This is a genomic window from Thauera sp. AutoDN2 (genome assembly GCF_051280715.1).
Classification (GTDB): Bacteria; Pseudomonadota; Gammaproteobacteria; order Burkholderiales; family Rhodocyclaceae; genus Thauera.
Genome location: NZ_JBNCAR010000012.1, coordinates 1 through 97,535, shown reverse-complemented (window position 1 = coordinate 97,535; position 97,535 = coordinate 1). Strand labels below are relative to the sequence as shown.

Below are 97,535 nucleotides of genomic sequence, written 5' to 3'. Positions count from 1 at the left end.
CTGCTTCGGGCTACGCCCTTTGCAGGCTTCCCACCTCGCATAACCGAGCGGACAATTCATTTGCTACAACACCGGACAGTTCTATTTGTTGCCAACAATCTTTTTGCACAGAATTTCGCTCGGCAACGGAAGGGTTCGATGGGTCGTGCCCTGCGCACGCAGTTGCGCTCTGCCCTGTGATCCAGGGTGAGCTTGCCGAGCGGCGGTTCAGGGTATTCATTGATTGAGGGCGCGCCTGCGTGCGCCTAGGCTTCATCGACGCAACGCCCGGCGGTGGCCCACAAGGCCGCCACGGGGCGCTGCGCAGCACCCGGAGCACTATCTTGGGCATGGAGGAAAAGACCATGACGGAAGCGGAGCCCCGCAGGCAGGCACACGCCCCGAGCCTGGAAGACAAGTACACGCTGGCTTCGGGCCGCGTCTACCTCACCGGCTATCAGGCACTGGTTCGCCTGTTGCTGATCCAGAAGGCGCGCGACGAGGCCGCGGGCCTCAATACCGCGGGCTTCGTCTCCGGCTACCGCGGCTCACCGCTGGGCGGACTCGATCAGACGCTTTGGAAGGCACGCCAGCACCTGCAGTCGCGCCACATCGTGTTCCAGCCGGGCGTCAACGAGGACCTGGCCGCCACCGCGGTCTGGGGTACGCAACAGGTGAGCCTGAGCGCCCAGGCCGAGTACCAAGGCGTGTTCGCGCTCTGGTATGGCAAGGGGCCGGGAGTAGACCGCTGTGGTGACGTGTTTCGCCACGCAAACGCGGCCGGCAGTTCGCGCTACGGCGGCGTAGTGGTGGTGGCAGGCGACGACCATGCGGCCAAATCTTCGACACTTCCTCACCAGACAGATCACTTCTTCAAGTCGATGATGATGCCGGTGCTGGCACCGGCAGGCGTGCAGGAGTACATCGACTTCGGCGTACACGGCTATGCGCTTTCGCGCTACTCGGGGTGCTGGGTGGCGTTCAAGGCGCTTGCGGACACGGTCGAAACCTCAGCCTCGGTCGAGGTGGACCCGAATCGCGTGCAGGTGGTGATTCCGTCCGATTTCGCGTTGCCTGCGGACGGACTCAACATCCGCTGGCCCGATCCGCCGCTGGTGCAGGAAAAGCGCCTGCTGCACTACAAGCTCTACGCCGCGCTTGCCTATGCGCGCGCGAACGGGCTGAACCGCATCGTCATCGACGCCCCTTCCCCGCGTCTCGGGATCATCACCTGCGGCAAGAGCTATCTCGATGTGCGACAGGCCTTCGACGACCTTGGCATCGACGACACGCTCGCCGCCGAGATCGGGATACGCCTGTACAAGGTGGGTATGGTGTGGCCGCTCGAAGCCGACGGCGTGCGCCATTTCGCCTCGGGGCTGGACGAAATCCTGGTGGTTGAGGAGAAGCGCCAGTTGCTCGAATACCAGCTCAAGGAGGAGCTTTACAACTGGTGTGAGGACGTGCGTCCGCGCGTCATCGGCAAATTCGACGAGAAGGGCGAATGGGCGCGCATCGTCCGCGCCGACGGCACCGTGGATCACGGCGAATGGCTGCTGCCCGCGGCCGGCGAACTCACCCCGGCGATGATTGCGCGCGTGGTCGCCGCGCGCATCGACCGCTTCTTCACCTCCGATCGCATCCGCGCCCGCCTCGCCTTCCTGGAGGCCAAGGAGGCCGCACTCGAACAACGCGACTTCAGCACAGACCGGGTCCCGACCTTCTGCTCAGGCTGCCCGCACAACACCTCCACGCATGTGCCCGAGGGCAGCCGCGCAGTGGCGGGCATCGGCTGCCATTACATGGTCACCTGGATGCCGGAGCGGCGCACCTCCACGTTCACCCACATGGGCGGCGAGGGCGTGCCCTGGGTGGGGCAGGCCCCCTTCACGCGCGAGAAGCACATCTTCGCCAACCTGGGGGACGGCACCTACTTCCACTCCGGGTTGATGGCAATCCGCCAGGCGGTGGCGGCGAAGGTGAACATCACATACAAGATCCTCTACAACGACGCAGTCGCCATGACCGGCGGCCAACCTCACGACGGGCCGCTCGACGTGCCCACCATCGTGCGCCAGTTGCACGCCGAGGGTGTGCACAACATCGTCGTCGTCACCGACGGCACCGATCGTGCCTACGGCCCGGCCGACATCCCGCACGTTCCGATCCGCCACCGCGACGAACTCGACGCCATCCAGCGCGAGTTGCACGAATCCGGCGGCGTAACCGCGCTGATCTACGACCAGACCTGCGCCGCCGAGAAACGCAGGCGCCGCAAGCGCGGCACCTTTCCAGACCCGGCACGCCGCGTCTTCATCAACGAGGCGGTGTGCGAGGGCTGCGGCGATTGTGGCGTGCAGTCGAACTGCATGTCGATCCTGCCGGTAGAGACGGAGTTCGGCCGCAAGCGCCAGATCGACCAGTCCTCGTGCAACAAGGATTACACCTGCCTCAAGGGCTTCTGTCCGAGCTTCATCACCATCGAGGGCGGGCGGTTGCGCAAGGGCAAGGCACTGGCCGGCGACGATCGTCACTTCGGATCTCCGCCGGCACCGGCGCTGCCCGCCACGACACAGCCCTTCGGCATTCTGGTCACCGGGGTCGGCGGCACCGGCGTGATTACCATCGGTGCCCTGATCGGCATGGCGGCCCACCTCGACGGCAAAGGGGTCACCGTGCTCGACATGACCGGCCTGGCGCAGAAGGGTGGGTCGGTATACAGCCACATCCGCATCGCCGACCGCCCTGAGGATCTGCACGCAGTACGGATCGCCGCCGGGGAGGCGAATGCCGTAATCGGCGGCGATCTTATCGTCAGCGCCAGCATCGAGGCGCTGGCCAAGATGGCCGCGGGACACACGCGTGCCGTCATCAACCTCGCCGAAACCCCGACTTCGGCGTTCGCCCGCGACCCCGACTGGCAGTTTCCACTCGAGCGCATGCGCAAGACCATCGCGGAGGCGCTCGGGGTGCAGGACCTTGCAGCACAGGGCGCGCCTCTGCGCTTTGTGGATGCACAGACGCTGGCCACCCGGCTGCTCGGCGACGGCATCGCCACCAACCTCTTCCTGCTCGGTTTTGCCTGGCAGCAGGGCATGGTGCCCGTATCGGAGGCCGCATTGATGCAGGCCATCGAACTCAACGGCGTTGCGATCGAGATGAACCGCCAGGCCTTCCTGTGGGGACGCCGGGCAGCGCACGACCTCGCTGCAGCGGAAAGCCACGCCCGGCCCGCCCCCCAGCGCCCGGCCCAACGGCCTGGACTGGACGCACTCGTCGCACGCCGCGTCGAGATGCTCACCGCCTACCAGGACGCCGCGTACGCTGCCCGCTACCGCAGCCTGGTCGAGCGCGTACGCGATATCGAAGCCCGGCAGGCGGGCACCGGCAGCACCCGACTCGCTGAAGCCGTCGCACACAACTACTTCAAGCTGCTCGCCTACAAGGATGAGTATGAAGTGGCACGGCTCTATACCGACCCTGCGTTCTGGGCGCAGGTCGAGGCGAGCTTCGAGGGCGATTACAGCGTGCGTTTCCATCTCGCCGCGCCCTTGCTCGCACGCCCGGATCCGAATACGGGACACGTCGCCAAGAGGGCCTTCGGCCCGGGCATGATGCGGATCTTCCGCCTGCTCGCCCGCCTCAAGGGTTTGCGCGGGACGCGCTGGGACCTCTTCGGCCACACTGCCGAACGCCGCGCCGAGCGCGCCCTGATCGCCGACTACGAAGCCGACATTGCCGAAATGCTGGACACGCTGAGCGACGATCGCCTGCCGTTGGCACTCGAGATCGCCAGACTGCCGGAGACCATCCGCGGCTTCGGACACGTCAAGGCACAAGCCATGAAGACTGCGGCCAGGCAACGGAGCACGCTGCTGTCACGCTGGCGGCACACACCGCACGGGGCGCTATCATGAGCGCCCAGTTCGCGCCCTCTGCCCACCATGCCTCCAGCCCTCAAAGCCCTTCTCGCCCAGATCATTGGCCTCGCCGGAGCCCTCGCGCTTGCGCGCGTGGGCGCGGTGACCGGCCTCTGGGCGCTGGTTGCAACGCAGGCCCTGCTCGCATGTGCCGCCTCAGCCGCACTGCGCAGCGCGCGCTGGTGGCTGCCGATTCATCTCGCATTTCTGCCTGCAGTGGTGGGGGTGCTCGGCCTGGGGCTGCGCCCGGAGTGGTTTCTCGCGGCCTTCCTGATGCTGGCGCTGGTGTACTGGAGCAGCTACCGAACCCAGGTTCCGCTCTATCTCAGCAACCGCCAGACCGCCGCTGCGGTAGCTGGCCTGATCCCGCCGGGGGCCGCGAAGGTGCTCGACATCGGCGCAGGAACCGGCTCCCTGCTGCGTCCGCTTGCATCCAGCCGTCCCGACTGCGCGTTCACCGGCATCGAACTGGCGCCGGCCGCCTGGCTCATCGGCCGCCTGCTCGCCGGCAAGCAGGCCAATCTCGCGCTCCTGCGCGGCGATTTCTTTGCGCACGACTGGTCCGGCTACGATCTCGTCTACGCTTTCCTGTCGCCCGTCCCCATGCCCCGGGTGTGGGAGAAGGCCTGCAAGGGGATGCGGAGCGGCAGCCTTCTGGTGAGCAACAGCTTCCAGGTACCCGGCCGCGAGCCCGATGAAGTGATCGAGGTCGCCGACCGCCGCAATACGCGGCTGTTCGTGTACCGCATCGGTCCGGCGCAACGGCATCGAAGCGGTGAAATGACGCACTGAAACGCCGCTTTTCCGCCGCTTGCGCATTCCGCCCAGACCGGATAATGCACAGCATGAAACGGTCAGCTGGCAAAGGAATGTAGCGACATGGCGGAGATCATCTGCGTAATCGGCAACAAAGGTGGAACAGGCAAGACCACGCTCTCGCACATGCTGTGCCAGGGTCTGGGCCTGCTCGGACAGCGCGCCGCGTGCGTGCTCACCGACACTTCGCGCGAGCCGCTGACCCCGGGAGGGCGACGCTATGTGATCGCCGACGCCCGCACGCGTGACGCACTCACCAAAGTCGTCGACAAACTGCGCACGCTCGACAACTGGATCGGCGTCATCGACGGCGGCGGCAACCGGACCGAGATGGACCGAAAGCTCTACGCCCTATCGGACATCGTGCTGCTGCCATTCCGCGAGTCGCACGAAGACATCCGTACCGTGCTGCGCGACCTGGAGATGTTCCCCCGCGCCTACGCCATTCCCACCCAATGGCCGCACAACGCCTGGCAGCGCGAGGCCGCCGACCGCACCGTCGCGCAGTTGCTCGGGGCCTACCGCCATCGCATCCTGCGCCCGGTCAATGCCTTGTCCTCTTCGAAGCTGCTGCTGCAGAAGCAGGTTCCCGAGCAGTTGCCAACGCCGCTTGCAAATGCATGCCGCGCACTCGCGCGCCAAGTACTTGAAGTGCTGGAAATCGACTTCGCCGACACGTATGCGGAGGACGAGCGGGATGCCGAAGGCGAGCGCCTGCCCGCTGCCGAAATGCCGCTGCGCCTGAGCCACGGCGCCCGCCGCCCGCACTGAGGTACGACCCGGCGCCCACGACGGGCTCCAATCCGCCGCAGAAAGCACCTCAGAGCGTCGCGCCGCTGCGAGCGAGCGCCACCAGCGCCTGCGACCGACTGCCCACGCCGAGCGCACGGTAGATCGCGGTCATGTGGACCTTGACCGTACCTTCGCTCAAGCCAAGCAGCTCTGCGATCTCACGGTTGCTGCGCCCGCCCACGAGCAATTCGAGCACGCGCCCTTGCGCCGCCGTCAGGCCAAAACGCTCCGCGGGCGTCAGGCCCCGCGCGGACGATGGACGGCCCCCCGTGCCGCAGGGCGTCGGCATGCCGCCGTCGAGCGCTTCGCGCACCGCCTGGGCCAGCACCTCGCCCGAGCTGGCCTTGGACACGAAGCCAGACGCTCCGGCCTTGAGCGCACGCCGGACCGATGCCTCGTCATCCATGGCCGAGACCACGATCGCCGGGATGTCCGGAAAGCGCTTGGCAAAGATCGACAGCAGCGAAAAGCCGTTCATGCCGGGCAACATCAGATCGATGATCGCCAGATCGACGTCTTCCCCGCGCTCCAGCAGCGCAAGTGCCTCATCGGCGCTGCCGGCCTCGATGCACTCCATGCCGGCCTCGACATGGGCCACGCGCTGGGCCATGGCCTCGCGCACAAGCGCGTGGTCCTCGATGATCAGAATCCTGGTCATAGCCCTCCAGTCGTACCCATTGCCGATTCGGTGACGCGTCCAACATATCACGACACGGGCTAACCCCCTCTATTCCATTCCGGAAAAAGCGGCGAGAATCGGCCCCCTGTTCCTTCCATCCGCCCGCTCGCCCAGCGCCGGTCCGCAACCCGGCCACCCACGATTGCCGCACATGCCCCGCCACCCCGATCGCCACAGCCCGTTCCCCCGCATCGACCGGAGCCGGTGCACGCGGGTCGTGACGGCATGACCCGCGTGTCACGCCTGCTGTGCGTGCTTGCCGCCGGACTGATGCAGGTGACGGCGGCCGTTGCGCAAGCTCCGGTGCTCGTGCTCGCGCAGGGCGAAGACCCGGTGCATCAGGAAGCGGTGCGCGCCTTCAGCGCACGGCTGCAGGACATCGCTCCACAACACACCGTCGCGGTACGGGAAGGCGGCGAGGTCGAGCGCGACGAGCTCGACACGGCGGCGCTTGTCGTGACGCTCGGGAGCGAAGCGGCCACCAACGCCGCACGCGCGGGATCCACGGCACCCATCCTGCATGCGCTGCTGTCGCGCAACGCCCTCGAAGGCCTCGAGCGCGGCGCTGGCTCCGGCCCATTCACGGCAATCGTGCTGGATCAGCCCGCAGCCCGCCAGGTCGCCCTGCTGCGCATGGCCCTCCCCGCACACACGCGTATCGCCACCCTCTACGGCACCGCGAGCACGGCACACGCAAGGGCGCTGACCGCTGCCGCCAGCACGGAGGGCCTTAGCGTGCGCACTGCGCTCGTGCGTAGTGAAGACGAACTCTACCCCGGGCTGCAGAAGGCGCTGCAGGCGCCGGCCGTGCTCGTGAGCCTGCCCGACACCACGGTGTTCAACCGCTACACAGTGCAGAACATCCTTATGACTGCCTACCGGCTGCGCTCGCCGGTGCTGGGCCATTCCGCCGCCTATGTCCGCGCCGGAGCCGTGCTGGGCCTGTACACAAGTGCCACGCAGGCCGGGCACGAGGCCGCCGGGCTCGCGGCGCGCCTGCTGGCTGGCGACCCCATGCCGCCTCCGGCAGCACCGCGGCTATTCGAGGTTGGCGTCAACACCACCGTCGCACGCGCACTCGGACTCCAGCTGCAGCCAGCGGAGACGCTCACCCGCGCACTGATGCAGACCGAGGACGGCCAACGATGATCGGCCGCTGGGGCATCCGTGCACGGGTCACCTTCGTTGCCTTCGTCCCGATGCTGGTGCTCGCGACACTGATGACGGCAACCCACACCGGCCTGCGTCTCGCAGACCTGGACGAGGCACTCCGCGCACGCGCGCACGCCCATGCGCGACAGCTCGCGATCGCGAGCGAGTTTCCGCTCTTTTCCGGTGACCGCCTGCGCCTGCAGCAGATGTCCGAGGCACTGCTGCAGGAGGACGATATCGCAGCGGTGGCGATCGTCGGTGCCGAGGGCGCCATCCTTGCCAGCGCGGGCCAGCTTGCACCCTCGATGCCGGCGCCGCCAGTTGTCGCGCCGGATCGCGCGCAGACGGTCGCCGGCGAACGCTGGCTGCGCATCGTGGAGCCGATCCGCGCCAGCGAGTTGCCGATAGAGGACGCCTTCGAGCACCCTTCCGCCGCGACCACAAGACACAGGACGCCAGGTCTGGTGCTGGTCGACGTCTCACTCGAGCGCCTGCGTGCCCGTCACGCTGAACTGCTGCGCATCGCTGCGGGCTGGATGCTGGTCGTCGCCCTCGGCAGCCTGTTGCTGGCACGGCGCATGAGTCGCAGCGTCAGCGGACCGATCCGTGCGGTTGCCGACACGGTGCAGCGCATCGGCCGCGGCGAGCTTGATCAGCGCGTGGCCCCCAGCGGCGGAGGCAGTCTGCGTGCCTTGGCCGAAGGCGTGAACGAAATGGCTGCACGACTTGCCGACGCTCGCGCACTCATGAGCCGCCGCATCGATGAGGCCACGCTGGCGTTGCGCGCACGGACAGAGGAAGCCGAGCGCGCAAGTCTGGCGAAATCCCGCTTCCTCGCCGCAGCAAGCCACGACCTGCGACAGCCCCTGCACGCCCTCGGACTGTTTCTATCCCAACTCGCACAGCAGGATCTGGACGCGCGCAGCCGCCAGATCACCGAAAGGCTGGTCGCCTCGACCGAGGCGATGGAGGGGCTGCTCGACAGCTTGCTCGACATTTCGCGCCTCGACGCCGGCGTCCTGGCGCCGAGCCCGGTGGCCTTCGACCTGCGGGGTAAGCTCGAACACATGCTCGCCCGGCACGCAGCCGACGCCGCCGAGCATGGTCTGGCGCTCCGCCTGCACTGCCCGCCCTGCTGGGCGCTCACCGACCCTCAGCTGTTCGAACGGATCGTGGACAACCTTCTCGGCAACGCCGTCCGTTACACCCCCTCCGGAACCGTCCTGCTCGCCTGCCGGCGGCGCGGACAGAACTGGCGCGTGGAGGTACGCGACAGCGGCATCGGCATCCATGAGGACGCACAGCAGATCATCTTCCACGAGTTCGTCCAGCTCGAGAATGCCGAACGAGCGCGGGACAAGGGCATGGGCCTCGGGCTGGCGATCGTGCGCCGCCTGGTCGACCTGCTCGGACTCGAACTCTCGCTTCGCTCGGCCCCCGGCCGAGGCTCCGTGTTTGCGATCGAGCTTCAGGCCGCGGCACAGCCGAAACAGGTCGAGATCGATCAGGAAGCGCGGGCGATGGGCAACTTCGATGGGCTCCAGGTGCTCGCGGTCGATGACGATCCGCTCGCACTCGACGCCATGAGCCGTCTGCTCACCACGTGGGGCTGCGACGTGCATCCGGCTCAGGATGCCGAGGAGGCGATGGGGTGGCTGCGTAAGGGGGTCGTACCCGACATCCTCGTCACCGATCTGCGCCTGCGCGGCGAACGTGACGGGCTCGCACTCATGGACGAAGCCCGCGCCGTGCCCGGCCTGAGCCGGATGCCCGCGATCCTGGTGAGTGGCGACACCGCGCCCGAAACACTGGAGCGCGTCCATGCCGCCGGAGCCCACGTCCTTCACAAACCCGCTCGCCCTGCCCGGCTGCGGGCCCTCATCCACCGCCTGGTCGGCGTGAGCTGACGCGCCCCGCTGCGCATCGGGGCGCGTCACCGGCCGCCTCGCTTCGGTTAATATGAACGCATCAGTCCATTACCGAGCGGAGCGCAGACCATGTCTCAGGACCAGAACGCACAAGACCCCCTCGAATTCGTCCGGGGCATGTGGGGCCAGATGGGTTTCTCGCTGCCCGGCATGGTCACCCCGACCCTGGATGTCGATGAACTCGACAAGCGCATCAAGGACATGCGCGCAGTCGAAGGCTGGCTGAAGATGAACCTCAACATGTTGCAGATGAGCATCCAGGGGCTCGAGATGCAGCGCGCCGCACTCGCTGCGGTCAAGGCCATGAGCCAACAGGCCGCAGGCGAGTCGGGTGGGGAGACCGAGGGCAACCCCTTTGCCGCTGCAGCGTCGATGTGGCCGTGGAGCATGATGACCGGCGCTCCCACCGCAGAACAGGCCACCACGCCCGAGGACGGCAGCGCCAAGAGCGGCGCACGTGGAACGCGACGCAAGACCGCACCGGACAAGTGACCGCGAGGGCATCCGCCCCCGCGGCGAATGCCCGATCTCGGCGACATCCAGAGGACGCCGCACCCTGCCTCAGACGACCCCTTGCGCCTGCAGGCGAGCGATCTCCGCATCGGACAGGCCGAGTGCCGCGAGAATCTGCGCGCTGTGCATCCCCACGCGCGCCGGCGCCGGACGCGCTTCTTGCGCAGCCGTCGGCTGCATTTGCAGCAGAGGGCCGAACTGGCGTACCCCGTCGACCTCCATGACCATGCCCCGCGCCCTGAGCTGCTCGTTTTCCAGACTCTCCTCCAGGCGCAACACGGGCGTCACGCAGCAATCCACCGCATCGAACACGGCGATCCATTCGCGCTGGCTGCGGCTGCGGAAGATCTCCGCGAGCGCACTCCGCACCCGCGCACCCGCCTCACCCTCGGCAAGGTGCCCCGGCTCGAGGTCCGGGCGCCCCAGCGTGCTGCACAGCAGCTTCCAGAACTTCTCTTCCAGCGCCCCCACCGCCATGTGGCGGCCGTCTGCGGTTTCATAGACGCCGTAGCACGGTACGCCACCACTGAGCAGCGCTTCGCCGCGCGGCCTGACCCGCCCGTGGGCGAGCACCTCGGTGAGCGGGAAAATCGCATGGGCGAAGCTGGCATCGGTCATCGAGACGTCCACATGGCGCCCGCTGCCGCTTCGCTGTGCGGCGAAGAGCGCGACCATGATGCCCATCGCGGCGCTCATGGTTCCACCGAGCAGATCGCCTACCTGAACGTTGGAGAGCGCCGGCGCGCTGCCGGCCAGGCCGATCTGGTCCAGCACGCCCGCGTAGCCGAGGTAATTGATGTCGTGGCCCGCACGTGCCGCATACGGGCCGGTCTGGCCGTAGCCAGTGATACTGCACAGCACCAGACGAGGATTGCGCGCGGCAAGCACATCGTAGCCCAGGCCCAGGCGCGCCATCACGCCGGGGCGAAAACCCTCGACGACGACGTCCGCGCACTCCACGAGGCGCAGGAAAAGATCGCGCCCCTCGGGGTGCTTGAGGTCCAGACGCAGGCTCTGCTTGTTGCGATTGACGATCTGGTAGAACCAGCTCGTTTCACCGCCCATCGCGCCCATCGTGCGCGCGTAGTCGCCCGCGCCGGTGTCCTCGACCTTGATCACCTCGGCACCGAAGTCGCCAAGGTGCTGGGTCGCCAGTGGCCCCGGCAGGAGACGAGTGAGATCCAGGATACGCACGCCCTCGAGCGGGGCGCGCGGCGCGGTTTCGCGATCGTGCATGCAGCCTCCGGTAATACGGACGGCCACCGCGCCCGGTGGCCGCCGGGCGCAACCGCCCGAGGCGGCCACGCGTGACGTTACTGATAGACCCTGAGGTCGTCGATGACCTTGCCATCGTTGGCAAGTGCGCCCGATGGCAGGAAGGCGACCTCGCCGCGCAGCTTGGTGACCTCGCGGATGCTGGCCGAGATGGCGCTGGCCAGCGCTTCGCTGCCACCGCCAGCCGCCTCGCACATCAGGGTCATGCGGTCGTTGAGGCCCGGATTATCCACCACGAGGCGGGCACGGGTCACCTCCGGGTGGCGGCGCACCACCTGCGCGATCTGGCCGGGATGCACGAACATGCCCTTGACCTTTGTGGTCTGGTCGGCACGTCCCATCCATCCCTTGATGCGTACGTTCGTCCGGCCGCAGGGTGAGCTGCCGGGCAGCACGGCGGACAGGTCGCCGGTGCCGAACCGGATCAGCGGATAGTCGGGATTGAAGGTGGTCACAACCACCTCTCCCACTTCGCCGGGCTCAACCGGGTCACCCGTGCCCGGACGCACGATCTCGAGCAGGATATCCTCATCCGCCACCATGCCCTCGCGAGCAGGGGTTTCATAGGCAATCAGGCCGATGTCCGCGGTAGCATAGGCTTGGCAGGCCTCGATCCCGCGCGCGGCGAAGGCTTCGCGCACGCTGGGCGGAAAGGCTTCACCCGAGACGAAGGCCTTGGTGAAGGATACGGCAACGCCCAATTCGTCTGCCTTGTCGAGCAGGATGCGCAGAAAGGATGGCGTGCCCACGTATGCGTTCGGCCGAAGGTCGGCGATTGCCGCAAGCTGCTGCTCGGTCTGCCCCACGCCGGCCGGGAAAACCGTGCAGCCGAGGGCGTGCGCGGCAGTCTCCATCATCGATCCGGCGGGCGTGAAGTGGTAGGAGAAGGTGTTGTGCACCAGATCGCCGGCACGGAAACCCGCGGCGAACAACGCACGCGCCAGGCGGTAGTAGTCGGGTCGCGCACCCTCGGGTTCGTAGAGCGGACCGGGCGAGGCAAACACGCGCCGGCAGGCCGCGCCCCAGCCGATCGCCGCAAACCCGCCAAAGGGGCGTGCGCCCTTCTGCAGTTCAAGGAGTTCGGACTTGCGGATGACCGGCAGTGTAGCGAGCGCCGCGCGGCTGGTGACCGAGTCCGGGTCAACGTCGGCCAGCAGCCGCCCGAAGGCAGGTGCTGCAGCACGTGCGTGTGCGATCTGCGCCGGTAGCCGGGCCAGCAACTCGCGTTCGCGGATCTCGGGGTCGCGGGTTTCCCGCGCATCGTGGAAAGTCATCTCGGCATCCCTGCTCGCTAGGTGGTTGTCTCGGATTCGGGCCTGCACCGGCTCAACTCAGCCACCGCTTGCGGCGGCGGTAATGCTTGATGTCGCGGAAGCTCTTGCGCCCCTCACCCGAGAGCCCGAGGTAGAACTCCTTGACGTCCTCGTTGGTGGACAACTCGCTCGCCGCGCCTTCCATGACGATACGGCCGTTCTCCATGATGTAGCCGAAATCGGCGTAGCGAAGCGCGACCATGGTGTTCTGTTCGGCGAGCAGAAAGCTCACCTTTTCCTTGGTGTTGAGATCCTTGACGATCTCGAACACCTCTTCGACGATCAGCGGCGCCAGACCCATCGAAGGTTCGTCGAGCAGCACCAGCTTCGGCTTGGCCATGATTGCGCGCCCGATCGCGCACATCTGCTGTTCACCGCCCGAGGTATAGGCTGCCTGGCTGTTGCGGCGCGTCTTCAGGCGGGGGAAATAGGTGTAGACCTTCTCCAGCGTCTCCTCGACCGCGGCCTTGCCGTCGGTGCGTGTGTAGGCGCCGGTGCGCAGGTTCTCCTCGATGGTCAGGTGGCCGAAACAATGGCGGCCCTCCATGACCTGCACGACGCCGCGCTTGACGAGGTCGGCGGGGGTCAGCGCTTCGACGCGCTCGCCCTTGTATTCGACCGAACCCTTGGTCACCTCGCCGCGTTCGCCCTTGAGCAGGTTGCTGACCGCACGCAGGGTGGTGGTCTTGCCCGCGCCGTTGCCGCCCAGCAGCGCAACGATGCTGCCCTCCTGCACCGAAAGCGACACGCCCTTCAGCACGAGGATGACGTGGTTGTAGATGACCTCGATGTTATTGACGCTGAGGAAGGCTGGGTTGGGTGCGTTCATGTTCGATTCCAGGGAAAGTCCTCCGCACCACGCGGTGCGGAGGCACGTTTCAACTCAGTTTCAACGCGGTTTCGACTTATTCCGCGCACTGCTCCGCGGTACGGCGCTGGATGCCCTTCTCAGCCGCATACTTGCTCGCCGCCTCGAGCACCATCGGACGCAGCACCTTGTCGTCGGCCTGATACCAGTCGGAACTGAACGCCCACTTGCTGCCGTCCCAGGAGTGCACGCGCACCCACGACGCACCCATGTGGTCGGTGCAGGAGGTCTGCACCGGGCGCATCACGCCGGCGAAGCCCATGGCGTCGAGCTTGCCCTGGTCGAGGTTGAGATTCTCCAGACCCCAGCGCACCTGCTCGCCGGTCATGACCTTGCCCTTGCCGTAACGCTCCTGCGCCTGGCGCACGCCTTCCACGCCCAGCATGGCCGAGATCAGGCCGCGCATGTACAGCACGGAGCCAACCTCATCCTTCGGACCCGTACCCTGGCCCTTGTCGTGCACCATGGCGAGCATGTCCTTGACGACCTTGCTGTTCGGCTCGGCGCCGTGCTGCAGCGCAAGCGCGCTGTAGCCCTTGGCACCGGCACCGACGTCCTTGACGTCCGGTTCCGCGCCCGCCCACCAGATACCCAGCATCTTCTCACGCGGATAGCCGGTGGCCTGCGCTTCCTTGATTGCGGTGGAGTTCATCACGCCCCAGCCCCACAGCAACACATGGTCCGGACGATCGCGGCGAATCTGCAGCCAGGTGGCCTTCTGCTCCACGCCCGGGTGGGCGACCGGCAGGAGTTGCAGATCGAAGCCGTGCATCTTGGCACGCTCCTGCAGCACCGGGATCGGCTCCTTGCCGAAGGGGCTGTCGTGATAGACGAGCGCAATCTTCTTGCCCTTGAGATTGTCCAGCCCACCCATCTCCTTGGCGACGTGCTGGATGGCAACGTCCGCACCGACCCAGTAGGTGCCCAGCAGCGGGAAGTTCCAGGTGAACACCGAGCCATCCTGCGACTCGCTGCGGCCATAGCCGGCGGTGATCAGCGGGATCTTGTCGGCCGTCGCCTTGTCGGTGAGCGCGAAGGTCACCCCGGTCGAAAGGCTCTGGAACAGCGTTGCGTTCTTGCCCTTCAGGCGCTCGTAACACTCCACGCCGCGGTCGGTGGCGTAGCCGAACTCGCACTCCTCGTACGAGAGCTTGACGCCGTTGACGCCGCCCTGGGCGTTGATCAGCTTCAGGTAATCGACATAACCGTTGGCCCAGGGGTTGCCGTTGGCGGCATAGGCGCCGGTGCGATAGACCAGCACCGGAAAGAACTGCTCCTGCGCTTGAGCCTGGGCGGCGGTGGGGAACACGGCGGACGACAGGCCCACCGACGCGATGGCGGCCGCGAGGGCCAGGGAACGGAATTTCATGAGTCTCCTCCTTTTATATGCTGCATGGGCACTGCGGGAAATGAAACGCTGCATCAGTGCGGGAAGGGCCACAGACGCAGCTTCTGCTTGGCGATCGACCACAGACGGGCGAGGCCATGCGGCTCGACGATCAGGAAGAAGATGATCAGCGAACCGAAGATGATGAACTCGGCATGGGACACGCCGGCGGTCGATACCGAAATGCCGACCAGGCCACCGAGGAAGGGCAGGAACTGGTTCAGGAAGATCGGCAGGACGACGATGAAGGCCGCGCCGAAGAAGCTGCCCATGATCGACCCCATGCCACCGATGATGACCATGAACAGCAGTTGGAAGGAGCGATCGACCGAGAACGCCGCCGGCTCCCACGACCCCAGGTAGACGAACCCCCACAGCGCACCGGCCACGCCGACGAAGAAGGAGCTGACCGCAAACGCCGATAGCTTGGAGAACATCGGGCGGATGCCGATGACCTCGGCGGCCACGTCCATGTCGCGGATCGCCATCCACTGGCGGCCGATGGCCGCGCGGGTCAGGTTCTTGGCGATCACCGCGAACACCACCACGAAGGCGAGGCAGAACAGGTACTTCTCCACCGGCGAGTCGATCACCCAGCCCAGCACCTCGAGTTTGGCAACCGACACCGAACCGGACGAGGAGTAGTTGGTGAACCAGCCGATGCGCAGGAAGGCCCAGTCGCACAGGAACTGCGCCGCCAACGTCGCCACTGCAAGGTAGAGGCCGCGCACGCGCAGGCTGGGGATGCCGAACAGGATGCCGAACGCCGCCGCCGCTGCACCCCCGAGCAGCATCGCCAGCACCAGCGGCATGCCATCGATGCGCACCATGAAGTTGTAAGCAGCATACGCCCCGATCGCCATGAAGGCGCCCGCCCCCAGCGTGATCTGGCCGCAATAGCCGACCAGCAGGTTCACCCCCAGCGCGGCCAGCGACAGCACCAGGAAGGGAATCAGGATGGCGCGGAACATGTACTCGTCGGCCAGCATCGGCACCGCAAGCACGGCGAAGGCGATCAACCCGTAGACGAACCACTTGTCCTGGGCGATGGTGAAAATTTGTTGGTCGGCCGCGTAGCTCGTCTTGAACTGGCCGTTTTCGCGATAGAACACTGTTATGTCTCCCGGTCAGACGCGGTTGATGATCTTTTCGCCGAACAGACCCTGCGGTCGGAACAGCAGCACAATCAGCGCCATCACATAGGCGAACCAGATCTCGATGCCGCCACCGACGAAGGGGCCGAGGTACACCTCGGAGAGCTTCTCGCCGACACCGATGATCAGGCCGCCGACGATCGCGCCCGGCACCGAGGTCAGGCCGCCAAGGATCACCACCGGCAGGGCACGCAGGGCGACGGTGACGAGCGAGAACTGCACGCCCATCTTGGAGCCCCAGATGATGCCGGCCACCAGCGCCACCAGACCCGCCACGCACCACACGATCACCCAGGTCTTGTTGAGCGGGATGCCCACCGACTGCGCCGCCTGATGGTCGTCCGCCACCGCACGCAGGGCGCGGCCGATCGCGGTCTTCTGGAAGAAGATGGTGAGGCCGCCCACCAGCACCGCCGCCAGCGCCGCAGCGATGAAGTCCTCCTTGTTGATCATGACGCCGCCTTCGATGAGGCCCTCGAACATGATCACCGGATCCTTCGGCATGCCCACGTTGATCGAGTAGATCTCGCTGCCGAAAAAGGTCTGGCCGAGGCCCTCGAGCACATAAGCGATACCCAGCGTCACCATCAGCAGCGTTGCGCCCTCCTGGTTCACCAGTTTGCGCAGCACGAAGCGCTCCACCGCCCAGGCCACCGCAAACATGACCAGGCCAGCACCGACGATGCCGATCACGTTGGCCAGGAAGAGGCTGTCACCGCCGAGTGCCGCGTTGCTCCACTCGGAGAAGCGGGCCATCGCCAGCGCAGCCACCAGTACCATCGCCCCCTGGGCGAAGTTGAACACCCCCGAGGCCTTGAAGATGAGCACGAAGCCCAGGGCGACCAGCGCATACAACATGCCGGTCATCAGCCCACCCAACATCGTTTCGATAAAGAATCCCATGTCCCGCTCCGCTCAGTGGCCGCTGCCCAGGTAGGCGTTGATGACATCCTGGTTGTTCCGGACTTCGTCCGGCGTCCCGTCGCCGATCTTCTTGCCGTAATCGAGCACCACCACGCGGTCGGAGATGTCCATGACCACGCCCATGTCGTGTTCGATCAGCACGATCGTGGTGCCAAACTGGTCGCTGATGTCGAGGATGAAGCGGCACATGTCTTGCTTTTCCTCGACGTTCATGCCCGCCATCGGCTCGTCGAGCAGCAGGATCTGCGGCTCCATCGCCAGCGCGCGACCGAGGTCGACACGCTTCTGCAGACCGTAGGGCAGCGCCCCCACGGGCGTCTTGCGGATGTGCTGGATCTCGAGGAAGTCGATGATCTCCTCGACCTTCTCGCGGTGCGCGATCTCCTCGCGCAGCGCCGGACCGAGCCAAAGCGCCTGCTGGAAGATGTTGCACTTCATCTTCAGGTTGCGCCCGGTCATGATGTTGTCGAGCACGCTCATGCCCTTGAACAGCGCGATGTTCTGGAAGGTGCGTGCGATCCCCTGCTGGGCCGCCATGTGCGGCTCCATCTTCTTGCGCTCCTCGCCGCGGAACATGATGCGGCCTTCCTGCGGGTGGTAGACGCCGTTGATCACGTTCAGCATCGAACTCTTGCCCGCGCCGTTGGGGCCGATGATGGCCCGCACCTCGTGCTCGCGGATGTTGAAGCTGATGTCGGTGAGCGCCTTGACGCCCCCGAAACGCAGCGAAATGTTCTGCAGGTCGAGGATCACGTCGCCGAACCGGCGCCCGGCCTGCGCCCCGGTCGGGGCGGTGTTCATGTCGGTCATGTTCATGCCTCGTCTCCTCAGGCCGCCTGCTTGCCGGCCTGCGCCGCGAAGGTCTTCACTTCCTCGATGCGAAGATCGGCGGAAACCTTGCCGGTGCGGCCGTCCTCGTATTTCACCTGGGTCTCTATGTACTGGCTCTTGCGGCCCTCGAACAGGGCATCGATCAGCACACCGTACTTCTCCGCGATGAAGTTGCGCCGCACCTTGCGCGTGCGGGTCAGTTCCCCGTCATCGGCATCGAGTTCCTTGTGCAGGATCAGGAAGCGCTTGATCTGCGAGCCGCTCATGTTGGGGTCCGCGGCCAGATCGGCATTGACCTTCTCCACGCAGTCACGGATCAGTTCGTACACCGCACCCTGCTGGGCGAGGTCGGCGTAGCCGGAGTAGGCCATGCCCTTCTTCTCCGCCCAGTTGCCCACCGCCTCGAGGTCGATGTTGATGAAGGCGGTCGCGAACGCCTTGCCGTTACCGAAGGTGACCGCTTCCTTTACATGCTGGAAGAACTTGAGCTTGTTCTCGATGTAGTTGGGCGCAAACATCGTGCCGTCGGCCATCTTGCCGACATCCTTGGCGCGGTCGATGATCTTCAGGTGCCCATCCTCGTCGAAGAAGCCGGCGTCGCCAGTCATGAAGTAGCCTTCGGCGTTGATCGACTCGGCAGTGGCGTCCGGGCGCTTGTAATAGGCCTTGAGCAGCATCGGCCCCTTGACCAGGATCTCGCCGTTGTCGGCGAGCTTGACCTCGACGAAAGGCGCCGGCTTGCCCACCGAATCAAGCTTGATCTCTCCGTCGGGCTGCAGGCACACATAGGCACAGGTCTCGGTCTGGCCGTAGAGCTGCTTGAGGTTGATGCCGATCGAGCGGTAGAAGCGGAACAGGTCCGGACCGATCGCTGCACCTGCGGTGTAGGCGACGCGGATCCGGCTCATGCCGAGCACGTTCTTCAGCGGCCCGTACACCAGCAGGTTGCCCAGCCAGTACTGGAAGCGATCGCCCCCCGACACCGGCTTGCCGTCCAGAATGTCGGCGCCACAGCGACGGGCGACGTCCATGAAGTGGTGGAAGACCTTGCGCTTGAGGCTACCAGCATCCTCCATGCGAATCATGACCTGGGTGAGCAGGTTCTCGAACACGCGCGGCGGGGCGAAGTAGTAGGTCGGGCCGATCTCGCGCAGGTCGGTCATCACCGTTTCACCCGACTCCGGGCAATTGATGGTGAATCCGGCGACCGTGGCCTGCGCGAACGAGAACAGGTGATCCCCCACCCAGGCCATCGGCAGGTAGGACAGGATGTCCTCCTTGTCGGTGAGCTTGTCGAACAGGATCGCACCGCGCGCCGCGGCGACAAAAGCGCCGTGCGTCTGGCACACGCCCTTGGGCTTGCCGGTGGTGCCCGAGGTGTACAGCATGATCGAGATGTCGTCGGAGGCGCCCTTGTCGATCTCGCCCGTCAGGAAGTCCGGCTGGTTGCGGTCGTGAATGCGGCCCATCTCCTGCAACTCATCCAGCCCCTTGAGCATGGTCTGGGCGTAGTGGCGCATGCCCCGCGGGTCGTCGTAGATCACGTGCTCCAGCATCGGCGCCTCGGGCAGGATCTCGAGCATCTTGTCGACCTGCTCCTGATCCTCGACCACCGCGAAGCGGATCTCGGCATCCTGCAGCACATAGACCATCTCCTGCGCCACCGCATCCTGGTACAACATGACCGGGATGCCGCCAAGGCACTGGCATGCCGCGACGGACCAGTACAGGCGCGGACGGTTGTCACCGACGATGGCGAGCCGGTCGCCGCGCTTGAAGCCGAGTTCCGCCAGCCCGCAGGCGATTGCACGAACATTCTCGGCAACCTGCGCCCACGTGTAGGTCTGCCAGATTCCGTACGCCTTCTCTCGCATCGCCGCCTGCTGCGGACGTACCTGTGCGTGATGCATCAGGTAGCGCGGGAAGGTGTCCAGCACCACTTCGCCCTGACGGTGGTCGGACGCGCTCATGCGTGTGTCCATTCCACACTCCTCCTTTGGTTGTCCCTGTCTGGACGCTGCGCCGCGGCCGCTTCGTGATCTTGTCGTGGCTCGGGCGGGACGCCGACGAGCGTCCGATCCAGTTGAGGCTGGAGTGTGGCAAGGCACCTTTGCGCAACTGTTTGTGGAATGTACTGAATTGTTGCAACCGGGCGAAAAGTGCCGGCGCCTCGCAACTGGAGCCTCCAATCGACAAATCAGCGGTTGCCGGACTGACTGGGCAAGCCCGTTCGCGCTAGACTCGCGCCTGCCCGGTCTTTCGCTCCGGGCAGATGCCGTCACCCTCACCCGGAACACGCCCGATGGAACGCAAGGACTTCACCAAACCCGTCCACGTCACGACCTGGATGGCCGTCTTTCTCGCACTTGTGGCCGTTCTCGCGGCTGCGCTCGTTCCCCAGCTCAAGCATGCGTTTCTCGCCAACGGCGCCTTCAACGGCGTGATCCTGTTCGTGCTTGCCGTGGGCATCCTCGTCAACCTGCGCCAGGTCTGGCGACTGCAGCGCGAAGTGCTGTGGATCGAGGCGTTCCAGCAGTCGGACGGGGGCCCGGCGCAAACCGGCCTGCGTCCGGTCCTGCTCGCTCCGATGGCCCGCCTGCTCTCCAGCCGCAAGCGCGGTCAGTTCCACCTCTCCCCGGCATCCACCCGCTCGATCCTCGACAGCGTGCAGATCCGCCTCGAGGAACAGCGCGATCTGTCCCGCTACCTGATCGGGCTGCTCATCTTCCTCGGCCTGCTCGGCACCTTCTGGGGACTGCTCGCAACCATCCGCTCGATCGGCGAGATCATCGGCAACCTGAGCGTGGGCAGCGACCCGGTGGCCATGTTCGAGGCGCTCAAGGCCAAGCTCGACGCGCCCCTGGGTGGCATGGCGACCAGTTTCTCGACCTCGTTGTTCGGTCTTGCCGGCTCGCTTGTCGTCGGCTTCCTCGACCTCCAGTCCGGCCACGCGCAGAACCGTTTCTACAATGAACTTGAAGAGTGGCTCTCGAACATCACCAAGCTGCCCTCGGGCGTCGGCATGGAGGGCGAAGGCAACGTACCCGCCTACGTACAGGCGCTGCTCGAGCAGACCGCCGAGAGCATCGAGCGCATGCAGCGCTCGGCGGCCGAGTCCGAGCGCGAGCGTCGTGTCACCGCCGAGCACCTGGGCGAGCTCAACAACCAGCTCACCCGCCTGGCCGACCTCATCGGCCGCGAATCACGTGATCTGTCCGCACTCTCGGCCACCCAGGACGACCTGCGCGGCCTGATCCGCCAGCTCGCCCAGCAGCCCGCACAGGGCACGCAGTTCACCGAGGACCTGCGCGCCGAATTACGCCTGCTCTCGCGAACCATCGGCGCAGCGCTGGGCGGTGCTTCCGGCAACAAGGCGGACTGAGCCATGGCCCGACTCGCCCGCCGCCGGCCACTGGACTTCTGGCCCGGCTTCGTGGACGCGCTCGCATCACTGCTGATGGTGATGGTGTTCGTGATCCTGGTGTTCGTGATCGGCCAGTTCGTGCTCGCCGACGCGGTCAGCGGCCGCGACCGAGCGCTCGCCCAACTGAACGCCGAGCTCGCCGCACTCGCGCAGACCCTGAGCCTGGAGAAGTCCGCGCGCGAACGTGCGGACGTCATGGTCGGCGAGCTGAGCGCCTCACTCACCGCCTCGGAGCGAGAGCGCGAGGCGCTGAGCAACGAGCTGCTCGCCTCGCGCGACGAACTGCACGCTGCGCAGGACGAGGCCAAGACGCAGCGCGAGGAGGCCGCGCGCCTGTCGGCCGACATCGCGGCGCTCCAGAAGCTCAAGGCAGAACTCGAGGCCGAGGCCGCGCGCCTGGCGAGTGCGCTCGATACCTCGGAGCGTGGGCTGAAGGAACAGCAGGAGATGTCGGCCGCTGCGATCGCTCAGGTCGAACTGCTCAATCGCCAGCTTGCCGCGGTGCGCGAACAGATCGAACAGCTCAACAATGCGCTGGCCAGCGCCGAGGCCGCAGCACGCGACAAGGACCTCAAGCTCGAAGAGCTCGGGCGCGAGCTCAACCTCGCGCTGGCCGCCCGCGTGAAGGAACTCGCACGTTACCGCTCCGAGTTCTTCGGGCGTCTGCAGGCCGTACTCGGCGACCGCAAGGACGTGCAGATCGTCGGCGACCGCTTCGTTTTTTCCAGCGAGGTGCTGTTCCCCTCGGCCTCGGACGAGGTCAGCCCCGACGGGTTCATTCAGCTCACCCGTCTGGCAGAAACCCTGAAAACCCTCTCTGCGGAGATGCCGAAGGATCTGCCCTGGGTGCTCCAGGTCGATGGCCATACCGATCGCCGGCCGATCTCCACCGCGCGCTTCCCATCGAACTGGGAGCTTTCGACCGCACGTGCGCTCGCCATCGTAAAATTCCTGCGCAGCCAGGGCGTTCCGCCCGAGCGCCTCGCCGCTACCGGCTACGGCGAGTTCCACCCGCTGGACACGGCAGGCACCGAGGCGGCCCACGCGCGCAACCGGCGCATCGAGCTCAAGCTGACCAGCCGCTGAGCGCGCCGCAGCCGTGCTGTTCGTCGTGGGTGCGGGCAACCCCGCCCCACGACGAACAGCGGCGCCGACCACCGTACGCGCTTCAGGTCCAGCCGGTTTCAGGCGCCGCGGTCCCGCCTGCTTCCGGCCTTCTCGAGATCCTGCACCACCACCGACAGCGCCTCGGTCGAGATCAGCACCTCGATCAGCGACAGCACGAGCGACATCGCCAGGATCACGATGCTGATCCCGAACATCCATTGCCCCGCGGTCTGCGCCTCGACGAAGAGCGCAAACATCGACAGCGCACAGAGCAGGAAGCTGAGCACCCCGAAGCCCTGCATGTACTGGGTCAGCATGATCCGCCGCTTCAACCCTGGCAGTTGGCACTGCACCAACGGCGCCGCGCGATCGCTGGAGGCGTTGAGTTGCCGGATCACCTGCGCGAGCGTGAGGAAGCGGTTCGTATATGCGAGCAAGAGCAGTGAAATCGCCGGGAACAGCAGCGCAGGGGTGGTGAGGTTCATCGCGAATCCGGGCCTGTTGCGGAACACCGCATTCTATCGCCCAGCGCAGAGTGCGCCCCACGAGAAGAGCGCCCGACGGTCTCAAGGGCCCCAGGTGCCAACGAATGGAGGCACAGCATGGGGGCCCCGAATCGGGGTGCTAAAAAAAAACGGCGCCGAAGCGCCGTGTCCCAATTGGGAGAGGGGGGAGAAACCTTGAGGCTTACATGCTACGGCGGTACTGGCCACCGACCTTGTACAGCGCCTCGGTGATCTGGCCCAGCGAGCAGTAGCGCACCGCATCGACCAGCACTTCGAACACGTTGCTGTTGTCGATGACGGCCTGCTGCAGCTTGGCCTGCCACTTGGGCGCCTCGGCCTTGTTGCGGGCGTGGAAGTCGGCGAGGCGCTTCAACTGGCCCTGCTTCTCTTCCTCGGTCGAACGCGCCAGCTCGATCTCCTGCTGCGCCTGGCCCTTCGGGTTGAGGAAGGTGTTCACGCCGATGATCGGGTAGGAGCCGTCGTGCTTCTTGTGCTCGTAGTAGAGCGACTCCTCCTGGATCTTGCCGCGCTGGTAGCCGGTCTCCATCGCGCCGAGTACGCCGCCGCGGGAAGCGATGGCCTCGAACTCCTTGAGCACCGCCTCTTCGACGAGGTCGGTGAGTTCCTCGATGATGAAGGCGCCCTGGTTCGGGTTCTCGTTCTTGGCCAGGCCCCACTCGCGGTTGATGATGAGCTGGATCGCCATCGCGCGCCGAACGGACTCTTCGGTCGGCGTGGTGATCGCCTCGTCGTAGGCGTTGGTGTGCAGCGAGTTGCAGTTGTCGTAGATCGCGATCAGCGCCTGCAGCGTGGTGCGGATGTCGTTGAAGTCCATCTCCTGCGCGTGCAGCGAGCGGCCCGAGGTCTGCACGTGGTACTTCAGCTTCTGGCTGCGCTCATTGGCGCCGTACTTGTTCTTCATCGCCACCGCCCAGATGCGGCGGGCGACGCGGCCGATCACCGAGTATTCCGGGTCCATGCCGTTGCTGAAGAAGAAGCTCAGGTTGGGCGCGAAATCGTCGATGTGCATGCCGCGCGCCAGGTAGCTCTCGACGTAGGTGAAGCCGTTCGACAGCGTGAAGGCGAGCTGGCTGATCGGGTTCGCGCCGGCCTCTGCGATGTGGTAGCCCGAGATCGACACCGAGTAGAAGTTCTGCACCTTGTGATGGACGAAGTACTCCTGGATGTCGCCCATCATCTTGAGCGCGAACTCGGTGCTGAAGATGCAGGTGTTCTGGCCCTGATCTTCCTTCAGGATGTCGGCCTGCACCGTGCCGCGCACGGTCGACAGCGTCCACGCCTTGATCTTGGCGTACTCGTCCTCGGTCGGGTCGCGGCCGTTGTCGGCCTTGAACTTGGCGATCTGCTGGTCGAGCGCGGTGTTGAAGAAGAAGGCCAGGATGATCGGCGCCGGGCCGTTGATCGTCATCGACACCGAAGTGGTCGGTGCGCACAGGTCGAAGCCGTCGTAGAGCACCTTCATGTCGTCGAGCGTGGCGATCGACACGCCGGAGTTGCCGATCTTGCCGTAGATGTCCGGGCGCAGGTCGGGGTCGCAGCCGTACAGCGTGACCGAGTCGAAGGCGGTCGACAGACGATGCGCCGGCATGCCCTCGGACACCTTCTTGAAGCGGCGGTTGGTGCGGAAGGCGTCGCCCTCGCCCGCGAACATGCGGGTCGGGTCCTCGCCCTCGCGCTTGAACGCGAACACGCCGGCGGTGTAGGGGAAGGAGCCGGGAACGTTCTCCTTCATCAGGAACTTGAGCGTCTCGCCCTCGTCCTCGAAGTTGGGCAACGCCACCTTGCGGATCTTGCTGCCCGACAGCGAGGTGTGGGTGAGCTGGGTGCGGATCTCCTTGTCACGGATCTTCACCACGTACTCGTCGGCGGCGTACAGCGCCTTCTCGGTCGGCCACTGTTCAAGCAACTTCCTGGCCTGCGGGGTGAGCTCGCCATCCTTCCAGTTGATCAGCTCGTCAAACGAGCCGGCATCCTTGCCGCACTGCTCGAACAGGCCCTTCGCGATCTTCAGCGACTGGCGCTCGCGTGCGACGCGCGCCTGCTGCTCGACCTGCTTGTGATAGCCGCGGACGGTGTCGGCGATCTCGGCGAGGTAGCGGGTACGGTCAGCCGGGACGATGGCGCGCCCTTCGGACGAGGCGCGGACCTTCACCACCGGCAGCTTGCTCTTGGCGACCTTCAGGCCCTTGCCCACCAGCGCCGGCAGCATAGCCTGGTACAGCGCGGTGACGCCGTCGTCGTTGAAGCGCGCGGCCATGGTGCCGAACACGGGCATCTCTTCCGGACGCTGGCTGAACAGTTCGCGGTTGCGCTGGTACTGCTTGGCGACGTCGCGCAGCGCGTCCTGCGCGCCCTTGCGGTCGAACTTGTTGATGGCGACGAAGTCGGCGAAGTCGAGCATGTCGATCTTCTCGAGCTGGCTGGCGGCGCCGAACTCGGGGGTCATCACGTACAGCGACAGATCGACGAAGGGCACGATCGCGGCGTTGCCCTGGCCGATGCCGGAGGTCTCGACCACCACCAGGTCGAAGCCCGCCAGCTTGCACGCGGCGATGACTTCGGGCAGCGCGGCCGAGACTTCCGAACCGGTGTCGCGGGTGGCGAGCGAGCGCATGTAGATGTTGTCGTGCTCGATCGCGTTCATGCGGATGCGGTCGCCCAGCAGCGCGCCGCCGGTACGCTTGCGCGAGGGGTCGATCGACACGATTGCGAGCTTGAGCTTGTCGTCCTGGTCGAGACGGAAGCGGCGCACGAGCTCGTCGGTGAGCGAGGACTTGCCCGCACCGCCGGTGCCGGTGATGCCCAGCGTCGGCACCTTGGTCTTGGCCGCGGCGTCGATCAGCGCTTTCTTGACGTCGTCGCCATAGCCACCATTCTCGAGCGCGGTGATGATCTGTGCCAGCGCACGACGGTCGCCGGCGGCGAGCGCCTTCAGCACCGCATCGGCCTTTTGTGGCGCAGCCTTGGTGACGTCGAGATCACAGCGCTCGACGACGCTGTTGATCATGCCCTGCAGGCCCATCTTGGCGCCGTCCTCGGGCGAGAAGATGTGGGTGACGCCGTATTCGTGCAATTCCTTGATCTCAGCTGGCACGATCACGCCGCCGCCGCCGCCGAAGACCTTGATGTTCTCGCCGCCGTTGGCCTTGAGCAGGTCGATCATGTACTTGAAGAACTCGACGTGACCGCCCTGGTAGCTGGTGATCGCGATGCCCTGCACATCTTCCTGCAGCGCGGCGTTGACGATCTCGCCCACCGAACGGTTGTGACCGAGATGGATCACCTCGGAGCCGGTCGACTGCAGGATGCGGCGCATGATGTTGATCGAGGCATCGTGGCCGTCGAACAGTGCCGCGGCGGTGACGAAGCGCACCTTGTTCTTGGGCTTGTAGGGCGAGAGCTTGTGCGCAACGCTCAGGTCGGTCATGTCGAACCTCTCCATGGAATGGGCTAACTCTGCAATTTTAGAAGGCCCGCGAGCGGTTCGCCATTGCGCTTGCGGACGCCGATCGTGCAAAATCTGCCAATCTATATCGATTCCATGCCGATCCGAAGCGTCATGCCTGCCCAGTTCCCGGCTTCCAAGCAAGCGCACATCGCGCCTCCTGCGCCGTCGGCGCGCAGCCGACGGCGCAGGGCAACGGTTGCCACGGGCTTCGTCACCGGCATGCTTTCGGGCCTTCAGGGGCGCGGCGTGGACACCGCGCCCCTGCTCGCGCGCGCCGGCATCGCCCTTGCAGATACCGCCAGCCGCGTGCCAGTCGAACGCTACGCGGTGCTGTACAACCTGTGCATCGAAGCCCTGCAGGACGAAGCGTTCGGGCTGCTGCCACAACCCATGCCGGTGGGCAGCTTCGAGTTCCTGTGCCGCGCCATGCTGGGCGCCCCCACGCTGGAAGAGGCGCTCAATCGCGCCATCCGTTTCCTGCGCATCGTGCTTCCGGCCTTTCAGGTCCGTATACAGCGTGATGGTGCACGCGCCGAGCTCGTGCTGGACGACGGCGGCAGCCTCGGCGACGCGCGGGATTCACCCGCTCGCGTGTTCGCCTACGAATGGCTGCTGCGTCTGCTGCACGGCGTGGCAAGCTGGTTCGTAGGCCGAGGCCTGGCACTCGACGCGGTGGAGTTCCCCTACTCCCGCCCGCAGCATGCGGAGGACTACGCCCTGGTCTACACCGAGCACTCGCACTTCGACGCCGCACAGCTGGTGGCCCGGCTGCAGGCAAACCTGCTCGATCTGCCGCTGCGCCGCGACGAGGCAGCGCTCGCTGGTTTTCTCCACGGCGCACCGGGCAAGATCACCATGCTCTACCGCCGCGACCGCGAAATGGTGTTCCGCGTGCGCGACATCCTGCGCGACGCCCTGCCACTGAACCTATCGCTCGAGGACGTTGCCGACCGTCTGCACCTGTCCCCCCGCACCCTGCACCGGCGGCTCGAGGAGGAAGGCTCGGGCTTTCGCACCATCAAGGAGGCCACGCGACGCGACATCGCCTATGCGCGCCTGGCCAAGACACAGCACCCCGTCGCAAACATCGCGGCCGAACTGGGTTACGCTGATCCGTCCACCTTCTACCGCGCCTTTGTCGCCTGGTCGGGGATGTCTCCGGAGCGCTTTCGGAACCAGGCGCGCCCGCGCGCACGCTGAGCGGCGCATGGTGCGTTGCGAGGTTGACGTTAACGTCAATCTTTCGCCAACATAGTCCGGCGACGCGCCGCCCACATGCGGGATCCCGCCCATTACGGGAACGGCCGAATCGTGCAAAGATTCCGGGCACAGGATCCCGGCCACGTCAAGGACACACGGAGACAGCCTTGGGCAGCACGTCCCCCGCTGAAGACAACGGCACCCCCGCGGCGGCATTGTCACCCGAGCAGCGCAGGCGCTACGACCTGCTGCTGGCAGGGTTGGATCTGCTCGACCAGGCCATTGCCGTATTCGACGCCACGCCGAAACTCGTCACCTGGAACAAGGCGCTGCTGCGCCTGCTCGACTTTCCCGAGTCGATGGTGCGCGTGGGCACGCCCTTCGAGGCTTTCGTCCGCTTCAACGCCGAGCGCGGCGAGTACGGCCCGGGAGACATCGAACCCCTGATCCGGGAGCGCATGGCCGCCGCGCGCAGCTTCGAGCCGCACTACGTCGAGCGCGCGCGCCCGAATGGACGCATCCTCGCTGTCCGGGGCGTGCCGATCCCCAACCTCGGCTTCGTCTCGCTCTGGACCGACATCACCGAACAGCGTCGCTACGCGGCGGTGATCGAGGAGCAGAACACCCAGCTCGAGGCGCGTGTGCGCGAACGCACCTCCGAGTTGCAGGCGGCCAACGCACGTCTCGCGCAGGCGAACATCGAGATCGACGACATCGCCGGCGCACTACGTCGCAGCGAGAACCGGCTGCAACTGATCATCGACTCGATCCCGGCCCTGATCGCCTACGTGGACCGCGACAACATCTATCGCTTCGCGAACAAGGGCTACGCGGATTGGTTCGGGCTGACCAAGGAGTCGATTACCGGTCGCAGCATCGAGCAGGTGTTCGGGCAGGAGATCTTCACGCAGATCCTGCCTTACCTCGAGCGTGCGCGGGATGGCGAGCAGGTCAGCTACGAGTACGCCCGCCAGCTCGGCGACGGGCGCACCGTGCATGCACGCAGCGTGATCGTGCCCGAGTTCGCCTCCGACGGCACCACCGTGGGCTTCTTCGTGATGTCGACCGACATCACCGAGCAGAAGGCCAGTCAGGCCGCCCTGGTGCAGGCGCAGAAGATGGAGGCTGTCGGACAACTGACCGGCGGCCTTGCGCACGACTTCAACAACCTGCTCACCATCATCATCGGCAACCTGTCCGCGCTGCAGCAGCGCATCGGTGGCGGTGCGGGCGCCGAGTTCGTCGACCCATCCCTTCAGGCAGCGCGCCGCGGTGCGGAGCTGATCCGCCGCCTGCTCACCTTCTCGCGTCGGCAGACGCTGGAGCCGCGCGCAGTCGAGGTCGGCGCGCTGGTGCACAACATGACCCACCTGCTCGCGCGCACACTGGGCGAAACCATCCGCATCCACCTGCGCATGCCCCAGGCGCCGCTGCATGCGCTCGTGGACCCACACCAACTCGAGAACGCGATCCTGAACCTCGCAATCAACGCACGCGACGCCATGCCGGAGGGTGGCGAACTCACCATCGCGGTGGCGCCGCGCAAGCTCGACAAGGCACTCTCGACCGTGGTCGAGGTACCACCGGGCGACTACGTACAGATCGACGTGGGCGACAGCGGAAAGGGCATCGAGCCCGCAGTGCTGCAGCGCGTGTTCGAACCCTTCTTCACCACAAAACCCTTCGGCGGCGGCAGCGGCCTCGGGCTGTCGATGGTGTACGGCTTCGTACGCCAGTCGGGAGGCAACATCCGCATCCGCAGCACGCCCGGACGTGGCACGCATGTGCGCTTCGTGCTGCCGACAACAAGCGAAACAGCGATTGCCGAGAGCGCCGCACCGCGCCCCGCCGCCAACCTCACCGCCCTGTCCGGACCGGTGCTGCTGGTGGAGGACGAGCCCGAGGTGCGCAAGGTCATCCGCCTGCAGCTCACCACGCTCGGGTACACCGTGATCGAGGCTGCAGACGGCGTGGAGGCGCTCGGCCTGCTGCAGAATGTGGACGACATCGCGCTGCTGGTCAGCGACACGGTCATGCCCGGCGGCATCGGAGGACGCGAACTAGCGCGTCGTGCGCGCGCCCTTCGCGCGGATCTGCCGATCCTGCTCGTCACCGGGTACGCAAGCGAAACCGCACACGCAGACGATCTGCCCGCAGGCGTTCCGACCCTGCGCAAACCCTTCGACCAGGCCGCACTCGCCAGCGTGCTCGCCTCGGTTCTGACCTCGAATGCCCCGACGGAGACTGCCCCGCAATGCCCATGAGCCCGACCGACACCGCGCAGCCGACCATCTTTGTGCTCGAGGACGATCCCGATGTCGCGCGCCTGACCTGCATGAGCCTGGGCGAGTACGGTTTTCGCTGCGAACACATGAGCACCGGCCGCCAGTTGCTCATGCGTTCGCGGCAGACAGCCCCCGAGCTGTGCATCATCGACCTCGGCCTGCCGGACATGGACGGCATGCAGGTCGTACGCGAGCTCCAGGAGGGCAGCCCCTGCGCCGTGCTCATCCTCACCGGCCGCAACGACGTTACCGACCGTGTGCTCGGGCTCGAGCTTGGTGCGGACGATTACATCGTCAAGCCTTTCGAGCCACGCGAGCTTGTCGCACGCGTGCGCTCCATCCTGCGTCGCTATCAGCGCAGCGTAAGCCCATCCCAGGCGGACGCCCCCAACAGCGCACGCTTCGCCGGCTGGGAATTCGACGCCGCCCAGCACGCGCTCACCGCTCCAGACGGGCGCACGCTCTCACTCTCGGCAGCCGAGGCGGGCCTGTTGCTGACGCTGTTGCGCAGGCCGAACAAGATCCTTTCTCGCGAGCAGTTGCTCGGCGACCGCGACCTCGACCCCTTCGACCGCAGCATCGACGTGCGAATCTCGCGTCTGCGGCGCAAGCTCGACGACGACCCGCAGAACCCACGCCTGATCAAGACCGTCTACGGTGCCGGCTACCTCTTTTCGGCGCAGGTCGAGTGGTGCTGAGGGAGAAATGGCGAGCCGAAGGGCGAGCGGGCCGGAAACGATCGGCCAACGAATGGCGCAGACGAGACCCGCGTACGGGCATCCGCAGCGTCGGCCTTGCTGGCTATAATTATGAATTCTTAACTTCAGATCACAGGTACCCGCCATGTCCCAGCGCCCGTTCAAGATCCTCGGCATTCAGCAGATCGCCATCGGTGGTCCGAGCAAGGAAAAGCTCAAGACCCTGTGGGTCGACATGCTTGGGCTGGAAGTCACCGGGAACTTCGTCTCCGAACGCGAGAACGTGGACGAGGACATCTGCGCCATGGGCAGCGGCCCGTTCAAGGTCGAGGTGGACCTGATGCAGCCGCTGGACCCGGAGAAGAAGCCCGCGGTGCACGCTACGCCCCTGAACCATGTCGGCCTGTGGGTGGACGACCTCCCCAAGGCGGTGGAGTGGCTGAGCGCCAGCGGCGTGCGCTTCGCACCGGGCGGAATCCGGCGCGGCGCGGCCGGCTACGACATCACCTTCCTGCACCCGAAGGGCAACGAGGCGTTCCCGATCGGTGGCGAGGGCGTGCTGGTCGAGCTGGTTCAGGCCCCACAGGAGGTCATCGAGGCCTTCGCCCGGCTCGCCGGCAACTGATCCACTGCACCCGAAGGCACAAGGGCCTGCCAAGGCCGGCCCGCCTTCGGGCTTCCCGGCGCTGAAGCCGCCGGGTTCAGGCGCTTCGTCCGCAAAATGCGCCCGCGTACGAGCCCTCTCAGAGCGATGACGCGGAGAAGGTGTCGCAACTGCGCAGCGCCCCGCTCTGCAGTCCATTGCCGAACCAGCGTGCGCGTTGGGCCGCGCTGCCGTGCGTGAAGCTGTCCGGCACCGCATATCCCTGCGCACGCTTCTGCATGCGGTCGTCACCGACCGCGCTCGCAGCCGCCAGCCCCTCCTCGATATCGCCCGCCTCCAGCACCTGCCGCGCGCGCTGTGCGTGGTGTGCCCAGACACCCGCGAGGCAGTCGGCCTGGAGCTCGAGCCGCACCGAAAGCTGGTTCGCCTCACGCTCCGAAACCTGCTGACGGGTCTGTTGCACCTTGTCCAGAATGCCGAGCAGGTGCTGCACATGATGGCCGACCTCGTGCGCGATCACATAGGCTTGGGCGAAGTCCCCTGGCGCGCCGAAGCGCCGATGCAGCTCATCGAAGAAGGAGAGATCGAGATAGACCTTGCCGTCCGCCGGACAGTAGAACGGCCCCATCTCTGCCTGGCCGACACCGCAGGCGCTGCGCGTGGCGCCGGTGTAGAGCACCAGCCCCGGCTCACGATACTGCGCACCGCCAGCCTTGAAGATCGGCCCCCAGGTGTCCTCGGTATCCGCCAGCACCATGGACACGAAACGCGCCATCCCGTCTTCCGCCTCCGTGCGCGGCGAAGCCGTCCGAGGCGATTCGACGGCAGGGGGCGCCGCCACGTCGGCGGTGTTGAGCACTAGGCTCGGATCGATGCCGAAATACATCGCGACCAGCGCCAGAATAAGGGTGCCGATTCCGATCTTTCCGCCGCCGCCGAGCCTTCGACCGCCTTGCCCTCGCCGGTCCTCGACGTTGCGGCTTTCCCTGCCATTACGGAAATCCATGCCCCTGCTCCCCGCGCCGATCGATGATTCGATCATAGCAGCCCGAACGGAAGAAGGGCCCGCGCAGGCGAGCCCTTCCCGGTGCAGGGGATACCCGGATCAGGCAGCCGCCAGGCGGTCTTCCCGGATCGCGTCGTACTCGTCCTGCCAGAACCACTTGGTCTCGCCGAACGCGGGCACGAGCTGATCCAGCCAGGTCGCCTCTTCATCGTACTTCGCGAAGAAGGGGCGCTGCACCCAGTCGGGATTGCGCCCCTGGATGAAGCGCAGCACGAACACCTTCTCTCCCGCGATCTCGGTCACCCCCTGAATCTCCACCTTGCCCGGGCTTGCGCTCATGCTCGGGCCGCGCGCGGTACGGGCAAGGCCGGACACCTGCTGGATCGCCTGCTGGTAGATCTCCCAGGCGCGAGCGAGCGGCACCTCGAAGTAGTTTCGCGCGCCGGTGTCGCGTTCGACGAACATGTAGTACGGCACCAGTCCGAGCTTGACCTCCATCTTCCACAGCTTGGCCCACACCGCCGGGTCGTCGTTGATATGCGCGATCAGCGGCCCCTGCGCGCGGATCACCGCACCCGTCGCGCGCACGCGGCGGACCGCGGCCTGCGCAACCTCGGTGTCGAGTTCTTTCCAATGGTTGTAGTGCGCCATGATGGCGACGTGCTTGCCGGCCTCGACCAGCTGCGTGAGCAGGCGCATCAGGTCATCGGCATCTTCGGCCCCCAGGAAGCGGTGCGGCCAGAAAGTCAGCGCCTTGGTACCGATCCGGATGGTCTGGATGTGATCGAACTCGGGCCGCAGCAGCGGCTCGAGGTAGTCGCGCAGATGCCGCGTCTTCATCACCATCGGATCGCCGCCGGTGACAAGCAGGTCGGTGAGCTCGGTATGCTTGCGCAGATAGTCGTGCAGCGCGTTCGCCTCGGACGAGGCGATGCGCAACTCCTTGTCGCCAACGAACTGTGCCCAGCGGAAGCAGAAGGTGCAGTAGCTGTGGCAAGTCTGTCCCTGGCTGGGGAAGAACAACACCGTTTCGCGGTACTTGTGCTGCATGCCATCGAGCGGCTTGCCGTGTTCGTCGAGCGGCATGTTCATCTGCATCTGGTCGGCCGGATGCGGATTGAGCGCGTGGCGCACTTCGGCGATCGCACCCTCGAGCACATCCTTCGGCGCCTCGCTGCGCACCAGCTCGGCGATACGCGCATAGTGCTGCGGGGCGAGCATGCCGCGCTGCGGAAAGGTGAGTTGGAAGATCGGGTCGGCAGGGACATTGCTCCAGTCGATCAATTCGTCGATCACGTACTGGTTCACACGGAAAGGCAACACCGACGAAACCACCTTCATCTCGAAGCGTTGCTCCGGAGACAGCTGCGAAAGCTGTTCGATCCGGTCCAGATCACGCTGGGTATACACCTTGAATGGCACCGGCTCGAAGAATCCGGCAGCAGCCTTGGGAGCCGCGGCGCGGCTGGATACGGCCTTGAGTGCATGCACTTGAGCGCTCATGAAAGGTCCTCCTGGTCTGTTCTTGTCTCGCGGAACGGTCTCGCGCCGCCCACGGCACCGCACCGCATGTCGAAACATCGGCGCGTGGCTTGCATGGATGATGTGGAAGGGCCCTGCGGAATCAGGCTGCTGGGCAGCCCGGGGCCTGGATTGCACACCCCCTGGGAGAGGGGGCGGATGAGCGACCTTGATGATAGGTCACAAATTTGTTTTGCACAAATTTACAGATGCGTGGATGTGACCGGGCACGCATCCGAAAGTTCACTGCGCGCGCGCCAGCGCCTCCGATGGACGTTTCCTAAGGCCACACTGCCCGACCGCACAGGGCAGCAAATGCGCGAAGAACCAAAAAAAAGGCCTGCTTGCGCAGGCCCCGTGCCGACAGGCACCCGGGCGTTGCCCGGGTCTCCCTCCCCATCGATCGAAAGAAGTGAGTCCGATTATTCGAACTCGATGATCACTTCATCCACGGACAGGCTGGCACCCGGCTTCGCGACGATCTTCTTCACCTTGCCGTCCTGCTCGGCCTTGAGCACGTTCTCCATCTTCATCGCTTCGATGATGGCGAGCTTCTCGCCGGCCTTCACTTCCTGCCCCTCGCTCACCGAAACCTCGCGCAGCAGGCCCGGCATCGGCGACAGCAGGAACTTCGACAGGTCGGGCGGAAGCTTCTCCGGCATCAGCGACAGCAGGTGTGCGGCGCGCACCGTCATGACTATGGGCTCCACCTGCAGCCCGAAGTGCGAGATGCGGTAACGCAGGCCGCGGCGCTCGATCTGCAGGCCGACCGGTGCACCATTGACGGTGCCGGAGAACAGCAGGTCGCCGAAGGTCCAGCCGGACACGATGTTGTACGTCTTGCCCATGTGGGTGACGGCGAGCCCACCTTCGATCGCGGCAACGTGCATCGGATACTGCGTGCCGCCCATGACCACCACCCAATCCGTGGCCACCTTGCGGCCATGGCCGGCGAGTTGCCCCTCGATCTGCACCGCGCGCTCGATGTAGCGCATGCGGGCAAAGGTGGCGACTGCGGCAAGCAGCGCCGGATCGTCGTGCGGCACCATCGAGGCGTCGAAGCCCTGCGGGTACTCCTCGGCGATGAAGCCGGTGTTGAAGTTGCCCGAGCAGAACCGCGGGTGCTGCAGCAGCGCGGCCTGGAAGGGGATGTTCGAACTGATGCCGCGGATCACGAAGGCATTGAGCGCGTCCCGCATGCGCTCGATGGCTTCCTGGCGGTCCTTGCCGTGCACGATGAGCTTGGCGATCATCGAATCGTAGAACATCGAGATCTCACCGCCCTCATACACGCCGGTGTCGACACGCACGCCATTGCCTTCGGCCGGTGCCTGGAACTTCACCAGGCGACCAGTGGACGGCAGGAAGCCGCGGAACGGGTCTTCGGCATTGATGCGGCATTCCATCGACCAACCGTCGATCTTCACGTCGGCCTGGCCGAGGGGCAGCTTCTCGCCATACGCCACGCGGATCATCTGCTCGACGAGGTCAAGGCCGGTAATCAGCTCGGTGACCGGGTGCTCGACCTGCAGGCGGGTGTTCATCTCCAGGAAGTAGAACTCCTTGGTGGCGCCGGAGACGACGAACTCGACCGTGCCGGCAGACTCGTAGTTCACCGCACGCGCCAGCGCCACGGCCTGCTCGCCCATCGCCTTGCGCATCGCGGGGTCGACGAAGGGGCTCGGCGCCTCCTCGATGACCTTCTGGTGACGACGCTGGATCGAGCAGTCGCGCTCGTTCAGATAGACGTAATTCCCATGCGAGTCGCCCAGCACCTGGATCTCGATGTGGCGCGGCTCGAGCACGTACTTCTCGATGAAGACGCGGTCATCACCGAAGGCGTTGCGCGCTTCGTTGACGCAGGAGGCGAAGCCTTCATGCGCTTCCTTGTCGTTGAAGGCCACGCGCAGCCCCTTGCCGCCACCGCCGGCGGAGGCCTTGATCATGACCGGATAGCCGATCTTCTTCGCGATCTCGACTGCCTCGTCGGGGCCGGAGATCGCGTCGTTGTAACCGGGAATGGTGTTCACGCCAGCTGCGATCGCCAGCTTCTTCGACTCGATCTTGTCGCCCATCTTGGCGACCGAGTAATGCTTCGGGCCAATGAACTTGATGCCTTCTTCTTCCAGGCGGCGCGAGAACTCGGCGTTCTCGGACAGAAAGCCGTAGCCCGGATGCACCGCCTCGGCGCCGGTCTGCTTGCAGGCGGCGATGATCTTGTCGATCACCAGATAAGACTCTTTGGACGGCGCCGGGCCGATGCAGACGGCCTCATCAGCCATCTCCACGAATAGCGCGGCCTTGTCCGCCTCGGAGTGCACCGCGACGGTGGCGATGCCCATCTTGCGGGCGGTCTTGATGACGCGGCAGGCAATCTCGCCACGGTTTGCAATCAGGATCTTCTTGAACATGTGACTATTCCTCGTACGCGGATCAGAGCGGGATGTTGCCGTGCTTGCGCCACGGGTTGTCCAGCTGCTTGTCGCGCAGCATGGCCAGCGAACGGCACACGCGCTTGCGGGTGTTGTGCGGCATGATCACGTCGTCGATGAAGCCGCGGTGCGCCGCGACGAAGGGGTTGGCGAAACGCGCCTTGTATTCGGCCTCGCGCTGGGCGAGCTTCTCGGCGTCGTTCTTTTCTTCGCGGAAGATGATCTCGACCGCGCCCTTGGCGCCCATCACCGCGATCTCGGCGCTCGGCCAGGCGAGGTTGACGTCACCGCGCAGATGCTTGGACGACATCACGTCGTAGGCACCGCCGTAGGCCTTGCGGGTGATGATGGTGACCTTGGGCACGGTGCACTCGGCGTAGGCATAGAGCAGCTTGGCGCCGTGCTTGATGATGCCGCCGTACTCCTGCGAGGTGCCGGGCATGAAGCCCGGAACGTCCACCAGCGTGACCACCGGGATGTTGAAGGCGTCGCAGAAGCGCACGAAGCGGGCAGCCTTGATCGAGCTCTTGATGTCGAGGCAACCGGCCAGCACCAGCGGCTGGTTGGCGACGATACCCACCGGCTGGCCTTCCATGCGTGCCAGGCCGATGATGATGTTCTTGGCGTAATCGGGCTGCAGCTCGAAGAAATCGCCGTCATCGACCATCTTGACGATCAGCTCCTTCATGTCGTACGGCTGGTTGGGATTCTCCGGGACCAGGGTGTCGAGCGACATCTCGATGCGATCGGCCGGGTCGGCGCACGGGATGACCGGCGGCTTCTCGCGGTTGCTCGCGGGCAAGAAGCCGACCAGACGGCGGGTCATCATCAAGGCCTCGACGTCGTTCTCGAACGCGAGGTCGGCCACACCCGACTTGGTGTTGTGGGTGATCGCGCCGCCCAGCTCCTCGGCCGTGACCTCCTCGTGGGTCACGGTCTTCACGACCTCGGGGCCGGTCACGAACATGTAGGACGAGTCCTTGACCATGAAGATGAAGTCGGTCATCGCCGGGCTATACACCGCACCGCCGGCGCAGGGCCCCATGATCAGGGAGATCTGAGGGATCACGCCCGAGGCCAGCACGTTGCGCTGGAACACGTCGGCATAGCCGCCAAGCGAGTCGACCCCCTCCTGGATGCGGGCGCCGCCCGAGTCGTTGAGCCCGATCACGGGCGCACCGACCTTCATCGCGTGGTCCATGACCTTGCAGATCTTCTCTGCGTGGGTCTCCGACAGCGAGCCGCCGAACACGGTGAAGTCCTGCGAAAACACGAACACCAGCCGACCGTTGACCGTGCCGTACCCGGTCACCACGCCGTCACCGGGGATGTGGTCGGCGTCCATGCCGAACTCGGTGCAGCGGTGCTCCTTGTACATGTCCCACTCTTCGAAGCTGTCGTCGTCGAGCAGCAGCTCGATGCGCTCGCGCGCGGTGAGCTTTCCCTTGCGGTGCTGCGCGTCGATGCGCTTCTGGCCGCCACCGAGGCGGGCCAGTTCGCGCTTCTCCTCGAGCTGGCGAATGATGTTTTGCATGAGTGTGATCTCCTGTCAGATCTTGAGTTTGGCCGACCGGCTGCGCCGTCAGCCCTGTTCGCGGGTCTGGAGGTGGCCGAGCAGGCGCAGGGCTGCGGCCGCGGGCGTACTTCCCCCCTCCTCGACTGCGCGCGCGAGGACGGGAAGCTCCTCGCGCACGCGTGGATGGCTGCGGAAACGGCTGCGCAGCCCGGAATCGATCATTTCCCACATCCAGGCCAGGGCCTGGTGGCGGCGCTTGGCATCGAACTCGCCGGAGGCGGTCAGCGCCTTGCGGTACGCCGACACCGTGTTCCAGAACTCGGCGATGCCTTCCTTCTTCAGCGCGGAGAGCGTCAGCACCGGCACCGTCCAGTTGGGGCTGGCCGGACGCAGCATGTGCAGCGCGGTCTTGATCTGTGACTTCGCGCGCATCGCCGCGGAGGGGTCGATGTCGGCCTTGTTGATGACGATCAGGTCGGCAATCTCCATGATTCCCTTCTTGATCGCCTGCAGATCATCTCCCGCGTTGGGCAGTTGCAGCAGGCAGAAGATATCGGTCATGCCCGCCACCGCCGTCTCGCTCTGGCCCACGCCCACCGTCTCGACGATGATCACATCGAAGCCGGCCGCTTCGCACACCAGAAGGGTCTCGCGCGTCTTCTCCGCCACGCCGCCCAGGCTGCAGGCCGAGGGGCTGGGGCGAATGAAGGCGGCAGGATTCTGCGACAGCAACTCCATACGCGTCTTGTCGCCGAGGATCGAGCCCCCGGTCACCGACGACGATGGGTCCACCGCAAGCACCGCCACGCGCAAGCCCTGCTCGATCAGATACAGGCCCAGCGCCTCGATGAAGGTGGACTTGCCCACCCCGGGGACGCCGGAAATACCCACCCGCATCGCCCCGCCGGTATGCGGCAGCAGGCTTTCAATCACCTGCCGTGCGCGCGCCTTGTGGTCCTCGCGCTGCGATTCGATCAGCGTGATGGTCTTGGCAAGCGGTCGCAGCTGGCGCGCCAGCACGCCATCGACCAGTACCTGATCGACGGCATCGAGCGGCTCGGCGGCGGCGGCGGACATGGCGGAGGGCCGCAGTTCGGGCTTGTTCATCGGCATCGGTAACGGATATCGCGCGGCCCCGGTCGGCGGGACGAGCCGACCGGGGCCTGGGTTGCGCAAACTCAGGCCTTGCCGCGAGCGGCGCGGATCTGCTTGAGCACCTCGCGAGCAGCGGCCGGAATCGGCGTGCCCGGGCCGAAGATTCCCTTCGCGCCGGCAGCATACAGCGTGTCGTAGTCCTGCGCCGGAATCACGCCGCCAACGAACGTGATGATGTCGTCCGCGCCGAGGCGCTTGAGCTCGTTGATGACGGCCGGCACCAGGGTCTTGTGGCCAGCGGCGAGGCTGGAGCAGCCGACCGCATGCACGTCGTTCTCGACCGCGTGGCGGGCGGCTTCTTCCGGGGTCTGGAAGAGCGGGCCGATGTCGATGTCGAAGCCGAGGTCGGCGAAGGCCGAGGCCACCACCTTGGCGCCGCGGTCGTGGCCGTCCTGGCCGAGCTTGGCGATCATCACGCGCGGGCGGCGGCCTTCCTCGGCGATGAAGGCCTCGATGTCGGCCTTGAGGGCCTTCCAGTCTTCCTGTTCTTCCACGACGGCTCCATAGACGCCGGACACGGCTTGCGGGTTGGCACGATAGCGGCCGAAGACCTTCTCCAGCGCATCGGAGATCTCGCCCACGGTGGCGCGCAGACGGATGGCCTTGACCGCGAGGTCGAGCAGGTTGCCTTCGCTCGTCTCGGCGCACCGGGTCAGCGCGTCGAGCGCGGTCTGTACCGCAGCCGCGTCGCGTGTCGAGCGGATCTTGTTCAGACGGGCGATCTGGGCCTCACGCACCGCGTGGTTGTCGATGTCGAGAATGTCGATCGGGTCTTCCTTGGCGAGCTTGTACTTGTTCACCCCGACGATGACGTCCTTGCCCGAATCGATACGTGCCTGCTTGTCAGCGGCGCACTCTTCGACCTTCATCTTGGCCCAGCCGGATTCGACCGCCTTGGTCATGCCGCCCATGGACTCGATCTCCTCGATCAGCGCCCAGGCCTTGTCGGCCATGTCCTGGGTGAGCGTCTCCATCATGTAGGAGCCCGCCCAGGGGTCGACGACGTTACAGATATGGGTCTCTTCCTGGATGATGATCTGGGTGTTGCGCGCGATGCGGGCGGAGAACTCGGTCGGCAGCGCGATGGCTTCGTCGAGCGCGTTGGTGTGCAGCGACTGGGTGCCGCCGAACACCGCGGCCATGGCCTCGATGGTGGTGCGCACGACGTTGTTGTACGGGTCCTGCTCGGTGAGCGACCAGCCCGAGGTCTGCGAGTGTGTGCGCAGCATCATCGACTTGGGGCTCTTCGGATTGAACTGCTTCATGATGCGCCACCACAGCAGCCGCGCTGCGCGCATCTTGGCGATCTCAAGGTAGAAGTTCATGCCCACCGCCCAGAAGAAGGACAGGCGGCCGGCGAAGGTGTCGACGTCCATGCCGCTGGCGATGCCGGTGCGAACGTATTCCAGACCGTCAGCGAGCGTGAAGGCCAACTCGATGGCCTGGTTCGCGCCCGCCTCCTGGATGTGGTAGCCGGAAATCGAGATGCTGTTGAACTTCGGCATGTGCTGCGCGGTGTAGCCGAAGATGTCGGCGATGATCTTCATCGACGGGGTGGGCGGATAGATGTAGGTGTTCCGCACCATGAATTCTTTGAGGATGTCGTTCTGGATCGTTCCCGAGAGCTTGTCCTGACTGACGCCCTGCTCCTCGGCTGCGACGATGTAGCCGGCGAGGATGGGCAGCACGGCGCCGTTCATGGTCATCGACACCGACACCTTGTCGAGCGGGATCTGGTCGAACAGGATCTTCATGTCCTCGACCGAATCGATCGCCACGCCGGCCTTGCCGACGTCGCCGGTCACGCGCGGGTGGTCGGAGTCGTAGCCGCGGTGGGTGGCCAGGTCGAAGGCCACCGACACGCCCTGGCCGCCGGCGGCGAGCGCCTTGCGGTAGAAGGCGTTGGACGCCTCCGCGGTGGAGAAGCCGGCGTACTGGCGTATGGTCCACGGCTTGACGGCGTACATGGTGGGCTGCGGGCCGCGCAGGAAGGGCTCGAAACCGGGCAGCGTGTCGGCATGCTGCAGGTCTTCGGTGTCGGCCCGGGTGTACAGCGGCTTGACGGTCAGCCCCTCGGGCGTGATCCAGTTGAGCTTTTCGATGTCACCGCCAGGGGCCTGCTTGGCGGCGGCTTTTTTCCAGGCCTCGAGATCGGGCTGGGGATAGACGGGCTCGTTGGCGTTCGACATGAAAACCTCTTCGATTCGGCAGCGGTCGCTGCCTGCGTAGGACATGGATGGGTGCACCGTCGCTGTTCAGAAGGACGCATACTCCCTCTCTTCGACGACGGGGCCGCCCGCGGCACCTGCCGCGAGCGGCCGTCGACGTTCCGGCATCCGCCGCGCCCCCTCTCCTTTCATCGACCGGGGCCGACGCCTCCCAAGACGCGCGGTGCACTGGAACTTGACTTGCTCAGCTATAAAATAATACTTTATCCATAATTATGGACGCAATGGGGAGTTGTCGAAGAACGACAGCCATTGCTCCCGCCTCCACCGCACACGCCCGAACACCGCACATGAACGCGTCACGCATCGCGCCGATCGCCCTCTATCAGGAAGTCGCAGAACGCCTCCGGCAGCGCATCTTCTCGCACGAACTGCCTCCCGGCACCTGGGTCGACGAACAGGCGCTGGCCGAGCAGTATGGCATCTCGCGCACCCCGTTGCGCGAGGCGCTCAAGGTCCTCGCCTCGGAAGGCCTGGTGACGCTGAAGCCGCGCCGCGGCTGCTACGTCACCGAAATCTCCGAGCGCGATCTGGACGAAGTGTTCAGCGTCATGTCGATGCTGGAAGGCGAATGCGCACGTCTCTCGGCGACGAAGGCGACCGAGGGGGATTTCGTCCGTCTGCGCGGTATCCATGCGGATCTGGAGAAGGCTGCCGAAAAGGGCAACATCGACCGCTTCTTCGAGGCCAACCAGGCCTTTCACCTCGCCTTGCAGGAGATCGCGGACAACCGCTGGCTGCTGCACGTGATCGAGGACCTGCGCAAGGTGATCAAGCTGTCCCGCCATCACTCCCTGTTCTCGGAGGGACGGCTGGAGCAATCGCTGGCCGAGCACCGCGACATCATGGAGGCGCTGCTCGCACGCGACAGCGCGCGCGCGGAAAAGCACATGCGCACGCACATCCTCAGCGGCCGCGCCGCCCTCGCCCGCATCGCGGAGATGCGCAGCGCTACGCAGCCGGTGTGACCCCTTCGCGCGTCACCAGCACCTGGTCGATGCGGTAGTTGTCGATATCGACCACCTCGAACTTGTAACCGGCGTAGAGCACGAAGTCGGTGCGCTTGGGCACCTTGCGCAGCCTGTACATCAGGAATCCGGCCACCGTTTCGTAGTTCTGGAAGCCCTCGAACACCTCGATGTCGAGCGCCTGCATGACGTCCTCGATCGGCGTGACGCCGTCGATGAGCCAGGAATGCTCGTCTCGCCGGACGATCAGCTCTTCCTGGAAGGGGCTGACCAGGTCGCCCATCACCGTGTTCATGACGTCCTGCAGCGCGAGCAGCCCGACCACCAGCGCATACTCGTTTAGCACCAGGGCGAAGTCCTCCTTTGCGTCGCGAAAGCGCTCCAGTGCCTCGAACAGGGTAAGCGTATCCGGCAGCATCAGCACCTTGCGCACGATCGGCTGGGTGCGCAACGAAAGGTCCTGACCCTGCACGATGCGCGGCAGGATGTCCTTCGCATCCACATAGCCGATCACGCTGTCGATGCCGTCCTCGCACACCGGGAACTTGCCGTGCGGGTGCTCGGCGATCTTGCGCCGGATGCTCTCCTCCGATTCGGAGAGGGTCAGGAAGACAATGCTCTCGCGCGAGGTCATCGCCGAGGGCACGATGCGCGAGTCGAGTTCAAACACGTTGCTGATCAGGTGCTGCTCCTGGCGCAGCAGGGCGCCGGCCTGTGCCCCTGCATCGGCCATGGCCATGATGTCGTCGGCGGTGATGTCCTCGATGCGCGCACTCGGCAGCTTGAGCCAGCGGAAGAGTAGGTTTGCGGCCCCGCTGAAGACCCACACCAGCGGCGCGAACAGCCACATGCACACCTGCATCGGCTGCACCACCGCCACCGCAATACGCTCGGGCTGCACCATCGCCAGCCGCTTGGGCATGAGGTCGGCGAACAGCACGAACAGAGAGGTCACGAACACGAAGGAGAAGATGAAGGCGACCGTATCGCGCATCGAGCCGTCGTAGACCGGCCGCAGCAGTTCAACCACGTAGGGCGAGAGCGCCTGCTCGCCGACCACGCCGCCGAGGATCGCGACCGCATTGAGCCCGATCTGCACCACAGTGAAGAAATTGCCGGGGTTGTCCTGCAGCGCCAGCACGCGCTGCGCGTTGACCTGTCCCCCTTCGGCCATCAAACGCAGCTTGATCTTGCGCGAGGCAGCGAGGGAGATCTCGGACATCGAGAAGAAAGCGCTGACCGCGATCAGCAGAAGAATGACGAAAAGCTCGTTGATTGGCACGACGACTCCTTTGGGATGAAGGCCCCGCCGGAAGGCAAAACCACAGGGTGATGGCGCCCGAGTCTATCACTCGAGCCTCACCGGAGCGGCCGTACGCCCGTGAACGAAAAAGCCCGCCCCCACGCTGTGCCGTGGGAGCGGGCCTGTCCGCGAATGCCTTCCTGTTCGCGGGCAAGCCCGCTTGTCAAGAGGCAATCGTTGTCTCGCGCCGCGCATCACCCGCGCTGGGCGGGCGAGGCAGCGCCGTCGATCAGTGCGACGATGCGGTCGCTGCACCCACGCCGGTCTGGGCGCGAACGTACTGATCCTCGAAGGCTTCCTTCTCGGCCTCGGCCGCCTTGCTCTTGTCGAGCGTGGAGAACAGCCAGGTCATGAAGAAGGCGATCGGCATCGAGAACAGCGCCGGCTGGGTGTAGGGGAAGATCGCCGACTCGAAGTGCAGCACGTCGACCCAGACAGACTTCGACAGGAGCACGAAGATCACCGCGCTGACCAGGCCGGAGTAGCCGCCCATGAGCGCACCCCGGGTGGTCAGGCCCTTCCAGTACATCGACAGGATCAGCACCGGGAAGTTGGCCGAGGCCGCCACACCGAAGGCAAGCGCGACCATGAACGCGATGTTCATCTTCTCGAAAGCCATGCCGAGCAGGATGGCGACGATACCCAGGCCGATGGTAGCGAACTTCGAAACACGCAGTTCGGTGGCTTCGTTGGCCTTGCCCTTCATGATGACGCGCGAGTAGATGTCGTGCGAGATCGCCGAGGCACCGGCCAGCGCCAGGCCTGCCACCACCGCGAGGATGGTCGCGAACGCCACCGCCGACAGGAAGCCGAGCAGCAGGTTGCCGCCGACCGCGTTCGCCAGGTGCATGGCGATCATGTTGCCGCCGCCAATGACCTTGCCACCGATCACGCCACCTTCGAAGAACTCCGGGTTCTGGCCGACGATGAGGATCGCGCACAGGCCCATGATGGCGATGACGTTGAAGAAGTAGGCGACGATGCCCGAGGCGTAGAGCACCGACTTGCGCGCTTCCTTGGCGTCGGTCACGGTGAAGAAGCGCATCAGGATGTGCGGCAGGCCGGCGGTACCGAACATCAGGCCGAGGCCGAGCGAGATCGCGGTGACCGGATCGGCGAGCAGGCTGCCAGGGTTGAGCAGCTTGTCACCCAACTTGTGCACCTCCATCGCACGCGTGGTCAGCTCGTCAAACGAGAAGCCGAACTGGCTGAACGCGAGCAGACCCACCGCGGTGCCGCCGATCAGCAGCATGCAGGCCTTGATGATCTGCACCCAGGTGGTCGCCACCATGCCGCCAAACGTCACGTACACCATCATCAGCGCGCCGACGACGACGAGCGCGATGTTGTAGTCGAGACCGAACAGCAGCTTGATGAGCTGACCGGCACCGACCATCTGCGCGACAAGGTAGAAGCACACCACGGTGAGCGAGCTGACCGCGGCCATCGTGCGCACCTTACCCTGGTCGAGGCGATAGGCGGTGATGTCGGCGAAGGTGAACTTGCCCAGGTTGCGCAGGCGTTCGGCCATCAGGAACAGGATGATCGGCCAGCCGACGAAGAAGGACAGCATGTAGATATACGCATCCACACCCTGCGCGTACATCATCGCGGTAAGACCGAGCAGCGTGGCCGCCGACATGTAGTCACCGGCGATCGCCAGGCCGTTCTGGAAGCCGGTGATACCACCACCCGCCGTATAGAAGTCGGAGGCCGACTTGGTGCGGCTGGCCGCCCAGTAGGTGATACCCAGGGTCATCAGCACGAACACGAAGAACATGCCGATGGCGTGAAGGTTGAGCGGCTGCTTCTCGGCAGCATCCATCGCGGGGCCGGCGGCGAGCGCGAGCGGGCTGGCGGCCAGGGCGAGCAGGCCGGCTGCGCTGAGGGAAAGCTTACGGGCGTTCATCACTTCTCCTCCTTCCATGCGGCCTTGACGAGTTCCTTGTTGATGTCGTCGAACTCGCCGTTGGCGCGACGCACGTACACAAGGGTCAGGATCCAGAAGAAGATGAATTGCAGCAGGCCAGCCAGAATGCCGAAAGTCAGGTTGCTGCCCTCGAACAGGCGCGTCCCGATGACTTCGGGCGCGAACGCCACGAGCAGCACGAAGCCGTAGAAGACGATCAGAACGATCGCCGCAAGGATGCCCGCAAAGCGAGTCCGTTTGGACACCAGTTCCGCAAAACGCGGATTGCGCCGTATGTGCGCATACATCGAGCTAGACACTTTCTCCCTCCTCGTGGAAAAGCAACGCTTGGAACGCTCCTCCTCCACCCTCCTCTGATCGACCGTTCCGTCTGACGCGGCGTGTCGAGCGAGCGGATGATATATCATCCATAAGAGTCCATACAGGTCCGTATGGAAAAATTTTATTTATCGAAAATCCCGAATGCGATGAACACACGAATCGATCTCGAACTCCAGAACGGTATCGCGACACTCACCCTGCACAATCCGGCCAAGCTGAACGCGGTCAACGCCGCAATGTGGCGCGGACTCTCTGCCGCCATGGGAAAGATCGCCGTCGACGACAGCGTGCGCTGCGTGATCCTGCGCGGCGCCGGCGAGGAGGCCTTCGCCGCGGGGGGCGACATCGAAGAGTTCGTTCGCGTGCGCAGCACGGTCGATGACGCCCTGCACTATCACGAGGATCTGGTCGCGACCGCCCTTAACGCGATCCGCGACTGCGCAGTTCCCACGGTCGCCGCCATCCGGGGCGCGTGCATCGGCGGCGGCCTGGAGATCGCCGGCTGCTGCGACATCCGCATCGCGGGCGAATCGGCCCGCTTCGGCGCACCGATCAACCGGCTCGGATTCTCGATGTACCCGGGCGAGATGGCCGGTCTGCTCGCGCTGGTGTGTCCGGCGGTGGTGCTGGAGATCTTGCTCGAGGGGCGCATCCTCACTGCGCGCGAGGCGCTGCAGAAGGGGCTGCTTTCGCGCGTGGTGGACGACGAAAAGGTATTCGACGAGGCGGCCGCCTGCGCCGCACGCATCCGCGCTGGCGCCCCGCTGGTGGCGCGCTGGCACAAGCAGTGGGTGCGCCGGCTGATGCGCGGCGAGCCCCTCAGCGCAGAGGAAAGGCGTCAGGCCTTCGATTTCCTCGCGACCGAGGATTACCGGGAAGGACTGGCCGCATTTATGGAGAAGCGCACGCCGCAGTTCACGGGGCGCTAGTCTGCTCAGACGGCTTCGCAGGCTTGTTCTTCATCCGCGTCGCGAACGGGGCTGCTGCGCACTCGACCCGAATGTACGGAGTCAGCGCGCGCTTCACGAAGATCGCGCTCATCCCGAGGCAGGACGGAAATGATGCGCCCCTCCGGATCGTGCTCGACGACCATGATTCGCCGTCGCTGCCAGGCGAGCAGAGAAGACTCCTCTTGTCCAAATCTCGCTTGCAGCATGGCAGGCGTGACGGCGGGAAAGGCCTTGCGTCGCTCCACGTTGCGGAAGCGCAAGTGGTTGTACTTGGCCCACGCAAGCAGGGTGATGCCCATGGCGGCGATCACCACGAGATAGGCGCCGATCAGTTCGAAGAACCCCTCGTCCCCACCAAGATCGAACATGTGAAACTTGAACTGCCAGCCGAAAAACACCCAGCCGGCCAGCGTGACCAGCGGTAGCCACAATACCAGCCACACCATCCAGAAGAAGGTGGTGAGAACGCCGGACAAGGCTCTCTGCGGCCATGACTGCAGGTCAGGGCGTTCAATGATCAGGGGGCTTCGTTCGGTCGTATCCCGCGGTCCGGGCTTTTCCATGTTGCGCGCTTCCTTCCTCTCAGGAGAACCCTCGGCAGCGCCACCACCGAGGTGCAGACGTTAAGGCCCCAGTAGGCCAGTGGATACCAGATCATCCAGTAGTAGTAGCGACCGTACCCACGCTCGTAACGCGAATCGAGGAACATGCTCACGGCGAACTGCAAAAGGCAGGTCGTCCCGATCACCAGACCGCTCCAGCCAGGGGCAAGGGTCCGGATTAGCAAGGCCTCGGGGAGTTCCAGCAGCAAACCCGCAATGAACAGCGCGACGATCGCAGCCATCGCATACGCCCACGCGACACTGGTGAAGTATTCGATGTAGATTGGCCACAAGCGGCGTTGCCGCCACTGTGCGAGAACGCCGAACTGCGCGAGCAGCACCTGGCTGCCGCCCATGGCCCATCGCAAGCGCTGACGCCAAAGCCCTTGCAGCGTTTCCGGCATCAGGATCCAGCACAGCGCATTCGGCTCGAAACGCACATCCCAGTGGCGAATCTCCAGCCGCCAGCTGACGTCGATGTCCTCCGTGAGGGCATGGGGGTTCCAGTAGCCGACATCGTGCAGCGCGCTGCGCCGGAAGCAGGCCATGACACCGGACACCGTGAACACCTTGCCGTAGGTCCGCTGGGCACGCTTGATCAAGCCGATGATCGAGGAGAACTCCCCGACCTGTATCCGCCCGAGCAGCGTGGAACGCGTACGAATGCGCGGATTGCCCGTCACAGCACCTACCCGGGGGCTGGCGAGCAGGTGGCGCATCATCCACTTCAGGCTGTTCCTGTCGACCAGCGAGTCGCCATCGATGCAGAGGAAATACTCGTGACGCGCAAACGCTGCCGCAGTGTTCAACCCTACCGCCTTGCCCTGGTTTCTCGCGAGGTGGACGACCCGGATGCGCGCATCCGCTTGAGCAAGCGCCTCGGCACGCTCGCCGGTGTCATCCGTGCTGCCATCATTGATCAGCAGGACCTCGAACTCCGGATAATCGAGTTCGCATAGCGCGGCCACCGTCTCTTCCACATTCCGCCCCTCGTTGTGACACGGAACGAGAATGCTCACTGGCGGGTAATGCGGCAGCGGCGGCGGCTGATCCGGCGGGGGGTCACGCCGCTCGTAATGGAGGTAATAGTACAAACCGCCCGTCATCCACAGATAGGCCATGAAAAGCGGGTAATAGAACGAAAAGGCGAACAGCAGCCGGGCGATTTCGGAGAGGAGATCGGTCGTCATCACGATGGAATCCTTTGCCTGAGGCGCTAGAAGCGGAACACCAGCGAGGCATAGAGGTAAGCGCGCGTCTCATGCTCTCCGTCGTACGGAAAGCGGCGCACACCCAGGCCATAGCGCGCAGAGGCGTCATCGCCCATGCGCCACTCATGCTCGTAACGCAGTTCGCCAAAGCCTTTCCAGCCATAATCCACATCCGCGGGGCGAGCTGCAGCCCATTGGCGATACCCACCCACGGTCGCGGCGACCCGCTGGTTGAAGCGCCGCTCATAGGCATGCCAGCTCAACCAATCCGAAACCACGGTCGCGGAGAGGGCATAGTCCCGCTTGGGGTTGAAATACTCCGCGTCCGTGCGCGTGTTGCGGCTGGTGTAGGCCGCAAACTGAAGGTCGACCGCGTTTCGCGGCACGCTGTAAATACGCTCGAACCAGGTCGCGCTCAGGGTCGCCCGCTCGTTACCGTCGGTGAAATCGTAGTAGCCGACATCGATCGACTGGCGGCGCGACTCGTCTTCCGTTCGTGTTGCACCCACTGAAAACCGCCACGCTGCCAGGTCAGCGCCGAAATCGCCAAGGTGATAGTAGCGGCCCTTGACCGATACATCGTCCGCGCGCGACTCGAAGGCAGCACGGAACGCCCATCGGTCGCTCGGCTGCCAGTCCCCACGGAGCGAAATGGTCGCCTTGCGCGCAAACGTACGCTCAGACCCCAGCTCTGCAGCAAGGCTCCAGTCTCGTCGAGTCATCTCGACACCGACGCCGGCACGGATGTGATCGGCCCGGTTTTCATCGAAGTCCGCCATAACCCGGTGATGATGCGCAAACACCCTGAACCCGTTTCCGAGCAAGGGGCTGTACAACCAGAGGTCAGTGCTGAGGTCGTCCTTGCCGGACACTCTGCCATGTCCCTGACCGGCGTTCAGTTCAAGACTCAGGCGGGCTCTCGCTGCCGACTCCCACGCCTTGAGCAGCCGCAAAACCCCGGGGTGCTCGGGCATCGTCACGATCAGTTCATCGATCAAGGCCTTGGCCTCTTCGAGCTCGCCCATGGCCCATGCGGTTTCGGCCAGACCGATCTTCGCATGCACGTTTCCTGGCGCTTGCGCCTCAGCGCGTGCGTAGCCCGCCCGGGCCGTTCTTGGAAGGCCTCGCGCCTGCGCGAGCGCGGCAGCCTCCAACTCTCCTGCGGGCGAGTGCCGCTCTTCTTCAGAAAGCGCATCGAGCATCTGCTGCGCAAGGCGTGGCCGGTCGCTGAAGCGGTGCATGCGGGCGCGCAGCAGTCGCGTCTCCAGGGCTGCGCCATCGATCCGCTCGATCTCCGTCAGCGTCCGCTCCAGTGCCTCATCCTCACCCGCCTCGAGATAGGCGTACGCAAGACTCACGTGGAGACTGACCTCATCCGGGCTCGCTGCGAGTGAGGCCCGATAAAGCGCAATCGCATCCAGAGGGCGTCGCGCGCGCAGGGCGAGATCTCCGGCAACGCGAATCGCGTAAGGCGGTAGCGGAGCCAGTCCGGCCAGTTCACGGAGGAGGCGGTCCGCCTCATCGTCCCGGCCCCGCGCCGCCAATGCGAGCGCCCGATCGAGCATCAGCGCGCGCTCGACCGGCGCGAAGCCGCCCTCCCCTCGAAGCCAGGCAAGTCGGGCGATGTTGTCCTCGATCGCCTCATCGAGCTTGGCGTAGCGTTGCGCGCTCCAGTCCTGGTCAAGATGGCGGATGCCCGCCCGGATCTTCGCTGCGTTTTCCTCCTGCACCTCCCACCAGTGCACCGCCGGAGACACAGGGCCCGGGATGCCGTCGCCGGCCCAGCCGGGGTGGCTGAACGCGAGCGAGCTCAGGAATAGGCAGATGAGGCCCTGTGGACGAAGAAAGTGCATGCGGAAACATCAAGCGCTGAAGGCCGGAAAGGCGCGATCCTGCAGGAAGCGCGACCATCTGCACAGGGCACAATTCACGCCTTGCAGGAAACTGCACTTACGGCCCGTGTGCATGCAGGAGTCGCCGGGCACGCCTCGCGGGGTCCCTTGGCCCCTACGGCCGCGCCTCTACCATCGCTCAACTGCACGCGTCCGTGACGAATTGCCGCGCGGGCTCAAACGAGCACAGCGAGAATCAGACTGTTTCCAATCCACAAGAAATTCTGGATCCAATATGCGCTCGTCAATTATCAAAACGCTTGCGGTTCTTGCGGTCGCGCTCCAGGTGCCCCCATCGGTGTCGGCGCCCCTCGAACTCATTCCTGTCAGTACAGCGCCCTACGTAACAGGCGGCGGGCTCTCCGCAACCTGGAGCCAGGTTCGCGACGACTACCGCTTCAGCCAGCAGATGTGGACCGAAGCCGGCAGCGACCCAGCCGCCATCGGTACGTTCGGCTGGGGTACGGGCATCTGGGGCACGGTCGACGTCGCGCACGTTCAGAGCCTGCCGAACGACTCAGCCGCCCTGATCGGCCGTGTGAACGACACTTCTGCGGTGAACTTCGCCAACCTGACCTACAACATGCTGATCGGTGATGGAGCACTCGGCCACTGGGAATATGACCGGCAGCGACCACTGGCTCCGATCGTCCAGCAGACCGGCTCGCAGACAAACTACGCCGCCAGCTTCGCAGGCTTTCTCTACATCCCGGAAGCTGGCGCGTACGACTTCAGCCTTTTTGTCGACGACGGCTTCGTGTTCTCGCTCATGGGCGCCAACGGCATGCTCGGCATGGAGCGCGAGACGCTGGCCGGCAGCACCAACGGCCGCGACCTCTTTGCACTCAGCGCATCGAATGGCAACACTACGGTGATGATGGGCAGTGGCTATTACGGCATCGAGATCGATTATTTCAATCGACTTGAAGCGGGGGTGATCGACCTCGCCCTGTGGGGACCACAGGACCAGGGCTGGCGCAGCATCTCGACAGACTGGCTGTTTACGGAACTCCCCAGAAACGCGATTCCCGAACCCGGTACGCTTGCACTCGTGCTGCTTGCATTCACGGCGCTCGGGCGCCAGGCGAGGAAGACCTGAGCGGACTATCCGATCGTCTCCCCTGCAAGGATGCAGGCAAGCTACTCCGGCAAGTCCTCCACATATTCCTCGACCCGCAGCGCACGCAGCTGGTAGCCCGCTACGCCCATCTCCGAGTCCATCCGGCCCACCGCCATCACGCCATTGACCCACACCGGCAGCATGTTCCAGGCCCCGGGCACGGGCTTGTCCGGGATCACGTGGATGAGCTGGTTGGCAGGCGGTGGCGGCACATGGACGCAGGCGCCGAAATACGGCACGAGCAGGAATTCGCGGATCTGCTCGCCGTCACTCTCCAGCGGCACGAGAAAGCCGGGGATGCGCACCTGTGCGCCAGCGAGGCGTTCCACCAGCGGGGCGCGGTCCCATTCCTCGCGCAGGCGCTGCATCGCCTCCATCGCGCGCGGGTCTTCATCCTGTAACTCGTCCAGGTTCAGGCTGCCGAGAAAGCCCTCGGGGTTCCAGTCGGCAGGGATCAGGTCATCCCAGCTGATCTCGCGATACTCGCCTGCCGCCGCGCTGGCCGGCGCCGCCAGTCGGTCGCCGACCCGGTACTCCCCGGCACCCTGAGACTGCGCCTGCACAGGCAGCGCCATCACAAGCAGGCCTGCGAGCAGACCCATGCACAACATCTTCGAGCGTTTCATCATTCCTGGCCGATTGCCTGCAAACAGGGGAAGGGGAAGGCCGGCACGCGCTTCCGCGTAGCGTGACGGTCACCGCGAGATCCGCGGCAAGGCGACATCAGACACGAATCGTCATCCCGTCCGCAAGCGAATAACGGTACGCGCGCAGGGCAGGCACCAGACTCGCGAGCAGGCTCACCGCAAGCACCGCCCCCAGCAAGCGCCACTCGCCGACACCCGGCCAGCCCAGGCTCAGCTGCAGTCCGTGCGCGCTCGACAGCCAGGGCGCAAACGCAGCGCCCGCGCCATACAGCAGCACCAGCCCGAGCGCGATACCCGCCAGCGCGAGCAGCAGGCTCTCCACCGCCAGCAGCGCAAACACCTGCCATGGACGGGCGCCGAGCGCACGCAGGATCGCGAGCTCGCGCCGGCGCTCGCCCAGGCTGGCGACCACAACCGCCACCATGCCGGCCAGCCCAACCGCCACCACCAGTGCAGACACCGCGAGCAGCGCCTTTTCGGCAATGCCGACCAGGCTCCACAACGCCTGCAGGGTCGCACCCGGCAGGATCGCAGTGAGCGCTTCGTCGGGGTATGTGTTGATCTGGCGCTGAACGCGGAACACCGCGGTGCGGCTCTTCAGCCCCACCAGCGCGGCGGTCACGGACTTGGGCTGCAGGTCGAACTTGCGCACATGCTCGGGCGCGATGCGCAGTCCCGGGATCGGCGCGCCGCCATGCCAATCGACATGGATCGCCTCGATTCCTTCCAGGCTCACCAGCAGCGCACGATCGACCGGTGTGCCGCTGCGCGCGAGGATGCCGACCACAGTAAAGGGCTTGTCGGCGTGGTCGGCGAATCGCGGCCCACCCTCGCCGCCCAGGCTGCCGTGACTGAGCACGATGCGCTGGCCGAGCGCGTAGCCGAACCGCGCCGCGACCTCCGCGCCGAGTACCACCTCGAAAATGCCCGCCGCTTCTGCGGGCTTGTCCTCGAAGGGGCGCCCCTGCGCAAACCGCAGCGGGCGACGGTCACCGTGACGATAGTGCGCAAAGAAGTCCGCCGTGGAGCCGACCACCCGATGGCCGCGATGCGAATCCCCGAGCGAGATCGGCACCAGCCACTGCACCTGCGGCAGCGCGGCCAGGTGCTCGATACTCGCCCAGGACATGTTGTTGGTCGCGCTGCCGAGGTGGAAAACGGCATACAACAGCAACTGCACCGGCCCGCTGCGCGCGCCCACGACGAGGTCGGTACCGGAGAGGGTCTGCGCGAAGCCCGCCTTCGCATCGTTACGCAGGCGCTCCACGCCGAGCAGCAGCGCCACCGACAAGGCCACGGCAATCACGGTCAGCAGCACCGACAGACGCCGGTTGGCGATGCTGTGCAGGGACAGGGTGAAGACGGGGCTCATGCTGGCGCCTGCATCGAACCGGTAGCACGATGGATCGTGGCGAGATCGAGCACGCGGTCGAAATGCCCCGCCAGGCGCTGATCGTGGCTGACGAAGAGCAGCGCCGCCCCAGCCGCCGCGCACTCGTCCAGCAGCAGGTCGATGAAGGCCTGCTGACGCTCTGCGTCGAGCGCCGAGGTCGGCTCGTCGGCCACCACCAGACCGGGACGGCCGATCAGCGCGCGCGCTGCAGCCACACGCTGCTGCTGGCCGACCGAGAGCGCGGCCGCGGGCCGATCGAGCAGCGCAGCCCCGAGATCCAGACGCTCGGCCAGGCGGGAGGCCTCAGCCTCCGGCGTGCTGCCTGCCACCGCAATGCGCGCGCGGCGTTGTGGCGAGAACCTGCAGGCAAGCAGGATGTTGTCGCGCGCGGAAAGATAGGGCAGCAGATTGAAGAGCTGGAACACGAACCCCACGTGATCGGCGCGGAAGCGGTCGCGCGCACCGGCCGAGAGCGCCGCCAGCGACTGCCCGGCGATTCGCACCACCCCCGCTTGGGGCAGGATCACGCCGCCGACCAGCGACAGCAGCGTCGTCTTGCCGCTGCCGCTGGGTCCGCGCAGGAACACTCGCTCGCCCGCGGCAATCCTCAACGTGGCGATGTTCAGGCAGTCGCAGTCTGCGCCGGGCCAGCGATAGCGCAGCGCGTCGAGCAGCACCGCGGCTGGTTCGGCAGCAGCGCCTGATGCGGTTTCGGTGGGATGGTCAGGCATGGCGGCCTCAGAACGCCAGCGCCGTCGCCCCCGGCCTCAGCACCGTCGCGCCCTGACCGCGCGGCGTCGCGCGCTCGGCCCGGATCTCGTGCAGGCGCGGGAAGAACTCGAACAGCCGCGTATCGAGCGTATCCAGCGCCGCAGGCTGCCCGCACACAAACTGATAGCTCGCCACGAGGTCGGCATGGCCGCGCGCCTCTCCGGCATGCTCATGCTCGTGGTCGTGGTCGTGGCCGCGCGCTCCCTCCACCTCGCTCAGCCAGGGGGCCTCGATCTCCACCGTGCGCTGCACGCAGGCGGCCGCCTCGGGCAGCACGAACAGCCTCCCCCCTTCGCGCAAGCGCGCCGCGGCATCGGCCAGTGCCTGGCGCTGCGCAGCGGTCGTGGGGGCATGCTCGAAGCCCACCAGGTTATCCAGCGGCGTCAGGAACTCGAGCAGCAACTCCCCGCCCTCCAGCGCAGCGCTCAGCCGCGCCACGCCATGCTCATGCGCAGCGTGCTGCGCGCTAGCCGGCAAGGGCGTGGCCGCGACAATCACGCCCAAGCCGGCCAGCGCCGGGAGAACATTTCTCGAAAGCCAGGAATGGACAGCCATCAGCGAACAACCTCCGGAACAAGACCGACACGGCGCCGCTCGGGCGAACGCCCGACTGCGACACAATCTAATGCTACAATGTTGCATCAAAAATCTGCTGCAGGCCAGCACCGCTGCTGACCGCCCTTTTCATGCCAGCCTACCGCCCTTCCACTCCACCCCCTCCGCCCCCCGCGAGCGCCCGCGAGCTCATCACCGCACATGGCGGGCGGGTCACGCGTACCCGGGTCGCGGTCATCGACGTTCTGCTGGGTTCGCAACACCCACTCTCACACGACGAGATCGCAGCAGCCCTTGACGGAGAGCACATCGCGCACGATCGTGTGACGCTCTATCGCGCACTGGAATGGCTGGTCGAGCAGGGCATCGCGCAACGCATCGCGAGCGGGGAGCGGGCCTGGCGCTTCGAGATCCGCCGCGGCGGAGAACACCGCCATGCCCATTTCCACTGCGAGCGCTGTGGGCAAATCCTGTGTCTCGAGGACGTCCCCACCCCTGCCAGTGCCCCGCTGCCGCCGGGCTTCGCGGTCGAACGTGCCGAACTCGTGCTGCATGGCGCGTGCGCAGCCTGCGGCCGCCATGCGCAGAAGGGCGAACAGTGATGAAGCCCGCACCCACGGTTTCGGCTGCACCCGCCCGCTCGCGGCAAGCACGTAGCGCACGCAGCTTCCCGGCGCGAAGCCTGCTTGGCGCCGGCCTGCCCGCCCGCCTGGCGCTGGTTGCCGCGGCGTTGGTGCTGCTGTGGCTGACCATCTTGTGGGCGCTGGGCTGAAATGCACGCCGCCGCCCCCATGGTCGTCCTCGACAACCTCACCCTCGGATACGATCGCCACCCTGCGGTCCATCACCTGTCGGCGGAAATTCCCGCCGGCAGCCTGCTCGCCGTGATCGGTCCCAACGGCGCCGGAAAATCCACTCTGCTCAAGGGGATCGCCGGAGAACTGCGCCCTATCGGCGGACGCATCGTACTGTCTGCATTGCCTGCGGCCGGGGTAGCCTACATGCCCCAGCGCGGAGAGATCGACCACAGTTTTCCAGTTTCGGTGTTCGACGTCGTCGCCATGGGCCTGTGGCACGAGATCGGCGCCTTTGGGGGGCTCTCGCGGCGCCAGCGTGCGCGCGTGGGCGAAGCCCTCGGCGCGGTTGGGCTCGCCGGCTTCGAGGCGCGCCCGATCGGCTCGCTCTCGGGCGGGCAACTACAGCGTGCGCGCTTTGCCCGCCTGATGCTGCAGGACGCTCCGCTGATTCTGCTCGACGAACCCTTCGCCGCCATCGACAGTCGCACCGTCGATGATCTGGTGGCGCTGATCCTCGGCTGGCACCGTGAAGGCCGCACCATCCTCACCGTGGTGCATGACCTGGAACAGGTGCGCCGCCACTTCCCGCACGCGTTGCTGCTGTCACGGGAGCCGGTCGCCTACGGCCCCACTGCCGCGGTGCTCACCCCCGAGTTGCTCGGGCGCGCCCGGCGCCTGTCCGAAGCCTTCGACGAGGACGCACCCGAGTGCCACATCGAGACCCCGCTCGAACCCTCACTCGCTGGCGGAACGGAAGCGCACGCCCCCCCTGTCCAGCCATCCCACAAACACGGGGACGGACACGTGCACCATCACCACTGACCGTCGGCCCCGTGCCCACCCCATCGCCTCTCACCTCCTGCAAAAAGCGCCACCCGAGTGTTCGATTTCCTCATCGCCCCTTTCACCGAGTTCGCCTTCATGCGCCGCGCGCTCGCCGGCTGCCTCGCGCTCGCGCTCGGCGCCACACCGGTCGGCGTATTCCTGCTGCTGCGCCGCATGAGCCTGATGGGCGACGCCATGAGCCACGCGATCCTGCCGGGCGCCGCGCTCGGCTACCTCGCCTTCGGCCTGTCGCTGGGTGCGATGACAGTGGGGGGCATCGTTGCCGGCCTGGTGGTCGTCTTCGCCGCCGGTCTGGTGACGCGCGCCTCGGTGCTCAAGGAAGACGCCAGCCTCGCCGCCTTCTACCTGCTCTCACTCGCGGCTGGGGTGATGATCGTGTCGCTGCGCGGGCGCAACCTGGACCTGCTGCATGTGCTGTTCGGCTCGGTGCTGGCGCTCGACGATGCCTCGCTGCTGCTGATCGCCGGCATCGCCAGCGTCACCCTGCTGAGCCTCGCCGTGCTGTTCCGCCCGCTGGTCATGGAGTGCTTCGACCCCGCCTTCCTGCGCGGCGTGAGCCGCTGGTCGCCGGTGGCGCACTACGGCTTCCTGATGCTGGTGGTGGTGAACCTGGTGAGCGGCTTCCACGCCCTGGGCACGCTGATGGCGGTAGGCATCATGATCCTGCCCTCGGCCGCCGCGCGCCTGTGGGCGAAGGGTCTGCCGATGCTGCTGCTGCTCGCTATGCTGTTCGCGTTCGGCAGTGGCATCGCCGGCCTGCTGTTCTCCTTTCATGCCGACGTACCGGCGGGCCCCGCGATCGTGCTCATGTGCGGGCTGGTCTATTTTGCCTCGCTCATCGCCGCACCGGGTGGTCTGCTCGCCGGCCGGTTGCCGGTGCGCCACCACCTCGAATCCTGACTTCCCAACCCTGAGCCCAAATGACCATGAAACGGAACTCGTCCATCGCCCGCATCCGCCGCAGCCTTCATGCGCTCGCCGCCTCCTTCGCCCTGCTCGCCGGCAGCGCCCATGCGCAGCCGGTGAATGTGGTCGCCAGTTTCAGCATCCTCGGCGATCTCGTCGGCCAGGTGGGCGGTGAACGTGTGAAGGTGCGCACGCTGATCGGCGCCGACGAGGACGCGCACGCCTTTCAGCCCCGCCCCTCGGACGCACGCGACATCGGCAGCGCCACGCTGGTCGTCGTGAATGGCCTGGGCTTCGACGACTGGATGCTGCGACTGGCACATGCGGGCGGCTACAAGGGCACGGTGGCCATTGCCAGCAAGGGCATCACCACGCTCGAGATGGACAAGGATCATGACCACCACGGTCATGACCACGACCATGGCCACGAGCACGCTGAAGCCGGAAACAAGGCCGGCACGAAGGCGATGGATCCGCATGCCTGGCAGGACGTGGGCAACGTGCGCCGCTACGTCGCCAACATTGCCGACGCGCTGAGCCAGGTCGATCCCGAGGGCGCTGGCCGCTACCGCACCAACGCCGAGCGTTACGATGCCGAGTTGAAGGCGCTGGACGCGGAGATTCGCACAGCCTTCGAGGCCATGCCCGTGGAACGACGCAAGGTGGTCACCTCGCATGCAGCTTTCGCCTATTTCGGCCGCGCCTACGGCCTGCAGTTCCTGTCGCCGGTGGGCGTGTCCAACAACGCGGAGCCTACCGCGCAGGGCGTCGCCCGCCTGATCCGCCAGCTCAAGGCCGAGAAGGTGCCCGCAGTGTTCATCGAGAACGTGGCCGACCCGCGCCTGATCGAGCGCATCCGGAGCGAAAGCGGTGCGCGCGTGGGCGGCACACTGTACTCCGACGCCCTGTCCGCGACGGACGGGCCTGCAGCCAGCTACGTGCAGATGATGCGCGCCAACCTCGCCACGCTGCGCGACGCACTGCACGCAAAGGACTGAAGGCGGGCGCGCCCCAGACAGCTCCGGACGAAAAGGCGGCGAAGGCGCGACGGACGTAGCGCGCCTTCGGCCCTGGGCGCGGGCTCGGCGCCCGCATCAGGCGGTAAAAAGGAGCCCCGGCTGCAGACTCAACGGCTCGAGGCAGCCAGCATCGCACCCGCGCCCACGAACAAGCCACCGAAGATGCGGTTCTGCATGCGCAGCAGGCGCGGGTTGCGAAGCAGCGGACGAAAGCGGGTGGCGAGCAGCGCATAGAGCGACATCACGATCACGTCCACTCCGACCATGGTCGCGCCGATGACCGCGAACTGCGGCCACTGGGGCAGATCGGGCACGATGAACTGTGGCACCAGCGCGGCGATGAAGACGACCGCCTTGGGGTTGGTCAGGTTCACCAGCACCCCCTGGGCGTAGAGCTGGCGGCGGGAATGCGCGCGCACCTCACCCTCGCCGATGGGTTCCGGCGCGGCGCGCCACTTCTGTACGCCCAGCCAGATCAGGTAGCCCGCACCGACGAACTTGATCACCGTGAAGGCCACCTCCGAGGTCGCCAGCACCGCGCCCAGGCCGAGCGCGACCACGCCCAGTTGCAGCAGCAGCGCCAGTTCCAGCCCGGCGATGCTGCGCAACGCGGCACCGAAGCCGTAGCGCAGACCGGTGGACATGGACAGCACCGCGCCCGGCCCGGGCGACACCGCGATCACGATCGATGCGACCAGGAAGGCCAGCCACAGATTCCAGCTCATCACACCCTCCTCAGGCAAACAGGCTGTGCAGCATTTTCGCGCACAGCAGCATCAGCACCCCGGCGAACACCTTCTTCAGCGTCGCCACCGGCAGGCGATGGGCGAGCCGGGCTCCCAGCGGCGCGAAGAACATGCTCACCGCCGACACCAGCACCAGCGCCGGCAGGTAGATGAAGCCCAGTGTCAGCGCGGGCGTGCCGGGCGCGCCCCAGCCATTGATCAGGTAGCCCAGCGTGCCCGACAGCGCGATCGGCAAGCCGATCGCCGCGGACGTGCCGATCGCATTCTGCATCTTCACGTTGCACCAGGCCATGAAGGGCACCGACAGCGAACCGCCACCGATCGCCACCAGCGCGGACACCCCGCCGATTCCCAGGCCGGCTGCAGTCATCCCCACTGCACCGGGCAGGTCACGCGAAGGCTTGGGTTTGATGTTCAGCAGCATCTGCACCGACACGTAGGCCATGAAACAGGCAAAGAAGATCGCCAGCGGCACGGTGTCGGCGCGCGCGGCGATGAAAGTGGCGCCAAAGGTGCCGGCGAGAATGCCGGGCGTGATCGCGCGCACGATGTCCCAGCGCACCGCGCCATGGGCATGATGGGCGCGCAGGCTGGACACCGAGGTCAGTACGATGGCCGCCATCGAGGTCCCCAGCGCCAGATGAACGACCTGGTCCTGCGGAAAACCCTGGGCAATGAAGAAGGTGGTCAGCATCGGCACCATGATGCCGCCGCCCCCCACGCCGAGCAGACCTGCGAAAAAACCCACCACTGCGCCCAGCACGGGGTAGGCGAGCCACCAGATGTCGAATCCCATGGGCACTCTTCCGGCGCACGCCAGCCACGATCACCGCACACGGCAGGCAGGGCACGCACCACGTTAACGGGGAAAGGCGCGGCTTTCACCGCGCCTTTCCGATTGGCCCCCCGCCTGTGCCGTCTCCGCCGGGCATCCTGAACCATGGGTTCAGGGAGGTCGCGTCCCTTCCGCTTCAGGATCACCCGGCGAGGGGCGTTCACACCAGCGGCATCGATGGTCTGCGACCGAGTCTCTCGACTATTGGTTCAAGGAATCTACGACTTCGACGAACACTGCAGGGGATTGATCTTGCCGCCGGGAAAAGCGCTCAGAAGAGCTTTTCCTGCGGTGCCAGCACGCCATCCAGGCGCGCTTTCATGAGTCCGATTCTACGCTTCATGCCCGGCATGTCAAACCCGTTGCCACGCTGATGCTGGAGAAATTCGTGGGCAATGTTGAGCGCAGTCATGACCGCGAGCTTTTCCCCCGAAGCGTGGGTCTTCTCGCCGAGCTCACGGAACTTTTCGTCCAGGAACGCGACGGTGGCAAGCAGATCGTCGCGTGTCTCGGGCGTGCAGGAGATACGGTACTCCTTGCCCAGCAGCGTCATGTCGAGGTGGTCGGCAGACATCGCGTCAACCCTCCGGCAGTTTGTGGAGCAGGCTCTCGAGCCGGTCCGCGGCCAGGCGGACCTTGTCTGCGAGCGTGCGGTTGTCGGCCTCCAGCCTGCCGACGCGCGTGCGCAGGTCGGCATTGTCGGCCTTCAGGCGTTCGTGCTGGCTGATCAGCTGCTCTAGCTGGGCTTCGAGCTGGGCGAATTCGGTATCCATGGCGTCGATGGTAGTGAGCGGCCCATGACGGGTCAATCAGCGCTGCACCTGAGTGACGTCACGCACTGCGCCGGTGTCTGCCGAGGTGGTGAGTGCCGCGTAGGCCTGCAGCGCAGCCGAAACCACGCGCTCGCGCTTGACGGGCTTCCAGGCTGCGGCCCCCCTTGCCTCCATCGCGGCGCGACGGCGGGCGAGTTCGGCGTCCGGAACTGCGAGGTGGATGCGCCGGTTCGGGATGTCGATCTCGATCGTGTCACCATCCTCGACCAGCGCGATCGCACCGCCGCAGGCCGCTTCGGGCGAGGCGTGGCCGATCGACAGGCCCGATGTGCCACCCGAGAAGCGGCCATCGGTGAGCAACGCGCACTGCGCGCCCAGGCCACGGCTTTTCAGGTAGGAGGTCGGGTACAGCATCTCCTGCATGCCGGGGCCGCCCTTGGGGCCTTCGTAGCGGATCACCACCACGTCGCCGGCCTGCACCTGCTCGCCAAGAATGCCCTCGACCGCGTCTTCCTGGCTCTCGAACACCCGTGCCTTGCCGGTGAACTTCCAGATCGACTCGTCCACACCCGCGGTCTTCACGATGCAGCCCTTCTCGGCGATGTTGCCGTACAGCACGGCAAGACCGCCATCGGCGGTAAAGGCATTGGCCTTGTCGCGGATCACGCCGGAGGTGCGGTCCATGTCGAGCTCGTTCCAGCGCCGGTCCTGAGAGAAGGCGACCTGGCTCGGCACGCCGCCGGGCGCCGCACGGAAGAGCGTGAACACCGAGTTTTCGTGTGCCTGCATGATGTCCCAGCGCGAAAGCGCCTCGGCCATGGTCTTGCTATGCACCGTCGGCACGTCGCGATGCAGCAGGCCTGCGCGGTCGAGCTCGCCCAGGATGCCCATGATGCCGCCCGCGCGATGCACGTCCTCGATGTGGACATCGGCCACCGCGGGAGCAACCTTGCACAGGCAGGGCACGCGACGGCTGATGCGGTCGATGTCCTTCATGGTGAAGTCGACGCCGGCTTCGTGCGCGGCGGCGAGCAGGTGCAGCACGGTGTTGGTCGAGCCGCCCATGGCCACATCCAGGCTGATCGCATTCTCGAACGCCTTGAAGCTGGCGATCGAGCGCGGCAGCGCCGAGGCGTCGTCCTTCTCGTACCAGCGGCGGGCCAGTTCGACGATGCGTCGGCCGGCCTCGCGGAACAGCTTCTCGCGGTCGGCGTGGGTAGCGAGCGTGGTGCCGTTGCCAGGCAGCGACAGGCCAAGCGCCTCGGTGAGGCAGTTCATCGAGTTGGCGGTGAACATGCCCGAGCACGAGCCACAGGTCGGGCATGCCGAACGCTCGATGGCGTCGACCTCCTCATCCGAACAACTCTTGTCGGCCGCCTTGACCATGGCGTCGACCAGATCGAGGGAGATGACCTTGGCCTCCCACTTGACCTTGCCCGCCTCCATCGGCCCGCCTGAGACGAAGATCGCCGGAATGTTGAGGCGCAGCGCGGCCATCAGCATGCCCGGGGTGATCTTGTCGCAGTTCGAGATGCACACCAGCGCGTCGGCGGTGTGCGCGTTGCACATGTACTCGACACTATCGGCGATGAGCTCGCGCGAGGGCAGCGAGTACAGCATGCCGCCATGGCCCATGGCGATGCCGTCGTCCACCGCGATGGTATTGAACTCCTTGGCGACGCCCCCCGCAGCCTCGATCTCGCGCGCGACAAGCTGGCCGAGGTCCTTGAGGTGCACATGGCCAGGCACGAACTGGGTGAAGCTGTTGGCGATCGCGATGATCGGCTTGCTGAAATCCTCGTCCTTCATGCCAGTGGCACGCCACAGGGCGCGGGCGCCCGCCATGTTGCGGCCGGCGGTGGAGGTGCGGGAACGATACTGAGGCATGACGGCGCTCCGGAAGATCGGCGGTAAAGGTTGGGATTCTAACGCGCAGCACGAAGCATGCGTATCATCCGGAGCCTAGTCATCGCCAGGAGCGCACATGCAAGACCTGACCCCCGCAGAGGGTTTCGATCTGGACGCCGCCGAGATCCGCGTGCTTGGCGTACTGATCGAGAAGTCCTTCATCACGCCCGACGCCTATCCGCTGTCGATCAATGCCATCACCACCGGCGCCAACCAGCTCACCGCACGCGAGCCGGTCATGAGCCTCAGCGAGTCCGAGGTGCAGGCCGCGGTCGACAGCCTGATTGCGCGCCGCCTGGTATCGAAACGCGACCAGCAGAGCGCGCGGGTGGCGAAGTACGAGCATCTGATTCGCCTGCGCCATTCGCTGCCGCCGGCCGAGCAGGCGGTGCTGGCGATCCTGCTCCTGCGCGGCGCACAGACCGCCGGCGAACTGCGCCAGCGCTGCGAGCGCCTGCACCGCTTCGAGGACGTCGCTGCGGTGGAGGCGGTGCTCGAACATCTGGCGGAGAAATACCCGCCCCTGGCAGCCGCCCTGCCCCGCGCGCCGGGCACCAAGGAAACCCGCCATGTGCACCTGCTCGGCGGCGATGCCGCGGTGCAGGAGATGGCCGAGGCTCAGGCCGGCATCGCCGCCGCGGGGGGCGGACGAGGGCGGATCGCGGAACTGGAGGACGAGTTGCGACGTCTGCGCGAGGAGTTCGACGCGCTGCGCAACGAGTTTTCCGCATTCCGCAAGCAGTTCGACTGACCCCCTGCCCCACGCCGCCCACCCCGCCGAACACCATGCTGATCCATCCTCAGTTCGACCCTGTCGCCTTCTCCCTCGGTCCGCTCTCGGTGCGCTGGTACGGGTTGATGTACCTGATCGCATTCGTGCTCTTCGTCGTCCTCGGCCGCATCCACGCACGCCGCAGACCCGAGCTGGGCTGGGACGCGCAGAAGATCGACGACCTGCTGATGTACGGCGTGATCGGGGTGATCATCGGCGGGCGCCTGGGCGAGGTACTGTTCTTCCAGCCCGCCTACTACCTGCAGCACCCGGCGGAGATTCTTGCGGTCTGGAAGGGCGGCATGAGCTTCCATGGCGGCTTTCTCGGCGTGCTGGCGGCGATGTGGCTATACGGCCGCAAGCATGGCAAGGGTTTCTGGCAGGTCACCGATTTCATCGCGCCACTGGTGCCGACCGGGCTCGCTGCGGGCCGCATCGGCAACTTCATCAACGGCGAACTTTGGGGCCGGCCAGTGGGGGCCGAACTACCCTGGGCGATGGTTTTCCCCTGGGTGGACGCGGCCCCGCGCCACCCTTCGCAGCTCTACCAGGCCGCAGGCGAGGGCTTGCTGCTGTTCGTGATGCTGTGGTTCTACGCGGCCAGTCCGCGACCGCTTCGTGCCGTCTCCGCGGCATTCCTGGCCGGATACGGCAGCCTGCGCTTCATCGCAGAGTTCTTTCGCACGCCCGATCCCGGCATCTTCGGCACGCTGTCGCTGGGGCTGTCCACCGCGCAATGGCTGTGCGTACCGATGATCGCCGTCGGGCTCATGATGCTCGCGGCGTCGGCGCGCCAACGCTGAGGGCGCGCGCACCAAGGCGCGATCAGAGCATCCGGGCCAGGCTTCGGGTCATCTCGACGAGATCGTCCAGGCTCCCTACCGACTCGGCGCCCAAACTGCGCGCCGCTGCCGCAGCCGTGGATTGCGACGAAGGCACCACCGCGACAACGCAGCTTCCGGGCGCCATGCGCTTGAGCAGGCCGACGAAGCGCGCCGGCTCGTCAGCTGCGGTGCGGCAGTCGAGCACGACCAGATCGGGGCGCAGCTTGAAGTAGGCCTGCAGGGCGCGGCTTTCGGTGAAGCAGCGCTCGACAACCTCCGCGCCGGGCGGCGGAACCGAGCGCAGCCGCAACTCGGCCGCATCAGCCGCAGCCTGATCCGGAACCAGCAGCAACACCCGCAAAGGACGCTGATTATCGTGCACGCTCAAGCCTGCAGCCGATCGGATCGGCGGGACGGATATCGAAGGAGGTCAGGCAGCCTGGAAGGCTGACAGGGTTGAGCTTTCAACGACCGCGTGAATTTCGCACGACGGCCGAAAATTGCCAGCGTAATTGCTACCCAATCTGGGATAGCATGGTAACAGAATATCTACCATGAATCGGACAGGAGGCCGCATGACGGGCTCGAGACTGGTTTCGCGCGGATTGAGCATGATGCGCGAATTCGTCGCAAATGCCGCTCATTTCGGCAAGCCGCCAGAAGCGGGCGACCTCGAACGCATCCGTGCGCAGCTGCAGGAGTGCGCTGAAGGACGCGGGGGCGAGGTGTCCACCCGGCAACGCGCCGGAAGGCTCGCAGAAACCTACCTGCATCTGGACGACGCGGGGCGGCACGCTTTCCTGCGCCTCATCGCACACGAATTCGGCCCCGACCCGAGACAGGTTTCGGAAGCACACGAGGCCTATCAGGCCGCGGTGGGCACGGCAGAGCAATGGGACGCCGAAGCACGCCTGCGCGCGGCGATGCGCTCGCGCAGGCTGCGCATCCTGACCCAGTTCAACGCCATCCCGCAGGGTGTCAAGTTCCTCGTGGACCTGCGTGCCGACCTGCTGCGCTTCGTCGCACAGGACCCGTCGCTGAAGCCGCTCGACCGCGAACTCGAAGCCCGCCTGTCGGCGTGGTTCGATGTGGGCTTCCTCGAATTGCAGCGCATCACCTGGCTATCGCCGGCCGCGCTGCTCGAAAAGCTCGTCCAGTACGAGGCAGTACACGAGATCCGATCCTGGGACGATCTCAAGAACCGGCTCGACTCGGACCGGCGCTGCTATGCCTTCTTCCACCCGCGCATGCCGCTCGAACCGCTGATCTTCGTGCAGGTCGCATTGCTCGAGGAGCTGGCCGACAACGTCCAGCGCCTGCTGGACATCGAGGCGCCACTGGCCGACACCCGCCGGGCCACCACGGCGATCTTCTACTCCATCAGCGCGACCCAGCCCGGTCTGCGCGGCGTGAGTTTCGGCAATTTCCTGCTCAAGCGCGTCATCGACGACCTGAAACGGGATTTTCCGCGACTGAAAACCTTCGCCACCCTGTCCCCGATCCCCGGGCTTGCACGCTGGGCGCAGCGCCACCCCGATGAGATGGCCGAGGCGTTCCTCCCGGCCGACAGAACCCGGCTTGCCGGGCTGGGGATCGCTTCGACCGACGACGCTGCACTTTCCGCGGTGCTCGAAGGCAAACCCGATTGGCAGGCCGACGACAAGCTGCGCGCGACCCTGCGCGAGCCACTACTGCGCCTGGCCGCGCGCTACTTGCTAGAAGCGCGGCGCGGCGACAAGCCGGTCGACGCGGTCGCGCGCTTTCATCTCGGCAACGGCGCCCGCGTCGAGCGCCTGAACTGGCTCGCCGACTGCTCCGCAAAGGGCTTGCAGCAGTCATGGGGAATCATGGTGAACTACCTCTACGACCCCGACAGCATCGAATCGAACCTTGAGCAGTTCGCCAGCGAAGGGCTGATCGCCGCATCCTCCACCGTACGCAAGCAGGCGCGCCGCTGAACGCGGTGCGCGCACGATCATGTTCTTCCGTTGCCGCCCCAGATCCATCCGCATGCGCCTGTTGCTCGCGAGCACGGTGGTGCAGGTGGTGCTGTTGAGCCTGCTGCTGGCGAACAGCATGCGGCTGATGAACAACGCAGTCTCGGCAACGCTAGAGACCACGATCACGCAGAACGCGAGCATTCTCCATGCGATGGCAACCGCATACGGCGAACAACAGCGCTTCGACGCGCTGCAGGACGTCCTGGGCGAGTTGCTGCATGACGCGGAGGAAGGACTCACCTACGTGCGCATCGCAGGTCGTGACGAGCGCATGCTGGTGGCCGCGGGACTGCCACAGTTGAACCGGCTGCCGGAGCCGACCGGGCAGACCAGCGGACGCCTGCAGGGGCTGGTCGGCCGCGAACTCGTTCATGTACGCAGGCCACTTCTGCTGCCGCGCAACGAGGTCGGCCTGCTGCAGTTTGGCATTTCGATTTCGTCGCTCTCGGCGGCGCGGCAGGCCATCATGAGCCAGGGTCTACTGATCGCGCTGTCGGAGATCGCGCTCACTTTCCTGCTGCTCTCGGCCGTCGGCTATTTCCTCACCCGCAATCTGCACCGGCTCCTGGACGGCAGCAAGGCCATCGCGGATGGCCACCTGGATCACCGCGTGCTCACCCGCGGCCGCGACGAGCTCGCCACCATCGCGCATCATTTCAACATCATGGCCGCCACCCTGCAGCAGCGCGTCTCAGAGCTGCAGGAAACGGCCGGCCGGCTGCGCGCCAGCGAGGAGCGCTATGCCATGGCGCTGCGGGGGGCGAACGACGGCCTGTGGGACTGGGACCTCGACACCGGTCACGCCTACTACTCCGAGCGCTTCTGCGAGATCCTCGGCCTGCCGCCTGGCGGCATGCCCGCCGAAGCCGACGCCTTCATCGACTTGGTGCATCCGCACGAGGTCAAGAGTTACCAGCAACGTTTGATCGCCCACCTGAAGGGCGAGAGCGCCCAGTTCATGATGGAGTTGCGCGTTGCCCATCCCGATGGCGAGTATCGCTGGGTGCTGATCCGCGGCGTGGCAAGCCGCAACCCCGGCGGGCACGTCTTCCGCATGGCGGGCTCGCTCGGCGACATCAACCTGCGCAAGCGCGCCGAGCAGCAGCTCCTGCACGACGCCCTGCACGACGGACTCACCGGACTGCCCAACCGCGCGATGTTCATCGAGCACGCGAACCACGCTCTCGCCCAGCGCCGGCGGGGCAACCCCAAGCAGATCGCAATCCTCACCATCAACCTCGAGCGCTTCAGCCTCGTCAACGACAGCTACGGCCACGCCGTCGGTGACGAATTGCTGCGCAGGATCGCCAACCACATCACCTCGCTGATGCGGCAGGGCGACGTCTGTGCGCGGGTCGGGGGCGACCAGTTTGCCGTACTGCTCAACGGGGTGGACAATTCCATCGAAGCCTTGCGGGTGTGCGAGGACCTGGTCGCTCTGCCCGCCTTCGCACCCAGCAACACCGACCAAGTCCTGCATCCGCGCTGCCGCGTCGGCGTAGCGATGAGCGACAGCGCGCGGGAGGACGCCGAATCCCTGCTGCGCGACGCGGACAACGCCTTGCACAAGGCGCGACGCAGCGAAACCGCTCCGATCGAGTTCTTCCAGCCCGATATGCACGCGCAAGCGGTACGGGCGCTGCAGATCGAGGCCGAGTTGCGCGCCGCCCTGGTGCGCGGCGACCTCGGTGTCTTCTATCAACCCATCGTCGAGCTCGCCACACGCCGGCTCGCAAGCTTCGAGGCCCTGGTGCGCTGGCCCCACCCGAGCATGGGCCTGCTGCCGCCTTCCGAGTTCATCCCCCTGGCCGAGACGCTCGACCTCATCCACGACGTGGGCATGCAGGTGCTGCGCAGCACCTGCCGCGACATCCGCGACTGGAGCACGCGCCTTCCACAGCAGCAGCCGGTGCGCGTGAGCGTGAACCTTTCCGCGCGACAGCTCTCGCGCGCCGATCTCGCCGAGGAGCTGCTCGCGGCCATTGCGCAGAGCGGCATCCCACGCAGCTCGGTGCGTTTCGAAGTCACCGAGAGCGTGCTCGCGGACCGCGACGGCCCCGCCATCGCCCATCTGCACGCGCTGCGCGCATCGGGCATCGACGTGCTGATCGACGACTTCGGCACCGGCTATTCGACGCTCAGTTACCTGCATACGATGCCCTGCAACCAGGTGAAGCTGGACGGCTCCTTCGTTCACTCGCTCACCCACGACGCACGCCTGCGCGCCATCGTGCGCCACAGCATCCAGCTGGCGCACGAACTCGGCATGACCGTGGTGGCAGAGTGCATCGAGAACGAGGAGCAGCTGAAAACCCTGCTCGACATGGGATGCGACTACGGACAGGGCTACCTGTTCTCCCGCCCGGTCGATCGCGATTCGACGTTTGCCTATCTGCAAGGCCTCGATCAATGATTCAAGGATCTCTCCGACGCCATCTGCTGGTAGCCGCCCTGGCCCTCGGCTTGCTGCAAGGCCTGTGCGCCCCCGCCGCGCGCGGGACCGACATCGACTGGCGCCTGTCGGGTTTCGCCACCTTGGGTGCGGTACAGACGCGCTCGGACACGCTGCAGTTCGCACGCGTGGGCATCGATGCCCCCGGGGGGCAGCGCACCGATCTCGGGCCAGATTCTGTGCTGGGCGTGCAGGCTGACGTTCGCCTGAGCGAGCGCAACGCGTTCGTACTGCAGCTGGTCACCCGCGAGACGCAGCGTGGTGACTACGACCCACGCCCCGCCCTGGCCTTTCTCAGCCACGCCCTGAGCCCCGAACTCACGCTGCGTGCGGGCCGCTTCCGCAGCCCCTTCTTCATGCTCTCCGATACCTCGGACATCAACTACAACCAGGTTTGGGTTCGCCCACCCGTCGAGGTCTACGGGCTCAATCCCTTCAGCGACATCGACGGCATCGATCTGCTTTACCGCGCGCACATCGGCGACATGTTCGTTGAGCTGCATCCGTACTTCGGCCGCAGCCGGATCCCTGTCATCAATGGCGGGCAGGCGCGCCTGAGCAAGCTTGGTGGCATGACGCTGACACTGGAGTCCGGATCGCTGAGCCTGAGCGCCGGCTATGCGAAGGCAGATCTCGCTGTCGAGCGGACCTCGCCGGGCTTCGTCGACTTTGCCTCCACACTGCCGCAAGCGCTCAGGGCGGAACTCAGCGGCTCGGGCGCAAGCGCGAGCTTCAGCTCGCTGGGCATGCAATGGGACGACGGCGTCTGGCGCTTCAGTGCAGAGGTGGCGCGCAACACCGCAAGCAAGTTCTCGAACAGCGCCACCGCTGCCTACGCTTCCGCCGGCCGCCGCTTCGGATCCGTCATGCCGTACCTGAGCGTCGCTCGCCAATGGCAGGATCAACCTCTCGTCGAAGCCGCGGAGTGGCCGGGCTACGAGGACCGGATCAAAGGGTTCAACCGCTCGCGCAACCAGGCCCAGAAGAGCTTCTCCGTTGGCATGCGCTGGGACTTCGCCCCCAGCGCGGCATTGAAGGCCGAATTCACCCAGGCTCGCACCAGTCGGAACGCGCTGGGCACTTTCATCGCCCGCGACGACCCATTCGCGCCGGGTCTCGACCGACGCACGATCAACCTGCTGAGCGTGTCGGTCGATGTGGTGTTCTGAGCGCCCCGTTTCCCTGCGCGGCTGGCTGCGCGTGTTCGCGCTGTGGCTGACGCTGCTCGCACCCGCCGCACTTGCTGCGGACGGGGCGGGGATCGTGCTGGTCAGCGCGCGTGAGGGCAACCTCCAGACCCTGGAGCTCAGCGCGGCGCAGGAGTTGTACCTTGGCCAGCGCACCCGGATCGCAGACGGCCCCTTGCTCACGGTCGTCGATTTGCCTTCCGGCCCGGTCCGGGACCAGTTCTACCAGCATCTGACGGGCAAGAACCCCAGCCAGATCCGGGCCTACTGGTCGCGTCTGGTATTCACCGGGCGGGCGCGTCCTCCACACGAAGTCGCTGGACCCGAGCATGCGATCGAGCTGGTCCTCAGAAACCCGAACGCCCTCGCCTATCTGCCCGCCAGCCTGGCCGAGCACCCTGGACTCAAGGTGCTGTTGAGGCTCGACCAGGTACCCGGCAGCGCGACACGGTAGGCGCAGAGGATCAAGCAGATGCACGAACAGATTGCACACGCTCGGCACTCGTGCTCTAATGCGAATCATTATTGTTTGCACGAAGTTTCAAATGATCGATTCTGAGATCCCGGATACTGGCTCCATGGAAAAAGGCGTGCTCGACAGCGATGACCTGCCCGGGAGCGATGCCCGCCTCAATGTCGTGCGCAGCACCCAGCTTCTCGGGCGGCAGCGCGCGATCACGATCGAACACGAGGGCAGCCATTACCTCCTGCGTGCAACGCGGAACGGAAAGCTGATCCTCACCAAGTGAGCGTGGAACGCAAGAATCTGTCTGGAGGCTAGACTATGTATGTGTGCGTATGCAATGCAGTCACGGAGCGCCAGATTCACCTGGCCGCGAGCCAGGGGACGCGCACGCTCCGGCAGCTTCGCACCGAACTGGGTGTCACCGCTGAGTGCGGTCGTTGCGCGCGTTGCGCAAGGGATTGCCTGAACTCCGCGCTGGCATCAAACCCACGACAGAGTCACGCCGCGGTATGCTCCAGCCCGGTACCGGCGTTCTCTCTCACCCTGGAGGCAGCATGAAAGGCGACAAGAAAGTCATCCAGTTCCTCAACAAACAGCTGACCATCGAGCTGACGGCAATCAACCAGTACTTCCTGCATGCACGCATGTACAAGAACTGGGGCCTGGATCGACTCGGCAAGCACGAGTACGACGAATCGATCGAGGAGATGAAGCATGCCGACCTGCTCATCGAGCGCGTCCTGTTCCTCGAAGGTCTTCCGAACCTGCAGAACCTCGACAAGCTCCTGATCGGGGAGAACGTCCCGGAATGCATGCAGGGCGATCTGAAACTCGAACTGGGTGGGCGAGCGAACCTCATTGAGGCGATCGCCTACTGTGAGTCCTGTAAGGACTACGTTTCGCGGGAGATCTTCGAGAAGATTCTCGAGGACACCGAGGAGCACATCGATTACCTCGAAACCCAGCTCGGTCTGGTCGAGCAGGTGGGACTGCAGAATTACCTGCAGTCACAGATGAGCCCGGCCTCAAGCTGACCACGTTCTCAACCCGACCACCGTTTCCAGCCCGGCTGCCCCCGCGCGGGGCAGCCCGCCTTCCTGCAACATGCACACTGCCGCACCGGTCCTGAAGACGCCCGCCCCCGACACGGCACCGATCGCCGGACGCAAGGCAGTGAGTGCTGCATCTGCGTCCATCGTGACCCACGTCGCTGCGGTCAACGCCGTCGAGTTCGAGGCGCCCCCGGCGCGACGCGCATCCGATGCCTCCCCCCAGTCCGCGCTGAATGGCGGCTCGGCAGCTCGCATCACGCTCGCCTCCCTGGTGGCCGTTGCCCATCTCGCCGCGCTGGGGGCGCTCGCCCGCTTCGGCATGCAGGACACGACGCCACCGCAGATCGCCCCGATCCAGGTCGCACTGATCCAGGCCGAGCCAGCTGCCATGGAGCAGCCCGCAAGCGCAGCCCCAGCTGAACCCGTGCCGCCGCCCCCTCCTGAAGTGCGTCCGCCAGAACCAGCGCCGCCGCCACCGCCGCCGCCACCGCCACCGCCCGAACCCAAGCCCGAGCCGACGCCCAAGCCGAAGCCTGTGGCGAAGAAGCCGACACCCAAGCCGGTGGTCCGTGAAGCACCCCCTGCCACCGACGCGCCTACCGCAACCAGCGCACCCACCGAAGCCGCACCCCAGCCTGCGCCTGTAGCAAGCGCAAGCGCAAGCGCCTCCACCCGAAGCGAAAGCACGCCGGCACTCACCCAGGCGCGCTACGACGCTGCCTACCTGAACAACCCGCATCCTGCGTACCCGATGGTGTCACGCCGCATGCGCGAGGAAGGACAGGTCATGCTGCGCGTGCTCGTCTCCGCGGAAGGACTGCCTTCACGGATCGAGTTGCGCGCAAGCTCGGGCTCCTCGCGCCTGGATCGGGCCGCTCAGGACGCCGTCGCGCGCTGGCGTTTCGTCCCTGCACGTCGTGGTAGCGCAGCGGTGGAAGCCTGGGTGCTCGTACCCATCGTATTCAAACTTCAAGGAAACTGAACATGGACAGTTCACAGGCCTTCGGCCTCGCTCACCTGTGGGCACAATCCGACTCGATCATCCGCGCCGTTGCGCTCATCCTGCTCGTCATGTCCGTCACGAGCTGGTATCTGATCCTGAGCCGCGCCTGGCGCCAGATGCGCGCCCGCGGCTACACCCGTGCGGTCGAGGCGTTCTGGGGCGCCAGCAACCTGGAGTCAGGGCTGAAGATCCTGGGTGAGCGCGCACCGGAATCCCCTTTCGAAGCGCTCGCGCAGCAAGGGGCCGCAGCCACCGAGCACATCCGCCGCCACACGCACACGAACACCCTGGGCGGACATCTCGACGCCGACGAGATCGTCACCCGTGCCCTGCGCAAATCGATGGCCCTGTCCACTGCGGGCCTCGAGGCCGGGCTGACCACGCTGGCGTCTATCGGTTCGACCGCGCCCTTCGTGGGCCTGTTCGGCACGGTGTGGGGGATCTACCACGCGCTGGTGAACATCAGCGCCTCAGGCATGGCCACCCTGGACAAGGTGGCAGGACCGGTCGGCGAGGCGCTGATCATGACCGCCTTCGGCCTTTTCGTCGCCATCCCGGCGGTGCTTGCCTACAACACGATCACCCGTGCGAACCGTGTCGAACTCTCGGAGTTGGACGCCTTTGCACACGATCTGCATGCCTGGTTTTCCACGGGTGCCCGCATTGCAAGCGTCGCGGGTGCTCAAGAGCAAGCCAGTGCAGGCTTGTGTATCGCCAGCAACAAGGCGGCCACCAGCCCCGGAGCCGCATGATGGCATTCGGCGGTTTCAACCAGGGCGACAGTCGCCCGCCGCAGAGCGACATCAACATGGTGCCGCTGATCGACGTGATGCTGGTGCTGCTGATCGTGTTCATGATCACAGCGCCCCTGCTCACCCACTCGGTCAAGATCGATCTTCCTCAGGCCTCGAGCGACGCCACCGAGCAAAAGCCCGAGAATATCGCGCTATCGATCGACGATCAGGGGCGGGTCTTCTGGAACGAGGAACTGCTGGACGCGGAACTTCTGCCCGCACGTCTTGCAAACGCGGCTGCGCAGTTGCCCCAGCCCGAGTTGCATCTGCGCGCGGATCGCAACACGCGCTACGAGGTCATCGCCGAGGTGATGTCCCGGGCCCGCAGCGCCGGCATCGAGAAGATGGGCTTCGTCACCGTGCCGGAAAACTGAGCCGACGCCACGGGCCTGCTACAAGAAACGGAAACGGCGCCCTCTCGCTGCGGCGCCGTTTCTTCTTGTCCTGCTTCCAATGTAACGGGCAGAGCGCCCCGCCGGGCGTTACGCTCAGGCCATGCGGTTGCGGACACGCACGATGACGTCGATCTCGTCGAGCACAACGCCCTCGGGCAGTTTCGGCCTGCCGACGACCTGCAACTCTTCATCGGAGACGTCGCACACCTCACCGGTGTCCATGTTGTAGAGATGGTGGTGCGGCGTGGTGGTCGAGTCATAGACCACGCGCTGCGGGTCCACGAAGAGTTCGCGGATCATTTTCTTCTCGCTGAACAGGCGCAGCGTGTTGTACACCGTGGCGCGCGAAACGTCCGGAGACAGGTCGCGAACATTCGCCCAGACCTGATCAGCAGACAGATGCACCGGCGCGGAAAACAACACTTTCGCGATCTCGATCCGCTGGTGGGTGACCGGAACGCCGGCCTTGCGCAGGCTGGCGATGGCATCGGCAGAAGTATATTCGTTCATGGCTATCCATCCCGGGGCGCTCTGAGGGCCCCTTCTCTCTGTTAAGACTGCGTATTAATGCTGGACCGAGTCGTACATTGCGTCAATAAGCCTTACGAACTAATACGGGGGGCAGTCTTGCGACCGCCCCCCGTTCGGAATGCCACTCCGGATGCGGGATCTCCCCGCCGACGCTTAATTGAACGGATTCGGCTGCGGCGTCGCGTTGCTGGACGGCGGCAGCAGCGGCATTGCGATTTCCGGGCGGTCTCCGGTCAGCGTCTTCAGGAAGGCGACAATCTTGCCGATCTCATCCTCGCTGTACTTTCGACCCAGCTGCAGGCGACCCATGACGTCCACCGCCTCCTCCAGGGTTGCGGCTTCACCGTCGTGGAAGTACGGATAGGTCAGCTCGACGTTACGCAGGGTCGGCACCTTGAAGTTGAAGCGGTCGGCATCGTTACCGGTGACGGCAGCACGACCTTCAGCCGGCGATGTGCTCTGGTACGGCTCGAACAGGCCCATGCGCTGGAACGAGGTGCCGCCCGCAGCCGGCCCGTTGTGGCAAGCCACGCAGCCGCTTTCCTTGAACAGGGTGTAGCCGGCCAGTTCCTTCTCGTTCAGCGCCTTGTCGTCACCCTTGAGCCACTGGTCGAAACGGGCATTGGGCGTAACCAGGGTTTCCTCGAACTCGGCGATCGCGTCGGTGATCATGTCGATCTCGATCTTATCCTTGCCGTAAACAGTCTTGAACTCCTCGACGTAGCCGGGGATGGACTGCAGGATGCCGACCGCCAGCGTATGCGGCATGTTCATCTCCACGTCCGCCTGAATCGGGCCGCCCGCCTGCTCCTTGAGGTCGGCCGCGCGGCCGTCCCAGAACTGCGCGATCGCGAGGCTGGAGTTGAACACGGTAGGCGAGTTCACCGGACCTGCGTTCCAACCGTGACCGATGGAGGTCTTGAGGTTATCCGTACCGCCCATCGACAGGTTGTGACAGGTGTTGCAGGAGATGATGCCGGACATCGACAGACGAGGTTCGAACCACAGCTTCTTGCCCAACTCCACCTTGGCAGGGTCGGTGACCTTGGCCGCCTCGATCGGCTGGATCGGCTCCTCCCGTACGGTGGCGGCCCAAGCGGTGCCGGCAACGGCAAACGCAACTGCGACTCCGACTGCTTTCATCTTCATCATGGTGCTTCTCCTTGCTTGCTCAGCGAATCTGCTGTGGTTCTTCCGGCGTCGGAGTTTTCCTCCGCCTTGCTGTTGATCCGATTAGACATGATCTAATTCTCCAGTTTCTTGACTATCGTCAACCTTTCCTCAAACCATGCCCCGGAACGTTGTCTTCGAGCGCGGGTCTTCCATGACCGCTCACCAATCGTCTTCATCATGGCCCAAGCGCTGCAATCTGATACATGACGGCGCCAGGCAGGCCGCTATGCTTGCACAGAGACTCTCTTCTCAAGCCGTGACTCCGCGCACGACCGACACCACAATCACATGAACACCCACACTTCCTCCTCCCGCAAGCCCGACCCCCGCTGGGGCCGCCGACTGATGCTGCTCGCCCTTCCCCTGCTTGCGGTGGGCGGCTGGTACGCATGGCCGCACCTGGTGGGCGAACGCAGCCCGCTCACCGCCTATCAGTTCAGTACCGTCCAGCGCGGCGACATCGAGGATGTGGTCACCGCCACGGGTACCCTGCAGCCACGCGACTACGTGGATGTGGGCGCGCAGGTGTCGGGCCAGCTAGACAAGATCCACGTCGAGGTAGGCGACAGCGTGAAGGAAGGGGACCTGCTCGCCCAGATCGACCCCACCGTCTATCTCGCCCGGGTCGACGCCTCGCGCGCGCAGTTGAAGAACCTGAGAGCGCAGTTGAAAGACCGCGAAGCCCAGCTCAGCCTCGCGCAGATCCAGTTGCGCCGCCAACGCGCACTCATGGCTGAGGACGCAACCACCCAGGAAAGCCTGCAGACGGCCGAAGCCTCGGCGCAATCAGCCGAGGCCCAGCTCGAGGCCCTCCGCGCCCAGATCGAGCAGATCGAATCCACCCTGCGTGCAGACGAGGCCAATCTCCAGTACGCCCGCATCCTCTCGCCGATGAGCGGCACCGTGGTGTCGATCACAGCCCGCCAAGGCCAGACGCTGAACACCAACCAGCAGGCGCCGGTGGTCATGCGCATCGCCGACCTGTCCACGATGACCGTGCAGACGCAGGTCTCCGAAGCGGACATTGGCCGCCTGCGCCTGGGCATGAGCGCCTACTTCACCACCCTGGGCGGCAGTGGCAAGCGCTGGTACGGCAAGCTCGAGAGGATCGAGCCGACCCCGACCGTCACCAACAACGTCGTTCTATACAACGCACTCTTCGACGTACCCAACGCGGACGGACGCCTGATGACGCAGATGACAGCACAGGTCTTCTTCGTGGTCGCACAGGCCAAGGACGCACTATTGGTCCCGATGGCGGCACTGACCCAGGGTGCCCCCCGCCCGCCGCAGGTCGCTGGCCCTGCATCGCCCCCCGCCCCGGCGGAGACGCCCCCTGGCGGCGGCGAAATGAACCCGGGTGGCGGACGCGGCGCAGTAAAGGGCATGGGGACCGGCCGAAACCGGACCACGACCGGGACTGCAGCGGCTCCGGCGCAGGGAACGGTCAAGGTGGAGAACGCGCGCGGTGCGCTCGAAGATCGCAAGGTGGTACTGGGCGTTGCAAACCGGGTGCAGGCGCAGGTGCTCGAAGGGCTGCAGGAAGGCGAGCGCGTGGTGTCCGGTGTGGCGGTGGGCGCAGGCAGCAGCGGCCCGGCGAGGACACCGCGCCTATGAAGCCGGAAGCCCTTCCCGCACGCGAGACGCCCACCACGCCAGATCAGGGCGCAGGTGGCCTGACGCAGGCCGGGGCTGTCCGCCAGCCACTGATCGCGCTCTCGAACATCACGCGCAGCTTCGTGAATGGCGAGGTCGAGACCCGTGTGCTGCACGGCATCGACCTCACGATCCATGAAGGTGAATTCGTCGCCATCATGGGCGCCTCGGGCTCTGGCAAGTCGACGCTGATGAACATCCTCGGCTGCCTCGACCGGCCGAGCAGCGGCGTCTACCGCTTCATGGGCGAGGATGTGGAGGATTTCGGGCGTGATGAGCTCGCCCGCCTACGCCGCGAGGCCTTCGGCTTCGTGTTCCAGAGCTACAACCTCATCGGCGGAGCCACTGCGCGCGAGAACGTGGAGGTGCCGGCCGTCTATTCCGGCATGCCGCGCGACGAGCGCCACCTCCGCGCCGAGGAACTGCTCGACAAGCTGGGGCTGGCCGAGCGGGTGCACCACCGCCCGAACCAGCTCTCCGGCGGTCAGCAGCAGCGCGTTTCCATCGCGCGCGCGCTGATGAACGGCGGGCGCATCATCTTCGCCGACGAACCCACCGGCGCGCTCGACAGCCGGAGCGGGGCCGAAGTCATGAAGCTGCTGCGCGAGCTCTCGGCATCAGGGCATACGATCATCCTCATCACGCACGAGCGCGAGGTCGCCGAGCAGGCGCAACGCATCATCGAGATCCGAGACGGGCGCATCGTGTCCGACCCGGGCCCCTGCCTGCCCGAGGGTCCAGCCCCCGACTTCAGCCCGCATGTGGATCGCACCTCTCCGCTCTCGGACGTGGTCGAGGCCACCCGCACCGCGCTGCGCGCCTTGCGCGCCAATCTGTTCCGTACCGTGCTGACCCTGCTCGGCATCGTCATCGGCGTGGCCTCGGTGATCGCCATGCTCGCGATCGGCGACGGCGCCAAGCAGAAGGTGATCGACCAGGTCAGCGCAATGGGCACCAACCTGCTCACGGTGCGCCCGGGCGCACCAAACACGCGCGGGCGCGACGCGCCTGCCACGCTGGTCGTCGAGGACGTGCAGGCCATCGCCGAACTGCCCAATGTCCTCGCCTCGGTGCCCGAGCAGGGCGCCACGATCACCCTGCGCGCCGGCAACGTCGACCACCGAAGCAGCGTCAATGGCACCTCGGCCGACTATATCGTCGCTCGCAACTGGGCGACTGCCAGCGGCACCTTCTTCAGCGCCGAGGACGAAGCCCGCTACGCCACTGTCGCGGTGCTGGGCCAGACGGTCGCGCGGGCGCTGTTTCCAGGCGGCGACGCGGTCGGCGAATTCATTCTGGTCAACAACATACCCTTTCAGGTCGTAGGCGTAATGACCCCGAAGGGGGCCACGCCCTGGGGGCAGGACCAGGACGACATCGTGTTCATGCCGTTCACCACCGCAAGCCTGCGCATCACCGGCCAGCGCTTCCTGCGCAACGTGACGGTAGCGGTCGAGGACGTGGCGCGCATCGACGACACCCAGGCCGCGGTGCAGAGCCTGCTGCTCGCCCGCCACGGCGTGGAGGACTTTCAGATCCGCAACATGGCTTCCGTGATCGACACGGTATCCGAAACGCAGAACACGCTCACCATCCTGCTCGGCACGGTCGCGGCGATCTCGCTGCTGGTGGGTGGCATCGGCGTCATGAACATCATGCTGGTGTCGGTGACGGAACGCACGCGCGAGATCGGCATCCGCATGGCCACAGGTGCACGCACACGGAACATCCTGCAACAGTTCCTCATCGAGGCACTGGTGGTTTCCGCTGTCGGCGGGCTGATCGGCGTTGCCGTCGGGCTCGGTAGCGCAGCCATCATCGCCAGCTTCGGCACCGCAGTGCAGTACTCGCTGCTGCCGGTGGTGCTCGCCTTCAGCTGCGCCTTCCTCACCGGACTGGTGTTCGGCTACCTGCCGGCGCGCACGGCCGCGCGCCTGGATCCCGTCGTGGCCCTCGCCTCCGAATGACATTCCCGAGCAATTTCACTCCACCGGAGCGGGCTTGCCCGCACATCCCCACCCGGACGACATCCATGCAGCCTCATCGCACTGCCCTGCGCCGCAGTCTCCTCCCCGTGCTGACCGCCCTTCTCGCGGCCGGCTGCGCGATCACCGAGCCCGTCGCCCGCCCGGACCTGCCCCTGCCGAACGCATGGGCCGAAAGCGAGCCCGATGCCAGCGGCGCCGTCGATGCGGCCTGGTGGCAAAGCTTCGGCTCAACCCAGCTTGACGCCCTCGTCACGGAGGCGATGACCTCGGCGCCTGATCTACGCATCCAGGCCGAGCGCGTGGTGCAGGCCGAGCTCACGCTGCGCCAGGCCGGCGCCTCGCTCTTCCCGACACTGAATCTCAGCGGTGGCGGCGGCACGCGCAATGTAGATGGCAACGAGTCGGGCTCGACCGACCTGAGCCTGGGCGCCAGCTATGAGCTCGATCTGTGGGGTCGCATCGCCGCCGGCGTGGACGCCAGCCGCGCCAGCCTCGCGGCAAGTCGCCATGACTACGACGCCGCCCGACTGTCGATGAGCGCAAGTGTCGCCACAACCTGGTTCCAGGCCCTCGCGCTGCAGGAACGCGTGGAGATCGCCCGCCAGAACCTTACCCTCGCCGAGGGCGTGCTGCGTGTGGTGCAAGCCCGCTACGACAACGGCGCGGCCTCTGCACTCGATCTGAGCCAGCAGCGCAGCACCGTCCTCACTCAGCGCAAGGCCATCGAACCCCTGGAAGTACAGCTTCGCCAGACACGCAGCGCGCTCGCCCTCCTGCTTGGTCGCAACCCGCAGGCCCGCTTCACGACCGACGAGCGCCTCGAGGCCTTGCGGGTGCCAGGCATCGATGCGGGCCTCCCCTCCGAGTTGCTGCTACGCCGCCCCGACCTCGCCGCCAGCGAAGCCCGTCTCATCGCTGCAGCCGCCAACATCGCGGCAGCGCGCGCGGCCCTCCTCCCCGGCATCAGCCTCTCGGCCGGCGCTGGGCTTGGCAGCACCGCCCTGCTTTCACTCGCCGACACCACGCGCACACTGTCGCTGTCGGCCAGCGTGCTGCAGAAGGTTTTCGACGGTGGCCGTCTGCGTGCAGAGGTCGAGCTCCAGCGCTCACGCCAGCGCGAACTGCTCGAAACGCACCGTCGTGCTCTCCTTGTCGCCCTCAAGGAAGTGGAAGATGCACTCGCCGACGGCGCACGCGACACCCGCCAGGAGGCCGCACAGCGCGAGATCCTGACCGAAGCGCAGCGCAGCCTGCGCCTGGCCGAGCTACGCTACCGGGAAGGCGCAGACAGCCTGCTCACCGTACTCGACGCCCAGCGCACCCTGTTCTCAGCCCAGGACCAGCTCGCCCAGTTGCGCCTGGCCCGCCTGAACAATGCGGTGAACCTGTACAAGGCGCTCGGCGGCGGCTGGCAGGGCACCTGAAGGCGGCCGACTGGGGCGCGAGCACATCCGCGCAAAACATCCGTTACAGTTTGACAAACCTAAATACGAACTTTTATCATTCGCAACTCAAGATAACACCAGCCAGCCACCTGTAAGCCCTCCGGGCCAAGCGTATCCAGGAAGCCAGCCAACGTCCCGACTACGCCGTCAAAGGAATCGCTTACATGGCACACGCTGTCCGGGCGGGCAACCGCCCGCCTCGTATTCGCACGTCCGTCCTCTTCCTCGCGCTGGCCTTTCCAGCCGCCGCATCGCACGGACAGGAGACCGCGCTTGGCGCAGTGGTCGTCAGTGCTGCGGGTTTCGAGCAGAAGATCACCGACGCACCGGCCAGCATCTCGGTCGTCACGCAGGAAGAACTCTCGAAGAAGCCCTACACGACGCTGATCGACGCCGTGCGCGATCTCGAGGGCGTCGATATCGGCGAGACCTCCGACAAGACCGGCCAGAAGACGATCAGCATGCGCGGCATGGGCTCGGACTACACGCTGATCCTGATCGACGGCAAGCGCCAGAACAATCACGGCGACATCTACCCGAACAGCTTCGGCGGCAACCAGTTCAACCACATTCCGCCGCTCGACGCCATTGAGCGCATCGAGGTCATCCGCGGCCCGGCATCCACGTTGTACGGCGCGGATGCGATGGGCGGCGTGATCAACATCATCACCAAGAAAGACATCAGCAAGTGGTCAGGGTCGGTCACCTACGGCCGGACCTTGCAGACCGACGATCAGTTCGGCGATGACATCACTACCGACTTTGCCATCCGCGGGCCAATCGTGCAGGGCAAGCTGGGGCTGGCGTTGCGCGGCAGCGTCTATGAGCGCCTGGCCTCGAACGTCGAGCTCGAGCCGACGCTCAACCCCGGGACAGGCCAAGCCCAGTCGCCCGACCTGGGTTTCGGCGGCGGCGGCAAAACCGTCGACAACACCAACAAGGCATACGGGCTCAGCCTCTTCTTCACCCCGGACGCGCGCCAGCGCATCACGTTTGACTACGACGACTCCACCCAGTCCTACAACAACGACCCGTATATCGACCAAAGTGGTGCCACCGCTTACCCGCTGGGCACGGTCGACAGCATCGACACGGTCTTCTGCAGCAGGTGGAGCGGCTCTCGATGTGTCCAGACAAACGGGGCTTCAGGTCGCGCGGAGCCTCGCGTCGGCTACGCGAGCGAGCAGGAGTTCACCCGCAGTGCATGGTCGCTTTCGCACGAAGGCCATTGGGATTTCGGCACGAGTTTCCTCGCCCTGTCCTACGTTGAAACGGACAACAACGGCCGCACCCTGCCCTTCACCGTTGCCGAACGACAGGAACTACTGGCGATGCTCCAGGGCTCCGGCGCCTACGCAAACCTGAGCGAGGATGAACGTAAAGCCGCAGCGCAGGCTACATTCCTGCCGCGCCCCAAGCGCGTGCTGCAGAGCAACCAGTACACGCTCGACGCCAAGCTGGACATTCCGCTGCACAAGCTCGCAGGCGACCACCTTCTGGTCGTGGGCGGCCAGATCATCGACGGCGAACTGCAGGACGGCGTGTTCGGCATGGAATCCGGCACCCCGGGGAAGGTACAGGATCACAAGATGTGGTCGCTCTTTATCGAGGACAACTGGATGCTGACCGACGCCTTTACACTCACGGGGGGGGTGCGCTACGACAACCATGACATTTTCGGCGACAACCTCTCACCCCGGATCTATGGCGTCTACAACCTGAACCCCCAGTGGACCGTCAAGGGCGGCATCAGCACCGGCTTCAAGACCCCCAAGACCACCCAACTCTACGACGGCGTCGTGGGCTTCGGCGGCCAGGGCACCTCTCCTTTCTTCGGCAATCCGGACCTTCAGCCTGAAACGAGCCGCAACACTGAGCTCGCGGTTTACTGGAGCCATCCGGACCGGCACAGTTTCAACGCCACGATCTTCCGCAACGACTTCAAGGACAAGATCGCTTCGCAGGCATGCGGCCCAACGACCAGCGTGACCTGCTCCAGCACGGGTGACTATGCAGACCTCGGTTACGCCACATCGACCAAGGCGGTGAACATCGACGAGGTGGTGATTCAGGGGGCCGAACTCGCGGGACGCTGGCAGTTTCTTCCCAACTGGGCGTTGCGCGGCAACTACACCTACACCGACAGTGAACAAAAGAGCGGTGACGAGAAGGGTCTGCCGCTGGGCAACAGTGCTAAGCACATGCTCAACACCACGCTCGATTGGCAGGCGCGTCCCGATCTCAACGTCTTCCTGACCCTGGAGTCGCGCTCCAAGCGCTACCGTGGGACCGATGACGCCGGCAACCCGCGCTACTACAAGGACTACGACGTCCTCCATCTCGGCGCCAGCCTCGAGGTAAACGAACACGTCACGCTCAACGGCCGCATCAACAATCTGCTGGACAAGGACTTCACCGGCTACACCTGGGTGCCTTGCTCCGGCCGCGGCTGCGATGCGAGCGGTTACGGCCCCGAGTACGACTACAACAACAAGGACAAGGCGCGCAGCTTCTGGGTGAGCTTGAACGCCCGCTTCTGAGCGGCGCTGGCAGTCACCGCAGCCCTCGACGGCTGCGGTGACCGCGCGTATTCGATCGCCCGTCAGGCAGCCTGACTCAACCATGCCGACCTACCCGAGGCCCTCCGACACCGGGGCAATCCGCACGAAGCATGCGCACACCGCCACGCCGGACACAGACGGGCAGCGTCAGGCCCGTCGGGCCGGATGGCTGCGCGCCCTGCACCAATGGCACTGGATCAGCTCGGCCGTCTCGCTGTTCGGCATGCTCATGTTCGCCCTCACCGGCATCACCCTCAACCACTCTGGCGCAATCGAGGCCAAGCCGCGGATCGAGACCCGCAGCGTCGCCATCCCGGCCTCGCTGCGGGACGACTTGCGCGCGCGCGCCGGCGATGGCCAGGCCGCGGAGCGCCCGCTGCCCGACGCAGCCACGCGCTGGGTGGCGGACGCGATGGCTTTGTCCGTCGCCGGCAAGCCGGCCGAATGGTCCGAGGGTGAGATCTACCTCGCCCTGCCCCGCCCGGGGGGTGACGCCTGGCTGCATCTCGACCTCGAGGCGGGCGAGGCAGAGTACGAGCTCACCGACCGCGGCTGGATCGCCTGGCTCAACGACCTGCACAAGGGTCGCAACACGGGTGAGGCCTGGCGCTGGTTCATCGACCTCTTCGCGGTGGCGTGCGTGGTGTTCTCCGTGACCGGTCTGCTCATCCTGCAGGTTCACGCCACCACGCGCGCCTCGGTATGGCCGGTGGTCGGCCTGGGCGTGGTACTGCCTGCACTGCTGATCCTTCTTTTCATTCACTGATCCCCCTGGAGCCCCCGCATGTACAAACCCCTGCTCCTCGTGCTCGGCCTGCTCGCAAGCAGCCCTGTGCTCGCTGCCAGCATCGATGTCGAACTCGAACTGCCGCACTTCGACGTGGCGGACTACCGCCGCCCCTACGTCGCCGCCTGGCTCGAACGCCCGGACAACTCGGTCGCCGCCAACCTCGTCGTCTGGTATGACGCCAAGATGCGCAACGCAGAAGGCGCGAAATGGCTCAAGGACATGCGCCTGTGGTGGCGCCGCAGCGGTCGCGAGCTGGCCATGCCGGTCGATGGCCTCACCAGCGCCACCCGCCAGCCGGGCAAGCACACCCTGAGCTTCACCGAGGGGCAGACCCCGCTCGGCAAGCTCGCCGCCGGCGAATACCGCCTGGTGGTCGAGGCCGCCCGCGAGCACGGCGGTCGGGAAGTGGTAAGCCTGCCGCTGCAATGGCCGCCTACGAACGTCACCCGCCACGAGGCACGCGGCGAACACGAACTCGGCACCATCGCCGTCCAGCTCAAGCCCTGATCCGTCCGCACCTAGGAAGAACCGATGAAACCCAAGCAACACCTTGCCGCCGCCGCCCTTGCGCTCAGCCTCGTCACGCCGGCTGCACATTCGCACGAAGCCTGGCTGCTGCCCTCGTCCACCGTGCTTTCCAGCCCCGGTTACGTAACCTTCGACGGCGCCGTCTCCAACGACATCTTCTACTTCAACTATCGCCCGATGGTCATGCGCGACAACCTCGCCATCACCGCACCTGACGGTAGCCCGCTACAACCGGAAAGCCTGCTCCAGGGCAAGCTGCGCACGGTGTTCGACCTCCATCTCCAGACCCCGGGCACCTACCGCGTCGCACTCGCCAGCGCCAGCGTGATGGCGAGCTGGAAGGAGAACGGCGAGACCAAGCGCTGGCGTGGCACGGCCGCCGAGATGGAGGGCAAGGTGCCGGCCGCGGCCGAGGAACTCGTCATCCGCGAGGGCAGCTCCCGGATCGAGACCTTCGTCACCGTAGGCCGCCCTACCGAAGCGAAACCCACGGGCAGCGGTCTGGAACTCGTACCGGTCACCCACCCCAACGATCTCTATGTCGGCGACCCGGCCACCTTCGCCTTCACGGCGAACGGCAAGCCAGCAGCAAACCTCGAGGTCACGGTGATTCACGCGGGCACCCGCTACCGCGACCAACTCGAGAAGCTCACGCTCGTCACCGACGCCGAAGGCCGCGTCACCCACACCTGGCAGGCACCTGGCATGTACTACCTGAAGGCCTCGGTGGATGGGATGAGCGAAACCCGGAAGAACGTGGAACGCCGCCTGTCCTACGTGGCAACGCTCGAGGTGCTCGCCCAATGAGGGCACTTCGGGCGCAGCGGGACGACCACCTCCGGCGCAGCCCATCGCCGGCATGATCAGTCTCGAGTTGCCCAGGCTGGGGGCGGCGACGGGGGTGTTGGCAGCGTATGCGGCGCTCTGCATCCAGGCCTGGCGGGTTCATCGCCGCCGCGTCGCGCCCCTCAATGAGGATAACCACGCGGGGGTACTGATCGCCTACGCGAGCCAGAGCGGGTTCGCACAGGAACTGGCCGGGGAGGCCGCACGCGCGCTGCAGGCGGCCGGCCTGCCCGTACACCCCTGCGCGCTCGACCAGATCGGCGCCGCGCAGTTGCGCGATTGCACGCGCGCACTCTTCCTCATCAGCACCAGCGGCGAAGGCGACGCCCCGGACAACGGGGCGGGATTCGTCCGCCAGGTGATGACCACCCGCCTCGATCTCCAAGGGTTGCGCTACGGACTCGTCGCCCTCGGCGACCGCCGCTATGCGAACTTCTGCGCCTTCGGCCGCGCACTGGACCACTGGCTGCAGCAACAGGGTGCAGGCCCGATCTTTCCCCGCATCGAGGCGGACGGCGCCGCGAACGATGCCCTGATCACCTGGCGCCACCAACTCGCGAGCTTCGCCGGGCTGGCCGAGGTGGCGGAAGCACCACAGGCTGCCACCGGCTTCTGGCGCATACGCGCCTGTCGCCAACTCAATCCCGGCAGCGCGGGGGCACCGGCCTGTCACGTGGAGTTGGAACCCGTAAGCGAGGACTCACCCGCCGCGACGATCACGCCCCTGCCGCACTGGGCACCCGGCGACCTGCTGCAGCTGATTGCCACGGGCGATGATGCCCGCCCGCGCGACTACTCGATCGCATCCTTGCCCGAGGACGGCGCCGTACACCTGATCGTGCGCAGGGTGACCGGCGCAGACGGGACGCCCGGCGCACTCTCCCCCCTGCTGACACAGGAGGCAGCGGTCGGCACCCGCCTGCGCGGGCGAGTACGCCCCCATCCGAATTTCCGCATCGGCGACAACGCCGACCGCCCGCTGCTGCTCATCGGCAACGGCACCGGCCTTGCGGGCCTGCTCGCCCATCTGCGCGCCCGCGCCCGCCGCGGCGACGGCCGCAACTGGCTGCTGTTCGGCGAGCGCAACAAGGCGCACGACGATCTGCACGGCGCGGAGATCGACGCACTCGAGCACGACAACCTGCTCACCCGCTGCGACCGCGTCTGGTCCCGCGACCCTCCGCACGGCGAGTACGTGCAGGACCGGCTGCGGCGCGCCGCAGACACGGTACGCACCTGGGTCGAAGGCGGCGCAGCGATCTACGTATGCGGAAACGCCGTTGGCATGGGACCGGCCGTACACGCCGCACTGGCCGAAATCCTTGGCAACAGCACGCTCGACGCACTCACCCGCGCCGGACGCTACCGACGCGACATCTACTGACACTGCGGGAGGCGTTCCGCCGCCTGCACCCTTTCTCGAGAAGGAGCCCCACCATGTGCACAACACCGTCGCCGACATGCGCTTCGCGAGCGAAGGGCTGAAGCGCGACGCGGTCATTGACTTGGGCACTGCCTACCTCGAGGGCATCGACAAGATCGTCACGCCCTGACGCACCCCGCCACCGCACCGACGCCCCACTGCAAGCCGGCGCGGGCACCCTCGGCGAGCACGCTTGCGCCCAGGGGCCGCAGCGACCCGTCAGCCCCACGAAGACGCCCCTGCCGATTTACGATTCCTTTGCGTTTGGTCAGAGAATCCACAAATAAGATCCATTATCATTCTTTGTCCGCCTTCCCTCTTCTTCGGGATTCATCCCTTCATGGACTGCTCCACCTCGCTTCCGACCCTCCCGGCTGCATTGCGCACCCTCGCCCTCGTCGGCCACCCCAACGTCGGCAAATCGGTCCTCTTCCACCGCCTCACCGGCACCTACGTCACGGTGTCCAACTACCCCGGCACCACGGTCGAGGTCTCGCGCGCCACCCCGCGCTTCGACCGCGGCGCGTCCCTGCTCGACACGCCGGGCGTGCTCGCCCTGCCCTCGCGCAGTGATGACGAGCGCGCCACCATGCGTGCGCTGCTCAACGAGGACATGCGCACGCTGATCCAGGTCGGCGACGCGAAGAACCTGCGCCGCACGCTCAACCTCACTGCGCTGCTCGCGGAACTCGGCGTGCCGATGGTGATGGCGCTCAACATGACCGACGAGGCAAAGGCGCGCGGCGTGACGGTGGATACGGGTGCACTCGCCGAGGCGCTCTCCATCCCTGTGGTGGCGACCGTGGCCACCGGCGGCGAAGGCGTGACTGCCCTCACCGATGCGCTACCCAAGGCCGCCGCACCCGCGGCGCTGCTGCGTTACGACCAAGCGCTGGAACAGCAGATCGCGGGCATCGAGCAACTCATCCTCACCCACTGCCCGCACCCGCGCTTGGCCGCGCGCGGGCTGGCGATCCTCGCCATCGGGAGGGATCCTGAAGTGGGTGCCTGGCTTGAGGCGCAGCCCGGCAGCGCACCCGTGTGCGCGGCGATCGCCGACCTCACCGTCCCTACCGGACGCGACTCGCTGCCCGCGCGGCTGGCACGCGAGCGCGGCACCGCCGCCGAGGCACTCGCGCGCACCGTCTCCCGCCAGGCCAGCGGCAAGGATCGTACGCTGTCGATGCTGCTCGGCCGGGTCGCGGTTCACCGTGTATGGGGCTGGCCGATGCTGTTCGGCGTGCTCTATCTCGTCTATCTGTTCGTCGGCGACTTCGGCGCCAGCACCCTGGTCGGGCTGCTGGAGGAGGATTTCTTCGGCGAGGTACTGAACCCCGCCGTCACCGATTTCGTCACCCGCAACATCTCCACACCTTGGCTCGCCGATCTCTTCGTCGGCGAGTACGGGCTCTGGACGATGGGCATGACCTACGCACTGGCGTTGATCCTGCCCATCGTAACCACCTTCTTTCTCGCCTTCGGCATTCTGGAAGACTCGGGTTACTTCTCTCGCCTCTCGGTCATCGCCAACCGCATGTTCGCCGCGATCGGCCTCAACGGCCGCGCGGTGCTGCCGATGGTGCTCGGCCTGGGCTGCGTGACCATGGCCACGCTCACCACCCGCATCCTGCACACCCCGCGCGAGCGCCTGATCACCATCTACCTGATGGCGTTGGCGATTCCGTGCTCGGCGCAGCTGGGCGTGGTGCTCGGCCTGCTCGGCGGCATCTCCTTCGGTGCCACCGTCATCTGGGTGCTGGCGATCGTCGGCGTGCTGCTATTTACTGGCTGGCTGGCAAGCAAGGTCGTGCCCGGACGGCGCGTGCCCTTGATCACCGAACTGCCGCCGATGCGCATGCCGGTGCTGGGCAACGTGCTCAAGAAGACCGGCGGGCGACTGAAGTGGTACCTGATCGAGGTGATCCCCCTTTTCCTCATCGGCACGCTGATCATGTTCGCCCTGGATCGCGTCGGCGCCCTGCCCTGGATCATCGAGGCCGGCAAGCCCCTGGTGGTGGGCTGGCTCGGTCTTCCGCCGGAGGCGAGCGCCGCCTTCGTGATGGGCTTCCTGCGCCGCGACTTCGGCGCGAGCGGCCTGTTCGCGCTGCAGGGCGAGCTGTCGATGGTGCAAGCAGTGGTCGGCATGGTCACGATCACGCTCTTCGTGCCCTGCATCGCCAGCCTGATGATGATCATCAAGGAACAGGGCATGAAGGTCGCCGCACTGATGCTGGCGATGATCATCCCCACCGCCTTCCTGATCGGCGGCCTGCTCAACCACGGCCTGCGCCTGATCTTCTGAGGACTCGAGCATGAACGCGACCCACGCCCCCACGCACGAGCGCATCCGGCTGCTCGGCACCCCTGTCGGCCGCATGGTCCGCGTTGCAGACTTCGGCGACGAGATCGACCCCCTGCAGCGAGAACAACTGCACGCCTACGGACTGTCCGCAGCGCATGCAGTGCGCGTACTGCAGCAGCACCCAATGACCGTGTTGCTATGCGAACACGTGGAACTGGCGATCGAACACGAGGTGGCACGCCATGTCTGGGTAGAGCTCGCCTGAACGGGTAAACCCGTAGCAAAACCCGAGACAATTGCTGCGCCATCCTCCATACTTGCCGGTATGGGAAAGACGCGCCCGAGCGGGTGCGCCCACTCCATGCCTGCAAGCTTTGTCCGTAGATGGGAGAGGAAAGCATGTCGCAAAACGCATATGAAAAAGGTCTGGACAAGAACCGGGCCAACTATGTAGCACTATCCCCGCTGAGCTTCATCGAGCGCTCCGCCATGGTGTACCCGACGCGCACCAGCGTCGTGCATGGCAGCCGCAGCTACACTTGGTCCGAAACCTACACGCGCTGCCGCCGCCTGGCCAGTGCGCTGGTCGCCCACGGCGTGAAGAAGGGCGACACCGTCGCCGTCATGCTGCCCAACGTGCCGCCCATGGTCGAAGCCCACTTCGGCGTACCGATGACCGGCGCCGTGCTCAACACCCTGAACACCCGGCTCGACGCGGAGGCGATTGCCTTCATGCTCCAGCACGGCGAAGCGAAGGTGCTGATCACGGACCCCGAGTTCGCCGGCGTAATCCGCGCCGCGCTCGAACTGCTCGAAGGCGACAAGCCGCTCGTCATCGACGCGCTCGACGACGAATACCCGGGCAAGGACTGCGTCGGCGGCATCGAGTACGAGGAATTCCTTGCCGGCGGTGACCCGAACTACGCCTGGCAGATGCCCGAGGACGAGTGGGACGCAATCTCGCTCAACTACACCTCCGGCACCACCGGCAACCCCAAGGGCGTGGTCTATCACCACCGCGGCGCCTACCTCAACGCTGCCTCCAACATCATCAGCTGGGGCATGCAGCCGCACGCCGTGTACCTGTGGACGCTGCCGATGTTCCACTGCAACGGCTGGTGTTTCCCCTGGACCATGGCGGCCAACGCCGGCGTCAATGTCTGCCTGCGCAAGGTCGACCCCGCCCTCATCTACGAGCTCATCCGTCGCCACAAGGTCACCAACATGTGCGGCGCGCCCATCGTCTACGGCATGCTCATCAACGCCCCCGACGGCCTGCGCGCGGGCATCGAGCACAGCATCGCCGGCCTCATCGCCGGTGCCGCGCCCCCGGCCGCGATCATCGAAGGCGCCGAGCGCGTGGGCTTCGACATCACCCACGTCTATGGCCTCACCGAGACCTATGGCCCAGCCGCCGTGTGTGCCAAGCACCCCGAGTGGGATGCGCTGCCCATCGACCGCCGCGCCGAGCGCAACGGCCGCCAAGGGGTGCCCTATCACATGCAGCAGGCGATGACAGTACTCGACCCGGTCACCATGGAGCAGGTACCCGCCGACGGCGAAACCATGGGCGAGATCATGTTCCGCGGCAACCTCGTCATGAAGGGCTACCTGAAGAACGAGAAGGCCACGCAAGAGTCCTTCGCCGGCGGCTGGTTCCACACCGGCGACCTGGCCGTGCTGCACCCGGACGGCTACGTGAAGATCAAGGACCGCTCCAAGGACGTGATCATCTCGGGCGGCGAGAACATCTCCTCGCTCGAGGTCGAGGATGTGCTCTACCGCCACCCGGCGGTGATGACCGCGGCCGTGGTCGCGCGCCCCGACGAAAAGTGGGGTGAAGTTCCGGCGGCCTACATCGAGGTCAAGGAAGGCGCCGGCGTAACCGCGGAGGACATCATCGCCCACTGCCGGGAGCATCTCGCCCGCTTCAAGGTGCCCAAGCACATCGAGTTCTGCGTCCTGCCCAAGACCTCCACGGGCAAGATCCAGAAATTCGCCCTGCGCGAACTCGCCAAGTCCGCTTCGGCCATCGAGTAAGCCGCCGGCAAGGCCGCGGATCGACGGGGCTTCGAACTCCGGATCCGCCCGCAGCCAAGGGGCTGGTGCGGGTAGCGCAAGCTACCCGCCCAGCCCCTTCCTCATCAGTAACAGCACCGCCATGCCCAGGATGAAAGGCAACCAGGGGTTGCGCGAACGCAGGGCGAGCAGGATCACCACCACGCCGGCTGCGAGCTTGGGGTTAAGCGGATCAAACACGCCCTCATCGAGCAGCAGGTCGGGCATCACCAGTGCCGACAGCGCTGCCGCCGGCGCATAGCGCAGGGCGCGCTGCAGGGCCGGCGGCAGGCGACCCTTCTCTCCGGCGAGGATGAAGCTGCCGCGGGTCAGGACGGTGGTCGAGCCGATCGCAAGCAGGGTCAGCCACAGCCACAGGCCTTCACTCATCACGCCCTCGGTCATCGCGCAGCCCGCCCCGCCAGCACCCGTTCAGCGGCAAAGCCGGCGGCAATGCCGAGCGCGATGCCTGCGATCAAGCCCAGGCGCAGCGGCAGGTCACGCAGCAGCACCGCGCCCAGCCCGCCCACCAGCCCCGCCACCCACATCGGACGCTCGCGCAGCATCGGCACCATCATCACCATCAGCGCGATCGTGGTCATGAACTCCAGTGACCAGCCCTGCGGGATGACGCCTGCGCCCAGCACCCCGATCAGGGTGCTGCACTGCCACAGCATCCAGCAGTAGATGGAAGGGACAATGTAGTAACCCCAGCGCCAGTTCGGATCTTGCGCGCGCCGCAGCTTGTCGGCACCGACCGCGAACATGCCGTCGACGAGCAGGTAGCTCGAAGCCAGCCGGCGCATGAAAGGATGGCCGTGGAAAGCCGGTGCCAGCGTGGCACTGAAGATGATGAAGCGCAGGTTGAGCACCAGCGCAGTAAGGAAGATCAGCCACAGCGGCGCACCGCTGCCGATCAGCGGCAGCGTGCCGAGTTGGGCGGTCCCGGCATACACGAGCAGATTCATGCCCATGGCCTCGAGCGGTGACAAGCCGATCGAGCGCATTGCAATGCCGGTGACCATCGCCCAGGGCACGAGTCCGACCGAAAGTGGCAGAAAGTCGCGCATGCCCTCGCGGGCGCCGCTACGGAAGGTGGATTCCATGAGGGCTGACTGCAAAAGCGCTCTAGCATAGCAGGCGTCGTGCATCGGCGCCGCCGTGCGCGAAAGGGGGTATGAAAGGGTCAGAAACCGATCGACTCGCCGGCGCCCGCAAGGGTCGCGATCCCCAGCCCGAGGAAGATCGCCGCTGCAATCCCATGCACCAGCTTCACCGGCATGCGCTGGGCGATTCGGTCGCCAAGCAGCACTGCCGGCACATTGGCGATCATCATGCCAAGCGTTGTGCCGATCACCACTGTAAGCATGGCCTGGTACTGCGCCGCCAGCGCCACCGTGGCCACCTGGGTCTTGTCGCCCATCTCGGCAAGGAAGAAGGCGATCAGCGTCGTTCCGAACACCCCGAAGCGCGGAAGCCGGGCGTCCTCTTCATCGAGCTTGTCGGGGATCAGGGTCCACACCGCCATCGCGAGAAAGGACAGGCCGAGCACCCAGCGCAGGGCGTGCGGCTCCATCAGCGTTGTCAGCCAGGTACCAACCGCGGCAGCGAAGGCATGGTTGGCGAGGGTCGCGACCAGAATGCCGAGCACGATCGGCCATGGTCTGCGAAACCGGGCGGCGAGGATGAAGGCGAGCAACTGCGTCTTGTCGCCGATTTCAGCGAGCGCAACGATGGCGGTGGAAACGAGAAAGGCGTCCATTACAGCGGATCCGGTGTTATGCGCAGCGGCCGAACGCCTGCGCCTCGACCCGAGCGCGGCATTCTAGCGGCCGCCGCGCTCCATCGCCATGCGATACACCAGCGGAATGGCGAAAAGGGTCAGGACCGTGGAAAAGCCCAGGCCCCACACGATGCTCGCCGCCACCGGACCCCACATCAGCGACTTGCCCCCCAGCCCGATCGCAAGCGACAGCAGCCCACCAATGGTGGTGGTGGTGGTGATCAGGATCGGCACCACGCGCCGGCGCGCGGCGTAGATCGCTGCATGCTGCACGCTCATGCCCGCCGCACGCCGCTCGTTGGCGGCGTCGATCAGCACGATCGCCGAATTCACCGCGATGCCGGTGAGCGCGATCACGCCGTACAGGGTGTACAGCGACAGCGGATTGCCCGACACCAGCAGCCCGAGCACCACACCGGTGAAGGCCAGCGGCACCGTTACCAAGATGATCAAGGGTTGCCAGTAGCTGCGGAACTGTGTCGCAAGGATCAGGTAGATCAGGCCAATGCCGAGCATGAAGAGCTTGCCCATGGCGTCCAGGCTCTCCTCGATGTCCTCGAGTTCACCCGAGAAATCAAGCTCCACACCGGGGAACTCCGGCTGCATGCGCACCCACGCGGCCTTGAGCCGATCGTTGGCCTCCACGGTGTCGATCTGCGACCTGTCCAGATCGGCTTCAACGGTAATTGCGCGGGTGAGCTGATAGTGGCGGATGTAGCCCTTGGACAGGCGCAACTCATGATCCACCAGATCGCCCAACTGCACGCTGCGGCCATCGGCGAGCGGGACCACCCGCTGCAGCAACTCGGTGACGTCGTTGAGGTTTTCCGGACGGGCACGGACGACCACCTCGATCTTCTCTCCGCCCTCGCGGGTCGTGGCGACGATCTCACCCTCCCCGTACAGGCGCAGCAGGCGTGCGACCTCGGCCGGATTCACCCCTGCGCGGGCGAGCTTCTCGCGGTTCAGCAGCAGGCGCATCTCGCCACGGCCGGGCACGTCGTCATCCATGAGGTCCTTGACCCCGGGCAGAAGCGCAACCTCGGCAAGAAACGCGTCCGCGGCGGCGCGCAACTGCGGGTAGTCGTCAGACTTCATCTTCACCGAGATCGGCTTCGCGGTCGGCGGGCCGCCCTTCATCTCCATGAAGGAAAACTTCGCCTCACCCTCCAGCGCCTCGATCCGCGGACGCACCGCGGCGATGATCTCGCCGGTTTCGCGCATGTCGCCGTGGCGTGGCAGAAGGGCTACCAGCACCTGCCCGTACTGGTCGCCATAGACCGGCTCGGTGTCGGTGAACTTGAGGCCCGAATAGCTGGCGATCGACCGCAGCTCCGCCGGGTCGACCGCCTTCTGCAGCACGCGGGCGGCGCGCTCGGCCTCGGCCAGGGTCCGCTCGGGACGGACCCCGGCGGGCATGTCCACGCTGACATAGAAGAAGCGCATCGAATCGAAAGCGAAGAACTGCACCTTCACCAGGCCACCCGCCACCGCCGCACCGGCCCCCACCATGAGCAGCACGAGCACGGCCATGCCGATCCGGCGCCGGCGAAGCACTGCCACCAGCGCACGCGCGTACTTCACCCGCAGCCAGTGCGTGAAGCGCTCGCGCAATACCTGCGCACGGGTGCGCCGAGCAGAGGGCTGCAGGCCCAAGGCAAGAACGTGGGTGGGCAGGATCCAGAACGCCTCGGCCAGGCTCACCAGCAAGCCCACCGTGACCACGAAGGGCACGACGAACATGAAGCTGCCGAGGATGCCGGGCAGCAGCATCAACGGCAGGAATGCAGCAATCGTGGTGAGCACCGAGGCGATCACCGGCAGCCCCACCTCACGCACCCCGCCCACCACCGCCTCCTGCGGCGCCTCGCCACGCTGCAGGCGGTAGTAGATGGCTTCCACGATCACCACCGCGTCGTCCACCAGCATGCCGAGCGCGATCACCACCCCGAGCAGAACGGTGAGGTTGAGGGTCGAACCGATCAGATCGACGCCGATGAAGGTGCCCGCAAGCGAAAACGGCACCCCCAGCCCCACGAGCAGCGCCAGGCGCGAGCCGAGGAAGATCCAGCACATCAGCAGCACCGCACCGAGGCCGAAGAGTGCGTTCGACTCCATCACGCCGATCGCGCTACGGGTCGCGTGGGTCTGATCATCGATCAGGGTCAGCTGTACCCCCTGGCCGGCGAGCAAGGGATTGCGCGCGCCAGCGAAAGCCTGCAGGCGCTCCACCAGCTCCAAGGTGTTGGCGTCGGGTTGCTTGGTGACGGACAGCATCACCGCGGGCTGGCCGTTGTAGATGACCAACTGGCTCGCGCGCTCCTGGCCGCGTGCAACGCTTGCGATCTCGTCCAGCGCCACACGGCCTCCTGGCGTGATGACGGCTGCACCTGCCAGGGTTTCCGGATCAGGCGTCTTGCCCTCCATGCGCACCAGCCACTCGCGGTCCTGCACGCGCACGCGACCGCCGAGCGTATTGCGGAACCACGCAGCCACCGCATCGGACACCTGCACCGGCGACAGGCCGGCTGCGGCCACCCGCGCCGGATCGAAATCGACCTGCAGCTGCGGCTCCTCGAAGCCGGCGGTGATCACCTGGTCCACCCCCTCCAGCGCCTCGAGCTCCTTCTTCATCACGAAGCCGGCGCGCCGCAGGCGTTCACCGCCAGCGCCATGCAGCACCATGATCGCCGTCGGAAAACCATTCGAACTGGTGATCTCCATGACCACCGGGTCGGTAGCGTCCGGCGGCAGCTCGGCCGACGCCTTGTTCTGGATCTCCCGCCGCAGGTCATTGACGCGCTTGTCGAAGCGGCGCTCGGACAGCTCCTCGAAGCGCACCAGGATGGACGACACCCCCTCGCGGCTCGAAGAGGATGCGAAGCGCACATCCTTGACCTGCTTGATCGCATCCTCGAGCGGGCCGGTGAGCTCACGCTCCACATCCTCCGCCGAGGCGCCCGGCAGCGCGGTGATGATGCTGACCCAGTTGAAGTTGATCTCCGGATCCTGCGCCCTCGGCATGGCCAGATAGCTGAGCAACCCGCCGAGCAGCACCATCACGAAGGCGATGTTGGCCAGCGGATGATTGTCGATCAGCTTGCGGTAGAAGGCGCTCACTGCGCGCCTCCGGACGCACCAGCGCCAGCAGTCTGCGCATCCAGCCCGAGCGCGAAGCGCCCTTCATCGACGATCAGCGTGTCGCCCGCCCAGTCGACCGCCACGGCACGTCCCGCCTGTGCCTGCGGCAGCACCCTGAACACCGGCACCCCGTCCTGCATCACCCAGGCCCCCAGCGCACCCTTGCGCTCCTGCACGAAGCCCGCCGGCAGATGCGGCGTACCGCTGCGCCAGCGCAACTCCCCACCCAATCCGGGCGACAGTTCCGCATCGCCGCGGAAGATCGCCTCGCGGGTCTGGCCAGCCACATCCAGCAGCGGCGATATGCGCTGCAACTGCAGGGCGTGCTCGCGCCCGCCCGCCGCCAGCGTCCATTCCGGGGCGGCGCGCAGGCTGTCGATGTGCATGGAGGGCACTTGCGCGCGCACCTCGGCATCGCCCGTCGCGGCGAACACCAGCAGAGGCGCACCCACCGCCGCCAGCTCGCCCACGGCCACCCGGCGCTCGCGCACCACCCCATCGAAAGGCGCGACGATGCGCGTGCGCGCCAAGGCGAGCTCGGCCGCCGCCCGGGCGGCGAGCGCCGCGTCGCGCTCGCGCTCGAGCACGCCCAGCTCGGTTTCGCGGATGCGTAACCCGTCGGCGCTGATGAAGTCGCGCTGCGCCAGCGCGCGCGCCTGGTCGAGCTGGGCGCGCGCGAGGCTGATCCGGCTGTCGATCAGGGCCAGTTGGGCACGCACACGGTCAAGCTCGATACGGTAGGCAGCGTCGTCCAGTTGCACCAGCAGCTTGCCGCGCGCGATCGCCTCCCCCTCGCGCACCGGCATGTCGACGACACGCGCGGCAACTTCCGCGGCGATGCGCGCTTCCTCCCGGGCGACCACCTGCGCCGGAGCGCGGAACTCCGGGTAACTCGCCAGCTCAGCCAGGGGCCGGGCATCAAGCGAACCCACGCCGGATTCGTCCGCGGCATGGACCGTTACGGCAAGGAGTAGCAGGAAAGGCGCAACGAGGCGGGAAGCAATGAAGCAGGGTGCGGTCAGGCGATTCACAATGCGTCGGTCCGGTTCTTGTCGTTGGAGAGGCGGGCGCCTCGACCGCGCAGCAGGGCGGATCAGCCCTCGTCGATGACGCGGAAGCTCAGCGTAGGGGCGGTAAAATCGTCCGGGGTCGCCCCCACTCCGATCTCGCCCTCGCCATAGAGGGTGCAGCTGTCGCGGCGCAGCACCACGGGGGCGCAGGTGCCGGCGAACCGTACCCAGCTGCCGTTGCTGCTGAAGTCGGTAAGCAGGCACTGGCCGGCCGCCCATTCGATGCGCGCATGACGGCGCGACACGCGCGGATCGTCGATCGAGAAACCCGCGCCGTCTCCGCGCCCGATGATCAGGGGCGCTTCGTCGTCGTGCAGTTCGATGTGCTGATCGAGCCGTGCCAGGTCAACACGGCGGATCGGCCGCCCCGCATCGATCAGCCCCTGAAAGCCGAGCAGCGCGGTCAAGGTCGTTTCGGCAGTGCGCGAGAAATCGACGCGCCAGACCCGCACTGGCTCGGCCTTGCCCTTGATGGTAATGCGGTCGAGGCTGTGACAGGCCAAGCGAACGGGGTCCGGCAAGCAGGAGAAAACGGACTCGCTGATCAGCGTCTCCCCCGCCTCGGCACGGTCGCTGAGGCGGGCGGCCACGTTCACCGCGTCGCCGTAGCAGTCACCGTCGTGTTCCACGATGGCGCCCCGGTCGATGCCCGTCTTCACGCCCAGCGGGCCGCGCTGCAACTCGACCGCCGTCAGCTCGCGCAGGACTTCCTGCATGCGCGCGCCGGCCTGTACCGCCGCGACCGGGTCGTCAAACAGCACCAGCACCCCGTCACCGAGATACTTGACCACCTGACCGCCAGCACAGGCGAGATGACGGCCGAGCACATGCGTGCAACGCGTGACGATCTGTGTCGCCGCGACATTGCCTGCAGATTCAAACAGTCCGGTGCTTCCCGTAAGATCGGCGAACACCACGGTCCTGACCGATTGTTCCACGCGCCTCCCCGTTTATTTTCGTTGTGGTACGCAGCGACGCCAAGCCACGAATCGACCACAGACCGCTGCCGTACCAGCCGCGATGCTAGCCCGCATTTCTCACACCCTCACGGTTCGGCCCCCGGTGGCGCGGCTTTTTGCTTCACGCGTCGCCGTGACCGCGAGGGTTCAGGCTCGCGAGC

84 protein-coding genes and 1 other RNA gene are annotated in these 97,535 nt (G+C 65.9%); 43 read left to right on the top strand and 42 right to left on the bottom strand.

Translation table 11 applies throughout. The features are described from left to right. Positions 1–344: 344 nt before the first annotated feature. From ACPT9U_RS09215 to ACPT9U_RS09205, 3 genes are all read left to right on the top strand, one after another. Positions 345–3,896, top strand: coding sequence for an indolepyruvate ferredoxin oxidoreductase family protein (locus ACPT9U_RS09215; protein ID WP_435750693.1), 3,552 nt, complete (start codon positions 345–347; stop codon positions 3,894–3,896). Between the two features lie 27 nt (positions 3,897–3,923). Further along, positions 3,924–4,691 carry a class I SAM-dependent methyltransferase gene (locus ACPT9U_RS09210; protein WP_435750692.1) on the top strand — a complete coding sequence of 256 codons (768 nt, stop codon included), beginning with the start codon at positions 3,924–3,926 and terminating at the stop codon, positions 4,689–4,691. An 87-nt stretch (positions 4,692–4,778) separates the two neighbouring features. After that, positions 4,779–5,486 (top strand): hypothetical protein, encoded by a 708-nt coding sequence (locus ACPT9U_RS09205; protein ID WP_418363658.1) that lies wholly within the window; start codon positions 4,779–4,781, stop codon positions 5,484–5,486. Positions 5,487–5,535: 49 nt separating this feature from the next. Here the strand turns inward: ACPT9U_RS09205 and ACPT9U_RS09200 are convergent, their stop codons facing one another. Continuing rightward, positions 5,536–6,165, bottom strand: coding sequence for a response regulator transcription factor (locus tag ACPT9U_RS09200; RefSeq protein WP_418363659.1), 630 nt, complete (start codon positions 6,163–6,165; stop codon positions 5,536–5,538). Positions 6,166–6,411: 246 nt separating this feature from the next. On the opposite strand from ACPT9U_RS09200, the gene ACPT9U_RS09195 reads away from it, so the two are divergent. The 3 genes from ACPT9U_RS09195 (at position 6,412) to ACPT9U_RS09185 (ending at position 9,758) form a co-directional block, all read left to right on the top strand. Next, entirely contained in the window at positions 6,412–7,335 is a 924-nt protein-coding gene (locus ACPT9U_RS09195) for an ABC transporter substrate-binding protein (RefSeq protein WP_435750690.1), read from the top strand. Continuing rightward, positions 7,332–9,245 carry an ATP-binding protein gene (locus ACPT9U_RS09190; RefSeq protein WP_435750689.1) on the top strand — a complete coding sequence of 638 codons (1,914 nt, stop codon included), beginning with the start codon at positions 7,332–7,334 and terminating at the stop codon, positions 9,243–9,245. Before ACPT9U_RS09195 ends, ACPT9U_RS09190 begins: the two co-directional genes overlap by 4 nt. Positions 9,246–9,335: 90 nt before the next feature. Further along, positions 9,336–9,758 (top strand): PhaM family polyhydroxyalkanoate granule multifunctional regulatory protein, encoded by a 423-nt coding sequence (locus tag ACPT9U_RS09185; RefSeq protein ID WP_435750688.1) that lies wholly within the window; start codon positions 9,336–9,338, stop codon positions 9,756–9,758. A gap of 69 nt (positions 9,759–9,827) precedes the next feature. On the opposite strand, the gene ACPT9U_RS09180 is transcribed toward ACPT9U_RS09185, so the two are convergent. The 8 genes from ACPT9U_RS09180 to ACPT9U_RS09145 all read right to left on the bottom strand — a co-directional run bounded on the left by ACPT9U_RS09180 (position 9,828) and on the right by ACPT9U_RS09145 (position 19,513). Then, complete coding sequence (locus tag ACPT9U_RS09180; protein WP_418363663.1) at positions 9,828–11,015, bottom strand: CaiB/BaiF CoA transferase family protein; 1,188 nt, start codon at positions 11,013–11,015, stop codon at positions 9,828–9,830. Positions 11,016–11,092: 77 nt separating this feature from the next. Beyond that, entirely contained in the window at positions 11,093–12,328 is a 1,236-nt protein-coding gene (locus tag ACPT9U_RS09175) for a phenylacetate--CoA ligase family protein (protein WP_435750686.1), read from the bottom strand. A 52-nt stretch (positions 12,329–12,380) separates the two neighbouring features. Then, positions 12,381–13,196 carry an ABC transporter ATP-binding protein gene (locus tag ACPT9U_RS09170; protein ID WP_418363665.1) on the bottom strand — a complete coding sequence of 272 codons (816 nt, stop codon included), beginning with the start codon at positions 13,194–13,196 and terminating at the stop codon, positions 12,381–12,383. A 76-nt stretch (positions 13,197–13,272) separates the two neighbouring features. After that, a complete protein-coding gene (locus ACPT9U_RS09165; RefSeq protein WP_418363666.1) occupies positions 13,273–14,604 on the bottom strand; it encodes an ABC transporter substrate-binding protein in 1,332 nt (443 codons plus the stop codon). 53 nt (positions 14,605–14,657) lie between these two features. Then, the gene (locus tag ACPT9U_RS09160) at positions 14,658–15,734 is read right to left on the bottom strand and encodes a branched-chain amino acid ABC transporter permease (protein WP_418363667.1); all 1,077 of its coding nucleotides are present in this window, start codon (positions 15,732–15,734) and stop codon (positions 14,658–14,660) included. 15 nt (positions 15,735–15,749) lie between these two features. Continuing rightward, positions 15,750–16,679: a branched-chain amino acid ABC transporter permease gene (locus tag ACPT9U_RS09155; protein ID WP_418363668.1), complete on the bottom strand. Its 930-nt coding sequence runs from the start codon at positions 16,677–16,679 to the stop codon at positions 15,750–15,752. A 12-nt stretch (positions 16,680–16,691) separates the two neighbouring features. Next, positions 16,692–17,516: an ABC transporter ATP-binding protein gene (locus ACPT9U_RS09150; RefSeq protein WP_418363669.1), complete on the bottom strand. Its 825-nt coding sequence runs from the start codon at positions 17,514–17,516 to the stop codon at positions 16,692–16,694. 11 nt (positions 17,517–17,527) lie between these two features. Then, positions 17,528–19,513, bottom strand: a complete 1,986-nt coding sequence (locus ACPT9U_RS09145) for an AMP-dependent synthetase/ligase (RefSeq protein ID WP_418363670.1) — start codon at positions 19,511–19,513, stop codon at positions 17,528–17,530. Between the two features lie 320 nt (positions 19,514–19,833). Between ACPT9U_RS09145 and ACPT9U_RS09140 the strand changes: the two genes are divergently transcribed. Both ACPT9U_RS09140 and ACPT9U_RS09135 read left to right on the top strand, forming a co-directional pair. Further along, positions 19,834–20,913, top strand: a complete 1,080-nt coding sequence (locus ACPT9U_RS09140) for a flagellar motor protein MotA (protein WP_435750684.1) — start codon at positions 19,834–19,836, stop codon at positions 20,911–20,913. A gap of 3 nt (positions 20,914–20,916) precedes the next feature. Then, on the top strand, positions 20,917–22,041 hold the full coding sequence (locus ACPT9U_RS09135; RefSeq protein WP_435750683.1) for a peptidoglycan -binding protein: 1,125 nt from the start codon (positions 20,917–20,919) through the stop codon (positions 22,039–22,041). A 98-nt stretch (positions 22,042–22,139) separates the two neighbouring features. On the opposite strand, the gene ACPT9U_RS09130 is transcribed toward ACPT9U_RS09135, so the two are convergent. Both ACPT9U_RS09130 and icmF read right to left on the bottom strand, forming a co-directional pair. After that, entirely contained in the window at positions 22,140–22,547 is a 408-nt protein-coding gene (locus tag ACPT9U_RS09130) for a DUF2721 domain-containing protein (RefSeq protein ID WP_418363673.1), read from the bottom strand. A gap of 202 nt (positions 22,548–22,749) precedes the next feature. Continuing rightward, a complete protein-coding gene (icmF, locus tag ACPT9U_RS09125) occupies positions 22,750–26,016 on the bottom strand; it encodes a fused isobutyryl-CoA mutase/GTPase IcmF (RefSeq protein ID WP_435750682.1) in 3,267 nt (1,088 codons plus the stop codon). Positions 26,017–26,256: 240 nt separating this feature from the next. On the opposite strand from icmF, the gene ACPT9U_RS09120 reads away from it, so the two are divergent. The 4 genes from ACPT9U_RS09120 (at position 26,257) to ACPT9U_RS09105 (ending at position 30,845) form a co-directional block, all read left to right on the top strand. After that, positions 26,257–27,237 (top strand): AraC family transcriptional regulator, encoded by a 981-nt coding sequence (locus ACPT9U_RS09120; protein WP_418363787.1) that lies wholly within the window; start codon positions 26,257–26,259, stop codon positions 27,235–27,237. A gap of 167 nt (positions 27,238–27,404) precedes the next feature. After that, positions 27,405–29,501 (top strand): PAS-domain containing protein, encoded by a 2,097-nt coding sequence (locus ACPT9U_RS09115; RefSeq protein WP_435750681.1) that lies wholly within the window; start codon positions 27,405–27,407, stop codon positions 29,499–29,501. Further along, positions 29,492–30,220: a response regulator transcription factor gene (locus ACPT9U_RS09110; RefSeq protein ID WP_435750680.1), complete on the top strand. Its 729-nt coding sequence runs from the start codon at positions 29,492–29,494 to the stop codon at positions 30,218–30,220. The genes ACPT9U_RS09115 and ACPT9U_RS09110 overlap by 10 nt, the downstream gene beginning before the upstream one ends. 145 nt (positions 30,221–30,365) lie before the next feature. Beyond that, positions 30,366–30,845 carry a VOC family protein gene (locus ACPT9U_RS09105; protein ID WP_435750678.1) on the top strand — a complete coding sequence of 160 codons (480 nt, stop codon included), beginning with the start codon at positions 30,366–30,368 and terminating at the stop codon, positions 30,843–30,845. Between the two features lie 118 nt (positions 30,846–30,963). On the opposite strand, the gene ypfJ is transcribed toward ACPT9U_RS09105, so the two are convergent. The 6 genes from ypfJ to scpA form a co-directional block, all read right to left on the bottom strand. Next, positions 30,964–31,830 (bottom strand): KPN_02809 family neutral zinc metallopeptidase, encoded by an 867-nt coding sequence (gene ypfJ, locus ACPT9U_RS09100; RefSeq protein ID WP_418363678.1) that lies wholly within the window; start codon positions 31,828–31,830, stop codon positions 30,964–30,966. 99 nt (positions 31,831–31,929) lie between these two features. After that, positions 31,930–33,333, bottom strand: coding sequence for a KamA family radical SAM protein (locus ACPT9U_RS09095; protein WP_435750677.1), 1,404 nt, complete (start codon positions 33,331–33,333; stop codon positions 31,930–31,932). 440 nt (positions 33,334–33,773) lie between these two features. Then, a complete protein-coding gene (gene accC, locus ACPT9U_RS09090) occupies positions 33,774–35,762 on the bottom strand; it encodes an acetyl-CoA carboxylase biotin carboxylase subunit (RefSeq protein ID WP_435750676.1) in 1,989 nt (662 codons plus the stop codon). Between the two features lie 22 nt (positions 35,763–35,784). After that, the gene (locus ACPT9U_RS09085; RefSeq protein WP_418363681.1) at positions 35,785–37,317 is read right to left on the bottom strand and encodes an acyl-CoA carboxylase subunit beta; all 1,533 of its coding nucleotides are present in this window, start codon (positions 37,315–37,317) and stop codon (positions 35,785–35,787) included. Positions 37,318–37,365: 48 nt separating this feature from the next. Next, positions 37,366–38,412 (bottom strand): methylmalonyl Co-A mutase-associated GTPase MeaB, encoded by a 1,047-nt coding sequence (gene meaB, locus ACPT9U_RS09080; RefSeq protein WP_435750675.1) that lies wholly within the window; start codon positions 38,410–38,412, stop codon positions 37,366–37,368. A gap of 65 nt (positions 38,413–38,477) precedes the next feature. Further along, a complete protein-coding gene (scpA, locus tag ACPT9U_RS09075; protein ID WP_435750674.1) occupies positions 38,478–40,643 on the bottom strand; it encodes a methylmalonyl-CoA mutase in 2,166 nt (721 codons plus the stop codon). Positions 40,644–40,972: 329 nt separating this feature from the next. Here scpA and ACPT9U_RS09070 point away from each other — a divergent pair, with 329 nt between their 5' ends. Further along, positions 40,973–41,650 (top strand): GntR family transcriptional regulator, encoded by a 678-nt coding sequence (locus tag ACPT9U_RS09070; RefSeq protein ID WP_418363684.1) that lies wholly within the window; start codon positions 40,973–40,975, stop codon positions 41,648–41,650. Here ACPT9U_RS09070 and ACPT9U_RS09065 read toward each other — a convergent pair. The 3 genes from ACPT9U_RS09065 to ACPT9U_RS09055 all read right to left on the bottom strand — a co-directional run bounded on the left by ACPT9U_RS09065 (position 41,634) and on the right by ACPT9U_RS09055 (position 45,170). Further along, positions 41,634–42,932, bottom strand: coding sequence for a hemolysin family protein (locus ACPT9U_RS09065; protein ID WP_418363685.1), 1,299 nt, complete (start codon positions 42,930–42,932; stop codon positions 41,634–41,636). The two genes, ACPT9U_RS09070 and ACPT9U_RS09065, sit on opposite strands and share 17 nt — an antisense overlap. Positions 42,933–43,182: 250 nt before the next feature. Next, entirely contained in the window at positions 43,183–44,862 is a 1,680-nt protein-coding gene (locus tag ACPT9U_RS09060) for a cation acetate symporter (protein WP_435750673.1), read from the bottom strand. Further along, the gene (locus ACPT9U_RS09055; protein ID WP_418363788.1) at positions 44,862–45,170 is read right to left on the bottom strand and encodes a DUF485 domain-containing protein; all 309 of its coding nucleotides are present in this window, start codon (positions 45,168–45,170) and stop codon (positions 44,862–44,864) included. Before ACPT9U_RS09055 ends, ACPT9U_RS09060 begins: the two co-directional genes overlap by 1 nt. A gap of 180 nt (positions 45,171–45,350) precedes the next feature. Between ACPT9U_RS09055 and ACPT9U_RS09050 the strand changes: the two genes are divergently transcribed. Continuing rightward, positions 45,351–46,133, top strand: coding sequence for an enoyl-CoA hydratase/isomerase family protein (locus ACPT9U_RS09050; RefSeq protein ID WP_435750672.1), 783 nt, complete (start codon positions 45,351–45,353; stop codon positions 46,131–46,133). 5 nt (positions 46,134–46,138) lie between these two features. Here the strand turns inward: ACPT9U_RS09050 and pgaD are convergent, their stop codons facing one another. From pgaD to ACPT9U_RS09035, 3 genes are read right to left on the bottom strand one after another with little or no spacing between them, the layout of a single operon-like run. Then, the gene (gene pgaD / locus ACPT9U_RS09045; protein ID WP_435750671.1) at positions 46,139–46,630 is read right to left on the bottom strand and encodes a poly-beta-1,6-N-acetyl-D-glucosamine biosynthesis protein PgaD; all 492 of its coding nucleotides are present in this window, start codon (positions 46,628–46,630) and stop codon (positions 46,139–46,141) included. 41 nt (positions 46,631–46,671) lie between these two features. Beyond that, positions 46,672–47,946 carry a poly-beta-1,6-N-acetyl-D-glucosamine synthase gene (pgaC, locus tag ACPT9U_RS09040; RefSeq protein WP_435750670.1) on the bottom strand — a complete coding sequence of 425 codons (1,275 nt, stop codon included), beginning with the start codon at positions 47,944–47,946 and terminating at the stop codon, positions 46,672–46,674. Between the two features lie 26 nt (positions 47,947–47,972). Continuing rightward, on the bottom strand, positions 47,973–49,820 hold the full coding sequence (locus tag ACPT9U_RS09035; RefSeq protein WP_435750669.1) for a tetratricopeptide repeat protein: 1,848 nt from the start codon (positions 49,818–49,820) through the stop codon (positions 47,973–47,975). 337 nt (positions 49,821–50,157) lie between these two features. On the opposite strand from ACPT9U_RS09035, the gene ACPT9U_RS09030 reads away from it, so the two are divergent. Next, complete coding sequence (locus ACPT9U_RS09030; protein WP_435750668.1) at positions 50,158–50,958, top strand: PA14 domain-containing protein; 801 nt, start codon at positions 50,158–50,160, stop codon at positions 50,956–50,958. Positions 50,959–50,999: 41 nt separating this feature from the next. Here the strand turns inward: ACPT9U_RS09030 and ACPT9U_RS09025 are convergent, their stop codons facing one another. The 4 genes from ACPT9U_RS09025 to ACPT9U_RS09010 form a co-directional block, all read right to left on the bottom strand. Then, positions 51,000–51,608, bottom strand: a complete 609-nt coding sequence (locus tag ACPT9U_RS09025) for a DUF3299 domain-containing protein (RefSeq protein WP_435750667.1) — start codon at positions 51,606–51,608, stop codon at positions 51,000–51,002. Between the two features lie 94 nt (positions 51,609–51,702). After that, positions 51,703–52,998 (bottom strand): ABC transporter permease, encoded by a 1,296-nt coding sequence (locus tag ACPT9U_RS09020; protein WP_435750666.1) that lies wholly within the window; start codon positions 52,996–52,998, stop codon positions 51,703–51,705. After that, complete coding sequence (locus tag ACPT9U_RS09015) at positions 52,995–53,750, bottom strand: ABC transporter ATP-binding protein (RefSeq protein WP_435750665.1); 756 nt, start codon at positions 53,748–53,750, stop codon at positions 52,995–52,997. The genes ACPT9U_RS09020 and ACPT9U_RS09015 overlap by 4 nt, the downstream gene beginning before the upstream one ends. 7 nt (positions 53,751–53,757) lie before the next feature. After that, positions 53,758–54,345, bottom strand: a complete 588-nt coding sequence (locus ACPT9U_RS09010) for a DUF2796 domain-containing protein (protein ID WP_435750664.1) — start codon at positions 54,343–54,345, stop codon at positions 53,758–53,760. 131 nt (positions 54,346–54,476) lie between these two features. Between ACPT9U_RS09010 and ACPT9U_RS09005 the strand changes: the two genes are divergently transcribed. From ACPT9U_RS09005 to ACPT9U_RS08985, 5 genes are read left to right on the top strand one after another with little or no spacing between them, the layout of a single operon-like run. Further along, complete coding sequence (locus ACPT9U_RS09005) at positions 54,477–54,947, top strand: Fur family transcriptional regulator (RefSeq protein ID WP_435750663.1); 471 nt, start codon at positions 54,477–54,479, stop codon at positions 54,945–54,947. Next, entirely contained in the window at positions 54,947–55,117 is a 171-nt protein-coding gene (locus ACPT9U_RS09000) for a hypothetical protein (RefSeq protein WP_435750662.1), read from the top strand. Before ACPT9U_RS09005 ends, ACPT9U_RS09000 begins: the two co-directional genes overlap by 1 nt. Position 55,118: 1 nt before the next feature. Further along, the gene (locus ACPT9U_RS08995; protein WP_435750661.1) at positions 55,119–55,964 is read left to right on the top strand and encodes a metal ABC transporter ATP-binding protein; all 846 of its coding nucleotides are present in this window, start codon (positions 55,119–55,121) and stop codon (positions 55,962–55,964) included. A gap of 57 nt (positions 55,965–56,021) precedes the next feature. After that, positions 56,022–56,888, top strand: a complete 867-nt coding sequence (locus ACPT9U_RS08990) for a metal ABC transporter permease (protein ID WP_435750660.1) — start codon at positions 56,022–56,024, stop codon at positions 56,886–56,888. Positions 56,889–56,908: 20 nt separating this feature from the next. Beyond that, positions 56,909–57,892 (top strand): metal ABC transporter solute-binding protein, Zn/Mn family, encoded by a 984-nt coding sequence (locus tag ACPT9U_RS08985; RefSeq protein ID WP_435750659.1) that lies wholly within the window; start codon positions 56,909–56,911, stop codon positions 57,890–57,892. A 128-nt stretch (positions 57,893–58,020) separates the two neighbouring features. Here ACPT9U_RS08985 and rhtB read toward each other — a convergent pair whose 3' ends face one another. From rhtB to ilvD, 6 genes are all read right to left on the bottom strand, one after another. Beyond that, entirely contained in the window at positions 58,021–58,638 is a 618-nt protein-coding gene (gene rhtB, locus ACPT9U_RS08980) for a homoserine/homoserine lactone efflux protein (RefSeq protein WP_435750658.1), read from the bottom strand. A 10-nt stretch (positions 58,639–58,648) separates the two neighbouring features. Next, a complete protein-coding gene (locus ACPT9U_RS08975) occupies positions 58,649–59,455 on the bottom strand; it encodes a sulfite exporter TauE/SafE family protein (protein WP_435750657.1) in 807 nt (268 codons plus the stop codon). 103 nt (positions 59,456–59,558) lie between these two features. Next, positions 59,559–59,742, bottom strand: a non-coding RNA gene (ssrS, locus tag ACPT9U_RS08970) — 6S RNA. 23 nt (positions 59,743–59,765) lie between these two features. Beyond that, the gene (locus ACPT9U_RS08965) at positions 59,766–60,068 is read right to left on the bottom strand and encodes a cell division protein ZapA (protein ID WP_435750656.1); all 303 of its coding nucleotides are present in this window, start codon (positions 60,066–60,068) and stop codon (positions 59,766–59,768) included. Between the two features lie 4 nt (positions 60,069–60,072). Next, positions 60,073–60,267 (bottom strand): hypothetical protein, encoded by a 195-nt coding sequence (locus ACPT9U_RS08960; protein ID WP_418363704.1) that lies wholly within the window; start codon positions 60,265–60,267, stop codon positions 60,073–60,075. A 36-nt stretch (positions 60,268–60,303) separates the two neighbouring features. After that, entirely contained in the window at positions 60,304–62,154 is a 1,851-nt protein-coding gene (gene ilvD, locus ACPT9U_RS08955) for a dihydroxy-acid dehydratase (protein ID WP_435750655.1), read from the bottom strand. Between the two features lie 97 nt (positions 62,155–62,251). Here ilvD and ACPT9U_RS08950 point away from each other — a divergent pair, with 97 nt between their 5' ends. Both ACPT9U_RS08950 and lgt read left to right on the top strand, forming a co-directional pair. After that, a complete protein-coding gene (locus ACPT9U_RS08950; RefSeq protein WP_435750654.1) occupies positions 62,252–62,926 on the top strand; it encodes a YceH family protein in 675 nt (224 codons plus the stop codon). Positions 62,927–62,961: 35 nt separating this feature from the next. Then, positions 62,962–63,750, top strand: coding sequence for a prolipoprotein diacylglyceryl transferase (gene lgt, locus ACPT9U_RS08945; RefSeq protein WP_435750653.1), 789 nt, complete (start codon positions 62,962–62,964; stop codon positions 63,748–63,750). A gap of 22 nt (positions 63,751–63,772) precedes the next feature. Here the strand turns inward: lgt and ACPT9U_RS08940 are convergent, their stop codons facing one another. Continuing rightward, positions 63,773–64,153, bottom strand: a complete 381-nt coding sequence (locus tag ACPT9U_RS08940; RefSeq protein WP_435750652.1) for a two-component system response regulator — start codon at positions 64,151–64,153, stop codon at positions 63,773–63,775. A gap of 193 nt (positions 64,154–64,346) precedes the next feature. Between ACPT9U_RS08940 and ACPT9U_RS08935 the strand changes: the two genes are divergently transcribed. From ACPT9U_RS08935 to ACPT9U_RS08890, 10 genes are all read left to right on the top strand, one after another. Continuing rightward, positions 64,347–65,729 carry a malonyl-CoA decarboxylase gene (locus ACPT9U_RS08935; RefSeq protein WP_435750651.1) on the top strand — a complete coding sequence of 461 codons (1,383 nt, stop codon included), beginning with the start codon at positions 64,347–64,349 and terminating at the stop codon, positions 65,727–65,729. 52 nt (positions 65,730–65,781) lie between these two features. Beyond that, positions 65,782–68,184, top strand: coding sequence for an EAL domain-containing protein (locus tag ACPT9U_RS08930; RefSeq protein ID WP_435750650.1), 2,403 nt, complete (start codon positions 65,782–65,784; stop codon positions 68,182–68,184). Continuing rightward, positions 68,181–69,392 (top strand): hypothetical protein, encoded by a 1,212-nt coding sequence (locus tag ACPT9U_RS08925; RefSeq protein ID WP_435750649.1) that lies wholly within the window; start codon positions 68,181–68,183, stop codon positions 69,390–69,392. Before ACPT9U_RS08930 ends, ACPT9U_RS08925 begins: the two co-directional genes overlap by 4 nt. Then, positions 69,379–69,864 (top strand): hypothetical protein, encoded by a 486-nt coding sequence (locus ACPT9U_RS08920; RefSeq protein WP_435750648.1) that lies wholly within the window; start codon positions 69,379–69,381, stop codon positions 69,862–69,864. Before ACPT9U_RS08925 ends, ACPT9U_RS08920 begins: the two co-directional genes overlap by 14 nt. Before the next feature lie 91 nt (positions 69,865–69,955). Further along, positions 69,956–70,159, top strand: coding sequence for a hemin uptake protein HemP (gene hemP / locus ACPT9U_RS08915; protein ID WP_418363713.1), 204 nt, complete (start codon positions 69,956–69,958; stop codon positions 70,157–70,159). Between the two features lie 35 nt (positions 70,160–70,194). Beyond that, a complete protein-coding gene (locus ACPT9U_RS08910) occupies positions 70,195–70,434 on the top strand; it encodes a (2Fe-2S)-binding protein (protein ID WP_435750647.1) in 240 nt (79 codons plus the stop codon). Then, the gene (bfr, locus tag ACPT9U_RS08905; RefSeq protein WP_435750646.1) at positions 70,431–70,910 is read left to right on the top strand and encodes a bacterioferritin; all 480 of its coding nucleotides are present in this window, start codon (positions 70,431–70,433) and stop codon (positions 70,908–70,910) included. Before ACPT9U_RS08910 ends, bfr begins: the two co-directional genes overlap by 4 nt. Before the next feature lie 70 nt (positions 70,911–70,980). Next, positions 70,981–71,910, top strand: coding sequence for an energy transducer TonB (locus tag ACPT9U_RS08900; RefSeq protein WP_435750645.1), 930 nt, complete (start codon positions 70,981–70,983; stop codon positions 71,908–71,910). 2 nt (positions 71,911–71,912) lie between these two features. Next, positions 71,913–72,683 carry a MotA/TolQ/ExbB proton channel family protein gene (locus tag ACPT9U_RS08895; RefSeq protein WP_435750644.1) on the top strand — a complete coding sequence of 257 codons (771 nt, stop codon included), beginning with the start codon at positions 71,913–71,915 and terminating at the stop codon, positions 72,681–72,683. Further along, positions 72,683–73,099: an ExbD/TolR family protein gene (locus tag ACPT9U_RS08890; protein ID WP_435750694.1), complete on the top strand. Its 417-nt coding sequence runs from the start codon at positions 72,683–72,685 to the stop codon at positions 73,097–73,099. Before ACPT9U_RS08895 ends, ACPT9U_RS08890 begins: the two co-directional genes overlap by 1 nt. A gap of 114 nt (positions 73,100–73,213) precedes the next feature. On the opposite strand, the gene ACPT9U_RS08885 is transcribed toward ACPT9U_RS08890, so the two are convergent. Beyond that, positions 73,214–73,630: a Fur family transcriptional regulator gene (locus tag ACPT9U_RS08885; RefSeq protein ID WP_418363718.1), complete on the bottom strand. Its 417-nt coding sequence runs from the start codon at positions 73,628–73,630 to the stop codon at positions 73,214–73,216. A 174-nt stretch (positions 73,631–73,804) separates the two neighbouring features. Then, on the bottom strand, positions 73,805–74,800 hold the full coding sequence (locus tag ACPT9U_RS08880) for a cytochrome-c peroxidase (protein WP_418363790.1): 996 nt from the start codon (positions 74,798–74,800) through the stop codon (positions 73,805–73,807). A 312-nt stretch (positions 74,801–75,112) separates the two neighbouring features. Between ACPT9U_RS08880 and ACPT9U_RS08875 the strand changes: the two genes are divergently transcribed. The 11 genes from ACPT9U_RS08875 to ACPT9U_RS08825 all read left to right on the top strand — a co-directional run bounded on the left by ACPT9U_RS08875 (position 75,113) and on the right by ACPT9U_RS08825 (position 90,403). Continuing rightward, positions 75,113–76,441: an efflux RND transporter periplasmic adaptor subunit gene (locus ACPT9U_RS08875; RefSeq protein ID WP_435750643.1), complete on the top strand. Its 1,329-nt coding sequence runs from the start codon at positions 75,113–75,115 to the stop codon at positions 76,439–76,441. Then, positions 76,438–78,447 carry a MacB family efflux pump subunit gene (locus tag ACPT9U_RS08870; RefSeq protein WP_435750642.1) on the top strand — a complete coding sequence of 670 codons (2,010 nt, stop codon included), beginning with the start codon at positions 76,438–76,440 and terminating at the stop codon, positions 78,445–78,447. The genes ACPT9U_RS08875 and ACPT9U_RS08870 overlap by 4 nt, the downstream gene beginning before the upstream one ends. 65 nt (positions 78,448–78,512) lie before the next feature. Next, positions 78,513–79,892, top strand: a complete 1,380-nt coding sequence (locus ACPT9U_RS08865) for an efflux transporter outer membrane subunit (protein WP_435750641.1) — start codon at positions 78,513–78,515, stop codon at positions 79,890–79,892. Positions 79,893–80,077: 185 nt separating this feature from the next. Next, positions 80,078–82,453 (top strand): TonB-dependent receptor domain-containing protein, encoded by a 2,376-nt coding sequence (locus ACPT9U_RS08860; protein ID WP_435750640.1) that lies wholly within the window; start codon positions 80,078–80,080, stop codon positions 82,451–82,453. An 82-nt stretch (positions 82,454–82,535) separates the two neighbouring features. Next, positions 82,536–83,240, top strand: a complete 705-nt coding sequence (locus ACPT9U_RS08855) for a PepSY-associated TM helix domain-containing protein (RefSeq protein WP_435750639.1) — start codon at positions 82,536–82,538, stop codon at positions 83,238–83,240. An 18-nt stretch (positions 83,241–83,258) separates the two neighbouring features. Further along, the gene (locus tag ACPT9U_RS08850) at positions 83,259–83,771 is read left to right on the top strand and encodes a DUF2271 domain-containing protein (RefSeq protein ID WP_435750638.1); all 513 of its coding nucleotides are present in this window, start codon (positions 83,259–83,261) and stop codon (positions 83,769–83,771) included. Between the two features lie 24 nt (positions 83,772–83,795). Continuing rightward, positions 83,796–84,599, top strand: a complete 804-nt coding sequence (locus ACPT9U_RS08845) for a DUF4198 domain-containing protein (RefSeq protein WP_435750637.1) — start codon at positions 83,796–83,798, stop codon at positions 84,597–84,599. A 52-nt stretch (positions 84,600–84,651) separates the two neighbouring features. Continuing rightward, positions 84,652–86,022: a sulfite reductase subunit alpha gene (locus ACPT9U_RS08840; RefSeq protein WP_435750636.1), complete on the top strand. Its 1,371-nt coding sequence runs from the start codon at positions 84,652–84,654 to the stop codon at positions 86,020–86,022. 379 nt (positions 86,023–86,401) lie between these two features. Further along, complete coding sequence (gene feoB, locus ACPT9U_RS08835; protein ID WP_435750635.1) at positions 86,402–88,363, top strand: ferrous iron transport protein B; 1,962 nt, start codon at positions 86,402–86,404, stop codon at positions 88,361–88,363. Between the two features lie 10 nt (positions 88,364–88,373). Then, complete coding sequence (locus tag ACPT9U_RS08830; RefSeq protein WP_418363728.1) at positions 88,374–88,628, top strand: ferrous iron transport protein A; 255 nt, start codon at positions 88,374–88,376, stop codon at positions 88,626–88,628. A 134-nt stretch (positions 88,629–88,762) separates the two neighbouring features. After that, the gene (locus ACPT9U_RS08825; RefSeq protein WP_435750634.1) at positions 88,763–90,403 is read left to right on the top strand and encodes an acyl-CoA synthetase; all 1,641 of its coding nucleotides are present in this window, start codon (positions 88,763–88,765) and stop codon (positions 90,401–90,403) included. Positions 90,404–90,484: 81 nt separating this feature from the next. On the opposite strand, the gene ACPT9U_RS08820 is transcribed toward ACPT9U_RS08825, so the two are convergent. From ACPT9U_RS08820 to ACPT9U_RS08795, 6 genes are all read right to left on the bottom strand, one after another. Then, positions 90,485–90,811: an AzlD domain-containing protein gene (locus ACPT9U_RS08820; RefSeq protein ID WP_418363730.1), complete on the bottom strand. Its 327-nt coding sequence runs from the start codon at positions 90,809–90,811 to the stop codon at positions 90,485–90,487. A gap of 11 nt (positions 90,812–90,822) precedes the next feature. Then, complete coding sequence (locus tag ACPT9U_RS08815; protein WP_435750633.1) at positions 90,823–91,527, bottom strand: AzlC family ABC transporter permease; 705 nt, start codon at positions 91,525–91,527, stop codon at positions 90,823–90,825. A gap of 80 nt (positions 91,528–91,607) precedes the next feature. Next, positions 91,608–92,183 (bottom strand): TMEM165/GDT1 family protein, encoded by a 576-nt coding sequence (locus tag ACPT9U_RS08810; protein WP_435750632.1) that lies wholly within the window; start codon positions 92,181–92,183, stop codon positions 91,608–91,610. 63 nt (positions 92,184–92,246) lie between these two features. After that, positions 92,247–95,324 (bottom strand): efflux RND transporter permease subunit, encoded by a 3,078-nt coding sequence (locus tag ACPT9U_RS08805; RefSeq protein WP_435750631.1) that lies wholly within the window; start codon positions 95,322–95,324, stop codon positions 92,247–92,249. Then, entirely contained in the window at positions 95,321–96,376 is a 1,056-nt protein-coding gene (locus tag ACPT9U_RS08800; protein WP_418363734.1) for an efflux RND transporter periplasmic adaptor subunit, read from the bottom strand. Before ACPT9U_RS08800 ends, ACPT9U_RS08805 begins: the two co-directional genes overlap by 4 nt. A 62-nt stretch (positions 96,377–96,438) precedes the next feature. Next, a complete protein-coding gene (locus tag ACPT9U_RS08795) occupies positions 96,439–97,353 on the bottom strand; it encodes an adenylate/guanylate cyclase domain-containing protein (protein WP_435750630.1) in 915 nt (304 codons plus the stop codon). Between the last annotated feature and the right edge of the window lie 182 nt (positions 97,354–97,535).

What these genes read in the sequence shown, in the direction of transcription:
- ACPT9U_RS09215 (WP_435750693.1), top strand. Translation starts at nt 345, where the DNA reads ATGACGGAAGCGGAGCCCCGCAGGCAGGCACACGCCCCGAGCCTGGAA.
- ACPT9U_RS09210 (WP_435750692.1), top strand. Translation starts at nt 3,924, where the DNA reads ATGCCTCCAGCCCTCAAAGCCCTTCTCGCCCAGATCATTGGCCTCGCC.
- ACPT9U_RS09205 (WP_418363658.1), top strand. Translation starts at nt 4,779, where the DNA reads ATGGCGGAGATCATCTGCGTAATCGGCAACAAAGGTGGAACAGGCAAG.
- ACPT9U_RS09200 (WP_418363659.1), bottom strand. Translation starts at nt 6,165, where the DNA reads ATGACCAGGATTCTGATCATCGAGGACCACGCGCTTGTGCGCGAGGCC.
- ACPT9U_RS09195 (WP_435750690.1), top strand. Translation starts at nt 6,412, where the DNA reads ATGACCCGCGTGTCACGCCTGCTGTGCGTGCTTGCCGCCGGACTGATG.
- ACPT9U_RS09190 (WP_435750689.1), top strand. Translation starts at nt 7,332, where the DNA reads ATGATCGGCCGCTGGGGCATCCGTGCACGGGTCACCTTCGTTGCCTTC.
- ACPT9U_RS09185 (WP_435750688.1), top strand. Translation starts at nt 9,336, where the DNA reads ATGTCTCAGGACCAGAACGCACAAGACCCCCTCGAATTCGTCCGGGGC.
- ACPT9U_RS09180 (WP_418363663.1), bottom strand. Translation starts at nt 11,015, where the DNA reads ATGCACGATCGCGAAACCGCGCCGCGCGCCCCGCTCGAGGGCGTGCGT.
- ACPT9U_RS09175 (WP_435750686.1), bottom strand. Translation starts at nt 12,328, where the DNA reads ATGACTTTCCACGATGCGCGGGAAACCCGCGACCCCGAGATCCGCGAA.
- ACPT9U_RS09170 (WP_418363665.1), bottom strand. Translation starts at nt 13,196, where the DNA reads ATGAACGCACCCAACCCAGCCTTCCTCAGCGTCAATAACATCGAGGTC.
- ACPT9U_RS09165 (WP_418363666.1), bottom strand. Translation starts at nt 14,604, where the DNA reads ATGAAATTCCGTTCCCTGGCCCTCGCGGCCGCCATCGCGTCGGTGGGC.
- ACPT9U_RS09155 (WP_418363668.1), bottom strand. Translation starts at nt 16,679, where the DNA reads ATGGGATTCTTTATCGAAACGATGTTGGGTGGGCTGATGACCGGCATG.
- ACPT9U_RS09150 (WP_418363669.1), bottom strand. Translation starts at nt 17,516, where the DNA reads ATGAACATGACCGACATGAACACCGCCCCGACCGGGGCGCAGGCCGGG.
- ACPT9U_RS09145 (WP_418363670.1), bottom strand. Translation starts at nt 19,513, where the DNA reads ATGGACACACGCATGAGCGCGTCCGACCACCGTCAGGGCGAAGTGGTG.
- ACPT9U_RS09140 (WP_435750684.1), top strand. Translation starts at nt 19,834, where the DNA reads ATGGAACGCAAGGACTTCACCAAACCCGTCCACGTCACGACCTGGATG.
- ACPT9U_RS09135 (WP_435750683.1), top strand. Translation starts at nt 20,917, where the DNA reads ATGGCCCGACTCGCCCGCCGCCGGCCACTGGACTTCTGGCCCGGCTTC.
- ACPT9U_RS09130 (WP_418363673.1), bottom strand. Translation starts at nt 22,547, where the DNA reads ATGAACCTCACCACCCCTGCGCTGCTGTTCCCGGCGATTTCACTGCTC.
- icmF (WP_435750682.1), bottom strand. Translation starts at nt 26,016, where the DNA reads ATGACCGACCTGAGCGTTGCGCACAAGCTCTCGCCCTACAAGCCCAAG.
- ACPT9U_RS09120 (WP_418363787.1), top strand. Translation starts at nt 26,257, where the DNA reads ATGCTTTCGGGCCTTCAGGGGCGCGGCGTGGACACCGCGCCCCTGCTC.
- ACPT9U_RS09110 (WP_435750680.1), top strand. Translation starts at nt 29,492, where the DNA reads ATGCCCATGAGCCCGACCGACACCGCGCAGCCGACCATCTTTGTGCTC.
- ACPT9U_RS09105 (WP_435750678.1), top strand. Translation starts at nt 30,366, where the DNA reads ATGTCCCAGCGCCCGTTCAAGATCCTCGGCATTCAGCAGATCGCCATC.
- ypfJ (WP_418363678.1), bottom strand. Translation starts at nt 31,830, where the DNA reads ATGGATTTCCGTAATGGCAGGGAAAGCCGCAACGTCGAGGACCGGCGA.
- ACPT9U_RS09095 (WP_435750677.1), bottom strand. Translation starts at nt 33,333, where the DNA reads ATGAGCGCTCAAGTGCATGCACTCAAGGCCGTATCCAGCCGCGCCGCG.
- accC (WP_435750676.1), bottom strand. Translation starts at nt 35,762, where the DNA reads ATGTTCAAGAAGATCCTGATTGCAAACCGTGGCGAGATTGCCTGCCGC.
- ACPT9U_RS09085 (WP_418363681.1), bottom strand. Translation starts at nt 37,317, where the DNA reads ATGCAAAACATCATTCGCCAGCTCGAGGAGAAGCGCGAACTGGCCCGC.
- meaB (WP_435750675.1), bottom strand. Translation starts at nt 38,412, where the DNA reads ATGCCGATGAACAAGCCCGAACTGCGGCCCTCCGCCATGTCCGCCGCC.
- scpA (WP_435750674.1), bottom strand. Translation starts at nt 40,643, where the DNA reads ATGTCGAACGCCAACGAGCCCGTCTATCCCCAGCCCGATCTCGAGGCC.
- ACPT9U_RS09070 (WP_418363684.1), top strand. Translation starts at nt 40,973, where the DNA reads ATGAACGCGTCACGCATCGCGCCGATCGCCCTCTATCAGGAAGTCGCA.
- ACPT9U_RS09060 (WP_435750673.1), bottom strand. Translation starts at nt 44,862, where the DNA reads ATGAACGCCCGTAAGCTTTCCCTCAGCGCAGCCGGCCTGCTCGCCCTG.
- ACPT9U_RS09055 (WP_418363788.1), bottom strand. Translation starts at nt 45,170, where the DNA reads ATGTATGCGCACATACGGCGCAATCCGCGTTTTGCGGAACTGGTGTCC.
- ACPT9U_RS09050 (WP_435750672.1), top strand. Translation starts at nt 45,351, where the DNA reads ATGAACACACGAATCGATCTCGAACTCCAGAACGGTATCGCGACACTC.
- pgaC (WP_435750670.1), bottom strand. Translation starts at nt 47,946, where the DNA reads ATGACGACCGATCTCCTCTCCGAAATCGCCCGGCTGCTGTTCGCCTTT.
- ACPT9U_RS09035 (WP_435750669.1), bottom strand. Translation starts at nt 49,820, where the DNA reads ATGCACTTTCTTCGTCCACAGGGCCTCATCTGCCTATTCCTGAGCTCG.
- ACPT9U_RS09025 (WP_435750667.1), bottom strand. Translation starts at nt 51,608, where the DNA reads ATGATGAAACGCTCGAAGATGTTGTGCATGGGTCTGCTCGCAGGCCTG.
- ACPT9U_RS09020 (WP_435750666.1), bottom strand. Translation starts at nt 52,998, where the DNA reads ATGAGCCCCGTCTTCACCCTGTCCCTGCACAGCATCGCCAACCGGCGT.
- ACPT9U_RS09015 (WP_435750665.1), bottom strand. Translation starts at nt 53,750, where the DNA reads ATGCCTGACCATCCCACCGAAACCGCATCAGGCGCTGCTGCCGAACCA.
- ACPT9U_RS09010 (WP_435750664.1), bottom strand. Translation starts at nt 54,345, where the DNA reads ATGGCTGTCCATTCCTGGCTTTCGAGAAATGTTCTCCCGGCGCTGGCC.
- ACPT9U_RS09005 (WP_435750663.1), top strand. Translation starts at nt 54,477, where the DNA reads ATGCCAGCCTACCGCCCTTCCACTCCACCCCCTCCGCCCCCCGCGAGC.
- ACPT9U_RS09000 (WP_435750662.1), top strand. Translation starts at nt 54,947, where the DNA reads ATGAAGCCCGCACCCACGGTTTCGGCTGCACCCGCCCGCTCGCGGCAA.
- ACPT9U_RS08995 (WP_435750661.1), top strand. Translation starts at nt 55,119, where the DNA reads ATGCACGCCGCCGCCCCCATGGTCGTCCTCGACAACCTCACCCTCGGA.
- ACPT9U_RS08985 (WP_435750659.1), top strand. Translation starts at nt 56,909, where the DNA reads ATGACCATGAAACGGAACTCGTCCATCGCCCGCATCCGCCGCAGCCTT.
- rhtB (WP_435750658.1), bottom strand. Translation starts at nt 58,638, where the DNA reads ATGAGCTGGAATCTGTGGCTGGCCTTCCTGGTCGCATCGATCGTGATC.
- ACPT9U_RS08975 (WP_435750657.1), bottom strand. Translation starts at nt 59,455, where the DNA reads ATGGGATTCGACATCTGGTGGCTCGCCTACCCCGTGCTGGGCGCAGTG.
- ACPT9U_RS08965 (WP_435750656.1), bottom strand. Translation starts at nt 60,068, where the DNA reads ATGTCTGCCGACCACCTCGACATGACGCTGCTGGGCAAGGAGTACCGT.
- ACPT9U_RS08960 (WP_418363704.1), bottom strand. Translation starts at nt 60,267, where the DNA reads ATGGATACCGAATTCGCCCAGCTCGAAGCCCAGCTAGAGCAGCTGATC.
- ilvD (WP_435750655.1), bottom strand. Translation starts at nt 62,154, where the DNA reads ATGCCTCAGTATCGTTCCCGCACCTCCACCGCCGGCCGCAACATGGCG.
- ACPT9U_RS08950 (WP_435750654.1), top strand. Translation starts at nt 62,252, where the DNA reads ATGCAAGACCTGACCCCCGCAGAGGGTTTCGATCTGGACGCCGCCGAG.
- lgt (WP_435750653.1), top strand. Translation starts at nt 62,962, where the DNA reads ATGCTGATCCATCCTCAGTTCGACCCTGTCGCCTTCTCCCTCGGTCCG.
- ACPT9U_RS08935 (WP_435750651.1), top strand. Translation starts at nt 64,347, where the DNA reads ATGACGGGCTCGAGACTGGTTTCGCGCGGATTGAGCATGATGCGCGAA.
- ACPT9U_RS08930 (WP_435750650.1), top strand. Translation starts at nt 65,782, where the DNA reads ATGCGCCTGTTGCTCGCGAGCACGGTGGTGCAGGTGGTGCTGTTGAGC.
- ACPT9U_RS08925 (WP_435750649.1), top strand. Translation starts at nt 68,181, where the DNA reads ATGATTCAAGGATCTCTCCGACGCCATCTGCTGGTAGCCGCCCTGGCC.
- ACPT9U_RS08920 (WP_435750648.1), top strand. Translation starts at nt 69,379, where the DNA reads ATGTGGTGTTCTGAGCGCCCCGTTTCCCTGCGCGGCTGGCTGCGCGTG.
- hemP (WP_418363713.1), top strand. Translation starts at nt 69,956, where the DNA reads ATGATCGATTCTGAGATCCCGGATACTGGCTCCATGGAAAAAGGCGTG.
- ACPT9U_RS08910 (WP_435750647.1), top strand. Translation starts at nt 70,195, where the DNA reads ATGTATGTGTGCGTATGCAATGCAGTCACGGAGCGCCAGATTCACCTG.
- bfr (WP_435750646.1), top strand. Translation starts at nt 70,431, where the DNA reads ATGAAAGGCGACAAGAAAGTCATCCAGTTCCTCAACAAACAGCTGACC.
- ACPT9U_RS08900 (WP_435750645.1), top strand. Translation starts at nt 70,981, where the DNA reads ATGCACACTGCCGCACCGGTCCTGAAGACGCCCGCCCCCGACACGGCA.
- ACPT9U_RS08895 (WP_435750644.1), top strand. Translation starts at nt 71,913, where the DNA reads ATGGACAGTTCACAGGCCTTCGGCCTCGCTCACCTGTGGGCACAATCC.
- ACPT9U_RS08890 (WP_435750694.1), top strand. Translation starts at nt 72,683, where the DNA reads ATGGCATTCGGCGGTTTCAACCAGGGCGACAGTCGCCCGCCGCAGAGC.
- ACPT9U_RS08885 (WP_418363718.1), bottom strand. Translation starts at nt 73,630, where the DNA reads ATGAACGAATATACTTCTGCCGATGCCATCGCCAGCCTGCGCAAGGCC.
- ACPT9U_RS08880 (WP_418363790.1), bottom strand. Translation starts at nt 74,800, where the DNA reads ATGAAGATGAAAGCAGTCGGAGTCGCAGTTGCGTTTGCCGTTGCCGGC.
- ACPT9U_RS08875 (WP_435750643.1), top strand. Translation starts at nt 75,113, where the DNA reads ATGAACACCCACACTTCCTCCTCCCGCAAGCCCGACCCCCGCTGGGGC.
- ACPT9U_RS08870 (WP_435750642.1), top strand. Translation starts at nt 76,438, where the DNA reads ATGAAGCCGGAAGCCCTTCCCGCACGCGAGACGCCCACCACGCCAGAT.
- ACPT9U_RS08865 (WP_435750641.1), top strand. Translation starts at nt 78,513, where the DNA reads ATGCAGCCTCATCGCACTGCCCTGCGCCGCAGTCTCCTCCCCGTGCTG.
- ACPT9U_RS08860 (WP_435750640.1), top strand. Translation starts at nt 80,078, where the DNA reads ATGGCACACGCTGTCCGGGCGGGCAACCGCCCGCCTCGTATTCGCACG.
- ACPT9U_RS08855 (WP_435750639.1), top strand. Translation starts at nt 82,536, where the DNA reads ATGCCGACCTACCCGAGGCCCTCCGACACCGGGGCAATCCGCACGAAG.
- ACPT9U_RS08850 (WP_435750638.1), top strand. Translation starts at nt 83,259, where the DNA reads ATGTACAAACCCCTGCTCCTCGTGCTCGGCCTGCTCGCAAGCAGCCCT.
- ACPT9U_RS08845 (WP_435750637.1), top strand. Translation starts at nt 83,796, where the DNA reads ATGAAACCCAAGCAACACCTTGCCGCCGCCGCCCTTGCGCTCAGCCTC.
- ACPT9U_RS08840 (WP_435750636.1), top strand. Translation starts at nt 84,652, where the DNA reads ATGATCAGTCTCGAGTTGCCCAGGCTGGGGGCGGCGACGGGGGTGTTG.
- feoB (WP_435750635.1), top strand. Translation starts at nt 86,402, where the DNA reads ATGGACTGCTCCACCTCGCTTCCGACCCTCCCGGCTGCATTGCGCACC.
- ACPT9U_RS08830 (WP_418363728.1), top strand. Translation starts at nt 88,374, where the DNA reads ATGAACGCGACCCACGCCCCCACGCACGAGCGCATCCGGCTGCTCGGC.
- ACPT9U_RS08825 (WP_435750634.1), top strand. Translation starts at nt 88,763, where the DNA reads ATGTCGCAAAACGCATATGAAAAAGGTCTGGACAAGAACCGGGCCAAC.
- ACPT9U_RS08820 (WP_418363730.1), bottom strand. Translation starts at nt 90,811, where the DNA reads ATGAGTGAAGGCCTGTGGCTGTGGCTGACCCTGCTTGCGATCGGCTCG.
- ACPT9U_RS08815 (WP_435750633.1), bottom strand. Translation starts at nt 91,527, where the DNA reads ATGGAATCCACCTTCCGTAGCGGCGCCCGCGAGGGCATGCGCGACTTT.
- ACPT9U_RS08810 (WP_435750632.1), bottom strand. Translation starts at nt 92,183, where the DNA reads ATGGACGCCTTTCTCGTTTCCACCGCCATCGTTGCGCTCGCTGAAATC.